Here is a 115,343-nt window from a genome sequence, read left to right as displayed (position 1 = left end):
CGCTGGGAAATCCGCATGGCCCGGACGGGGCTTACGGCGTAGCTCGGAGTAGTCCTTGGAGCGCGTGTTGGTGTTCTCGATGATCGCTGCGACTGGTGCGCCGGTGGTGTGCCCATCGACCACGCCGGCGATGATGTGCGCGGCATCGGCCTCACGGCGCTTGGTCGCGGTCTCATCGCGGCCGGGGGCACGACGGTCCAAAAAGGCCTGCAGCTGCTCCTGGTCCACGGCGATACCTGCCGGAATGCCATCGAGCGAGCAGCCGATGGCGGGGGAGTGCGACTGACCGAAAATGCTCAGATGCAAGACGTTGCCAAAGGTCGAGGACATGCTATTCCTCCTCGAGTGTGACCTTGCCGCCCAGCAGGCGGTAGTGGTCGAAGAAATCGGGATAGGACTTGTTGACCGCCTCGGCGCCGTGGATCACGACCTCGCCGGTGGCGCGGCTCGCGGCGATGGCGGCCATCATGGCGATGCGGTGGTCGTTGTGCGAATCGACCTCGCCGCCGGTAAAGGCATCGACACCCTTGATGATGAGGTCGTCGCCGGCAATGCGCACCTGTGCGCCCAGCGCGGTGAGCTCGCGGGTGGTGGTGACCAGGCGGTCGGATTCCTTGATGCGCAGGCGCGCGCAGTCGCGGATGAACGTGCGGCCTTGCGCCAGCGAAGCCACGGCGGAGATGACGGGCACCAGGTCGGGAATGTCGTGGGCGCTCATCTCGAAGCCGGCGAGTTTGTCGGACTGCACGGTGGCGGCGTTGGTGGAACGCACGATGCGGGCACCAAAGCGCGAGAGCGCGGCGAGCACGTTGCGGTCGCCCTGCGCGGAGCTGAGCGACACACCCTCTACGGTGATGGGGTCGGTGCCGATGGCGCCGGCGCACAGCCAAAAGGCGGCGTTGGACCAGTCGCCCTCGACGGCCACGCTGCCGGGTGTGCGGTACGAGCCGCTGTTCACGCGGAAGTTCGTGACCTCGGGCTGGCCGTCCCTGGCGGGAATGCGCTCGACGTTGACCTCGACGCCAAAGGCCTTCATGGCCTGGATCGTCAGGTTGATGTAGGGGCGGCTCTCAATGAGGCCGGTCACCTGTACGCAGGAGGGCTGGGCCAGCAGCGGGGCCGCCAGCAGCAGGCCCGAGATGTACTGCGAGCTCACGTTGCCCGGCAGCACAAAAGTGCCCGGGCGCATGCGACCGTTCGTCTTGAGCGGAAAACCGCCCAGACCCTGCAGGTCGCAACCGGCGGCGATTATCTCGTCCGAGAGCGGGGAGAGCGGGCGGGCGCCCAGACGACCCTGGCCCACAAAAGTGGCCTCCGCACCCAGCGCACAGGCGACGGGCAGCATAAAACGCAGCGTGGAGCCGCTCTCGCCGCAGTCGAGCGTACCGCCGGCGAGAGCCTTGAGCAGGCCAAATTCAACGCTCTTCATGGTGGGGTGGACCTGGAAGCCGTCCTCGACGGTCTCGATGCGGGCGCCGAGCGCCGTGAGGCAACGTACCGTGGCCTCGATGTCGGCGCAGGTGGTGTTGCAGGTAACGTGCGTCTCGCCGTTGGCAAGCGCGGCGCAGATGATCAGGCGATGCGCCATCGACTTGGACGCGATGGCGGGAACGGTGCCCTTGAGCGGGGACGGGGTGATGCGGGCTAGCATGCGGAAGCGTCTCCCTTCTGGCCGAGGCCCTCGGCAATTAAATCGTGGAAAGTGGAAAGCGGCGTGCGGTCGATGCTGCAGCGGCCAATGCCGTGCGGAATCACCAGGTCGATGGTGTCGCCCGCGCGCTTCTTGTCGTGGAGCGCCTCGGCAAAGATGGCATCGGCATCTAGGTCGCAGCGGGTCTTGAGGCCATGGCGGGCGCAGAGTTCCTCAATACGACCGGGCAGTGCAGCATCGCAAACGCCGTGCAGGGCCGCGGCGCGCGTGATGATTCCCATGCCGATCGACACGCAGTTGCCGTGTCCGAGCTCAAAGTGCTCGCAGGCCTCAACGGCATGTCCGGCGCTGTGTCCAAAGTTGAGGAGCTTGCGCTGGTTGGTTTCGCGCTCGTCGGCGACGACCACGGCGCGCTTGATGTCGATATTGCGGGCGATGATGAGCGCTACGCGGGCCACATCGCGGTTGAGCAGCTCCAGCGTGAGCGGGGTCTTCTCCAGCTCGGCGAAAAGCTCCGGGTCGGCGATCACGGCGTGCTTGACGACCTCGCCGCAGCCGTCGGCGAACTGCTCGGGCGTGAGGGTGGCCAGGCACCCCACGTCTGCGATAACCACGCTCGGCTGCCAAAAGGCGCCGGCCAAGTTCTTGCCGGCAGCCAGGTCGATGGCGGTCTTGCCGCCCACAGACGAATCCACCATGGCGAGCAGACTCGTCGGGATCTGCACAAGCTTGCAGCCGCGCATGTAGGTGGCGGCCACAAAGCCCGCCACGTCGCCCACGACGCCGCCGCCGAGTGCCACGATCACGTCGGAGCGCGAAAGCTCGTGCTCGGCCACAAACTCCAAAATGGCAACATAGGTTTCGGCGCGTTTATGGGCCTCGCCGGCCTCGAAGGTGCAGATGCTCACCTCGTAGTCTGATGCCTCCAGACTCTGCTTAACTGGCATCTGGTAGAGCGGGCCCACGTTGGTGTCCGTCACGATGACGGCCTTGGTGCCGCCGGCAGTGGCGCGCACGAGCGGTCCCGCCTGCTCCAGCAAAAACGTGCCAACATGCACCTGGTAGGGGCGTGCAGTGTCGATATCGATGGTAATCGCCATAAGCTTCGGTCCTTTCGACCTGGCGTGATAGGTGGTCTAGTGGGAGGCCTCGTCGTCGAGCGCGCGCTTAATGCGGTCGCCCTCGGCAAGGAGATTCTCCAGATAGCGCTGGTCGCGGTCCTTAAGGGCGCGGCTGTAGGCGCCGAGCGATTCGATCAGATGGTCGATCTCGAAGGCGAGCGCATCGGCGTCGTCGATCATGAGCTCGGACCACATCTGCGGATTGAGGTGCGCCACGCGGGTGAGGTCGCGGTAGCTGCCAGCCGAAAAGCCGTGGTGGACCTGGGCAGTGGGGCTTTTGACGTAGGCGTTGGATACCACGTGCGCAAGCTGGCTCGTGAAGGCGATGACACGGTCGTGCTCGGCGGCGCTGGTCACGCTGAACTTGCCAAAGCCCAAGGGGCGCACCATCTCGCGCACCTGGCCCAAAAGCTCCAGTTTGAGCGCATCGTCCACCGCGGGCGGCACGAGCACGAGTGGCGCGCCCTGGAACAGATCGGCGCGGGAGTGCGCATAGCCCGAGTACTGCGTGCCCGCCATGGGGTGCGCGCCCACAAAATAAAAGCCGTGCTCGCGGGCAAGCTCAAAGGCGCGCTCGCACACGATGCCCTTGACGCCCACCGTGTCGATCACCACGGGGCCCATGATGGCCTCGGTGTCGGTGGCGTCGGCGAGCGCCTGGGCGTGCGCCTCGAGCCACTCGATGCATGCCTCGGGATAGCAGGCAAGGACGATGATGTCGCATTCGCCGAGTGTCTTGTCGTTGAGCTCTCCGGCGACAGTGCCCATGCTGGCGGCCGTCATGACATCGTCATCGGGGTCCCAGGCCAGCACGCGGACGCCCGCCTGCGCATAGCCGCGGGCAAAGCTGCCGCCGATGAGGCCAAGGCCGACGATGCCGGCGCACTTGGGGCCGCCCTGGTTAACGCGCGCGTTTCTCACCGTACCCATGGGCTACTCCATGGTCTCTTGGCAGACAACCTCGCGGATGGCTCGGATGCGGCGCATGGTGTCGTCGAACTGATCGGGGGTGAGGGCCTGGGCGCCGTCGGACCAGGCGCGGCTCGGCTCGTCGTGGACCTCGATCTCCAGGCCGTTGGCACCGCAGGCGGTCGCGGCGAGCGCCATCGGCTCAACGTAGCGGGTGTAGCCGGTGGCGTGGCTGGGGTCGGCGACGACGGGCAGGTGCGACAGGTGGTGCAGCACCGGCACGGCGTTGAGGTCGAATGTGTTACGGGTGCGGGTCTCGAAGGTGCGGATGCCGCGCTCGCACAGGATGACGTTGTCGTTGCCCTCGCTCATGATGTACTCGGCGGCCATGAGCAGCTCATCGATCGTGCCGGACATGCCTCGCTTGAGCAGAATCGGAGTCTGGGTCTTGCCGACCTCCTTGAGCAGGGGGAAGTTCTGGGCGTTGCGGGCGCCGATCTGCATGACGTCGATCTTCTTGTCCAGGAAGACCTGCACGTCGCGTGGGTCCATGATCTCGGTGACGATCGGCATGTCGAGTTCGGCAGACGCCTCGCACAGCAGGTCGAGGCCGGCGGGACCCATGCCCTGGTAGGCGTAGGGGGAGGTGCGGGGCTTGTAGGCACCGCCGCGCAGCATCGTGGCACCGGCGGCCTTCACGCGGCGGGCGATGCGGATGAGGTTCTCGCCCTCGACGGAGCACGGGCCGGCGATGACCTGGAACTGATCGCCGCCAATCTTGACGCCGTGGCCGCAGTCGATGACGGAGTCCTCGGGGTGGAACTTGCGGTTGGCGCGCTTGAACGGCTCGGAGACGCGCTGCACGCGCTCGACGACATCCATAGACTCGAGCAGGAACGGGTCGATCTTGGTCGTATCGCCCACCAGGCCGATGATCGTCTCATTCTCGCCGCGCGAGACGTCGGTCTTCAGGCCCTTTTTCTCAATCCAGCTGACGATATGGCTGACGGCCTCGTCGCTGGCGCTCTGCTTTAAAATAGCAATCATGGTGTGCCTCTCACCTCGATGGATAACCCTTGCAAAAACGGCCCGCATCGCGAGCCGTGTATATATGGTGCATGAGAGTTTATACTATCTGACTCGCTTTTGCCTTCTAAAGTGGGCCGTTGCGCCGCGTCTCCCACGTAATTGCAAAGCTTTTTCTTTTATTTTGATAGCCCGTGGTGCACTTGGGTATAATGCCAAACGTTGGCCCTATTAGCTCAGGGGATTAGAGCGTCTGCCTCCGGAGCAGAAGGCCGTTGGTTCGAATCCAACATGGGGCACCATCGAACGTAAGACCGTCCGAACCTCGCATGGTCCGGGCGGTTTTTCTTATACCGACGCGACGTGATGGGACGTGGTATGGCAGCAACGGATATCGAGCGCGGACTCTCAACCGCCGAGGTCGAGGAGCGCATCGCCGCCGGTAAGATCAACCGCAACATGGAGCTCAAGACCAAGTCGGTCAAAGAGCTCATCATCGAGAACCTCTGCACGCTGTTCAATTTGATCAACGTGATCTTGGCGTTCCTGGTCATTTTGACCGGTTCGTTTAAGAATCTGACGTTCCTGTTCGTGGTGTTCTTGAACACCGCTATCGGCGTCATTCAGTCCATGCGTTCCAAGAAGATGGTCGATAAGCTCACGCTTCTGACCTCTAAGAAGGCCATCGCGGTGCGCGACGGTGCCGAGGTGGAGCTCGACTTGGACCAGATCGTGCTCGACGACATCATTCGCCTCGGGCGCGGCGACCAGATTCCCGCTGACGCCGTGGTGGTTTCGGGCGAGGCGCTCGTGAACGAGAGCTTGCTGACGGGCGAGAGCGACCTTATTAAGAAGCAGCCTGGTTCTGAGCTCATGAGCGGCAGCTTTATCGACTCGGGCCTGCTGCGCGCCCGCGTGATCCATGTCGGCGCCGACAACTACGTGGCTAAAATTAATAACGAGGCGAAGTACGTCAAAAAGGTCAATTCCGAGATCATGAACGCGCTTAACGCCATCGTGCGCTTTGCGAGCATCATCATGATCCCGCTCGGTTTGGCGTTGTTTGCCTCGAGTGTGAGCGAGCTGTGGGATGCCGCGGGAACCCCGGGCGATAGCGCGCTTTCGTGGTGCTTCTCCGAGCTGTTGGCTGGTCATGTGCCTTCGTCGGCGCTGCTGTCCACGGTGGGCGCCCTGCTGGGCATGATTCCGCAGGGCCTGGTGCTGCTGACTTCGTCGGTGCTCGCGATTGCCACGGTGCGCCTGGCCCGCCACAAGGTGCTGGCGCAGCAGCTCTACTGCATCGAGACGCTCGCGCGCGTCGACGTGCTGTGCCTGGACAAGACGGGCACCATTACCTCGGGTCGTATGGAGGTCGAGGGCACCTACCCGCTGCCTGTTGAGGGTGTTGGCTTTGGCGTGGACTCGGACGAGGCGGCTGTTCCCGTCGATACCACAGTGCTCGATTTTGCGCTGGCTAACGTGGCACGTGCGACTTCGGCCGATGCCAACGAGACCTGCCAGGCGCTGCTCAACTATTACGCCGATCGCCCGGTCGAGGTGTCTGAGCCGCTGTCGGTCATTCCGTTCTCGTCCTCCAAAAAGTGGAGCGGCGCGTCGTTTGCGCAGGGCTCCTATGTGATGGGCGCCGCGCAGTTTGTGCTTTCGGAGCGTGTGTTTTCGCAGGTCGAGAACCGTGTCGCCGAGCTTGCCGATACCTGCCGCGTGCTCGTGGTGGCTCGCGTGGACGGCTTTACGCCCGATGGCGATATGGTGGGCGAGGCCGAGCCCGTGGGCTTTGTGACCATCCGCGACGAGATTCGTACCTCGGCGGCCGAGACCATCGGCTACTTTAACGAGCAGGGCGTGACCCTCAACGTGATCAGTGGCGACGACCCGCGTACGGTGTCGTCGATCGCGCGCGTGGTGGGCGTGCCGGGGGCGGACGCTTATGTGGACGCCACGACGCTCGATACACCGGCCAAGCTTGATGCCGCAGTGGACCGCTACCATGTCTTTGGTCGTGTGACCCCGCAGCAGAAGCGCGAGCTCGTGCAGGCGCTCAAGCGCCGCGAGCACACCGTGGCCATGACGGGCGACGGCGTCAACGACGTGCTGGCGCTCAAGGAGGCCGACTGCTCCGTGGCCATGGCGGCCGGCTCCGATGCCGCGCGCAACGTGGCCGAGATCGTACTCGTCGACAACGATTTTGCCTCGATGCCCGCCGTGGTGGCCGAGGGCCGTCGCTCCATCAACAACCTGCAGCGTTCGGCGTCGCTGTTCCTGACCAAGACGCTGTTCTCGATGGGCCTGGCGGCGCTGTGCATCGCGCTGCCGCCGTACCCCTTCGAGCCCATCCAGATGACGCTCATTAACTTCTTCTGCATCGGCGCGCCGGGCTTTGTGTTGGGCCTGGAGCCCAACAATGCTCGCGTGAAGGGGTCGTTCCTGACGAACGTGCTCAAGCGGGCACTGCCGGCGTCGATTGCGGTCATTTTGGCTGCGGCGCTCGATATCTTTGTGGCGCGCGTGTTTGGCTTTAACCAGCTCACGCTGTCTACGATGTGCCTGCTTACGTCGTGCGCGGCGAGCGTCAGCCTGATCTGGCGTATCTCGCAGCCCCTCACGCCCTTACGTGTGGTGCTTTTTGTGTTTGTGGTCGCCGGCATCCTGGTGGGCGTTATCGGATTCCCGGAGCTGCTGTCTATTGCCAACCTGACGATGGGCCAGATGGTTATCTTGGCTGTCATCGTGGTCTTTACCTGTTCGGTGTTCTTTAAGCTCGCCACGATGATGGATTCGCTCAAGCCGCGTCGTCGTCATGCCGCAACTGGTTTTGGCCGCGGTGTGCGCGTCCGCCTGGGTCGCGGTGGCGGCAAGGTGAGCTCGACGGGTTCGACGGCCGAGCGTTTTGCCAAGCGCTTCGCCGCCGACATGGCGCAGCGCCGCGAAGACCGCATCGTTCGCGTGGCCGAGGCCCGCGCACTCGAGGGCGTGGCCCAGGCCCAGCCCAAGAAAAAGAAGGGTACCGGAGCCAAGCGCTCTCTCGTGACCAAGTCCGCCCAAGGCATCAAAGTCTCTATGCCAAGCAAAAAGAAGAAGTAACTACGCGCCATGGCGATGTTGAATTGGTGCCTTGCTCCTGTGGGGCCGTGTCGATGTTATGCTCTAACCTCGATTGTTTGAATTGCTTCGAAAAGAGGATGCCGTGATCTGCCCGCATTGCCTTAAGACTATCGAGGACGGCGCCTCGTTCTGCCCCTACTGCAACGCCTATGTGGGTCCGGGCGATGGTCCCGAGCACACCGAGTTCGTGTTCTGCGAGGGCTGCGGTGCCCGTCTTTCTCCGCATGATCGTACGTGCCCCAAATGCGGACGCCCCGCTCCGGGTATCCTCTCCGAGGACGCGGCCGCATCCGACCTGGCTGCGGGCCGCACGGCGGGCTTTCCGCGCCTAACGCAAGAACAAATCGATACCGAGGTGCCGCATGCGCCGGCCTCTGCCGCTGCAGTGCTTTCGGACGCCGCCGACCCCAATGAGACCTGCGTGCTGCCGGCTTTCGATAAGGATTTCGGTATCCCCAAGGTCGATATTCCCACACCCGTTTCCCTGCATGACGATGCTCAAAAACCCAAGCGCAAGGTGCACCCCGACGAGGACGCCTATCACAAGCACAAGCGTCATATTCCTAAGCCGCTCATCGTCATCGCGGTCCTTGCCCTTGTGTGCGGTGGTGCCTATTGGTTCGTGACGACTGATCCCATGGGTGTCATGCCTGGCTTTTACGACCAGTTTGGCCAAGCTGCACAAACCACCTTCCCCACGCGCCAAAAGGGTGAGGCGACTGAGGACGATACCAAGCAGGACGATTCTGCCGAGGTGGTCCAGGAAGAAACCGTGCTGACCGATGATCAGCTCTATACCAGGCTCGACGGTCTGTATCAGACCATCGTGTCCTACGGTGACGAGGACCAGATCGGCGAGGTCATCGATTCCTTTAACAACGGCTATCTTCGAACGCCGCTGTCCACCCGTCAGGAGCTGTCGCAGAGTGCTTACGCCCTGCGCGACCAGATCAAAAAGACGCAAGATGAGCTCAACAACCTTAAGTACCAGGACGATACGGTCTATGCGGACGACATCGCCCACTTAAAGCAGCTTGCCGAGTGGATGTATGAGCGCGTCGACGTGATCTGCCAGAGCTGGGATATCTCGCTGGCCATTCCCGATGGCGAGTCGATGAGTTCCCACCAAAGCGAGATCCTGGCGCCCATCGCGCAGAGCGGCAACAGCGCGCTGAATCAGTACGACGCCAACGTGGGCTCCTGGAAGCCGCAGCAGCGTTCCTAAAATTAGTTCGCCATAGTCGGCATAACCTACGTGCGCAATTGATGTAAGCGCATGCTTATTGCTACAATTCGTACAAATATGCTTTAAACGCACGAGGAAGGAACCACATGTTTGGTTTTAAGAAAGAGCTCTACACGCCCGAGTATCAGCTTGCCGGCGACGAGTGCGCCGTAATCGAGACGTCGAAGGGTGCCATCAAGGTCAAGTTTGACGGCGAGGGCGCTCCCATTCATGTCGCGAACTTCTGCGAGCTTTCCACGATGGGTTTCTATGATGGCCTTAAGTTCCATCGCTATGTTCCCGGCTTCGTCATTCAGGGCGGCGACCCCAATACCCGCGATATGTCTGGCGCCGACGTTGCTGCCGGTCTTGAGGGCCCCGACGGCATGCCCGGTACCGGTGGCCCCGGCTACTGCATCAAGGGCGAGTTTGCCACCAATCCGCGCAACAGCCATGTCGATGGCGCCCTTGCCATGGCACGCTCCATGGACCCCGATTCCGCGGGTTCGCAGTTCTACTTCTGCCTGGGCGCCCAGCATAACCTCGATTCCGGTTACACCGTCTTTGGTACCACGGTCGAGGGTCTCGATGTGATTTCGCAGCTGCGTGCCGGCGACGAGATCGTCCATGTCGAGATCGTTCACGAGTAAAGGGGACTTCCTTGAATAGCCAGCTGATCCAACAGGGCCGCGCCGCTTACCGCGCGGGTGATTTTTCCGCTGCAGCCCAGATGCTTGGGGCGGCAAAGACTCCCGATGAGATTATGGGCGAGGCCGATCACCTTCGTGGTAACGCCTTGATGCACCTGGGCATGTATGCCGAGGCCGCCGAGGCCTATGCCGCTGCCCTCAACGACGGCACCTACGGCAAGCGCGGTGCGCTGCTCACCAACCGCGGCAAGGCGCTCGCCGCCGTGGGCGACTACACGACGGCCGCCCAGGCGTTCTCTGCTGCTACGCAGGATGCTTCCTACGCCACGCCGTTCAAGGCCTATCTGGGCCTGGGTAACGCGCTGTTCCAGTCGGGCGACTACGCCAACGCGGGTACTGCCTTCCGTCAGGCTGCCATTGACGGCGCCAATCCGGCTCCTTCCGCCGCACTCGGCGAGCTCGGTCGTTGCTTCATCAAGCTCGGCCGTCCGGCGGATGCCGTGGAGACCTACCGCACGGCTATCGACTTTGCCGGCCCTCGCGACGACACGCGCGCGCTCAACGCCGGCATGGGTCAGGCGCTTTCTGCCGCCGGCCGTCCCTCCGACGCACTCGACGCCTTTAACGCCGCTACTGCCGATGGCATCTACCAGCTCACCTCCGAGCAGGCCGATGAGCTTGCCCGCGTGCACGATTCGCTTGCCGCGCTGTCTGCCCAGACGGCTATGGCCACGGCTCCGGCGCCCGCGATGGACGCTCCTGCCGTCGATCCGCTCGATCCTACGGGTGCGACCGGTCAGTTTATGCCCGATCCCTCGGACACCGGCTTCTTTACGCTGTCCGAGTCCGAGATGGTTCAGCAGGACCGTCAGGATCGTAAGCAGGCCAAGGTCCGTCGTCGCCATCGCCACACGGGTCTCAAAGTCTTCATCGTGCTGCTTCTGCTCATTTTGATCGCCGCGGGCGGTCTGGGCTTTGCCTACACGCGCGGCTTTGGCTTCCCGTCTCAGGAGTCTGTCGTTACCGATCTGTTCCAGGCTGCCGGCGACGGTGACACCGCAAAGGCCGAGTCTTGCCTGGCCTCGAGCCTGCCCGAGGACGCCAAGTCGATGATCATCTCCTCGATTCCGCAGGGCGCCACCGTGTCCGTCGAGGGCATGGATCAGTCCATGACCGAGACGACCGCCAAGGTTAAGGCTTCGCTGTCCAAGGGCGGTGAGCAGGAGTACACCGTCAAATTCGTGCGCTCCGACAACCATATCGGCTGGGCCGTTTCCTCGCTCGATATGGATTTCTCGGCTGCTGACAACCAGTAGTGACCTTATGGGATTTAGCTTTGCCCGGTGCTTCACCGCAAGTGAGGTGCCGGGCTTGCGCTAGTATGATGAGCTAGTAGTTTTCCAGCAATCATCCAACACATCAGGAGTTGCGTTGTTTTCTTTGATGGATATGTTCTTCGGTAGCTATGCGGGCGATCTTGCGATCGACCTCGGCACCGCAAATACGCTTGTCTCCGTGCGCGGCAAGGGTATCGTCATTCGCGAGCCCTCTGTTGTCGCCATCGACAAGAACGACGAGCGCATCCTGGCGGTCGGTATCGAGGCAAAGCGCATGCTCGGCCGTACGCCCGGCAACATCGTGGCCGTTCGTCCCCTGAAGGACGGCGTCATCGCCGACTTCGATGTTACCGAGGCCATGCTTCGCTACTTTATCGACAAGGCGTCCGAGAAGCGCTATCCGTGGACTCCGCGTCCGCGTGTTGTCGTCTGCGTTCCTTCCGGCGTCACGTCGGTCGAGAAGCGTGCCGTCTTTGAGGCCACGATCCAAGCCGGCGCTCGCCAGGCCTACCTGATCGAGGAGCCCATGGCCGCCGCTATCGGCGCCGACCTGCCCGTCGAGGAACCCACCGGCTCCATGGTCATCGACATCGGCGGCGGTACCACCGAGGTCGCTGTTATCGCCATGGGCGGTATCGTCGTCTCGCAGTCCATCCGTATTGCCGGTGACGAGTTCGACCAGGCCATCCTCACGCACGTTCGAGATGCCTACAACTTGGCCATCGGCGAGCGTACGGCAGAGGACATCAAGATCAAGGTCGGCTCCGCCGTGCCGCTCAAGGATGAGCTCGACGTCGAGGTCAACGGTCGCGACGTGATCACGGGTCTGCCCAAGACCGTGCGCATCGAGAGCGAGGAGATTCGTCGTGCGCTCAACAAGCCGCTCGACGAGATGGCCAAGGCCGTTAAAGACGCCCTCGATGCCACGCCGCCCGATCTTGCCTCTGACCTTATGTACTACGGCATTTTGCTGACCGGTGGTGGCGCTCTGCTACGCGGTCTCGACGTACGCCTGCGCGATGAGACCGGTGTTTCGGTCAACGTCAGCCCCACGGCGCTCGATAACGTCGTTAACGGCTGTGCCCGCGTGCTCGAGGCCAATGCGTTTGATGGCGGCTTCGTCCAGACCAATGCTTAATTTCCAAAAGGTGGATTCCATTTGGCACGATCTTCGGGTTTCTCCACAAATCTGAATACCAAGCGACAATCAACGGGTATGCGCCCGTTGATTGTTTTCAGCCTGATTTCGGTGTTGCTGCTCACGTTTTACATCCGCGAGGGCGAGGCAGGGCCGATTCATGCCGTGTGTTCGGGCGTAACGACGATTACCTCGCCGGTGCGTTTTGTGGGCTCGGCTGTGGCGGCTCCTTTCAATGCCATCGGCAACGTGTTCTCTAACCTTACGGCGTCGCAGGACACGCTCGACGAACTCAAGAAGCAAAACGAGGAACTGACCTCTAAGGTTGCTGAGCTCTCCGAGGCTCAAAAGACCGCTGAGCGTCTGGAGGGGCTGGTCGGCCTGCAGTCGACCTACAACCTTAAATCGACCGCTGCTCGTATCGTTGGTGCCTCGGGCGATGCCTGGACCTCGACCGTTACCATCGACAAGGGCTCTGCCGACGGCCTTACCATCAACATGCCCGTGACGAGTTCTGCCGGTGTTATCGGCCAGATTATCGAGGTATCGGCCAAAACGTCGACCGTGCGCCTGATTGGCGACGAGAACTCGGGCGTGTCCGCTATGGTGCAGGACACGCGCGCTCAGGGCATGCTGCAGGGTCAGGCTGACGGCACGCTGCGTCTTGAGTACGTGAGCGTCGACTCCGACGTTAAGGTTGGCGACATCATCGTGACCTCGGGCATTGGCGGCGTGTTCCCCAAGGGCCTTCCGCTTGGCACCGTCTCGTCGGTCGAGAAATCGGCAAACGACGTGTACTACACCATTGTGGTGCGCGCTCAGACCACGGCCGAGAATAACGAGGAAGTGCTGGTCATTACCTCGCTGACCGACGAACAGTCGGCCTCGGATGAGGACGTGAGCACGGCCAACAGCACGCCGCAGGGAACGTCGCGTGACGCTGCGACCAAGACGAAGGACGAGAGTTCGGATGACAGTTCCGACACGTCCGAAACGACCGATTCCGGCTCGAGCGAATAGGGGGGGCATGTCCATGGATCTACACGAGCAGGGGATGAGCTCCCGCACGTTTGTGATCGCCGCCATCGTGTGCGTGCTGCTGCAGGCAGGCCTGGCACCGCAGATCTCCATTGCGGGCGGTCGCGTCAACTTCATGATTATCCTTGTGTGCCTAAGCGTGTTTTCGGGCGACCCGACCCGTGCCATCGTGTGCGGTTTTTGCAGCGGCTTGTTCTATGACCTGTCCGCTGCCGTGCCGGTGGGCGTTATGTCGCTCCTGCTGACCGTGGGTTCTTTTGCCCTGGTGCACAGCGCCGTCGGCCAGACGGGCGGTACCCCGAGTGCGCGCGGCATCACTGTGGGCGCCTTCGCGCTCGTCATTAATGTGATCTACAGCACCATCTTGCTGTTTATGGGTTTGGAGACGAGCTTTGTCGTGGCGATCTTCGGCCATGCGTTGCCGTCCTCGATCCTGACGGGTCTGGTTGCCATTCCGTTTTTGATGTCCGGCGTCGTGCCGCAGTCCGGCTATGGATTCTCCGCACGTGGCGGACGCCAGACGGGCATGCGCTTTAAGCCCAAGACCCGCAAGCTCAAATAGGGGAGGCCCGTAGATGTCTTCCCAGTTGACGGTTATTATCGCCGGTATCGTGCTGGTTGTGGCCATCGTGGTCGCGCTGGTCATCATGCGTCGCGGCGATTCCCGTTTTACCTACGATACGCAGCATGGAACGGCCCCGCGCGCCACCGAGGGCGAGGGCAATACCGCGGCGACCGCCTTTAAGGGCCGCTTTTCCATCCTCACCACGGGTGTGGGCGCGATGTTTGCGGCGCTTGCCGTCAAGCTGTGGGGCATGCAGATGGTCTCGTCGGATTATTACGAGAAGCAGGCCAATAGTAATCAGACTCGCACCGTTACCACACCCGCTGTGCGCGGCCGCATCCTCGACCGCAATGGCGTGGCGCTTGTTCAGAACCGTCCCTCACTTGCTGTCGTGGCCTACCGCGACCTTGCCGAGGATGAGGTTCTGGTTCGCCATCTTGCCAACGTGCTTGGAATGCCTTACGTGGCGGTCCTTCGCAGTATTCAGGACAATACAGAGGGCGCTCAGAGCCTGCATACCATCGCGACGGACGTCCGTCGCTCCACGGTTGCCTATATTCAGGAGCACGCCGGCGAGTTCCCGGGCGTCAAGATTGCCGAGCGTACCGAGCGCCAGTATCCATACGGCGAGACGGCATGCCATATCTTGGGCTATACCGGCACCATTACCTCCGAGCAGCTCGAGGCCCAGAATAAGAAAACCTCTGGCGATGATGATGCTTCTGCTGGCAAGATTACGTACCAGTCGGGCGATATCGTAGGCCAGGCGGGCGTTGAGAGCTACTACGAAAACCTGCTACAAGGTATTCGTGGCGAGCAGATCGTCAAGGTCGATGCCTCGGGCAATGTGACCGGTCAGGCCGGCGCCGTGCCCGCGAAGGCCGGCTCCGACATTAAGCTCACGCTCGACCTTAAGATTCAACAGGCCTGCGAGACGGCACTGGCGAGCGCTATCGAGCTTGCCAAGACCACTGGCTACAGCAATGCCGGCAACGGCGCCGTGGTGTGTCTCGATCCCAACAATGGCGAGATCCTGGGCATGGCGAGCGAGCCCAAGTTCGATCCGTCCGTCTTTATCGGCGGCGTCTCAAATGACGTTTGGACCGAGCTCAATGATGACAAAGGTTTGCACCCGCTGCTCAACCGCGCCATTAGCGGACAGTACATGTCGGCTTCGACCATCAAGCCGCTCTCGGCACTGGCCGGTCTTGAGTTTGGAACCTACACTTCAACGCAGACAACCAACTGCACGGGCTATTGGACGGGCCTGGGCAAGGCTTGGGGCAAGCGCTGCTGGCTGACGTCTGGCCACGGCACCATGACGCTGCAGTCGGGTATCGCCAACTCGTGCGACCCCGTCTTCTACGACATGGGCAAGGCGTTCTTTTATGACGAGCAACATCCCGAGGGCCTGCAGGAGGTCTTTCGTCGCTGGGGTCTAGGCAAGACCTGCGGTATCGATCTGCCGAGTGAGGGCGCGGGCCGTATTCCCGATGCCGAGTGGAAAGAGTCGTACTTCACCGACGCATCTGCCGAGGACCGCAAGTGGAATGCCGGCGATATGACCAACATTGCTATCGGTCAGGGTGACATCCTGGTGACGCCCCTGCAGATGGCGTGCGCCTATATGGGTCTTGCCAACGGCGGCAAGCAGTACGTGCCTCACGTGTTTTTGTCGGCCGTGTCGCGCGATGGCGACGGCGATGCCTATAAGTACAACGGCAAGGGCAAGAAGAAGCGTCTGGAGGCCAAGATCAACAGCGATTCGGATTTGACTCTTGTTCGCAACGGCATGCACGACGTGATTTATACGGCATCGACGTCCCTGGCGGCTCACTTTGGTACCCTGACGCCGCAGGTATACGGCAAGTCGGGCACGGGTGAGAAAAGCGGCGAGGACGAATACGCGTGGTTCTGCGCCTATGCACCGGCCGATGATCCCAAGTACGTCATCGCTACTGTCCTGGAGCAGGGCGGCGGCGGCTCAGATACCGCGATGCATGTCGTGCGCGACGTGCTCGGCGTGATTTATGGCGAGCCCGATACCTCTTCAGCCTCGGGCGATTCTTCGGTTCGATAGGAGGTTGCGATGGATTTTTCTCCGGCGGATCTGTTCCGTTCAACCAAGACCGGCTCTCGCAGCAGCCTGGACCGCGTCAACAAGCAACTTTCGGCCTCGCGCGGCACGTTTCGCCAAAAGGTGCATATCGGTGTGCTCGTGGCTACTGTGGCGCTCGTCGCCTACGGTGCCATCATTATCTGGTCAGCTTCGCAGTTTAAGGCCGATGCTTCGTTCTCACGCCATCTGCTGGGAATTGGCATCGGCACGGTGCTGGCGGTGCTGGTCTGGCGCTCCGACCTGCGCGGTATTTCCAATTTCTCGACGGCGTTGCTCGTCATCGACCTGATCGTGATCCTCTCGCCCAAGATTCCGGGTCTGTCCTATACGGGCGGTCTGGGCATGACGGGCTGGATCAAGATTCCCGGTATCGGCTTGACATTCCAACCGGTTGAGCTTGCCAAGCTCATCACCATCTTCTTTATTGCTACGCTTGGATCGCAGTATAACGGCCGCATCGATACCGTTCGCGACTACGTCAAGCTCTGCGGCATGCTGTCCATTCCGTTTTTGGCCGTCGTTGCCATGGGCGACCTGGGCTCGGGCCTGGTCGTGCTGGTTTCGGGCGCCATCGTCATCTGTATGAGCGGTGCACGCCGCGAATGGGTGCTGTCGACCCTGGCCCTGCTCGTGGGCCTGGTTGCCCTCGTCCTGGCGCTCGATTCGGTTTTTGATTCGTTGCTCGGCCACGATGTGCTCATCAAGCAGTATCAGATGAACCGTCTGACGGTCTTTATCGACCCCGATAATGCCGATTCGGACGATGCCTACAACCTGCAGCAGTCGCTTATCGCCGTTGGCTCGGGCGGCTTCTTTGGTAAGGGTTTGGGCCATGCGACGCAGTCGGCCGGCGGCTTTCTGCCTGAGTTCCACACCGACTTCGTCTTCGCCTTCCTGTCCGAGACCTTTGGCTTTTGCGGTTCCTTTTTGCTGCTGTGCTTGTACGTGCTGCTCATCTTCTCGACGATCCGCGTTGCCTTTAAGTGCGAGTCTCTGTTTTTACGTCTTTCGTGTGTGGGCATCGTTGGCATGTGGGCGTTCCAGACCTTCGAAAACATCGGCATGTGCATCGGCATGATGCCGATTACCGGTATTCCGCTACCGTTTATTAGCTTCGGTTCGTCTTCGATGATGATTCAGCTGCTGACGGTGGGTATCGTACAATCCATATGGCGGCATCGTTCGGGCGCCGCGTAACCGCTGGAGGGGTTTGCTATGAAAATTCCCGTAGATAAGCTGACCCGCGCTTTTAAGATGGGCGCGTCCGTTAAGAAGGATTCCGATACGCCGGTGCGCGTCTCGGTCTATCTGGATTCGTCCGCCTCGCGCTTTCTGGCCGAGACGGTGCGTGACGCCTTTGTGCCGCAGACGACCTCGGGTATTGTGCGCGTCGAGCGTCTGGGGGAGGAGCGAATTGCTCCAAAGACCGATACCGATGTGGTGCTGGTGCTCTCGTGTGGTTCCGACCGCTTGGAGAGTGCCGTGCAGGAGCTCGTGATCGCCGGCGCGCCCGTGTGCGTGCTTGCCGAGTCTGCTGTGGAGGCGCCGTTTATCGAGGAGTCCACGCCCATGCTCGGCGTGGTGGCGGCAACCGATAAGACGTATCTGCTCGAGACGCTTGCCCGCTGGATTCTCGATCGCACCGACAAGGAAACGGCTTTTGCGGCGAACTTTGCCTTCATGCGCATCGCGGCGGCCAATCGTATCATCACCTCGTGCGCGCTTACCAATATGGCGACCGGTGCACTGGTGTTTTTGCCGGGCGCCGATTATCCCGTTATGGCGCTGGCGCAGGTGGGCATGCTCTTTGAGCTCGCTGCCGTCTTTGGACGCGGCATTAAGCCTGAGCGCGGCTACGAGGTCGCGGGCGTGCTTGCCGGCGGTCTTGTGATCCGCGCGGTCACCCGCGCGCTCGTCAAACAGACGCCGCATATTGGGTTTGCCGTCAAGGCGTTCACTGCTGCCGCGGGCACCTATGGCATGGGCCGTGCGCTCGTTTCGCTTTACGAGCGCGATGTCGATTACAGCCGTGCCAACGAGGTGGTCACTGCCACGTTCTCCCGCGTTCGCGATCTGGTGACCACGGTCGCGGGCGCTACCCGTCCTATGGCGTCCTACCAAGACGCATCAGATCTCGCTGCTTAGGGGTTTTCCGTTGCGCGTTGCATACCAAGACTGTTTTCATTTAATTGAGCCGCTGCTCGCCAAGGTCGAGAAGCCGAGCCGCTATATCGATCACGAGTGGGGCACGCTTTCCAAGGCCGATGCCGACTACCGTTGCTGCCTGATCTACCCGGATGTGTACGAGGTCGGTCTGCCCAACCAGGGCATCGCCATCCTCTACAACATCCTTAACCAGGCCGAGGGCATCTCCTGCGAGCGTGGCTATGTGCCGTGGCCCGATATGGGTGACGCCATGCGCGAGGCGGGTATTCCGCTGCTCTCGCTCGAGGGTGCAGCGCCGGTCGCTTCGTTTGATATCGTCGGTCTGCATGTGCCGCACGAGATGGCGGTGACGAACTTCCTCGAGGCTCTCGACCTCGCTGGCATTCCGCTGTTAGCGGCCGACCGAGGTGAAGACGACCCCATTATCATCGCCGGCGGTCCCTCGGTGTACAACCCCGAGCCGTACGCGGCCTTTTTCGATGCCATCCTCATCGGTGAGGGCGAGGAATCGCTGCTCGAGACCTGCCAGCTGCATCGCCGCCTGCGTGACGAAGGGGTCCCGCGCGCGCAGATTGTCGAGCAGCTTGCATCCATTGCCGGCAACTACGTGCCGTCGCTCTATGAGGTTCGTCACGACGAGCCCTGCTCGCCGCATGGCTACACCGTGCCGCGTGAGGGCAAGGATGTGCCGACCGTGGTCTACAAGCGCGTCGTCGAGGATTTCGGCGCCACAAATCCGCTGTCGCAGTCGTGCGTACCCTATGCGCAGCTGGTCCACGACCGCCTGTCTATCGAGATTCTGCGCGGCTGCGCCCGCGGCTGTCGTTTTTGCCAGGCCGGCATGACGTATCGCCCGGTGCGCGAGCGCTCGGCCGACCAGATCGTCTCGTCGGTGATCCAGGGTCTGGAAAAGACCGGCTATGACGAGGTGTCGCTGACCTCGCTCTCCACGACCGACCACTCCTGCATTCGCGACGTGCTCGGCAGGCTCAACCGTCGCCTGGAGGATACGGGTATTCGCGTGTCTATTCCGTCGCAGCGCCTGGATTCGTTTGGCGTGGATATGGCCGAGTCGGTCGCCGGCGAAAAGAAGGGCGGCCTGACGTTCGCGCCCGAGGCCGGCAGCCAGCGCATGCGCGACATCATTAACAAGAACGTGACCGAGGAGGACCTGGACCGTGCGGCCAAGGCGGCCTTCGAGGCCGGCTGGAACCGCATGAAGCTCTACTTTATGATGGGCCTTCCCGGCGAGCGCGACGAGGACATCGTGGCCATCGCAAATCTGGCCGATCACGTGCTGGAGCTCGGTCGTTCCGTGGTGCCCAAGGCTCGTCGCGGCTCGATCTCGGTGTCCATCTCGGTTTCGGTCTTTATCCCCAAGGCCGCCACGCCGTTCCAGTGGTGCCCGCAGCTCGACTACGACGACGTCAAGCGTCGCCAGAAGTTGCTTATCACGAGCGTTCGCAACCGTGCCGTCCGCGTGCATTACCACGATGCCGAGACCTCGCTCATCGAGGCCGCGCTGTCCCGCGCCGGTCGTGACATGACGCCCGTCATCATCGATGCTTGGCGCGCGGGCTCTCGCTTTGACGCCTGGGTAGAGCATTTCTCGCTCGATAACTGGAAGGAGGCTGCTGCCAAAAACGGCATCGACCTCAATGAGCTTGTGCACCTGCCCTACGAGTTGGACTGGCGCCTGCCGTGGGAGCATGTGAGTCCCGGCTGCACGCGCGGCTTCCTCGAGCGCGAGTACCGTCGCTCGCTCGAGGGCGTCACGACTCCCGACTGCACCCGCACGTCGTGCACCGGCTGCGGGATCTGCCTCACGCTCCACGCCAAGAATGTATTGATGGGTGATCGCGCATGAGTGAGCGCCTGACCGACAACCCCTCGCTCTTTAGACTTCGTGTTCGCTATGGCAAGCGCGATCGCCTTAAGTACCTGGGCCATCTCGAAGTAATCCATACCATTGAGCGCATCGTGCGCCGTGCGGGACTTCCCTATGCCGTCACGCAGGGCTTCTCCCCGCACATGCGCGTGGGCTTCTCTTCGGCGCTACCGGTGGGTACGTCGTCGACCTGCGAGTGGTATGACCTGTTTATGACCGAGTTCGTGGCGCTCGACGAGGCGTTTGGGCGCCTGGCTGCGGCGTCTCCGGCCGATCTGGCGCCCATCGAGGCGGCGTACATCGACGTGCGCACGCCGGCGTTGACGGCGCAGCTCACGCGCTTGTCGTATCGCATCGACCTGCACTTGGATCCCGAGGCGCCTGTAAGCGCCGACGAGGTGCGTCGTGCGATCGACACGCTGCGCGCGGGCCACGGCATCGACTACGCGCGCGGCAAAAAGAGCAAGCGCTTGGATTTGGATCACACGCTCGTGGGCTATGAGCTCACGGCGGGGGAGCGCCCGGACCATTTGGTGCTCATGCTCGACACCCATGCCGACAACGAGGGCTCCATGCGTCCGGAAATTTTGCTTTCTGCTGCTGATGTTTTGTTGCAGGGCTTGACCCCGGGCGTGGATGCACCTATTGTTTCCACCGGTATGCAAGACCTCGTGACCATCTGCTCCTACGATGTCGAGCGTCAGAATCAAGCATGCGAGGACGACGAGGGCCGACTCGTCAGCCCCATACCTGTGCGAACTTGTGGATTTGCTCCACATACTCGTTGACGGGGGTATTTTCGCCTGCTACTATATTCGGCTGTTGCACTAACTGATGCATGAAGGGCAAGTAAACATGTACGCAATCGTTAACACGGGCGGCAAGCAGTACAAGGTCGCCACCGACGATGTCATCACCGTCGAGAAGATCGAGGGCAATGAGGGCGACAAGGTCACCCTGCCGGTTATCTTCCTCAACGATGGTAAGAAGATCGTCACCGATCCCGACAAGCTGGCCAAGGCCAAGGTTACCGCTCAGATCGTTGAGCAGTTCAAGGGCGAGAAGCAGCTGGTCTTCAAGTTCCACAAGCGCAAGCGCTATCGTCGTCTGAAGGGTCACCGTCAGCAGCTCACCAAGCTGAAGATCGTGAAGGTCCAGGCTACGTCCCGCGCCAAGAAGGCTGTCAAGGCAGAGGCCGAGGCTGTTGCCGAGGCTCCCGTCGCCGAGTAGATTACACTCGTAACGAAAGAGTAGGTATACACAATGGCACACAAAAAAGGACTCGGTTCCTCCCGTAATGGCCGTGACTCCCGCGGTCAGCGCCTTGGCACGAAGCGCTATGCCGGCCAGACGGTAACCACGGGCACGATTCTCGTCCGTCAGCACGGCACGCACATCCACCCGGGTGAGAACGTTGGCCGTGGTAAGGACGACACGCTGTTCGCGCTGGTCGACGGTACCGTTGAGTTCCACAAGGGTATCAAGCACAGGGTCAGCGTACGCCCGCTCGCGAACGCGTAATTCACCCTTCATAGAGCACATATGTGGGAGGCACTTGAGTTTTAGGATTCAAGGGTCTCCCTCTTTTTTGTAGGAGGCGATTCTGTTGTCACAGTTCACCGATATCAGCCGCATTAACGTTTGCGGCGGCGACGGCGGAGCCGGATGCATGTCGTTTAGGCGCGAGGCATTTGTTCCCAAGGGCGGCCCCGATGGCGGCGACGGCGGTCGTGGCGGCAATGTCGTCATCCAGGCCGACGCTCAGCTTTCCTCGCTGATCGATTACCGCTTTAAGCATCACTTCCGCGCCGAGCGCGGCACGCACGGGCAGGGTGCCCGTCGTAACGGTAAGAGCGGCGAGGACCTGATTCTCAAGGTCCCCATGGGCACCGTGGTACGCGAGCTCGATCCCGAGACGCAGACCCCGATGTTCGAGATTGCCGACCTGGTGCACGACGGCGAGCGCGTCGTCGTGGCGCCCGGCGGTGCCGGCGGTCTGGGCAACACGCACTTTGTGACGTCGGTGCGCCGCGCGCCCGCGTTCGCTCAGCTGGGCGAACCGGCCGAGGAGCACTGGATTGAGCTCGAGATGAAGCTTATGGCCGATGCCGCGCTCGTGGGCTTCCCCTCGGTGGGCAAGTCCTCGCTCATCGCGCGCATGAGCGCCGCCCGTCCCAAGATTGCCGACTACCCGTTTACCACGCTTGTGCCCAACTTGGGCATGGTGCGTGCCGGCGAGTATTCTTACGTTGTCGCCGATGTCCCCGGCCTTATCGAGGGCGCGAGCGAGGGCAAGGGCTTGGGTCACCAGTTCCTGCGCCACATTGAGCGTACGGCCCTGATCATGCATGTCGTCGACATGACGGGCGGTTTTGAGGATCGCGATCCGGTTGAGGATTACCACATCATCAACCGTGAGCTCGAGCAGTATGGTGCCGAGCTTTCGGAGCGTCCGCAGATTGTCGTTGCCAACAAGTGCGACGCGCCGGGCACGGCCGACAAGATTGCTGACCTCAAGCGCGCAGCGCTCGACGATGGACATATGTTCTTTGCCGTGTCTGCTGTGACGGGCGCCGGCCTCAACACGCTGATGCTTGCCGTGGGCGAGCAGGTGGCCAAGCTTCGCGCCGAGTTGGCTGTCTCCGATGAGCCGGTCGTTCTGCGCGACGATGAGTGGGAGCGCCGTCGCCTGCAGCGTGAGAAGCGTTTCCGCATTGTTCAGGAAGAGCCCCATGCCTTCCGCGTGGTCGGTCGTGCCATCGAGCGCATGGTCATCCAGACCGACTGGGAAAACGAGGAAGCCGTCATTTACCTGCAGCATAAGTTTGCGCGTATGGGTGTTGACGACGCCCTCGAGAAGGCCGGTTGCCGTGCGGGCGACGAGGTCCGCATTTGCCAGCGCGCCTTTGACTTTGAGGGCGCTGAGGACTTCTCGGAGTACGAGGAGCTCGAGGATGCTGGCGAGGACGTTGCCGTTGAGGTCTTTGACGTAGCCGATGCTGCGGACGAAGGCGTCGAGGTTGTCGATGCGGCAGAAGTCGTGGACGATGTCGAGACCCCGGAGGGCGAGTAAGCCATGTCGCTGCGCGGTGGAATCGGTTTGCCCGAGCTTCCCCTAGAGGACGGGCAGGAGTTTAGGCTCGGCATTATGGGTGGCACCTTTGATCCCATCCATTACGGGCACCTGGTGACCGCCGAGCAGGCGCGCGAGTCTCTCGACTTGGATGCCGTGCTTTTTATGCCGGCGGGCACGCCTGCCTTTAAGCTTGACAAGCCGGTGACGCCTGCCGAGGACCGTTATGCCATGACGGTCCTCGCCACCGCCGCGAACCCGGCCTTTTTGGCGAGCCGGTTCGAGATCGACCGCCCGGGCGTAACCTATACGGCCGATACGCTTCATGCCCTTCGCGACTTTTACCCGCCGCAGGTAAAGCTCTACTTTATTACGGGCGCCGACGCGATTATCGATATTGTGACCTGGCATGACGCCGAACGAATCGCTGAGCTTGCTACCTTTATTGCGGCGACACGACCGGGCTTTGATATCGATACGGCGCGTGCCCGAATCAAAGAGTCGGGGCTGCCGTTCGACGTGCGCTATATTCAGATTCCGGCGCTGGCGATCAGCTCGACGAACATTCGCAAGCGAGTTGCCCGCGGCATGAGCGTGCGCTATCTTACGAGCGAGTCCGTGCTCGGCTACATTCGCAAACGCAGACTATATGCCGATTTGGGCCAAGAAGATTTTGAGTGATGGGGGTCTACGTTGTCGGTAGAGGATCAGTTTGAGGGCGATGAGCGCGTGCTGCTCAAGCGCATTCAAGAGCTGCTCGATGTTCGCATGAAGGATAAGCGCAAGCGCTATGTGCATTCGCTGGGTGTTGCCGAGACCGCACTTCATCTGGCCGAGGTTTACGGCGTTGACCGCTTTGATGCCGCTGCCGCCGGCTTGATCCACGACTGGGACAAGGTGCTTTCCGATGACGAGCTGGTCACGCGCGCTCTGCATTACGGCATTAAGATTGCCGGCTCTCCTTCCGCCGCGACGCCGCTTTTGCATGGCCCTGTTGCCGCCTATGAGCTTCCGCAGCTTTTCCCCGAGTTGTCGCCGGCCGTTTTCCAGGCTGTCGACCGTCACACCGTGGGTGCCTGCGACATGACGCCGCTCGATATGGTGGTCTTTGTGGCCGATGCCATCGAGCCCAACCGCCACGGCGACTATGCGCATGCGCTGCGCAAGATGGTGGGGGAGTCGACGCTCGATGAGTTGTTCTTCTCCTGTTTTGCGCAGGGTCTGGTCTATGTGATCCAGTCCGGGCGCTATCTTTATCCCACGGCTATTTCGATTTACAACCATTACGCCCAGCTACGCTAGCTCGGGCTGTCTAGAAAGAGGTATTCCATGGCCGACGAGACCATGACCGACGAGCAGATTCTTGAAGGTGTGGAGCACAAGAGCTTCGTCGCCACGTCCGACCGCACTGCCGCCTCGCTGTCCGCGAGCGGTGTCGCCGCCGAGGATGTCGCCCGCGCCGCCGCGCAGGCCGCCTACGACAAGAAGGGCGAGGACGTTCAGGTGCTCGACCTGACCGAGCTTTCCGACGTGTGCGACTACTTTGTGCTTGCCACCGGTACCAACAACCGCCAGGTCGATTCGATCGTCGACGAGATCGAGGAGAAGGTCGCCGAGGCTTGCGGCGAGCATCCGTTCTCCATCGAGGGCCGCGAGCAGAAGACCTGGATGCTCATGGACTACGGTTCGGTTGTCGTCCACGTCTTCACTCCCGAAGCCCGCGACTTCTACCGCCTCGAGAAACTCTGGGGAGACGCTCCCCAGCTTCTCCTCGACCTCCTCTAGGAGCTCATTTGGGACGGGGCTATTTAGCTACCTTCTATCGTTCGCCGGGCAGTTGCACCATTCGCAGCTGCCCGGCTTTTTTGCCTTAGGGACTAATCGTCGAAGCGGGATTGGCGGCCGAAGGATAGGGCGGTGTCGCCGAACTTGTCTCGGACGGCGTCGATAGCGACCGAGAGGTCGCGACGGTCGCTCGATTGGGCTCCGCGGTCGTCGACTTCGCAGAACAGGTCAGTCTGGATGCCGCCCTGATGGTCAAAGTCGCTCATGCCGATGCCTGCTAAGCGCACGTGCATTCCTTCCTGCCAGATGTTGTCGAGCAGTTCGAGTGCAACCGCCACGAAGATGTTCTCATCGTCGGTCGGATGAGGCAGCCGGCGCTGTGCCGAGCGACCGTTTCCATACGAATACTTGAGCTTGAGCGTCACCGTGGCGCCCGTTAGTCCCTGACGGCGCAGACGGCGTCCCACTGACTCGCCTAACAGCGCAATCGCCGCTTCGATGTCCCCGCGCTTAGTCAAATCTTTCGCAAAGGTGCGTTCATTGCTGACCGACTTGACCTCGCGCTCTTCATCGAGGCTCGTGACTTCAGAGATTTCGAGTCCCAGCGCACGCTGGCGCATGCGTTCGCCGTTGACGCCAAAAATAGAGGCCAAGGTGGATTCCGGTGCACGTGATAGCTCTCCGAGGGTGTAGATGCGCATGCGGCGCAGTCGCTCCTCGGCCGAGCGCCCGATGCCGCTCATGGCAGATACCGGCAGTGCGGCCAAAAAGCGCTGCTCGGTTCCGGGGCGCACGATGGTCAGCCCAAACGGCTTATCCCGCTCGCTTGCGATCTTTGCGACCGTCTTGTTGCAGCCCACGCCAATGGAACAGGTCACTCCCAGCCCTGCCACGCGGTCGCTTATACGCCGCGCAACCAGCAGTGGGTCTTCGGGCGCAAAGCGACCCGGTGTGATATCGATAAAGGCTTCGTCGATGGATACGCGCTCAACACGCGGGGTCTCGTTGGCGAGAATCGCCATGACCTGCGCGCTCACCTCGCGGTAGCGATCAAAGTGCCCGTGCGTCCAAATGGCTTGCGGGCACAAGCGCCGCGCCTCGGCCGAGGCCATGGCAGAGTGCACGCCAAAGCGACGTGCCTCATACGAACACGTGGACACGACGCCACGCGAATCGGCGTCTCCGCCCACGATGAGCGGCTTTCCGCGCCATTCGGGATGATCGAGCATCTCCACGCTCGCAAAAAACGCATCGAGGTCCATGAGGCCCACCGCCGGACCCGTCCAGGGAGGCGGCGTGACGCCCATGGCATCCTCATAACCGTATGTATGTTCGCGTCTTTCCATGTCATGAGTATACCGCGCAGCTCATGTGGGGTGCGTGTATGTGCTTGCAAATCCCGAATTCTTGTCTAAGATATGGATTTGCCCTCGACTACACCGAAGAAGTTGGTCTCACGGACTTCACCTGCCCGCGTCGATGGCGTATTATGTTCAACTGTTTGTTTGTAGTTGCAGCCTAAAGCTGCTTGGTTGGAGGAGTTTCCTTTGGCAGTCAAGATTCGCCTTGCTCGTCACGGCGCTAAGAAGCGTCCGTACTACCGTGTCGTCGTCGCCGATTCCCGCGCCCCGCGTGACGGTCGTATCATCGAGGAGGTTGGCCGCTACAACCCGATGACCGCCCCCAAGACCATCAACCTCGACCTCGAGAAGATCGCCGACTGGCAGTCCAAGGGCGCTCAGCTCACCGACGCCGTCGCCGCTCTGGTCAAGGCCGCCAACGAGGGCGAGAAGACCGAGACCGTCGTCAAGAAGTCCAAGAAGCAGCTCGCCAAAGAGGCCGAGGCCGCTAAGGCTGCCGCTGAGGCCGCTGAGGGCGCCGAGGAGTAAATCGTGCCTGAGGTTGACGCTGCACAGCTCGAGGGTGAGGCAATGCTCTCAGATCGCATCGCCGATCTCGTCGAATATCTCGTTGTTCAGATCGTCGACGACCCGGATTCCGTGAGCCTTGAGGTCATCGATGGTGACGACGCCTCCACGATTGAGGTTTCGGTTGCCGAGGATGACGTCGCTAAGGTCATCGGCCGTCGTGGCCGTACCATCAAGGCCATTCGCACGCTCGCCCGTGCACTGGCCGCTCGCCTCGACACCGCAGTCGAGGTAGAGGTTCTGGGCTAGGACCTTGAGGTCCCAGTACAAAAACATCGCCCGTGTGGTTAAGCCGCACGGAAGGAAGGGGGAGGTCCTCGCGCAGCCGCTGCGGGGGCTTCCTTCTGTATTGACGCCGGGTATGCGCGTCGCCTTGACGCCGCCGGCGCTCAAACGCGACCGTTTTTGCACGGTCGTATCCGTCACTGATACGGGCGATGGCGTTCTGGTCTCGTTCGAGGGCATTGACGACTTGACGACTGCCGAGGGCATCACCGGATGCTACGTGCTGGCAAATCGTGACGACTTTGAGCTCGATTCGCTCGACGCTGCCTATACCGACCTGATGGGTCGCGAGGTGGTCGACGAGCGCTTTGGCTCGCTCGGCACGATTGTCGAGATCATGTCGACGCCCGCCAACGATGTTTGGGTTGTCGAGGGCGATCGGTACGGCGAGGTGCTGATTCCCGTGATCGAGCAGGTTGTGCTCGATCTTCCCGATCAGGGGACAATTTCCGTCCATGTTATGGACGGTTTGATCGATATGGACAAGTAGGGAGGAAAACATGCTGATCGAGACCCTTTCAGTCTTTCCCGAGATGTTTGAGCCCGTCATGTCCACGTCGATTTTGGGCCGCGCCCGTAAGGCCGGCCTTTTTAATTTTAAGGCCTATAACCTGCGTGACTGGACGCACGACCGTCATCGTACCGTCGATGACGAGCCGTACGGCGGCGGGCAGGGTATGCTCATGAAGGTCGAGCCCATCGCCGAGGCCATCGAGGCCATTAGCTCCGAGGGCCCCAAGCCCACCGTGGTGTTCTTTACGCCCTGCGGCGAACCCTTTACGCAGCATGTGGCCGAGCGCCTGCTCAAAAGCGAGCGCCTGCTGTTTGTATGCAGCCGCTACGAGGGCGTCGACGAGCGCGCGTATGCGTATGCCGACGAGCGCCTGTCGATCGGCGACTACGTGCTTACGGGCGGCGAGCTTCCCGCTATGGTCGTTGCCGACGCCGTCGTGCGTCTGATTCCCGGCGCCCTTGGTGACGAGATGAGCAACGTCGATGAGTCGTTCTCGACTGCCGAGGACGGTGGTCTGCTCGAGTACGCGCAGTACACCCGTCCCGCCGAGTTCAACGGCGAGGGCGTGCCGCCGGTGCTCGTGAGCGGTGACCATGCCAAGGTAGACGCCTGGCGTCGTAAGAACGCCATCGAGCGCACCTGTCGCTGGCGTCCCGACCTGATTGAGACGGCACGGCTGACGCCCGAGGAGCGCGCATACGCGCAAGAGATCCTTGACGCTTCGTATTCGCAGATCGAGGAGTGAGAATGGTTCCATCGCAGCATTCCGCGTTGAGGGGCGCATTTGAGTGGATCGCTGTCATCGCGATCGCGCTTGTGGCCACCTTCCTGATTCGCACCTTTGTGGTCGAGCCCTTTGTGGTGCCCACCGGCTCTATGGAGGACACAATCGAGATTGGCGACCAGATCCTGGCGCAAAAGGTGAGCCTCGAGTTCGGTCAGCCCGTCAAGCAGGGCGATATCGTGGTGTTTCATAACCCCGACGGCACCTCCGAGCATGATGTTCTTGTCAAGCGCGTTATTGCCACGGCCGGCCAGACGGTCGACCTGCAGGACGGCAAGGTGGTCGTTGACGGCCAAGCGCTCGACGAGGACTATACGACGGGCATGAGCTGGCCGCTTTCGGTCCAGGCGCCCGCTGCCCAGGTGAGCTATCCCTACACCGTCCCCGATGACTGTGTGTGGGTGATGGGCGACAACCGCGAAAACTCTGCCGACTCACGCTACTTTGGTCCCGTCGATCGCTCTGATTTGATCGCTGTGGCACTCGTTCGCTACTGGCCGCTCAACCGCATCGGCGCTATCGACTAAAAACCGCTATAGTACAGTACCTAACCGTGTAATCGTTTCGACGAGGGGATATTAGAGGCATGAACGCTTCATCGCTTTCCTTCCAAGACATCATCCTGCGCCTCCAGCAGTACTGGGGCGAGCAGGGCTGCGTCATTATGCAGCCCTATGACTCCGAGGTCGGTGCCGGTACCTTCCACACCGCGACCACGCTGCGCTCGCTCGGTCCCGCCGAGTGGCGCACCTGCTATGCGCAGCCCTGCCGCCGTCCCGCCGACGGCCGCTACGGCGAGAACCCCAACCGCATGCAGCACTACTATCAGTTCCAGGTGCTCATCAAGCCCTCGCCGGTCAACGCCCAGGAGCTCTACCTGGGTTCGCTGGCCGCCATCGGCCTGGACCCTAACGACCATGACGTCCGCTTTGTCGAGGACGACTGGGAGAGCCCGACGCTCGGCGCCTGGGGCCTTGGCTGGGAGGTCTGGCTCAATGGCATGGAGGTCACGCAGTTTACGTACTTCCAGCAGGTGGGCGGCATCGAGGTCGACCCCGTGCCCGTCGAGATCACCTACGGCCTGGAGCGCATCGCCATGTATGCGCAGGGCGTCAACTCCGTCTACGACCTGGTGTGGAGCTACCTGCCCGACGGCACGCCCATGACCTATGGCGACGTGTTCCTCGAGAACGAGCGCGAGTTCAGTGCCTATAACTTTGAGGTCGCTAACGTCGAGATGATGCGTCAGAAGTTTGACGACTACGAGGCCGAGTGCCACTCCTGCCTGGAGCGCAAGCTTCCGCTGCCGGCGTACGACTGTGTCATGAAGTGCAGCCACGCTTTTAACCTGCTCGATGCCCGTGGCGCCCTGTCCGCGGTCGAGCGCGCTAACTACATCTTGCGCGTCCGCGCCGTCGCTAAGGCGTGCTGCGAGGCCTATATGGCCGAGGTCGCCGGAGTCAACGAGAATGCCGATCAGGAAGGCGAGGTGGCGTAAGCCATGGCAGACGCTAAGGATTTCCTGTTTGAGATCGGTACGGAGGAGATGCCCTCCGCGCCGCTGAACAATGCCGTCAAGCAGCTTGGCACCATGATCGCCAAGGGTCTCGACGAGGCCGGTCTGGCCCACGGCGAGGTCCGCGTGATCTCGAGCCCGCGTCGCCTGGCTGCGCTCGTGGCTAACGTCGCCACCGCGACCGATGAGGTTCATGAGGTCAAGCGTGGCCCCGCGGCCAACATTGCCTTCGATGCCGACGGTAACGCCACCAAGGCCGCCCAGGGCTTTGCCCGCAAGTGCGGTGTGGCTGCCGAGGACCTGGTCCGTCGCGAGGACACCGACGGTCGCGAGTATGTGTTCGCCGAGAAGAACATTCCCTCCGCACCGGCAACCCCGATTCTGACCGCTCTGTGCGAGAAGACCATCGCCGGCCTGCATTGGCCCAACTACCGCTCCCAGCGCTGGGGCCACGAGCACGCGACGTTCGTTCGTCCGGTCCGCTGGATCTGCTGCCTTCTGGGCGAGGATGTTGTGCCCGTGTCGTTTGCCGACGTGACGAGCGGCAACACCACGCGTGGCCATCGCGTGCTTGGCCCCGGTGACCACGTTGTCGCCAGCCCCGCCGCCTACGAGCAGGTGCTCGAGGACGCCGGCGTGCTTTCTGCCGAGCGTCGTCGTGAGGCCATCCTCGCCGGTATCGCCGAGGTCGAGGCTGCCCGTCCCGGCTGCCATGTCGATACGCCCAAGAAGGTCTTCGAGGAGGTTATTAACCTCTGCGAGTGGCCGACGGTGCTCGTCGGTACCTTCGATGAGGAGTTCCTCAAGGTCCCGCACGAGATCATCTGCGAGTCCATGCTCACCAACCAGCGCTACTTCCCGATCTATGACGGCGAGGGCAAGCTCACGCGTGAGTTCGTGGTCGTCTCCAACAGCAAGCCCGAGAACGCCGAGCGCGTGATCGACGGCAACGAGCGCGTCGTGCGCGCCCGTCTGGACGACGCAAAGTTCTTCTACGAGGAGGACCTGAAGATCTCCCTTGACGAATTCCGTGAGCGTCTGGCCAAGGTTGCCTTCCAGGAGAAGCTCGGTAGCGTGCTCGCCAAGTCCGAGCGCATCGAGCAGCTCGCGCTCGCTATCGCCCGCGAGGCTCATCTGGGCGCCCATCTTGCCGCCGACGCTGCTCGCGCCGCGCACCTGTGCAAGGCAGACCTGGTGTCCAACGCCGTCGTCGAGTTCACGAGCCAGCAGGGCGTGATGGGCGGTTACTACGCCACCGCGATGGGGGAGAACGACGAGGTCGCCCATGCTATTCGCGATCACTATCGTCCTCGCTTTGCCGGTGACGAGCTGCCCGAGGGCACCGCTGGCTGCATCGTGGCCTGCGCCGACAAGCTCGATACCATCGCCGGTATCTTTTCCATCGGCGAGCCCCCGACCGGCTCTTCGGACCCCTACGCGCTGCGTCGTGCCGCTATCGGCATCATCAACATCCTGCGCGTCCGCCTGCCGATTGACCCCACGTCGCTCATCGACTTCGCCCTTGAGCTCTATAGCGAGCAGGGCATTGAGTTCGATGCCGCCGAGGTCGCCCAACAGGTTCGCGACTTCTTCCATGGCCGCCTTGTGAGCATGGCCCGCGACGAAAAGATCCCGGCCGATACCGTTGCCGCCGTCTCCGCGGTGCACATCATCGCCCCGTCCGTCTTCTTCGCCCGCTGCGCCGCGCTCGACGAGGCCCGTAAGAACGATGCCGAGACCTTCGACAACCTGGCTACCGCCTATGCCCGCGCCGCGCACATCTCCAAGCCCGAGCTGGGTGCGGAGTACGACCGCAGCCTGATGGGCGAGGCCGAGCTCGCGCTCGCCGACGCCTCCGAGGCCGCTCAGACCGCTGTTGATGCCGCCCTTGCCGCCGAGGATTACCCGGCCGCATTTGCCGCCCTTGCAGCTCTGCGTGCCCCCATCGACCGCTTCTTCGACGAGGTTATGGTCATGGACAAGGACGAGCAGCTCCGCGATAATCGCCTTAAGCTGCTCAACCGCTTCGAGGCCGTTTTCTCCGGCATCGCCAACATCGGTGAGCTTGCCCGCAAAAAGTAAGCCAGCCTGCGCGTAAGCGCAAAAGGAGCCCCGCATGGATTGCCCGGTCACCGCTTGTCCCTCCGTTATCGTTATCTCCGACTCTCTCGGCGATACCGCTTGTGAGGTGGTGCTTGCGGCGTCCGGGCAATTTGATGAAGGGGCTTTTCGCGTTTTGCGCCTGCCCAAGGTGGCCTCCGTGGAGCAGGTCAAGTCATTTGTGGGGCCGCGCGTCGATGCCGACCATCGCGATATCGCCGTGTTCCACACCATTGTCGATCCGGCCCTTCGTGCTCGTGTGCTCGACTACTTGGGCATGCTGCACATTCGCTCGGTCGACCTGATCGGTCCGACGCTTGCGGTGCTGTCGTCGCTCATCGGCGTTGCGCCCAAGGGCGTAGCCGGCGTGATCCACAAGACCGATGACCGGTATTTCTACCGCATCGAGGCCATGGAATACTTTGTCGAGCACGATGACGGGCGCGGTTGCGACGATCTGTCGGGTGCCGATATCGTGCTGCTGGGCGTATCGCGCACGTCCAAGACGCCGCTGTCGATGTATTTGGCCTATCAGGGTTACAAGGTTGCCAATGTTCCTTTGGCGCACGGCATGGAGCCGCCGAAGTCAATTTACGAGGTCGACCCGATGCGCCTGTTCGGCCTGATTTCGACCGTCGATGTGATTTCCGAAATTCGCGATAGCCGCTTGGGCGATGACTACGCTCGTGCCGTTGCCGGCTCCTATGCCGAGCCCGAGAGCGTGCGCAGCGAGCTTGAGGAAGCCCGTGCCCTCATGAAGCGCCTAGGCTGCTTTGTGGTGCGTACCGACGGCAAGGCCATCGAGGAAAGCGCTGCCGAGATCATTAGACACTTGGAGGAAATCCAAGAAGCTCGCGCCCGCCGAGCCACCCGCCGCGGCTAATAGTAGTAGCATTTTGATAAAGCGATTTAGCAAAAACATCGCATCTGACCTGCTTTTCTATTGTAGTGGTATCTTCATAAGGTAACCAACTTTACCTACCGTTTACCGCCAGATTTACCACGTTTACCAACCCCCGCGCCCTCTGCGCAAGCCCGCTCAATGCCCGCCGTATAGTACCCTCACGGCTCGCATTCGGCGGGTCGATTCGTTACCACGGTCGTGCGCGTAAGTGCATGGAAGGGGAAGTATCGTGAGCGATTGCAAGAGGGTTTACCGTTTTGGAACCGACGCCCAGGGCGCCTGTGTCACTGAGGGCGACAAGTCCATGAACTTCGTGCTTGGCGGCAAGGGCGCAAACCTTGCCGAGATGAGCCGCATCGGCCTGCCGGTTCCCGGGGGCTTTACCATTACCTGCCAGACCTGTGTCGAGTACTCCGGCGCCGGCAACGTCTGGCCCGAAGGCGCACTCGACGAGATCGTTGCCGCCGAGGCGGACCTCGAGGCTCGCTGCGGCAAGAAGCTCGGCGACGCTTCCGATCCGCTGCTCGTGTCGGTTCGCTCGGGCGCTCCGTTCTCCATGCCCGGTATGATGGACACGGTCCTCAACTTGGGCCTCAACGACGACTCCGTTCAGGGTCTCATCGCGCAGACGCAAAACCCGCGTTTTGCCTGGGATAGCTACCGCCGCTTTATCCAGATGTTCTCCAACGTCGTTATGGGTGTTGATGCCGACCTGTTCGAGAACGCCCTGACCCAGGCCCGCCTGGTCGCCGGCGTCCGCGTCGATTCCGAGCTTTCGGCCGAGGGCCTTCAGGAGCTTGTCGAGACCTTCAAGGGCATCTTCTCTGATAACGTCGAGGCCGCCCTGTATCCCGAGCTTGAGGTTGCCGACGGCAAGCCCGTCTTCCCGCACGATCCGGAGCTTCAGTTGCGCCTTGCCATCCAGGCCGTCTTTGGCAGCTGGATGAACGAGCGCGCCTGCATCTACCGCAAACAGCACGGCATCTCTGACGAGCTCGGTACTGCCGTCAACGTCCAGGCCATGGCCTTTGGCAATAAGGGCGAGACCTCTGCGACCGGCGTCGCCTTTACGCGCAACCCGGCAGACGGCACCAAGGAGTTCTACGGTGACTTTTTGGTTAACGCCCAGGGCGAGGACGTCGTCGCCGGCATCCGCAACACCGAGCCCATCGCCGACCTCAAGGCCACCCCGGGCCTTGAGTCCGCGGGCGAGGAGCTCGAGCGCGTCTTCCTGACGCTCGAGGATCACTATCGCGATATGTGCGATATTGAGTTCACCATCGAGCAGGGCAAGCTCTGGATGCTCCAGACCCGCGTGGGCAAGCGTACCGCCACTGCCGCCCTGCGCATCGCTATCGAAATGGTCGAGGAGGGACTGATCACCCGCGAGGAGGCCGTAAGCCGCATCGATCCTGCGCAGCTTGACCAGCTCCTGCACCCGCAATTTGACGCCTCCAAGAAGTACGAGTCGCTGGCCTGCGGTCTTAACGCCAGCCCCGGTGCCGCCGTGGGCGAGGTCGTGTTCTCGAGCGACGATGCCGTCGCGCGTTCCGCCGAGGGCCGCAAAGTCATTCTGGTTCGCTGGGAGACCAACCCCGACGACCTGAAAGGCATGGTCGCCGCCGAGGGCATTCTGACAAGCCACGGTGGCAAGACGAGCCATGCCGCCGTTATCGCCCGCGGCATGGGTACGCCCTGCGTCTGCGGCGTTGAGCGCTTCCACATCGACGCCGCCGAGAAGGTCGTGCGTATCGAGGGCAGCGATCGCGTGCTGCACGAGGGCGACATCATCTCCATCGACGGCACCCAAGGCATCGTCGTCGACGGCGCGGTCGACTTGGTCTCTGCAGAGCTCACCGGTGACCTGGACACCATCCTGTCCTGGGCCGACGAGATTCGCCTGGACGAGACCTGTGGTCATGCCAACCATGTGCGCGTCAACGCCGACAATCCCGAGGATGCCGAGCTTGCCCTCGAGTTTGGCGCCGAGGCTATTGGCCTGTGCCGCACCGAGCACATGTTCCTGGGCGATCGCAAGAACATCATCCAGAGCTTTATCCTGTCTGACGATGAGGCCGTGAAGCAGCAGGCCCTGTCCGACCTGCTTAAGGTTCAGACCGAGGACTTCCTGGCGATGTTCAAGACCATGTCTGGTCGCGATGTGGTCATCCGCCTGCTCGATCCGCCACTTCATGAGTTCTTGGATAATCCTCGCGAGCTCGAGGTCGCCATCACCAAGAAGGAAGCCGCTGGTGCCAGCGAGGAGGAGCTTGCCGCCCTGCGTGCCCGACTGCGCCGTATCGACGGCATGGTCGAGTCGAACCCCATGCTCGGCCTACGCGGCGTGCGCCTGTCCGTTGTCTTTGGCGATCTGCCACTCATGCAAGTTCGCGCCGTCGCCACGGCTGCCGCTCGCCTTATCAAGGAGGGTGTTGACCCGCGCCCCGAGATCATGGTTCCGCTTGTTTCCATCACGGCCGAGCATGTCCAGACCCGCGAGGTTATCGAGCGCGTGATCGCCGAGGTTTCCGCCGAGGAAGGCGTCGAGCTCAATATTCCCGTGGGCACGATGCTCGAGCTGCCGCGTGCCTGCATGGTCGCCGACGAGATCGCCCATCATGCCGACTTCTTCTGCTTTGGCACCAACGACCTCACCCAGACCACCTTCGGCTTCTCCCGCGACGATGCCGAGGCCAAGTTCATCCCGCTGTACATGCACAAGAAGATCTTGAAGGACAACCCCTTCGAGACCATCGATACGGCAGTACTCGAGCTGGTGCGCATGGCCGTGGCGAAGGGTCGCGCCACCAACCCCGGTATGCACTTCGGTGTGTGCGGAGAGCACGGCGGCGACCCCAAGTCCATCAAGGGCCTGTTCAACGTGGCCGATGTGGACTATGTGTCCTGCTCGCCCTACCGCGTGCCCCTCGCGCGTCTTGCGGCCGCACAGGCCAAGCTCGAGGCCAAGCGTTCCGCCTGACGTTTTGGGTTTGGGCGCCTTCGTAGCCCCCTTCATGCCGCCCGTCTCATTCGTGAGGCGGGCGGTTATCATGTGCGGGTTTTGTCTTTTTGTCTGCGTAAAAAATTGTTCTTGCAGCAGAAACCCGCGCGTGTATACTCGAATACGTTTGTTCAACTACGTGCCGGCCAAGGTGGTACGGCACCTCTAGAAGAGTAAGGAATTGCACATGGATTACATCCGCGCAATCGAGCGTCAGCAGATCCGCGAGGACATTCCTCAGGTTCGCGTCGCCGACAACGTCAAGGTTCACTACCGCATTAAGGAAGGCGACCGCGAGCGCATCCAGGTCTTCCAGGGCGACGTCATCCGCATGGCCGGCGCCGGTGCCCGCGAGACCTTCACCGTCCGCAAGATGTCCTTCGGTGTCGGTGTTGAGCGTACCTTCCCGCTTCACAGCCCCAAGATCGCCAAGCTCGAGGTCGTTCGTCATGGTCGCGTCCGTCGCGCCAAGCTGTACTACCTCCGCGACAAGGTGGGCAAGGCTGCTCGCATCCCCGAGAAGCGCTAAGAAGATCGCAGCGTCTGTCCACTCGTTTGGACGTAAGGGTCACCTTCGGGTGGCCCTTCTTTTTATCTGATTTGCATGCAAGGAGGGCCTGGTATGGCCAATATGACGAGCTCGGTTTCGGCATCGCAAGTTGCCGGCGAGCTGGCGAGCGCTACGTTTGAGGAGATTCCCGCCCTCGTGGAGCATTATCGCGAGGACCCGCGCCAGCAGGTGATCAAGGCTTGTGAACGCGCCCTCAAACGCCATGCCAAAGAGCTTGCCGAGCGCGAGCGCGTCAATGACATGTACGAGCTTATGTATGAGCTTGGCGGCGATGGCGTGGTCGTGGGCGTCGACGAGGTGGGTCGTGGCTCGGTAGCGGGTCCCTTGACCGTGTGTGCCGTGTGTCTTCCGATGGAGCCGCGCATCTGGGGCATCAACGATTCCAAAAAGCTCACGCCGGCGCGCCGTGAGCTGCTCTCGGTGAAGATTGCCGAGGTGGCGACTGCCATCGGCTTTTGCCATATCGCTCCCGCGGATATCGATGAGATGGGCATGGCCCGCGCCATCCGCGCTGCCGTCGCGGGTGCCGTGGCCGATACGGGACTTGAACCCGACTGCGTCCTCATGGATGGCAACCCCCTGGGCGCCGTTCCCAACGAGCGCGACGTGGTGAAAGGCGATGCCAAAATTGCCTGCATCGCCGCGGCGTCCATCATGGCCAAGGTCACGCGTGACGAGATGATGGTCGAGTACGACGCCGAGTATCCCGAGTACCATCTGGCCGAGTCGAAGGGCTATGCAAGCCCCGAGCATATCGAGGCCATTCGCAAACATGGACTTTGTCCGCTGCACCGTGTGAGCTTTTGCGGAAACTTTCTGCAGACTGAGCGCCTTTTCTAGGCCAATTGTGAAGACGGGGACCTCCGGGGTTTTATAAACCTGGTGGTAGCGGGCCGTATGCAACAGCATTGCTGCGTACGGCCCGTTTTTTGTCTGCATTTGGTCAGCTTCTGGTTAGCTTCCGGTACTTACCCGCATGAAAGGTGCCCTCATCATCGGGGCAATGCAGTGTGCGGGAAAGGAGACCCCATGAGTGCCGCAAGCAAAAAGAGCAAGACACAGCAGCTCAAGGAGCGTTGGGAAAACGGTGAGCTCGACTGCGGGGCGATGACGCCCGAGTTTATCAAGGGGCTCAGCCCCCGCGAGCTGGGTATGCTGGGCGAACTGATCACCATCGACTACTTTAACGAGCGCGGCTACACCTTGCTGGAACAGGGTTATCGTTGCACCGAGGGCGAGGCTGATCTGGTGCTGCTTGATGAGCTCGACGATGTCGTGGTGATGGCCGAGGTCAAGACCAGACGCGTCGCGCTGGATTGCGACACGCGGGTGTTTCCTGAGGAAGCGGTGAATGCCCAAAAGCAGCGGCGCTATCGTCGCATCGCGAGTTGCTACCTCATGGAGCATTATCCGCTCAAGGCGATTCGCTTCGATGCCGTGGGTGTCACCATTCGCGGCGGGCATATCGCCGAGATCGAGCATCAGTACAACGCGTTCGATTGGCAGGTGTCGTGATGGCGTTCGAGACGTTTGCCGTTCACGCGGCCTGCATCCGCGGCGTCGAGGCGATTCACGTCACGGTCGAGGTTTCGCTTGCTGGCGGCGTTCCGGGCATTCAGATGCTCGGCATCCCGAGTATGGAGGTGATGGAGTCACGTGGTCGTATTCGCTGTGCGATGCGCTCCGCCGGGTTCGAGATCCCACGCTCGGGCATTACGGTCAATCTGGCGCCCGGCGATATTCGCAAGACCGGTAGCGGCTTTGATCTGCCCATCGCCATCGCGGTTCTGGCGGCCGATGGTCAGATTCCCCGCGACAACCTCGACCGCTGCCTCATTGCCGGCGAGCTCGGTCTGGACGGCACGGTGCTTCCCGTCAAGGGCGAGGTGGCGTTTCAGCTGCTGGCTCGCGACATGGGGCTGTCTTTTATCGCCGGTAGATCAGACCAGCATGTGCCGCTCGCGGGCGTGGATTGCGGTTTTATCGACCATCTGTCGCAGCTTGCTCACGGTATGGGCGAGGCAGCTCGGCATTATCTGGATTCTGAAGTGCTCGAGGCCACCTTTGAGCCCGAGCTCGACTATGCCGACGTACTGGGGCAGGAAGTTGCCAAACGCGGCATGGCACTGGCGGCAGCGGGTGAGCTCGGTTTACTTATGATCGGGTCCCCGGGATCGGGCAAGACGATGCTTGCGCGCCGTATGACCGGCATCCTGCCTGAGCTTTCCGTTGAGGATCAACAGGAGGCGCTGTGCATCCATTCGGTTTTGGGTGAGAACATTGATGGCTTGTTGGCGGGTCACCGGCCCTTCCGCAGTCCCCACCACAGTATTTCGACCGCAGGCCTTATCGGCGGCGGGCGCCCGGTGCACCCGGGAGAGATCAGCCTTGCCCATGGCGGCGTGCTCTTTTTGGACGAGCTTGCCGAGTTTCCCACGGGTGTGCTGCAGACGCTGCGTCAGCCCATCGAACGCGGCTATGTCAGGATTGTGCGCGTCGACGGGGCCTTTACCTTCCCGTCGCGCTTTCAGCTGCTCGCTGCGAGCAATCCCTGCCCCTGCGGCTTTTTGGGCGACCGCGAGGTGCCGTGCCGCTGCTCGGCATCGATGGTCGAGCGCTATCGGGCAAAGCTGCGCGGTCCTTTGGCCGACCGTATCGACATGATGATCGATGTGACCCGTCCCGATCCCCAGGTGATTATCGAGGGCGCGGAGGGTATGTCGTCGGCCGAGTTACGTGACTACGTTGTGCGCGGTCGCGCTTTTCGCGCCTGGCGCGAGTCTCGTATGGACGATGCGGATGCCGAGGCCGAGGATGACGAGACGCGGTCCATTGACGGCGTCGTTTCGACCTTTGAGCTCGATGATGCTGCCGAGAAATGCGTACTCGGCCTGTCCAAACGCACACATCTTACAGGGCGTGGCATCGTGCGCCTGGTTCGCATTGCGCGCACGATCGCAGATGTCGCCGAGAGCGAGCAAGTGACACAGGACCACGTGCTCGAGGCGGCGATGTACCAGGGAAGGAGGGACCAATGATGGCCGAGGGGACCTTCGAGCTGCATCCAGGCGACGCGTTCTATCCCGAGACCGTTTTGGAGCTTTCTGATGTACCCCAGACGCTTTATGTGCGCGGCAACCCCGAGGTGCTTTCGACGCCCGCGCTCTCTATCATCGGCGCGCGCAAGGCCTCGCCGTATGGTCTTGCCGTGGCAGAGCTTGCGGCAAAGGTGGCGGTCGAGGCGGGGGTGACGGTAGTTTCGGGCGGCGCCGTCGGTTGTGACCAGGCCTCGGGTTGGGCTGCGGTCAACGCCGGCGGCAAACACGTCGTGGTGCTGGGGACGGGCGCCGACGTGGTCTACCCGCGTTCGAGCGCGGGGCTTATTACACGCACGCTCGATACGGGTGGCGCGGTCGTGTCGATCTCTCCGTGGGGCATGGGTCCGCGCAAGTTCGCTTTTCCGCGCCGCAATCGCGTGATCGCGGCCCTGTCGCAAGCCCTCTTTGTATCCGAGGCGGGTATGCCTTCCGGGACGTTTTCTACAGCCGAGGCTGCTATGGATTTGGGGCGCGAACTTCTTGCCGTGCCGGGGTCGATCCTATCGCCCGAGTCGCGTGGCACGAATTACCTCATTGCGAACGGTGCCTGCTGCGTCGTCGACGAGGAATCTATCGAGATGGCTATCTCACGCATCTACGGAACCCTGCGCTATTCGCGCCCCGATGCTCCCGGCATTGCCGACCTGGATCCAACGCAGCAGACCGTGATGCATGCGCTCATCGCCTCTCCACTCAAGGTCGACGACATCGCGGCGCTCGTCTCGCTCGATGCCGTCGGCGTACTCAAACTCTTGGGTTCGCTTGAACTCGAGGGTCTTATCGAGCGCATGATGGATGGAAGGTATGCGCCCTCCAAGTTTGCCCTTCACGCCCAGACACCCTTCGGTCACAATGGAAAACGTGTCAATTAGAAAGGTGTTTGCAGATGCAGTTCGATCAGGTGACAGTTATCGGTGGCGGTCTGGCGGGTTCGGAGTGCGCGATCCAGCTGGCAGATCGCGGTTTTGCCGTAAAGCTGTGCGAGATGCGCCCCCAGGTGAGCTCCCCGGCTCACCATACCGATCACCTGGCAGAGCTCGTCTGCTCCAATTCGTTTAAGTCGACCCGTCCGGATTCCGCGGCTGGTTTGCTGAAGGCCGAGCTTGAGCGCATGGGTTCAGTCCTGCTCGATTGCGCCCATCGCGCCGCTGTTCCCGCCGGTGGTGCCTTGGCGGTCGACCGCGTTAAGTTTTCCGAGCTTGTCGAGGCCGAGGTTGCCGCCCGTCCCAATATCGAGATCATTCACGGCGAGGTCACGCAGATTCCCGAGGGTCACGTGGTCATTGCCGCCGGCCCCTTGTGCTCGCCGGCGCTGAGCGAAGAGGTCATGAAGCTCGTCGGTGGCGACGCCCTTGCGTTCTTCGATGCCGCGGCTCCGATCGTCGATGCCTCCACGCTCGATATGGACGTGCTGTTCTCGCAGTCGCGCTACGAGGAGCAGGGGAGCGGCGACTATCTCAACGCCCCGCTCAACAAGGAGGAGTACGAGGCCTTTATCGAGGCGCTCACCACGGCCGACCGCGTGGTGCTCAAGGATTTTGAGGGCGGCGATCTGTTCCAGGCCTGCCAGCCTGCCGAGGAGGTTGCACGCACCGGCAAGGACGCCATTCGCTTTGGCGCCATGAAGCCCGTCGGCCTCACCGACCCGCGTACCGGACGTCGCCCCTGGGCGGCGATTCAGCTGCGTGCCGAGAACAAGGAGAAGACCGCCTATAACCTGGTGGGCTTCCAGACCAATCTGACCTTCGGCGAGCAGAAGCGCGTCTTCCATATGGTGCCGGGCCTGGAGAACGCTGAGTTCTTCCGCTACGGTGTCATGCACCGTAATACCTTTGTCGACGCCCCGCACGTGCTCGATGGCACCTTTGCCGTGCCCGGTACCGGCGTGCGCCTGGCCGGTCAGATCACCGGCACCGAGGGGTACATGGAAGCCGTGGCGACCGGTCTGCTCGCCGCGCTCAACACCTATGCCGAGGCTATCGGTGCCGCGGGCGTCGAGTTGCCCCGCGTGGGCGCCCTGGGCGCGCTCGTGGGCTATGCGACCGATCCTGCCACCGTGGGCTACCAGCCTATGCATGTCAACTTTGGCCTGGTGCCGCCGCTCGAGGACGGTAAGCGTCGCAGCAAGCGCGACCGCTACCAGGCCTATGCGGACCGTGCGCTTGAGGCCCTTGATGCCTATCTGGCCACTCGCCCCGATCTGTTTGGAGGCGACCGGTCATAGCCTTTGACCTGTACGATGCCGTCGACTCGTTTATCGCCTATATCGCACGTGTCGAGGGACTTTCTCCCAACACGGTGACGGCCTATGGCTCGAGGCTGGAGCGCTTTGCTTCCTGGTGCGAGCGCGAGGATATCGATGCTTTCGCTGCCGACGTGCGCACCATTCGTCGCTATCTTGCCGAGCTTTCGCGTGAGCAGGTGGCTCCCCGAACGCTTGCGGCGCACCTGTCGGCTATCCGATCTCTCTATCGCTGGATGGCTGCCGAGGGGATAGTCGAGGGCGATGTGGCCTCGGCGATCGCATCGCCCAAGCTGCCGCGTGACCTGCCGGGCGTCCTTACGACCCATCAGGTCGAGGCGCTGCTCAAGACGCCTGATACCTCGACGCCCGCGGGACTGCGCGATGCGGCGATGCTCGAGCTGTTCTATGCCTCGGGTGCCCGTATCTCTGAGCTCGCTGCACTCAATGTGGAGTCCATCGCTTGGTCCGAACGCACGCTGCGCCTTTGGGGCAAGGGGAGCAAGGAACGTATCGTCCCTCTGTATCGTCGTGCGCTCGAGGCGACGCGTCTCTATATTGAGGAGGGGAGGCCGGAGTTGCTCGCTCAGGCAAAGCGCCGTGACCCCGCTACCGGGCCTCATCCGCTGCTTATATCGGCGCGCGGCAATCGCATGAGCGCCGCCATGCTCAGGCGGCGGTTCCATACGCTGGCGGCGCTCGCCGGCATTCCGGCCGACATCGCCCCGCATGCGATGCGCCATACCTTTGCGACCGACTTGCTCGAGGGCGGTGCGGACCTGCGCTCGGTTCAAGAGCTGCTGGGCCATGCGAGCCTGTCCACGACGCAGATCTACACGCATCTCACACCCGATCGGCTTAAGCGGGCTGTGGCTCAAGCCCATCCCCGCGGCGAATAGTGGCTGGGACGTCCCGCGCCGCACTCAGGTGTGTGGTTTTGATTGCGGGTTGGCAGGAAGGTGCATTCCTGCTATCATTCATCGGGTTGCTTCACGGCAACAGGTTTTTATCACGCACGCGCGGCTACTTCATACCGTGGTGCCCGGGCTTTGGTAGCACATGTCCGGGTTGGTTTTGGAGGATGACCCCGCGCGGAGGCAAACCACAGGAGGTTTAACATGGCTACCAAGATTAATATCCGCACCCTGCTCGAGGCCGGCTGCCACTTCGGTCACCAGACCCGTCGCTGGAACCCCAAGATGAAGCCGTTCATCTTCGGTGAGCGCAACGGCATCTACATCCTCGACCTCAAGCAGACCATCCTCGACGCCGACCAGGCCTACACCTTCGTCAAGAACGTCGCCAAGGGTGGCAACGTGCTGTTCGTCGGCACCAAGAAGCAGGCTCAGGAGGCCGTCAAGAACGCTGCTGAGCGCGCCAACATGCCTTACATCAACCAGCGTTGGCTCGGCGGTATGCTGACCAACTTCGTCACCATCCGCTCCCGCATCAACCGCATGGAGGAGCTCGAGGCCATGGTCGAGGACGGCCGCATGGCAGTGCTCCCCAAGAAGGAGCAGGCTGTGCTCGGTAAGGAGCTCACCAAGCTCCAGACCAACCTCGGTGGCGCCCGCGACATGAAGGGTCTGCCCCAGGCTCTCTTCGTCATCGACACCAAGCGCGAGGAGAACGCCATCAAGGAGGCTCAGCGCCTGAATATCCCCGTCGTCGCTCTGATCGACACCAACTCCGATCCCGACGAGGTCGAGTACGGCATCCCCTGCAACGATGACGCTATCTCCGCTGTCACCCTTATGTGCGAACTCATGGCTGACGCCTGCCTCGCTGGCTCCGGCAAGGAGCAGGTCTCCGAGGCCGAGATGGCCGCTGAGCCCAAGGCCGAGTAAATCAGTCTTAGTTAATTCTTTTTCATCTCTTTGAAAGGAACCACAATGGCCCAGATTACCGCCGCTATGGTCAAGCAGCTCCGCGAGATGACCGACTCCCCGATGATGGAGTGCAAGAAGGCTCTCGTCGAGGCTGACGGCGACATGGACGCCGCTGTCGACGTTCTGCGTAAGAACGGCCTTGCCAAGGCTGCCAAGAAGGCTGGCCGTGAGACCAACGAGGGCGCTGTCGCCGCGTTCGTCTCCGAGGATGGCAAGACCGGCGCCCTGCTCGAGCTCTCCTGCGAGACCGACTTCGTTGGCTCCAACGCCAAGTTCACCGGCTTTGCTTCCAAGGTCGCTGAGGTTGTCGCCACCACCGAGCCTGCTGACGTTGATGCTCTGCTCGAGAAGCCGATGGGCGAGGAGACCGTTTCCTCCGAGCTCACCGAGATGATTCACATCATGGGCGAGAACATGAAGATCTCCCGCTTCGCTGCCCGCAAGGCTGAGAACGGCGCGCTCGCTTCTTACATCCACATGGGTGGTAAGATCGGCGTCCTCGTCGAGTTCGCCTTCGAGAAGGCCGAGACCGCTCAGGCTGAGTCCTTCAAGACCTTCGCTCACGACGTTGCCCTTCAGGTTGCCGCCGTCGCCCCGATCTGCGCTACCCGCGATCAGGTTCCGGCCGAGACCGTCGAGCACGAGAAGCAGATCTACATGGCTCAGGCTGCCGAGTCCGGTAAGCCCGAGGCTATCCAGGAGAAGATGGCTGTCGGCCGTCTGGAGAAGTTCTACAAGCAGTCCGTGCTCACCGAGCAGGAGTTCATCAAGGACAGCTCCCTCACCATCAAGAAGTACGCTGAGCAGGTCTCCAAGGAGCTCGGCGACACCATTACCGTCGTTGCCTTTGACCGTCTGGTCCGTGGCGAGTAAATAAGCTCTTGTAGCTGGTAATGAGCAGGCTGTGGGTTTTACTCACAGCCTGCTTTTTCATGGCTCTTCTTAGAGCCTTTGATAGAATGTTGAGAGTTCAATCTAAAGGAGGATCGCTTTGTCCGACATCCGATATAAACGCGTGCTTCTTAAGCTTTCTGGCGAAGCACTGATGGGCGACGGCCAGTATGGCATCGACCCCAAGGTTACCGACCATCTTGCCAAACAGGTCAAGGAGCTGCTCGCCGATGGCCATGAGGTCGGCGTCGTTGTCGGCGGCGGTAATATTTTCCGCGGCATGGCCGGCGCTGCCGGTGGCATGGAGCGTGCTCAGGCCGACTACATGGGCATGCTGGCAACCGTTATGAACGCGCTCGCCCTGCAGGATGCCTTCGAGCACAACGATGTTCCCTGTCGCGTTATGAGCGCTATCCAGATGAACGAGATCTGCGAGCCCTATATTCGCCGTCGCGCCATCAACCACCTTTCCAAGGGCAACGTCGTTATTTTTGCCGCCGGTTCGGGCAATCCGTACTTTACGACCGACACCGCCGCTGCTCTTCGTGCGTGCGAGATCGGCGCCGAGATTCTGATTAAAGCCACCAAGGTTGACGGCATCTACGACAAGGATCCCGTCAAGTGCGCCGATGCCGTCCGTTTTGACAAGATTACCTATCACGAGGTGCTCGTCCGCGGCCTGCAGGTTATGGATTCCACGGCTACGGCTCTGTGCCAGGATAACCGTATGCCGATTTTGGTCCTCAACATCGATGGCGAGGACACCGTCAAGCGCGCGCTTTCGGGTGAGCCCGTCGGCACGCTCGTCTATCAGGAGGATTAAGCATGGCAGAGAACATCACCGCCCATATGGACAAGTCGCTCGAGTCCCTCAAGCATAACTTCTCCAAGGTTCGTACCGGCCGCGCCAATGCCAACATTCTGTCCGACATCACCGTCGATTATTACGGTGTTCCCACGCCGGTCACGCAGGTTGCCGCCGTCAAGACCCCCGAGGCCCACATGCTGCTCATCGAGCCGTGGGACAAGGCACTCATCAATGCTATCGTCAAGGCCATCGGCGCTTCCGATCTGGGTATTACCCCCAACTCCGATGGCACCGTCGTTCGTCTGCCGTTTCCGGCTCCCACCGAGGAGCGCCGTCGCGAGCTCGTCAAGGAGTGCCGCGAGTACGCCGAGCAGGCCAAGGTGTCTATCCGTAACATCCGTCGCGACTTCAACAACAAGCTCGAGCGCGATGAGGAGCTCACCGTGGACGATGTCCGTCGCGAGCAGGCCAAGGTCCAGAAGCACACCGATGAGTATGTCGCCAAGGTCGAGGAGCTTCTGAAGGAAAAAGAAGCCGAGGTCATGGAGATCTAAGGTGCAATACGACGAGCATAAACTGGTCGAGTACTTTGCCGACGCCCCTGCGGGCGTCGGTTTTTCCGACCTTGACCTCAATAACATTCCGCACCATATCTCGTGCATCATGGACGGTAACGGTCGTTGGGCCACGTCGCGCGGTCTTGCACGCACCGAGGGCCACAAGGCGGGTATCGTCTCCCTTCGCGAGATTATTACCGCCTGCGTGCGTCTGGGCGTCGACGTGCTTTCGGCCTATGCGTTTTCTACCGAAAACTGGAACCGCCCGCAACACGAGGTCAACGTCTTGATGCACCTGTTTGCCAAGACGTTTATCGACGAGCTGCCGCTTCTGAAGCGCGAAAACGTGCGCGTTGTCTTTTTGGGTGACATTTCCGCGCTGCCCAAGAAGACCCGCGACGTTTTTGAACGCGGTCTTGCAGAGTGCGCCAATCACACCGGCATGACGCTGGCGCTTGCCGTCAACTACGGCGCGCGTGCCGAGATTACCCGCGCTGTCCGTCAGATCGCACTCGACGCTGCCGCCGGTAAGATCGATCCTGGCGCAATTGATGACGACATGGTGGCTTCCCACCTCTATACCGCCGGCCTTCCCGATCCTGAGCTTGTGATTCGCACTTCTGGTGAGCTGCGTCTTTCGAACTATCTGCTGTGGCAGGTGGCTTATTCCGAATTCTACGTCACCGATACCTATTGGCCCGACTTTGATCGTTGGGGCCTTGTCGACGCCATTTTGGCCTATCAGGGCCGTGACCGTAGGTTTGGTGGTCTGAGCAAGACCGAGGAGGCTTAATCGTGTCCGATCGTCCCAAGGCAACTGCTCCCAAGACATCTGAGCGCAAGGCTGTCGCTGCGGGAGCGCCCGCAGCGAAGAATGGCACCGGTTCGTGGCTTGCGGGCTTTATTACCCGTGCCGCCGCCGGTATCGTCTACGCCGTTGTCTTTATCCTGTGCCTGGTTTTGGGTATCGTGCCCACGGCCATCTTTGTTTCTGTCATGAGCGGTCTGTGCTGCTATGAGTTTTTCCGTATGACGAGGCTCGATGGCAAGATGGCTAACGAGCGCATGGGTATCGCTGCCGCCGTACTCTTTCCGCTGTCGGCGTTGGGCGATTCGATGTTGTTGAATGCCCTGCTTTTTGCCCTGATGCTCGCTGTGGGCATTTGGTATGTCTGGTCGCCGCGTACCCGCATCTCTGATGTGGCCGTAACGCTCATGGGTCCCATCTACACTGGCTTTATGCTGTCGGCTATCGTGCTGCTGCGCGATGCCGTGCCCGGTTTTGCCGGCGCCCTGCTTTCAGTGGGCGTTTGCGCGTCCCTTTGGGTCTCCGATTCGTTTGCTTACATCGTGGGCAGTCGTATCGGCAAACACAAGATGGTTCCCAAGATCTCTCCCAAAAAGAGCTGGGAGGGGTTTGTCGGCGGCATTCTGGGCTCGGTTTTGATTTGGCTCATCCTGTGGGCGACGCACTTCTACAAGCTCAGCCTGCCCTATGCGCTGCTGTGCGGCGTGGTGGTGTCCATTCTGGGCGTTATCGGCGACCTTATCGAGTCGCGCATCAAGCGCGGTGTGGGCGTCAAGGATTCCGGTAACCTTATCCCGGGCCACGGCGGCATGCTCGATCGTAGCGATTCGCTTATCTTCGGCTGCATCACCGCGCAGCTGATGCTGATGATCGGAGGCGTGCTGTAATGTCATTCCAGACGACGTATGGCGCCGATGGACGCCTTCGTGTTGCCATCCTGGGTTGTACGGGCTCCATTGGCACCCAGGCGCTCGATGTGTGCCGCCAGCATGCCGATCGCCTGCAGGTGACGGCGCTGTCCGTTAACTCCAGTACCTCCGAGCTCGTTGCCGCTGCCCGCGAGTTTTCGGTTTCGGCGGTTGCCGTGGCCGATGTCGCTCATGGCGATGACGCCGTGCTGCAGGAGTTGCCCGAGGGCACGAAGCTCGGCGTTGGCGCGCAGGCGGTTTGCGAGCTCGCGCGTCGCGACGATGTCGACTGCGTGCTCGTCGCTATTGTGGGTGCCGCCGGTCTCGAGGCGAGCCATGCGGCCTTGACCTCAAATAAGCGCCTTGCCCTTGCCAACAAGGAGTCCCTCGTCGTCGGTGGCGACTTGCTTATGCCGTTGGCGCAACCGGGCCAGCTTATTCCAGTCGACTCTGAGCACTCCGCCATCTACCAGTGCTATCTGGGGGAGAACCCACGCGAAGCTCATTGTATTTGGCTCACCTGCTCGGGCGGTCCGTTCTTTGGCCGCACGCGCGACGAGCTCGATCGCGTGACGCGTGCCGATGCCCTCGCACATCCCACGTGGGCCATGGGTGCCAAGATCACCATCGACTCCGCCACCCTCATGAACAAGGGCCTGGAGCGCATTGAAGCCATGCATCTGTTTAACTGCGACCTCGATTTCATTAACGTGGTCGTGCAGCGCCAGTCCAAGATTCACTCTATGGTCGAGTTCGCCGACGGCTCTGTGATGGCGCATCTCGGTGCTTCCGACATGCGTATTCCCATCCAGTTCGCGTTCTCGTATCCCGAGCGTTGGGATACCCCGGCGCCTCGTATCGATTTCCGCGAGCTGGGGCAGCTCACGTTTGATGCTGCCGACCTGGATACCTTCCGCTGTCTTGCACTGGCCGAGCGTGCCGGCAAGACGGGTGGCACCATGCCGTGCGTGCTCAATGCCGCCAACGAGGTCGCCGTCGATGCCTTCCTGCACGATGGCTGCAGCTTTACCGATATCGATCGCATTGTGGAATCCTGCATGGATGCCCACGATATGCAGGCGGTCGATTCGTTTGAGCAGCTTCGTGACATCGATGCGTGGGCGCGTGAAAAGGCCTCGCAGGTGCTCGCCGCAGCCCGTTCTTAACCCATAAGGATTGCTTTTTCGTTTTATGGATACTGTTCTGAGCGTTCTCTCATCGGTCTTTTGGGGCCTGCTGATGCTTTCCGTCCTCGTGTTTTTGCACGAGGGCGGCCACTTTTTGGCGGCGCGTGCCTGCGGCGTCCGTGTGACCGAGTTCTTTTTGGGCCTGCCGTGCCGCTTTGACATCCATTACACGTCGCGTCGCATTGGAACCAAGTTTGGCGTGACCCCGCTGCTGCTGGGTGGCTACGCTGCCATCTGCGGTATGGATCCGACCGATGTCTCGTGCGCCGATCGCGTGCTCGCGGCTATCTACCGTCATGGTCGCGTGACCGTGGCCGACCTTGCTGTCGAGCTCGAGCTTTCCGAGGGGGATGTGCTCGAGGCTTGTGCTCTGTTGCTGGGCTGGGGCTCCATTGCACCTTGGTATGAGGAAGGGGAGAAGCCCTCACCGAGCTACTATCCCACCAAGTATCAGACACTGCCTCGAGACGCTGCGGGTTACACCACCTTTGACGGCCGCCGGTTCGATCGCGAGCATGCGACTGCCGAGGGCGATGTGTGGGAGCTGCCGTGCGGCGAGGCTGATTTCTTGGCGCAAGAGCGCTCGCATACCTATCTGGGCCAAGGCTTTCTCAAGCGCGCCTTTATGCTGCTCGCGGGCATTCTCGTCAATATCCTGACGGGTTTTTTGCTCCTTATGAGCATCTATTCCATTGCGGGTGTCACCGTGCCGATGGACACCAACGTGATCGGTCAGGTTGACGAGGGGTCTATTGCCGCCAAGGCGGGTATCGAGGCCGGTGATGCGATCCTTTCGGTCGACGGTGTCTCATGTTCCACTTGGATGGACGTCTACGGTGCTATCGGCAAGGCCGCCGGTAAGGACGATATCGCCATTGAGTATGAGCGCGACGGCAAGCAGCATTCGACCTCGGTTGCGCTCAAAGAGGACGAGCGGTTAGGTGTGTATGCTTCTACGGAGGTAGTCCGTTTGGACCCCATCACGTCGGCTCGCCTCTCCTTTTCCTATGTCGTGCAGACAGCGGATGGCGTGATGCGCCTGCTCCAGCCGCAGCATACGATGGAGATTCTCGATCAGTCTTCTTCGATCGTGGGTATTAGCGTTATGTCCTCACAGGCTGCTGCTGCCGGCCCTGCCACGTTCCTTTCGTTTGCTGCCCTCATCTCGTTCTCGCTTGGCTTTATGAACCTGCTGCCCATCCCGCCACTCGATGGCGGTAAGCTGGTCATCGAGATCATTCAAAAGATTGCGGGACGCGAGCTTCCGCTCAAGGTCCAGACGATTGTGAGCTATGTGGGCATCGCGCTCTTTGCGCTGCTGTTTGTCTATATGCTTCGTTCCGACATCCTTCGATTTATTCTGTAGGGGAGTGTTTGGATTGTCTTTATCCCATCCTTTGCCGCGCGAACTGACGCACCCCGTGCGTGTGGGCGGCGTACAGATCGGTGGCGGCGCGCCGGTCGTGGTTCAGTCCATGACTTGCACCGATACCGCCGACGCCCAGGCAACGCTTGCGCAAGTGTGCGCGTTGGCGCAGGCTGGCTGCGATATCGTGCGCGTGAGCGTGCCCACCGAGGCCGCGCTTGGGGGTTTCCGCACCATCTGTGCCGAGTCTCCGGTGCCGATCGTCGCCGATATTCACTTTAACCATAAGCTCGCCATTGGTGCCGTCGAGGCTGGTGCCGCCAAACTGCGCATTAATCCCGGCAATATCGGCGATTGGGCTAAGGTTGACGCGGTGATCGATGCTGCGGGTGCAGCGGGCTGTGCGATTCGTATCGGCGTCAATGCCGGTTCACTTGAGCAGGATATCGCCGAGCGCGACGACCTCACGCAGCCCGAAAAGCTCGTGATGTCGAGCGAGCGTTTCGTCAAGCATTTTGAAGACCGCGGCTTTACGAACATTGTGCTTTCGGCCAAGGCCCATAGCGTGCAAACGACGCTCGATGCCTATCGAGCCTTGTCGCGTGAGATTCCTCACGTTCCGCTTCACCTGGGCGTAACCGAGGCGGGTACCAAGCTTCAGGGCACCATTAAGAGCTCGGTGGGCCTTGGTATTCTGCTGTCTGAGGGTATTGGTGACACCATGCGCGTCTCTCTCACGGCCGATCCGGTTGAGGAGCCTCCGGTTGCCTGGGGTATTCTGCAGTCGCTGGGCCTGCGTCGCCGTGGCCCCGAGATTGTCTCGTGCCCCACGTGCGCCCGCTGCCAGGTTAACCTCATTCCCATCGCCGAGGAGGTCACCGAGCGGCTTAAGAACTACTCCGCGCCGCTTTCTATCGCTGTGATGGGATGTGCCGTTAATGGCCCCGGTGAGGCTTCTGATGCCGACCTGGGCGTTGCTTGCGGACGTGGTCAGGCCTTGCTCTTTTCGCATGGCCAGATCATTGGTAAAGTAGCTGAGGACCAAATTGTCGACGCGCTTATGGCAGAGGTCGACAAACTTATTGAGGAGAAATAAATGACCCGAGCAATGTATATGTCTAAGCTCTATGCGCCGACGCTTAAAGAGGATCCGGCGGACGCTGAGCTCGCCAGCCACCGCCTGCTGCTCCGTGCCGGCATGATCCGCAAGGAGGCCGCCGGTCTGTATTCCTACCTGCCGCTCGCATGGCGCTCGATTCGCAAGATCGAGAACATCGTGCGCGACGAGATGGATGCCGCCGGCGCCCAGGAGCTCATGATGCCCATTATGGTCGACGCTGAGCTATGGCGCGAGTCCGGCCGCATCGACGCCTATGGCAAGGAGCTCGTGCGCTTTGATGACCGCCACGGCCGCGAGTTCGTGCTGGGCCCCACCCACGAGGAGACTGTCACCGCCCTGGTGCGCAATGAACTGCGCTCCTATAAGCAGCTTCCCGTCAACCTCTACCACATCCAGGACAAGTTCCGTGACGAGTTCCGTCCCCGCTTTGGCCTGATGCGCGGTCGCGAGTTCATCATGAAGGACGCCTACAGCTTCTCTGCCACGCAGGAGAGCCTGCAGGAGGAGTATGACAAGATGAAGCAGGCCTACGCCAACATCTGCGAGCGCTGCTACATCAAGGCCCTGCCCGTCGTTGCCGACTCCGGCGAGATCGGCGGCGACACCTCCGTTGAGTACATGGCTTTGGCCGACGCTGGCGAGGCTTCGCTCGTCTACTGCGATGAGTGCGGCTTCGCTGCCGACGATGAGGCCGCAAGCACCAAGGTCGTTGTGACCGAGGGTCCTGGCGACGGTACGCTCACCAAGGTCGAGACTCCGGGCATGGGTACCATTGAGGCTGTTGCCAAGTTCTTTGGGTTCCCCGAGAACGGCACGCGCAAGTCCCTGGCGTTGATTGACTCCGAGGGCAAGCCGGTCGTGGCCCTTGTTCCGGGCGATCATGAGCTCAATGACTGCAAGGCCGAGCATGTCTTTGGCAAGGGTTATCGCATGATGACCGATGAGGAGCTCCAGACCTACGGTCTGCATAAGGGCTTTATCGGACCGGTTAACCTTCCCGAGGGCATTCGCCTGGTGTGCGACGAGAGCCTGCGCGAGTCCAAGCAGTGGGCCTGCGGTGCCAACGAGGTCGACTATCACTTTACCGGCGCCTGCCCCGAGCGCGACTTTACCGTCGACGAGTGGGCCGATCTGGTCACCGTTGTTGCCGGCGACCCTTGCCCGCACTGCGGCAAGCCGCTCTCCGCTGCTCGCGGCATCGAGGTCTCGCAGGTCTTCCAGCTGGGTACCAAGTATTCCGAGGCCATGGGTGCCACCTTTATGGACGAGGACGGCAAGGAGAAGCCGCTCATCATGGGTTGTTACGGCGTGGGCGTGTCCCGCTCGCTCGCTGCCGTCGTGGAGCAGCACAACGACGAGCACGGTATCGTCTGGCCGGTCTCCGTTGCCCCGTACGAGGTCGCGGTGATTCCGCTCGACCCCAAGAAGGAGGAGTGCGCTACCGTCTGCGAGCAGATTGTTGATGGCCTGTGTGCCGAGGGTATCGAGGTCGTCGTCGACGATCGCGATGAGCGTCCTGGCTTTAAGTTTGCCGATAACGACCTCATGGGCTTCCCGTATCAGGTGGTGCTCGGCAAGCGTGGCCTTAAGAACGGCACCGTCGAGCTCAAGGACCGTTCCACAGGCGAGCGCGAGGATGTGGCGATCGACGAGGTCGTCGCCAAGGTTGCCGAGCTTGTTAAGGCGGCCCGTCGTTAATCGACGATTTCGCTTGTAGTTCGATATACGGGACGGCCCCGCATTTCTCCAGATCGGGGAGATGCGGGGCCGTCCTTTTATCTTGTAGCATCCTCGATATCTAAAAGGAAAACCCCACAGCCTATGCGAGCTGCGGGGTTTTCCTTTGTGCCTCCGATGCGAAATGAATCGCTCAGATATTACTGATAATCGACGACGTCGATCCAGTTCTTCAGGAACTCGTCGTTCACGTTGCGCTTACGAGCGAGCTCGGAAGCGGCGACGATGCTCGTCCACTGACGCACGACCTGCATGGGCATGTCGGCGCGGTCGCAGTAGAGCTCCAGGTAGGCCTCGGCCTGATCCTTGCTGTTGAGGGCAAAGAGCAGGTAGGTGGTGGCAACGTCGGCAGCAGGGGAGCCCTGGGTGGCGTGTGCCCAGTCGCACACATAGAGCTGGCCGTCGTCGCCGACGATGACGTTGGAGGGGTTGAAATCGCCGTGGCAGACCTTGAACTCCTTGGTCATGCCGTCCAGACGCTCCTGAAGGTTGTAGCGCGTGGTGGCATTGAGCTGATCAAGGCTGTCGATCATGCGGGCGAACTTGTCGCGCTGACGGTTGAGCAGCGGGGAGGTGTAGCCGTGGATCTCGATCTGGAGGTCGACGAACATCTCGAGGTACTCACCAAAGCGCTGGGGCTCGGCAGTCATCTTCTCGGCAAGGGTGGTGCCCGGAACCTTCTCGGTCACGAGCGCCCAGCCGTTGGCGTTCTCGAGCTGGGAAACCTCGAGAGCCTTGGGGCTGCGGATGCCGCACTCATTGATGCGGGCAAGATTCAAAGCCTCGTTGAACACGTCGGAGACAGGCTTGGTCTCGTTAAAGACCTTGACGATCTTGTCGCCCAGGTCGTAAACGACCTTGTTGCCACGGCGGACGAGCTCGGTCTTGGAATCGGGTAGCAGCATGGTTGCATCCTTTCAACGATGCGATAGAAGCGACGGCGGGGGTGTGTGAAACACCCGTGCACCCCCGCCGTTAAAAACCGTGCTAAAACTAGCAGACGGCGTAGTCCTGAGGCTCGCGGCCGTAGTAGGCGTCCAGGTAGAGCTCCTTGATCTCGCTCATGAGCGGGTAGCGCGGGTTGGCGCCGGTGCACTGGTCGTTGAATGCCTGCTCGGTCATCTCGTCGAGGGTGTCGAGGAAGTACTGCTCGTCAACACCGTAGTCGGCGATGGTCTTCTTGACGCCGATGAAGTCCTTGAGCTCCTCGAGCTTCGTGATGAAGTTCTCGAAGACCTCCTTGTCGTCCTTGCCCTCGATGCCGCAGTACTTGGCCATCTCGGCGTAGTTGTGCAGTGCGTTGGGGTAAGGATACTGGGAGAAGGTACCCATCTTGACGGGAGCCTCGGCGGCGTTGTAGCGCATGACGCGGGTCAGGATGACGGCGTTTGCGAGGCCGTGAGGCAGGTGATGGAAAGCGCCGAGCTTGTGGGCCATGGAGTGGTTGAGGCCCAGGAAGGCGTTGGCGAAGGCCATACCGGCCATGCAGGAGGCGTTGTGCATCTCCTCGCGGGCATGCGGGTCCTTGGCGCCGTTCGTGAAGCTGGAGGGCAGGTTCTCGAAGACGAGCTTAGCAGCGCGCTCGGAGAGGCCCTTGGTGTAGTCGGAAGCCATGATGGAGACGTAGGACTCGATGGCGTGGGTCATGACGTCGATGCCGGAGGCAGCGGTCAGGCCGCGCGGGGCGGTCATGCAGTTGTCGGCGTCGACGATAGCCATGTTGGGGAGCAGCGCGTAGTCGGCGAGCGGCCACTTGATGCCGGTCTCCTTGTCGGTGATGATGGCGAACGGCGTGCACTCGGAGCCGGTACCCGAAGAGGTCGGGACGGCGACGAAGTAGGCCTTCTTGCCCATCTCGGGGAAGGTGAAGATACGCTTGCGGATGTCCATGAAGTCCATGGCCATGTCCTCAAACTTGCACTCGGGGTGCTCGTACATCATCCACATGATCTTGCCGGCGTCCATAGCGGAGCCACCGCCGACGGCGATGATGACGTCCGGCTCAAAGAGAGCCATCTGCTTGGCGCCGCGACGTGCGCACTGCAGCGACGGATCGGGCTCGACGTCGTAGAAGCAGTCGTGGGCGATGCCCATCTCGTCGAGCTTGGCCTCGATGGCGCGGGTGTTGCCATTCTTGAAGAGGAACTGGTCGGTGACGATGAAGGCGCGCTTCTTGCCCATGACGTTGCCAAGCTCGTCGAGGGCGACGGGCGTGGAACCCTTCTTGAAGTAGACCTTCTCGGGAGCGCGGAACCACAGCATGTTCTCACGGCGCTCGGCCACAGTCTTAACGTTGATCAAGTGCTTCACCCCAACGTTCTCGGAGACGGAGTTGCCGCCCCAGGAGCCGCAGCCCAGGGTCAGAGACGGCTTCATGCCAAAGTTGTACAGGTCACCGATGCCGCCGTGCGAGGACGGGGTGTTGATGACGATACGGCAGGCCTTCATGACGTGCTCGAACAGGCTGATCTTCTCGGCCTGGGCGGGGTGCACGTACAGAGAGGCGGTGTGGCCCGGGCCACCGGCGAGCACCAGGTGCTCGGCCTTGTCGACGGCCTCCTGGAAGTCCTTGGCGTGGTACATGGCCAGGACCGGGGAGAGCTTCTCGTGGGAGAACTCCTCCTTGGCGGGGTCAGTGGAGGTGACCTCGGCGATCAGGATCTTAGTCTTGGCGGGAACCTCGATGCCGGCGAGCTCGGCGATCTTGGCGGCAGCCATGCCGGGGATGCGGTGATCGAGGGCGCCGTTCTTGAACATGGCGGCACGCAGGGCCTCCATCTCGGCACCCTGCTTGACGAAGTAGCAGCCGCGCTTCTGGAACTCGGCCTTAACCTGGTCATAGATGCTGTCGATGACGGTCACGGACTGCTCGGAAGCGCAGATCATGCCGTTGTCGAAGGTCTTGGAGTGGATGATGGAGTTGACGGCGAGCAGCACGTCGGCGGTGTCGTCGATGACGACCGGGGTGTTACCGGCGCCAACGCCCAGGGCGGGCTTGCCCGAGGAGTAAGCGGCCTTGACCATGCCCGGGCCACCGGTGGCGAGGATGATGTCGACGTCGCGCATGACCATGTTGGTCAGCTCGATGGAGGGGACATCGACCCAGCCGATGATGCCCTCGGGGGCGCCGGCCTTGACGGCGGCGTCAAGCACGAGCTTGGCGGCGGCGATGGTGCACTTGGCGGCAGCCGGGTGCGGGGAGATGATGATGGCGTTGCGGGTCTTCAGGCTGATCAGCGTCTTGAAGATCGCGGTGGAGGTGGGGTTGGTCGTCGGGATGACGGCGCCCACGATGCCGATGGGCTCGGCGATCTTGGTGATGCCGTAGGCCTCGTCGCGCTCAAGGACACCACAGGTCTTGGTGTTCTTGTAAGCGTTGTAGATGTACTCTGCGGCGTAGTGGTTCTTGATGACCTTGTCCTCAAGAACGCCGCGGCCGGTCTCCTCGATGGCCATCTTCGCCAACGGGATACGAGCCTTGTTGGCGGCCATGGCGGCCTCATAGAAGATCTTGTCGACCTGCTCCTGCGTGTACGTAGCAAAAAGCGCCTGGGCCTCTCGCATTTGAGCGAGCTTAGCCTCAAGCGCCTCTACGTTGTCCACAATTGCGGGAGTAGTGTTTTCCGGTGACTTTTTCACCATTTGTGTCTCCTTGCGATCGGAGATTTACCCTACGCCTTGCATGATAGCAAGAAATAATTCGGTAAACGGTCAGATTCCCGTAAAAGGCATACTAAAACGCTTCAATTAAATGAACCGTTTCAACTAAATTATGCTACTTAGCGTAGGAAAGATCGGATGCTTTGCGCCTTGTAGGTGCCCTGAAGCCGTATTGGCCAGCATTTGGTTCCAGAGGGTTTTTGGCTTAAAGGCGTCGGGTTATCGAGAACGACTTTTGCATATTCATATGTTAATAGTTGTCGTTTTACGATCAGTTGGTAGTCAATAAACCAAAAAGGCGCCCTCCGTAGGGGAGGGCGCCTTTGGTAAGTTCTATGTGAACGCGAGGTCTTTGACCCGGAGAGTCCGAGGTACTTGTTGGTAAGACCTTATTTAGGAGCGCGCAACCTTGCCGGACTTGAGGCAGGTGGAGCAAACGTTCATCTTGCGACGGTGACCGTCGACGACGACGTAAACGCGCTGGATGTTGGGGCGGAACTTACGGTTGGTGACGCGGTGAGAGTGGCTGATGGAGCGACCGGCAACGGGGTGCTTACCGCAAACTTCGCAAACTTTGGACATAACTGACCCTCCTTGGGCGACAAACGAACATGTCGCGTTAACAAACAAGCCTGAACTATAGCACAGAAGCAGCTCCCTGTGCGTAATCTACACAGAGATATTTCTCTTTTGGCGATAGTGCCCACGCCACGGCCCTGGACGTAGATCCGATTTGCGTGCAGCAGAGGGGATTATGCCAGCTCGCAACAAGGTTTTCAAGCTCGTCCCACAAATATATATAGGTTTATTGAGCGTTGGGCTCCGTTTACGGATTGCTCCGTATTTATGCTCGCAATTAAGCTCGAGGTTGGCTAGACTATCCCTTGACCATTAAAGGGGTACGAGATACCCACATGGAATTACATAGCTGCCATAGAGCAGCCTTTCCTTGTGGGTGTCTGGTCCGCTTTGAGCGGTCGGGCATCTATTTTTTTGACTGTGTCAGCAGTCAAGACATGTGAGGAAGGAGATCGATGGGCACGACTTCCCCCAAGGCGGTCATCATGGACGAGACCGCCGTCAACCGAGCGATGACCCGCATCGCGCACGAGATTCTCGAGCGCAACGAGGGCTGTGAAGACCTCGCTCTGGTCGGCATCGTCACGCGCGGCGACCTTCTGGCAAAGAAGCTCGCCGAGGAGATCAAGGAGATCGAGGGCGTCGAAGTTCCGCTCGGCAGCCTCGACATCAGCTTCTACCGCGATGACTATGCGACCAATTTCGCTCCCGCGATCCACGCTACCAACATTCCCTTTAGCGTCGACGGCAAGCGCGTCGTGCTGGTGGACGACATCCTGTACACGGGTCGTACCATCCGCGCCGCTCTGGACGCCGTCATGGACCTGGGCCGCCCGAGCCGCATTGAGCTGGCAGTTCTCGTTGACCGCGGTCACCGCGAGCTTCCCATCTCGCCGGACTTTGTCGGCAAGAACGTTCCCTCGTCTCACGAGGAGAACGTGCACCTATATATGAAGGAAGTCGACGGCCGTACCGCTGTCGAGATCAACGACGTCGCGCCGGGTTCCCACGTGGGCTCCGCGCCGCTGGGAGGTGAGTAGTACCGTGGCGTTCAACCATAAGCACCTGATCGACATTACCGAGTACTCCGAAGAGGATATTAAGCTCATCCTCGAGACCGCCAAGGCGTTCTCCGAGGTCAACGAGCGTGCGATCAAGAAGGTCCCCACGCTCAAGGGCAAGACCATCGTCAACATGTTCAACGAGCCCTCGACGCGCACCCGCAGCTCCTTCGAACTCGCCGAGAAGCGTCTTTCGGCCGACAGCCTCAACTTTGGCGGCTCCTCGACCTCCACGGTCAAGGGCGAGAGCCTCGTCGATACCGTCGAGACCCTTAACGCTTATAAGATCGACTGCATCGTCGTGCGTGACAAGCACGCCGGCGCGCCCTACATCGTCACGCAGAACTCGCCCGCGAGCGTTATCTGCGCCGGCGATGGCAAGCATAATCACCCCACGCAGGCCCTGCTCGACCTGTACACCATTTGGCAGCACAAGGGTGACTTCCATGGTCTGAAGGTCGCCGTCGTCGGCGACATCTCCCACTCCCGTGTCTGCGGCTCGCTGATCCCCGCCCTTAAGATCATGGGCTGCGAGACCTACGCCGTCGCCCCCGGCACGCTGCTGCCGCCGGCACCCGAGGTCCTTGGCTGCGACCACGTGACGAGCGATCTCGATTCCGTCCTGCCCGAGCTGGACGTCGTCTACATGCTGCGCGTGCAGCAGGAGCGCCTCGAGGGCGCACCGTTCCCTACGATTCGCGAGTACCACAAGCTCTTCGGTCTGACCAAGGACCGCGAGAAGCTCATGAAGCCCGATGCGATCATCTGTCACCCGGGCCCCATCAACCGCGGTGTCGAGTTCGACTCCTACATGGCCGACCACCCGCAACGCTCCGTCATCCTGGAGCAGGTCTACGCCGGCATCTGCGTGCGTATGGCTATCCTGTATCTGCTGCTTGGAGGTGCCGATAATGGCCTTGCTTCTTAAGAATGCCCACGTCGTCGATCCGTCTGTCGAGCTTGACGGTGTCGTCGACGTCCTGATCGACGGCGACAAGATCGCCGAGGTCGGCGAGAACCTCGCCGCCGAGGGAGTCGAGGTCCGCGACCTTTCCGGCAAGTATCTCGTCCCCGGCCTGGTGGATATGCACGTGCATCTGCGCGAGCCTGGCTACGAGGTCAAAGAGGACATCGAGAGTGGCACCCGCGCTGCTGCCAAGGGCGGCTTCACCGGCGTTTGCGCCATGCCCAACACCGATCCCGTCACCGATAACGGCACCGTCGTTGAGTTCGTTAAGTCCCGCGCTGCCGAGGTCGGCCACTGCCGCGTCTATCCGTCGGGCGCCATGACCCGCGGTCTTAAGGGCGAGGCCATGTCCGAGATGGGCGATATGGTCGCCCACGGCGCCGTCGCCTTCACTGACGACGGTCGTGGCGTGCAGGGCGCGGGCATGCTCCGTCGCTGCATGGACTACGGCAAGATGTTCGGCAAGGTCTTTATGAGCCACTGCCAGGACGAGGATCTGGTCGGTCACGGTCAGATCAACGAGGGCAAGGTCTCGACCCGTCTGGCCCTCGAGGGCTGGCCGGCGGCAGGCGAGGAGCTGCAGATCGCTCGCGATATCGAGATCGCCAAGCTGACCGGTGCCAAGCTGCACATCCAGCACATCTCCACCGCTCATGGCCTGGAACTCGTGCGAGCCGGTAAGGCCGCCGGTGTCCAGGTGACCTGCGAGGCTACCCCGCACCACATGTTCCTGACCGAGAACGACCTGGACGAGACCTACAACACCTCGCTCAAGGTCAATCCGCCGCTTCGCACCGACGAGGACGCCGAGGCCATCCGTCAGGGTGTCATCGACGGTACCGTCGACGTGATCGTCACCGATCACGCTCCCCACACCCCGTGGGAGAAGGCCCGCGAGTTCGAGCTTGCGCCCTTTGGCATGATCGGCCTCGAGACCTCGCTGTCGCTTGTGCTTACCGAGCTGGTCAATACGGGCAAGATGAGCATGGCTCGCATGGTCGAGCTCATGGCCATCAAGCCGCGTGAGATCCTGGGCCTCGACCAGGTTCAGGTCAAGGCGGGCTCTGTCGCCGACCTGACCGTGTTCGACCCCTCCGCAACCTGGACGGTTGGCGAGGACGGTTACGAGTCGCGCGCCGAGAACTCCGGTTTTGCCGGCCGCACGCTCACCGGTCGTGCCACCGATGTGTTTGTCGGCGGTAAGCAGACGCTTGCTGACGGCTGCATCTGCTAGCATAGCCTTATCGCTTTTGTGCGCGGCGCCCTTGCAGTGCCGCGCTTTCTATTCGTTTGGACCATGCAACCGCATGGGGGATTGGAGCGTCTATGCCCACACCTTCCACTGCACGCATGCACGACTTCGAGGTCGTCTCGAACCGGGAGATTGCCGACGGCATCTTCTCGCTCGTCATCTCGGCCCCCAAGCTTGCAAGTGCGCTCAAGCCCGGTCAGTTTGTGAACATCGCCGTACCCGGAGATGCGTCCTCGCTGCTTCGCGTGCCCCTGAGCTACTACCGCGCCGACGCCGAGGCCGGCACCGTCGAGCTGTGGTACGCCGTCGTGGGCGACGATACCCGTCGTTTGTCCCAGATGGGCCCTGGCTCCACCTCTAACCTGCTGGGCCCCGGTGGCCGTGGCTGGATGGTACCCGAGGGCACCAGGAAGGCCCTGCTCGTCGCCGGTGGCATCGGCGTTCCGCCTGTGCTGTGCCTTGCCGGTATGCTTGCCGAGCAGGGTGTTGATGTGGACGTGTGCTTGGGCTTTGGCACCGCGTCCAAGGCCGTGGGTGTCGATGAGTTCCGCGCGCTGGGCGCCACGGTTAACGTGTGCACCGACGACGGTACGCTGGGTACGCACGGTTTTTGCACCGATCCGGCAGCCGAGCTGCTCGGCGAGGGCGGCTACGACTACGTGGCCAGCTGCGGCCCCGCCGTCATGATGAAGAAAGTCGCCGCCGCTGCCGCCGAGGCCGGTGCGTACTGCGAGGTGTCTCTCGAGCGCATGATGAGCTGCGGCTTTGGCGCCTGCAACACCTGCAATGTCGAGACGGTCGACGGTATGAAGGGCGCCTGCATGTGCGGCCCCGTGTTCGATGCTTCCAAGGTGGTGGTCTTCTAGTGGGTACCGTGAACATGGCCGTCGATTTCGGCGGCGTCATGATGCAGAACCCCATCAACACCGCAGCCGGTACCTTCGGCTACGGTTGGCAGTTCCAGAACTTCTTCGATGTGTCCCAGCTGGGCGCCATCACCACTAAGGGCTGCGCCGCCGAGCCCTGGCCGGGCAACCCTGCGCCCCGTATGGCCGAGATCCCGGGCGGTATGATCAACTCCGTGGGCCTGCAAAACCCCGGTGTCGCCGCCTTTGCCCGTGAGTCCGGCCCGTGGCTCGAGCAGCTGTCCAAGGACGGTTGCCAGGTCATTTGCCAGGTTGCCGGCCACTCCGTTGATGAGTTTGTGCGCGCGCTCGAGATGTATGTCGAGCTATGCCCCTGGGCTGCCGGCTACGAGATCAACGTGAGCTGCCCCAACATCGCCGCCGGCGGTGCCGCCATGGGGTCTACGCCCGAGGGTGCCTCTTCCGTCATGGCCGCCTGCCGCAAGGTGACCGATAAGCCGCTGTTCGTCAAGATGGCTCCGGTCAACGTCGCCGAGATTGCCAAGGCTCTCGAGGCCGCCGGCGCCGATGGACTTTCGGTCATAAACTCCATCCAGGGCATGGCCATCGACGTTCATACCCGTAAGTCCCGCGTGGCCAAGCCCAAGGGCGGCCTTTCGGGCCCGCTGTGCCACCACATCGCCGTGCGCATGGTCTGGGAGGTTGCCCAGGCCGTTGATATCCCCATCAACGGTGTCGGCGGCGTCATGACCGGCGAGGATGCGGCCGAGTTTATCCTGGCTGGCGCCACCTGCGTGTCGGTCGGCATGGCCAACTTCGTCGATCCGTGCGCTTCGCTCAAGATTGCGCACGAGCTCGAGGCCTGGGCGGAGTCCCAGGGCGTGAAGGATATCAACGAGCTGGTAGGTGCTTTCGAATGCTAGAGACTGATGCCCGCGACCGCGTTATCGTCGCCCTCGACTGCGACCGTGAGCGTGCGCTCGAGCTCGCCCATGAGCTTTCGGGCCATGCCGCTTGGCTCAAGGTCGGCATGACGCTCTATTACGCCGAGGGTCCCCAGATCGTCAAGACCTTTAAGGACCTTGGCTTTAAGGTCTTCCTCGACCTTAAGTTCCATGACATTCCGCATCAGGTGCGCGGCGCTGCCCGCTCGGCCTCGCTTGCCGGTGCCGACCTGCTTTCGGTTCACGGCCTGGGCTCGGGCGCTATGCTCGCTGCCTGCCGCGAGGGTGCCGAGGAGGCGCGCGTGGACCGTGCCAAGCTTGTCGCCATTACCGTACTCACGAGCATGAGCCAGGATTCGCTGGCCGAGATTGGCGTCGAGTCGCCTGTGGCCGAGGAGGCCGCTCGCCTGGCGAAGCTTGCTCAGGCCAACGGCATCGACGGTATCGTGTGCTCTCCGATGGAGGCTCACGATATGCGCGAGCTGCTGGGCCCCGATGCCCTCATCGTGACCCCGGGCGTGCGTCCCGTGGGCGCGGCCCTGGGCGATCAGTCCCGCGTTGCCACGCCTTCTCAGGCTATCGAGCGCGGCGCGAGCCATATCGTGGTGGGCCGTCCCATCACCGGTGCCGACGACCCGGTTGCCGCTTTTGACGCCATTGTCGCCGAGCTGGTCGAAAACGTCGCGTAAAAGATTTCCTTAAGTCACCACTTTTGGGTGCCATTAGCACAAATTAGCCCCCGTGCCTGCGAAAACTTTCCCATCTATTGTGTGGAATCGCGGTTCGGGGGCTTAACTTTGCCCCCGATATATTGCACTTTTTGCAGGTATCGTCTAACCTATGGAGCCGCAATTGAGCATTTTGTACGTTTGACGTGCTAAAATGCCAACATCGAATGAATGTTAAACCAATTATTTGGAGGTTCGAATGGCACTCCCTCAGCTTACCGACGAGCAGCGCAAGCAGGCTCTTGAGAAGGCCGCTGCCGCCCGTCATGCCCGCGCTGAGCTTCGCGAGCAGATCAAGAAGGGTGAGAAGTCCCTCGAGTCCGTGCTCAACTCCGATGATCCCATCGCTTCCCGCATGAAGGTCTCCACCCTCATCGAGTCTCTCCCCGGTTATGGCAAGGCCAAGGCTGCCAAGATTATGGAGGAGCTCGGCATCTCCGCTACCCGTCGTGTCCAGGGCCTCGGCGTCCGTCAGCGCGAGCAGCTCCTCGAGCAGCTGACCAAATAAGTGAGCGCTCAGGATTCAAAGCTCTTTGTGATTTCTGGACCGTCAGGTGCAGGCAAGGGCACGCTCGTCACTCGTGTGCGCGAGCGTCGCTCGAACCTGGGCCTGACGGTTTCGGCTACCACGCGAGCACCACGTAAAGGTGAGGTCGACGGCGTCAACTACTTTTTCCTGACGCGCGAGGAGTTCGACCGCCGCGTGGCAAACGGTGAGTTTGTTGAGTGGGCTGAGGTCCACGGCAACTGCTACGGGACGTTGGTGAGCGAGGTCACATCCAAGCTCGCCTCTGGCTCGTCTCTGATCTTGGAGATCGATGTCCAGGGTGCCCTGCAGGTCAAGGAGCGTTTCCCCGAGGCCGTGTTGATCTTTATCAAGCCGCCCTCGCTCGAGGTGCTTCGCGAGCGTCTTGTCGGTCGTGGTACCGAGTCGCCCGAGACGATCGAGCTGCGTATGGCAAACGCCGCCCATGAGCTTGCCCTTGCCGACCGCTACGACGACGTCGTGGTGAATGACGATCTCGACCGCGCGACCGATGAGCTCGTTCGCGTTCTCGATATGCATGAAAGGATCTGAGGTCCGTGTCCGTTGTAAAGCCTTGCATTGACGATCTTCTGGAGAAGACCGATCACAACCGCTTCCTGCTCGCTTCGCTTGCCTCCAAGCGCGCCTGCGATATCAATAGCATGCTGCGTGGCCAGCACAATCGTGTGCTTGCCGTCCAGGATGTCGATGACATCACCATCGCGCTCTCTGGTGCCGATACCATTTCGATGGCTATGGACGAGATCGTCGACGGCGATATCTCCTACGACGAGGCCCGTTACGAGAAGGCACTCGGCCACAAGGTTGCTGAAGCCTAAATGGCAGCTCGCGTCTGCCTGGTCCACTATCACGAGGTTGGACTGAAGGGCAAGAACCGCGCACATTTTGAGCATATCCTCATGGATAACATTAAGGCGGCTTTGGCCGCCTTTTCCGTGAATGCCGTGTCTCGAATTTCCGGTTATATCCTCGTGACCTTTAACGAGCATCAGGCCGATGAGGCGGCGCGTGTCATTCGCACCGTTCCCGGCGTTGCTCGTGTGTCTTTGGCGTATCACACTAACCGCGACCCGCAGGAGTACTGTGCCGCCGCCGTGAAGGCGCTGCGCGAGTTTGGTCCCTTCGATTCGTTTAAGGTGCACGCCAAGCGCTCCAATACTGACTATGAGCTCACTTCGATTGACATCAATCGTCAGGTGGGCGAGGTGCTGTGCGAGGCGTTTCCCGATAAAAAGGTCCAGATGCACGATCCTGACGCTATGGTGCACGTATTGGTGGTCCAGGGTAGCGTCTACGTGTATGCGCGCTCCGAGCGCGGCGTGGGCGGTCTGCCGGTGGGTTCTGCCGGCAAGGTCGTGACGCTGCTGTCGTCGGGTATCGATTCTCCGGTGGCGACCTGGATGCTCGCGCGTCGCGGTGCGGTGTGCGTGCCGGTACATTTCTCCGGTCGTCCGCAGACGCCCGATACGAGCGAGTATTTGGTGCAGGACATCATCCGTGCGCTTGAGCCGGGTGTCCAGATCGGCCGCCTGTATGTGGTGCCGTTTGGCGACTGCCAGCGTGAGATTTCGGTCACCTGTCCCAGCAATCTGCGCGTGATCATGTATCGCCGCATTATGTATTCGGTTGCCGAGCGCATTGCGCACATCGAGGGCGCCAAGGCCATCGTGACGGGCGAATCGCTTGGGCAGGTTGCCTCCCAAACGCTTGAGAATATCATGGCCGTCAACGAGGCCGTGAAGATCCCCGTGTTCCGTCCTCTCATCGGTTCGGACAAGCAGGAGATCATCGCGCGCGCCGAGGAGATCGGTACGTTTGATATCTCGACTGAGGCCGCTCCCGACTGTTGCACGCTGTTTATGCCGCGCCGTCCCGAGACGCACGCTAAACTCGATGCCGTGCATGAGGCCTGGGAGTTGTTCGATCACGAGGAGATGATTGAGCGCCTGCTCAAGCAGACCGAGTACATCGACTTCGAGAGCAACACGTATAAGGCCCCTAAGACCTTAAAATGCAAACATTCGGAGCTTGCTCCGCGTGAGATTTACCAAGATCACGAGTAATTGTCTGCATAGACCGACGGTACGCTTGTATCGTCGGTCTTTTGCTATTTGGGCGTTTGACGGCGATGTGTTCATTCGTTGACGCGTGAATGAATAAATGGACACGTTCGCGCAAGGTTTTGGTCAGCTTTTGGTTTGACCGTCAAAACTGGTTTATCCATACGGTTCGTTCGGTTGCGATTTCCTGACACGATGGTGTTGGGAGGTTTTGCTATGGCGCAGCGCGAACAACACGAACGGGTCAAAAAGATGGACCGCTGGGCGGGCAAGCTGCTCGGTCATAAGGCAGTGGTGATGGCGATACTGGTCGTCATTGCGATGGCGAGTGGACTGGCGATGGCGAACCTTGGCGGCGGTGCCGGCAGTGTGTCGTTTGAGCACACTGATGGTTCGGGTTCGTTAGTGGAGCCGGGATCCGGCGATGCCTCGAGCGGAAAGACATCCGAAGGCTCTTCGCCTAAGGCGTCTGCCGCGGCAGAGGTTTATGTCGATGTTGATGGCGCCGTTGTGTCGCCCGGTGTATATCGTCTCAAGGACGGCGCGCGGGTGGCTCAGGCGATTGATGCCGCCGGCGGGCTGGCGCCCGAGGCAGACGTTACGGGGCTCAATCGGGCATCTAAGGTCGTCGATGGACAGAAGATTCACGTTCCAACGGTAGGGGAGCAGCAGGCGTCCATTGCGGAAGCCGGTGTTGATGGTGGGGCTTCCGCATCATCGGGCGTGAGTGGCGCAACAGGCCTAGTAAATATCAATACGGCAAGCGCGGCAGAGCTACAGACGCTCTCGGGGATCGGTCCCTCCATGGCCCAGTCGATTATCGATGAGCGGACAAAGAACGGTGCTTTTGCCTCGGTTGACGATCTGATGCGTGTGTCGGGAATCGGCGAGAAAAAGCTTGCCAAAATCAAAGATAGCATCTGCGTATGAGTGCGACCGAGCGCGAGCATGTGATGCCTCCGCGGCCCCTGATTCCGTGGACGATGGCCCTGTGTGCCGGCATGTGCATGAGCTGCGCCTTGGTGCTCAACGTGGCCGCTGATGCGCTGCTGAGGGAGCAGGCGCCGGCGGTCGGGCCGCTATGGGCCATCCCCGTCGCGGCGGCGGTATTCGTTGTGCTGGCTCAATCTTGTGCGCGGCTTGCCCCTTTGAAGCGGTGGCTGTATGCCGCGTCCGTCGGCCTCGTGGCGGGAGCGGTCGTCTCTGTGTGGTGGGCTGTGGGCGCGCTGAGCGCTTCGAAGGCGCTCGATGGTCGAGCGGCAAGCAGCCTCGAGTTTGTCGTGCAGGGTGATCCATCCATAAACGACGACGTGTATTCCTATACCTGCGAGGCACGCGCGGACGGCAAGAACTTGGCAACGGTTCGCCTATCGTGTGACCGCGAGCTCAGGGTCGGGGCGCACGTGCGTGTTATCGGTCGCGTTTCACGTTTTGAGAACGATGCGTATGGACGATCGCGCGTGCTCCGAGGCGAGGTGCGCAAGGTTAAAGCCGTTCGGATTGTGTCGGTCGATGAGGGTTCTCCGGGGCCGCTGCTTCGACTGCGAAATGGGCTGCTTGGGTCCATCGCGCCTGCGACCGACCCGGCGCGTGCGCTCATCGCCGGTGTCGTCTGCGGTCGTTCGGCCGAGCTGCGCGCCCAGCAGGCGGGCGATTGGTTTTCAGTGACGGGAACGGCGCATCTTATCGCCGTCTCGGGCAGCCATTTGGCTATCGTGGGGTTTGTAATCGAGGGTGTATTGCAAAAGACCCGGTGCTCACGTGGTCTTCAGCGGGCGATATTGGCGATAACGCTTGTGGGCTACGCTGCCTTTACGGGCGCCTCGCCCTCGGCCGTGCGCGCGTGCTGTATGGTCTTTGCGACGCTTGTCGTAAACGGCGCGGGGCGTCGCCGGCACGGCCTTTCGGCACTCTTCGTAACCGTGTCCATCTTTGTGCTACTGCGGCCGACGGTACTGTTCGAGATGGGCTTTCAGCTTTCATGTGTCAGCGTCTTTGCCATCCTGTGCTTTTGCCCGTACGCCACCTACGCATTGGGAGAGCTGGGTGTGCCGACGGGCATTGCCGGCATGCTTTCCGTCACACTGTGCTCGCAGTTGGCGACGCTCCCCATCACCATTCCCGCCTTCGGTACGTTCTCGCTCATTGCTCCGCTGGCAAATGCGTTCATCGGTCCGGTGGTGAGTGTACTGCTCGCTGTGTCGATTGTGCTGGTTCCCTTTTCGCTCGTGGCGCCGTTGCAGGCTTGGGCGCTTGTCGTACCCATGATTTCCGCCCGGTGCGCACTGTTCTTTGAGCAGCTGTTTGCCGCCGTGCCGGGTGCATCCGTGAGTGTGCCGCCCGATACGTTCTGGATTTACGTGGTGCCATTGGCGCTGCTGGTTCTCTTGGTCTGGTGGCCGCGCCCGCAGGCACAGCCTATGGCTGCTGGGCTAGTCTGCCTGGCGCTTCTTGCGGGGATTCCGTACGTCTACTGGGATCGATTTGCTCCGCCTTCGGTGACGGTCCTCGATGTTGGCCAGGCCGATGCGATTTTGGTTCGTCAGGGCAGTACCGTGGCGCTTGTCGACTGCGGGCTCGACGAGCGCGTTGTGGCGGCGTTGGTTCGCAACAACGTCCACCATATCGATGCCGTCTTTGTAACGCATTGGGACGAGGACCATTGGGGCGGCCTGCCTGCAGTTCTGGAACAGTTTTCGGTTGGGACCATAGCCGTGGCGGCCGACGCGCTCGAGGATGCGCCTGCGCAGGTTCTAAACCGCCCCGGCGTTTCATATCGCCAGGTGAGGCGGGGAGATGCCCTCGACATCGGTGCGTTTCGCGCCCGCGTGATGTGGCCGTTCGATTCTGTGGATGGAGAGGGGAACGAGGACTCGCTTGTCTTGCTGCTCATCTTTGCGCAGGAAGGAAAGCGCTTGCGTATGCTGCTGACCGGCGATGCCGAGCTTGACCAGGAACGTGAGATTGTGCAGGAGGTGGGGGATATCGATGTGCTCAAGTTAGGGCATCACGGCTCGAAGGTTTCGGTCGACGGCGAGTTGCTGGGCGTCTTGAGACCCGAGCTTTCCGTTGCAAGCGCCGGCGAGGGGAATCGATACGGTCATCCCAGCGACGAGTGCGTTGATGCGGTTCGAGCGGCCGGTGGGGCCTTCGCATGCACCATCGAACACGGCGACATTACCGTCACGCCGACTGCGAATGGCTTTGCGATGCGATGCCAGCGACCGTGACGACGTCGTTGGCGTGTGGTGGGCCCCTGGGCTAGAATGGCACGGAGCGAATACGAAGGCCTGCGGGAGGGGAGCGCAATGTCCGAAACCGGTCTGCTGCCGGCATATCTGATCGTCGGTACCGACGGAGTCAAGCGCGATCACGCCGTCTCGCGTATGAAAGCGCGTCTGGAAAAGTCGGGCATGGTCGAGTTCAACCTCGACGAGCGCGATATGACCAAAGACCCCGATATCGAGTCGATTATCGGATCGCTCAACACCTTTCCCATGGGCAGCGAGTTTCGCCTGGTAATCCTTGATGGCTGCTCAAAGCTCGCCAAGTCGGTCTCGGAGCCGCTCGTCGAGTATCTGGCGAGTCCCAGTCCCACAACGGTCTGCCTCATCATCGCCGACTCGCTTGCCAAGAACACGCGCCTGTATAAGGCGATCGCCAAGATCGACAAGAAGGCCGTGATCGATTGCTCCGGCACCAAGCGCTGGGAGCTTCCGCGCCGCGTGCAGCAGATGGCGACGCAGCACGGCAAGTCGATCTCGACGGCGGCCGCCGAGGAGCTCGTTTCGCGCTCGGGCGAGAACACCCGCATGCTCGATAACGACTTGGCCAAGCTCGCTCAGATGGTCGAGGCACCGCAAATTGAGCTTGCCGACGTTGAGCGCTGGATTGTACGTACGGCCGAGGTTCAACCCTGGGACTTTCTCAATGCGGTCTCGGCCCGTGACATGCGACGCTCGCTCGAGCTCTTCAATCTACTGCCCGCCAAGAGCTACGTGTGGACTTACACATTGCTGTGCGGCCGCATCCGCGAGCTTATCGTTGCCAAGGCGCTCGATGCGCGCGGACAGGGTCGTGAGCTGGCCGCAACACTTAAGCTCCAGTCCTGGCAGGTCAAGAATCACCTGACCTGGGCACGTCGCTTTTCGATGGCAGAGCTCGTTGCCGCGCTCGAGGGCGCGGTCGATGTGGAGCTCGCACTGAAGGGTTCGGCAGATTCTCAGACCGCGCTTTTGCTCTGGATTAGGAACATCTTGAGAAAATCGTGATGATACCTGCCTATTTGACAAATTCGTTCTATCCCTTTGAGATAGAGCGTGCTATAGTAGGCGCTTGCATGACCTCACCGTGTCTCAGAGGTGTCATACATTTTTTGCAAGGAACTCGAAAGGAACTCCAGAAGTGGCAAACATCAAGTCTCAGAAGAAGCGTATCCGCACCAATGAGGCAGCTCGCATGCGTAACAAGGCTGTCAAGTCCGAGCTCAAGACGCTGACCAAGCACGTCCAGTCCGCCGTCGCCGAGGGCGACGCCGAGAAGGCCCAGGCTGCCCTCAAGACCGTCACCAAGCGTCTCGACATGGCTGCCGCCAAGCATGTTATCCACAAGAACCAGGCTTCCAACCGCAAGTCCGGTCTTGCCAAGCTCGTGAACAGCATCAACGCCTAAGTTGTAAATTTCACACCACACAGATTACGCGCATAAATGGAGCCTGTTTTATGGAACAGGCTCCATTTTTTGTATCGCTCGGGTAAGATAGTCCGCATGAATACTTCAATTGACATTTCCCACATCCGCAACTTCTCAATTGTTGCGCACATCGACCATGGCAAGTCCACGATCAGTGACCGTATCCTCGAGCTCACCCATACCGTCGACGAGCGCGACATGGAGTCGCAGCTGCTCGACACCATGGATATCGAGCGCGAGCGCGGCATCACGATCAAGTCCAACGCCGTCCGCGTGTCCTATGACGCCGACGACGGCGAGACGTATCAGTTCAACCTCATCGATACGCCGGGCCACGTGGACTTTACCTATGAGGTCTCGCGTTCGCTGGCAGCCTGCGAGGGCGCGGTGTTGGTCGTCGACGCCACCCAGGGCGTCGAGGCGCAGACCGTCTCCAACGCGACGCTCGCTATGAACGCCAATCTGGACATTGTGCCGGCCATCAACAAGATTGACCTGCCCTCGGCCCATCCCGACGAGGTCAAGACCGAGATCGAGGATGACCTGGCGATTCCCGCCGATGATGCCGTGTGCGTGTCGGGCAAGACCGGCGAGGGTATTCACGATCTGCTAGAGTCCATCGTCTTTTTGATCTCTCCGCCTAAGGGCGATGCAAATGCTCCGCTCAAAGCGCTCATTCTGGATTCGTACTTTGACGAGTATCGCGGCGTGGTGGCCACGGTGCGCGTCTTTGACGGCTCCATCAAAAAGGGCGATACCCTGCGCATGATGCAGGCAGAGGGCGACTTTTTGGTCGACGGCGTGGGTGTCAAGCGTCCTGCCGAGACCCCGGTTGACGCGCTGACGGTTGGCGAGGTCGGCTACGTGGTCACGGGCCTGAAGGACCCCGAGGCCGTTCGCGTGGGCGACACCCTTACCTGGGCGTCGAACCCCTGCCCCGAGCCGCTTCCTGGTTACCGCGAGGCCAAGCCCATGGTCTATACGGGCCTGTTCCCGATCGATAACAAGGACTACGAGAACCTGCGTGACGCACTCGATAAGCTGCACGTCAACGACCCGTCGTTGGTGTGGGAGCCCGAGACCTCGGTGGCGCTCGGCTTTGGCTTCCGCGTGGGCTTCCTGGGCCTGCTGCACATGGAGGTCGTCAAGGAACGCCTGGAGCGCGAGTTCAACTTGGACCTCATTGCCACGAGCCCATCGGTGGACTATCACGTCTACAAGACTGACGGCGAGATGATTGATGTCCGTAGCCCGCAGGATCTTCCCGAGGCCACGCGCATCGAGCGTATCGAGGAACCCTACCTCAAGGCTAAGATCATCTGCCCGCCCGAGTATACGGGTGCCGTCATGCAGCTCGCTATCGAGCACCGTGGCATTACAACCGACATGATCCATCTCACGAGCAAATCGGTCGAGATGCGCTTTGACATGCCGCTCGCCGAACTCATCTTGGACTTCTTTGACCAGCTCAAGAGCCGCACCAAGGGTTACGCCTCGCTGGACTACGAGTTCAACGAGTATCGTCCCTCCGAGCTCGTTAAGCTCGATATTTTGCTTTCGGGCGACGAGGTGGACGCGCTGTCGTTTATCGTCCACAAGGACAAGGCCTATGGTCTGGCCCGTGGCCTATGCGACAAGCTCAAGGAGATTATTCCGCGTCAGCTGTTCGAGGTGCCCATCCAGGGTGCTATCGGCAACAAGATCATTGCCCGCTCCACCGTCAAGGCGCGCCGCAAGGACGTGCTTGCCAAGTGCTACGGCGGCGATATTTCTCGTAAGCGCAAACTGCTCGAGAAGCAGAAAGAGGGCAAGAAGCGCATGAAGGCCATCGGCTCGGTAGAGGTCCCGCAGGAGGCCTTTATGGCGATCCTCAAGGTGGACGAGTAGGTCTATGGCGCTTTCCGAATATAGTCTGCGGCTGCTGGGCGCCTATGCCGAGCAGCCGTTCCTTATGGCTCCTATGGCGGGCGTGACCGACCCTGCCTACCGCATCATGTGCCGCCGCCGCGGTGCCAACCTTGCCTACAGCGAGATGGTGAGCGTGGCGGGCCTTGCCTATGCCAGCAACAAGACCTGGCGCCTGGTGCTACCGGCTGACGAAGAGCAGCAGATTTGCGTGCAGCTCTTCGGCTCCAAGCCTGATCAGTTTGCGAGCGCCGTCGCCGCCGTCGAGGAGCGCGTTGGCGATCGCCTGTCGCTCATCGATATCAATATGGCATGCCCCGCCCGCAAGGTCGTTACCAAGGGCGAGGGCTCGGCGCTCATGCGCACGCCCGACCTGGCGGAGAAGATCGTCGAGGCCACGGTGGGCGCGGCACACGTGCCCGTGACCGTCAAGATTCGCAAAGGCTTTTATGCCGAGGACCGCAATGCCGCGACATTTGCCCAGATGCTTGAGGGCGCAGGGGCTGCCGCAGTCGCCGTGCATGGTCGTTGCGCTACGCAGCTTTACACGGGCCAGGCGGATTGGTCGGTCGTCGATGAGGTCGCAGATGCCGTCGAGATTCCCGTGATCGGTTCGGGCGATGTGTTCTGCGCCGAGGATGCCGCGGAGCATCTGCGCAGCTCGGGTGCCAGCGCGGTGTTTATCGCGCGCGGTATCTATGGCAACCCCTGGGTGTTCGGCGATGCTCGCGCCCTTGCACTTGATGGCACGCCGGTTCCTTCTCGCTCCTCGGTCGAGCGCCTGGACGCCCTGCGTGAGCACCTAACGCTGACGCATGAGCTCCTGCCGCTCATGTCGCGTGCCCGCACGTACGCAAGCTGGTACTTAAAAGGCATGCCCCATGCCGCCGCTTGGCGTGCCCATGTGGTGCGCTGCTCCACGTACGAGGAGTTTATGGCGCTGGTCGATGAGATCGAGCATGATGTGGTGGCCTGTGAGGCTGCCCTTGCCGCCGGCGAATCGGTGCCCCCTCATCCGCTGGAGGCTTAAGGGTGGCCGTTACAGCGCTGTACGTGCACGTGCCGTTCTGTGCCCAAAAGTGCCGCTACTGCGACTTCGACTCGCGCAGCTTTGCTTCGTGTGATTTGGATGCCGCGCTCGATTCCTATTTTGAGCAGTTGTACGCGCGCCTCGATGCTTTTGGTAAGGCTGGGGCCCTCGACCAGATCCGCACCGTCTATGTTGGCGGCGGTACGCCGTCGCTGGCGGGGGAGCGCCTGGTGGAGCTGGCGCGGCGTATTCGTGCGTGGTGCGCCCCCGTTGAGTTTACCTGCGAGGCCAATCCCGAGTCGCTGACCGCCGAGCTCGCTACTGCACTTGTCAAGGTTGGTGTCACACGCGTCTCTCTGGGCGTGCAAACGCTCGATAATACCGAACTTACTGCCATCGGCCGTATTCACGATGCCGATCGGGCGCTCGCCGCCATCGCGACGGTGAAGGACGCTGGCCTCGATGTGTCGTGCGACCTCATGTGCGGACTTCCCGGGCAAACCGCAACGAGTTGGAATCGCACGCTCGTTGGCGTGCTGGCGGCGGCTCCGCATCATGTGTCGGTCTACCCGCTCACGCTCGAGGAGGGGACGCCCCTTTATCGCATGGCGTGCCGTGACGAGTCGCTCGAGCCTGATGAGGATTTTCAGGCCGCATGCATGGACGTGGCACGCGAGCTCCTGGGTGCCGCCGGCTATCACCCGTATGAGGTGGCGAGTTACGCGCTCGACGGCCATGAGTGCGCCCATAACATTGCCTACTGGACCGGACGGGGCTACCTGGGCCTGGGTCGTTCTGCCGCGGGCATGCTCGACGCCGAGGATTTCGACCGTCTTGCAGGTTTGTTCCCCGGTGTATCTTCTCGAGGCGATGCGTACCGCGTGCGTCTGGTGCAACGTGACGATGACGCGACGGCGTTCGAGGCCGAATATCTCTCGCAGCGCGAGGCTGCGGCCGAAGACCTGATGCTTGCTTGTCGCATGACGCGCGGTGTCGCGTCCGACCTGTTGGTTCGCGCGGCTCGTGTCATCCCGGCCGATGGGCTGACAGCCGCTTGCGATCGCGCGCTCGAATTAGGTCTTGCCACTTGGGTGCCCGAGACGCTCGGGGTCCATGAGGGACCCTTCACTTCGGCAGATGTCGTCGCGGGCCATGTTCGAGCTCGTTTAGCACCGACACACCTGGGCTGGCTCGATGGAAATGTTCTGTTCGAGCTGTTTTGGGATCTAGCTTAGGCCGCTCGGGTAGAATTACCGGAATATATACGCTGCTGTGAGCAGGAGGTTGCCGCGCATGGCGACGATGAACGAAAAAGATTATTACGAGATTCTGGGTGTCTCCAAGGACGCTACCTCGCGTGATATACAGAAGGCCTTCCAGCAAAAGGCCCGCAAGCTCCATCCGGACGTCAACAAAGAGCCGGATGCCGAGGAAAAGTTTAAAGAGGTTTCCGAGGCCTACGCCGTGCTTTCGGATGAGCAAAAACGTGCGCGCTACGACGCCATGCGTTCTGGCAATCCCTTTGCCGGTGCTCCTACAGCTTCGCCCTATGGTGGCGGCTACGCCGGCAACACGGGCTATGGCAATCCCTTTGAGGGCGGCTTTCCCTTTGGTGGCGCCTGGGGCCAGCCCCGTCGCGGCCAGGCGGCCTACAACCCCGAGAGTGGCGCCAACGTGGTCGTCGATATCAAGCTCGACGCCAAGGAGGCCAAGGGCGGTGCCCGCAAGACCGTCCGCTATACGCGCTTCGATACCTGTGGTCACTGCGGAGGCTCGGGATCTGTTTCGTCCGAGCATGCACATACCTGTCCGAGCTGCGGCGGTCGCGGCCACATCGACGTCGACCTGTCCTTCCTGTTCGGTGCCGGCACGTTTCAGTCTGTCTGCCCCGAGTGCGGCGGTTCCGGTAAGGTCGTCGCCGACCCCTGCCCCGATTGCGGCGGCAGCGGGCGGACCCGTGTGACCTCCGAGCAGACGATTGAGTTTCCCGCCGGCACGCACGATGGTGACGAGGTTCGCATTAGTGGCATGGGTCACGCCGGCACCAACGGTGCCTCGGGTGGCGATCTGGTCGGCCGCGCCCATGTCGAGGCCGAGCGCCTGGAAGGCAAGGCCCGTACAGGTTTTTACCTGATGGGCATCGTGGCGCCGTTTTTGGTGCTGTCGGCCATCTCGGGCGTGTTCTCGGTCTTTGCCATAATGTGCTTTATTCCGTTTGCCATGGGCCTGTTTATGGTGGTCTCGGACGGCGTGCTTCACCGCAGCCTGCTGTGGTGGAAGCGCGGCGCGATGCAGTTTGCCAACGGTTTCGCCAACGGATTTATGTTTGCGCTCGTGTCGGTTTGGTTTGCGAGCTGCTCGCAGCGTGCCATGCTTTCGCCTTACGGAATGCAATAACATCAACCCCTCTGTTTGCGGCCGGCCCAGCTTGGGTATAGGACGCACTGTGACAAAAATGAAAGTCGGAAGGATTCGGTCGTGTCGGAAAATAGGGATTACTACGAGGTACTTGGCGTCGACAAGGATGCCGACGCGCGGACGATTAAGCGCGCGTTTCTAAAGAAGGCCCGTACCGTACACCCGGACGTTTCGGACGACCCCGAGGCCGAGGCCAAGTTCAAGGAGCTCAACGAGGCTTATTCCGTTCTTTCCGATGAACAGAAGCGTGCTAACTACGACCGTTACGGCACTGCCGACGGCCCTGGTGGTTCGGGCTACGTCGATATCAACGATATCTTTGGTGGCATGGGCATGGACGACTTGTTCTCGTCGTTCTTTGGCGGCGGTGCCGGCGGTGGCGCCCGCAGCCGTCGTGAGCGTCGTCGTGGACGTGACATGGCCATCTCGCTTTCGGTGACGCTCGAGGAGGCGGCGCTCGGCTGCAAAAAGACGATCAGCTATGACCGCCTTGCTCCTTGCGAGGACTGCAATGGCACCGGTAGGGCCGAGGGTGCGCAGGAAAAGCAGTGCAGCCGTTGCCACGGCACGGGCTATGTCACGACGGTCCAGCGTTCGTTCCTAGGCCAGGTCCAGTCCTCTTCGCCTTGCCCCGACTGCCATGGCGAGGGCACGGTCATTGATCATCCCTGCGAGACCTGCGACGGTCAGGGCCGCACGCCTTCGCACGAAAAGATCGACATCGATATCCCCGCCGGCGTTTCGACCGGTCGCCAGCTGCGCGTGAGCGGCTTTGGCGAGGCCGGCCTTCGCGGCGAGCCCTCGGGTGACCTGATTGTCAACGTGCGCGTTGCCGACCATGAGCGCTTTAAGCGCAACGGTGACGACCTGTACCTGGTGAGCGATATCTCGATTGCGCAGGCTGCGCTCGGCTGCGAGATCGAGGTCGAGGGCATTATGCCCGACGAGGTCGTTAAGGTGACGGTTCCCGCCGGTGCCCAGTACGGCGACACCGTGAGCGTCAATAATTACGGTATGCCGCGCATTGGCGGTGGCGGTTCGCGTGGCCGCCTGATCGTGCAACTGCGCGTGGTCGTTCCCACCAATCTTTCCAATAACCAGCGCGAGCTGCTCCGTGCTTTTGCCGATGAGATGGGCGATGACGTCGCTTCTGGTAAGAAGTCGGTGACCGACCGTATCAAGAGTGCCCTCGACGATATCCTCGATTAAGGAGCCCGCGTGCTCGCACCCCATATTTCCGTCGTCAACCTCGGCTGCCGTGTCAACCGGGTTGAGTCCGACCGTATCACTGCCGATTTAATGCGCCTGGGTTTTGCAATGGTGGAGCCTCAGGATGCAGAGCTGATCGTCATTAACACCTGTGCCGTTACGGGCGAGGCCGAGGCCAAGACCCGTAAGGCCGTTCGTCATGCGCTGGCCTATCCAAACGAGCCCTTTGTGCTCGTGACCGGTTGCGTGGTCAATTTGCATCCCGAGGAGCTGTTGGAGCTTTCGGATCGCGTGATCGCCGAGCCGTCCAAGATCGATGTCGCCGAACGTGTCTGCGAGGTGCTGGGCGTTGAGTCCGATAGCGTTCCCGCCTGCAGCGATGGCGAGGTGGTCGATGCGCTCGGTCGCTCTCGCCTGGGCGTGAAGATTCAGGACGGCTGCAACCATCGCTGCACCTATTGCATTGTGTGGAAGGCGCGCGGCCCCGAGCGTTCCGTGCCCGTCGAGTCCGTGCTTGAGCAAGTTCGCGAGGCTCAGGAGGCCGGCGTGCCCGAGGTGGTGCTGACCGGTGTGAACTTGGGTGCCTACGATGGCAAGAGCGCGACCGACGAGCATGTCGAAATCGATGAGTTGCTCGAGGCCATCATGGAGCGCACGTCTATTCCGCATGTGCGCATTTCCTCGGTCGAGCCCATGGATATCTCCGAGTCCCTGCTTAAGGTCATGGCGCGCTATCCGCAGCGTATCGCCCCGTTTTTGCACCTGCCCGTGCAGTCCGGCTGCACGGCGACCCTGCATCGCATGGGCCGTCCCTATAGCGCCGAGGCCTTTGAGGACACGGTGCGCATGATTCGCGCCAACTTGCCCCAGGTGTCTCTTTCGTGCGATGTCATCGTCGGCTTCCCCGGCGAGACGGACGAGGAATTCGAGGAGTCGCTGGCGCTGTGCCGCCGTGTGGGTTTCTCGCGTATGCACGTATTCCGCTATAGCAAGCGTCCCGGTACCCTTGCTGCCGACATGCCCGACCAAGTGCCGCCCGAGGTTATGGCCGAGCGCAGCCGCCGTATGCGGGCCGCGGCACAGGAGCTCGCTATTGCCGACGCTCGTCGTCGCGTGGGCACGGTCGAGCGTGCCGTGCTCGAGTATGGAGACAACCTGACGCTCGGCTCGTTCCATCATGCCCGTCTTGACGATACCTGTGGACTCACAGCCCCGTGCCTGCTCGATGTTGCTATCATCGGAGTCGATGATTCCGGCTTGGTCCATGCGCGCAGGGAGGTTCATGGAAGCCTCGAAGATTAGACTTACCGTTCCCGAGGGTATCGACCCCTCGCGCGTTTTGGGCGCCGGCGACGGCGTCCTTCGTGCGCTCGAGAGCTTGGTTCGCGCCCATGTGGTCGCCCGTGGCGATAGCATCGCCGTGAGCGGTGACCCGGATGAGGTCGAACTCGTGGCGCGTTTTTTCGAACATGCCTTTCGTGAGGCTGCTGCCGGGCGCACGCTTTCTGCCGACGATGTCTCGCGCTGTCTGGCCGTTCTGCGCGACGGTGAGCACGAGGCTACGTCGCTTCGCGATGACGTGCTGCTTTCGTATCGCGGTCGTGCCATTCGCCCCAAAACGCTCGGGCAAAAGCGCTATGTGGATGCCATTCGCTCGCATACCATCACCTTTGGCTTGGGTCCTGCCGGTACCGGTAAGACCTATCTGGCCATGGCGCTCGCCGTTGCCGCGCTCAAGCGTCACGAGGTGGGCCGTCTGATCTTGACGCGTCCGGTTGTCGAGGCGGGGGAGAATCTGGGCTTTTTGCCCGGTACCCTTGAGGAAAAGATCGATCCCTACATGCGTCCGCTCTACGACGCCCTTTTTGACATGATGGATCGCGAGCGCACCGATGAGCTTATGGAGCGCGGCGTGATCGAGATCGCCCCGCTTGCCTACATGCGCGGCCGCACGCTGAGCGATGCTTTCGTGGTGCTCGACGAGGCGCAAAATACCACGCCCGAGCAGATGAAGATGTTCCTGACACGCCTGGGCTTCAACTCCAAGTTCGTGATCACCGGCGACCTGAGCCAGCGCGACCTGGTGGGTCGTCGTGGCGGTCTTGCCGACGTTGAGCAGATTTTGGGCCGTGTCGACGATGTCGCATTTTCGCACCTCGAGCGCGCCGACGTGGTGCGCCATGCCTTGGTGGGACGTATCGTCGAGGCATACGACACTTATGATGATGTGCGCGAGAAACGCGTACGTGACCGAAAGGAGTCCCGTTGAGTGTATTGATCAGCAACGATGCCGAACTCGATACGCTGCTCGATGCGCAGGAGGTGGAGCACATCTGCGAGGTTGTGCTTGCCGCCGAGGGCGTTGAACGTGAAGTCGAGATTTCCCTTTCGTATGTCGACGAGGACGAGATGCACGAGCTCAACCACGAGTGGCGCGGTATCGATCGCACCACCGATGTACTCTCGTTTGAGTGCGATTCGGCCTTTGACGATGACATTCCCGCCGATGAGACGCTCGAGCTCGGCGATATTATCTTGGCCCCGCAGGTTATTGCCCGTCAGGCCCCCGGTTTTGGCAATAGCCCCGCTGACGAGTGCCGTCTGATGCTCGTTCACGGCATGCTGCACCTGCTGGGCTATGACCACATCGAGGACGACGAGGCCGAGGTCATGGAGGCCCGCGAGGACGCCATCCTGCGCGATCTGGCGCTCGAGCGCGGCGAGGACCCTAAGCTAGTCCACGTCGGCCCCATCACCAACCACGCCCACGACTAGGAGCCGTCTATGATTCCCGGATCGAACAAGGACCATCCGTCCTTCTTAAAGTCGTTTTCCTACGCCATGGAGGGCTTCGTCACCGCCGTCAAGACCGAGCGCAACATTAAGGTCATGCTCGTGGCGGGCGTGTGCACTGTCATTGCCGGCTGTATCGTGGGGCTCGACATTGCCGAGTGGGCCACGATTATCATCTGTTGTGGCCTGGTGATTCACGGCGAGCTGTGCAACACCGCTATGGAGGCCATCGTCGACCTAGCGACCCAGGAGCTCCATCCGCTGGCCAAGCGTGCGAAGGACATCGCCGCCGCCTCTGTATACGTTCTTTCCATCACCGCCGCGATTGTGGGCGTACTGGTATTTGCCCACGCGCTCGACTTTATTTAGAAAGGGATTCCCATGTCCGACAATATGCAGCCTACCGATGAGATTTTGGACGACGAGTCCCTGGGCGCGGTGGATACCGAGGAGCTCCAGGATGTCGAGGAGTTCGACCCGTTTGAGGGTATGAGCGACGAGGAACTCGACGCCCTGTGCGACGAGGACGACAACCTCGCGGGCTTTGGTGACGTTGAGCCCGGTTTCCGCAGCGGCTTTGTGGCCCTGGTCGGTCGTCCCAACGCTGGCAAGTCTACGCTGCTTAATGCCTGCTATGGCAAAAAGGTCGCCATCACCTCGCCGGTGGCCCAGACGACCCGCCGCCGCATGCGCGCCGTCGTCAACCGCCCCGGCTACCAGCTGGTCTTTGTCGATACCCCCGGTATTCATAAGCCCAAGGACGGCTTGGGATCCGAGCTCAACAAGAGCGCGTTGTTCGAGCTGAACGATGTTGATGTTGTCGCGTTTTTGATTGATGCCACCAAACCGATCGGCAGGGGAGACGCCTGGGTTGCCGAGCGCGTCAAGAGCGCTCGTTCCAAGAAGGTCTTGGTGCTCACCAAGGCCGATGAGGCCGACCCCGCACAGGTCATGGAGCAGCTTAAGGCAGCCCACGAACTCATGGAATATGACGACGAGATCGTGACGTCGTCGGTCAAGAACTTCAACGTCGATGCATTTATCGAGACCGTTGCGCACTTTTTGCCTGAGGGTCCGCGTTGGTTCCCCGAGGACATGGGTACCGACGCTTCCGATGAGACGCTCGTTGCCGAGTTTGTGCGCGAGAAGGTCTTGCGCCGCACCCGTGATGAGATTCCGCACTCCGTTGGCGTGATCTGCGATGCGCTCGAGCAGACCAAGAAGGTGCTGCGCGTGCACGCCACCATTTACGTCGAGCGCGAGGGCCAAAAGGGCATCATCATCGGTAAGGGCGGCGAGATGATCAAGCATATCGGTATCGACGCCCGTCGCGATCTTGAGCGCATCTTTGGCACGCAGGTCTTTTTGGAGCTGGACGTGAAGGTCAAGGCCGGCTGGCGTGACGACGAGGCCCAGATTCGCCGCTTTGGCTACAACGCCGAGGACTAAGGACGCGCGGCGCGCATGGCAGGCTCCCGGACATATCGCACCAAGGTGCTCGTCCTCGACAAGACGAAGCTCAAAGAGACCGACCTGATCTTGACGATGCTTGACGAGCGGGGACGGCAGGTTCGTGCAGTGGCAAAGGGCGCCCGCAAACCCGGCGGACGCCTGGCTGCGCGCTGCGAGCTGTTCTGTACGGTCGATATGCTGCTCGCACATGGACGCTCGCTCGACGTGGTTTCTCAGGCCGAGCTTATGGAGGCGCCGCTCGGCGCTGCGCCCGATTACGAGACGACCTGCGCCGCAAGCGCGATCGCCGAGGTCGCGCGCGTGTGCTCGTTCGAGGACGCCGAGGACCCGTTTACCTTTGCCATAACGCAGCGAGCGCTTGCCCTGGTGGGCAGCGGGCTTGGCACGGCACATATGGACCTACTTGTGGCGGCATATGTCTTTAAGCTGCTGTCGCACGTTGGCTATCGTCCCGATTTTTCGGCCTGTGTGCTGTGCGGAGACCCCATGCTGTCGTATTTTTCAGCCCAGGCGGGCGGTCTCATGTGCGGGTCGTGCGCGTCGAGCGTTCCGGGTGCCGAACTGGTGTCGACCGGTGAGACCGCATGGCTGCGCGCCCTCATGTCCATGACCTTCGATGCGCTCATGGCCGAGAAAATCGACCCGCATACGGCGGCGTTCTTGCTCGGGCTTTCGCATGTGTGGGCGGCGACGCATACCGACCAGCGCCTCCGTGCGATGGAATTCATGTTGGGTCGGTGATGATGCGCAGGCGCGGGCTGCTTGTGGTAACATATCGGCCTGTTGGTACCTCGACCTTGGTTGCTCGCTCCACCGGCGGCTTCCCAGTCCGAGGCGAATCGAGTCGCCCGTGGGCGACGTAAAACGAAAGGTGAAACAATGACTGTTTCCAAAGAGCGCAAGGCTGAGCTGACTGCCCAGTTCGGTAACACCCCGGTCGACACCGGCAACCCCAAGGTTCAGGTCGCCATCCTGTCCGAGCGCATCAAGGAGCTGACCGAGCACATGAAGTCCCACCAGAAGGACTTCCACACCCGTCGTGGCCTGCTCATGCTCGTCGGCCGTCGTCGTCGTCTTCTCTCCTACATCAAGAAGAACGACATCGTCGAGTACCGTGAGCTCATCAAGGCTCTGGGCATCCGCGACAACATCCAGTAGGATTTGTACATGCTAAGAGCGTCCTGCGCAGCGGGGCGCTCTTTTTGTGTAAGGGCGTGAACAATCACGCTCTGAAGCGTGGCGGGGGCAGGGGGCCCGCGTCACATGAGAAGCCCGCAGGCAAGGGGCCTGTGGGGTAAAGGAGAACAATGACACTCGTATCCAAGACCTTTGAGCTGTACGGCAAGACCTACACCTTTGAGTCGGGCGAGCTTGCCAAGCAGGCCACCGGCGCCTGCCTGGTCAAGCAGGGCGACACCACGATGCTCGACACCGTGGTCGTCTCCAAGGAGCGCAAGAACTACGACTTCTTCCCGCTGACCGTCGACTTCAACGAGAAGATGTACGCAGCCGGCCGCATCCCGGGTGGCTACCTCAAGCGTGAGGGCCGTCCCAGCGAGAAGGCCACGCTCACCGCGCGCATGATCGACCGTCCGATTCGCCCGAGCTTCCCGGACGGCTTCCGCAATGAGGTGCACATCGTCGCCACCTCGCTTGTCGCCGACCAGGTCAACCCCTTTGACGTCATCAACGTCATGGGTGCTTCCCTGGCCATGACGCTCGGCGGCGTGCCCTTCGAGGGCCCGCTTGCTTGCGTGCGCATCGGCCGCAACGTGGAGACCGGCGAGTTTATCGTCAACCCCACCTACGAGGAGCGCGAGAACTCGGATCTGGACCTGGAGCTGGGCGGATCCGCCGACTTCATCTCGATGGTCGAGGCCGGCGCCGAGGAGATCTCCGAGGACGACATGCTCGCCGCCATGAAGTTTGGCCAGGAGGCCCTTGCCGCTTTCTGCCAGGCTCAGGACGAGTTCGTCGCCGAGTGGGAGCAGGTTAACGGCCCCATCGTCAAGAAGGAGTACCCGCTCGACCAGCCCGTCGAGGAGGTCCAGGAGCGCATCTTCGCCCACTACGACGAGATGGCAGCCGCCCTTCGCGACGCCGACAAGCTCTCCCGTATCGGTAAGGTCGAGGCTCTGAAGGAGTCCATCCGCGCCGAGTTCACCGAGGAGGAGCAGGCCGCTTGGGAGCGCGAGATCCCCGTGGCGCTCAAGAAGCTCGAGAAGAAGGCCATGCGCACCATGGTCGTTGAGACCGGCGAGCGCGTCGACGGCCGTGCCGCCGACGAGATCCGTCCCATCATGGTGAAGGACAACTACCTGCCGCTCGTTCACGGCTCCGGTTTGTTCCAGCGTGGCCAGACCCAGGTGCTCTCGGTTCTTTCGCTCGGTATGCTCAACGAGGGCCAGCGTCTGGATACCATCGAGCCCACCGAGGGCAAGCGCTACATGCACCACTACAACTTCCCGCCGTTCTGCACCGGCGAGACCGGCCGTATGGGCAGCCCCAAGCGCCGCGAGATCGGTCACGGCAACCTGGCCGAGCGCGCCCTGCTCCCGGTGCTCCCCGACGAGAACGAGTTCCCCTACGCCATCCGCGTGGTCTCCGAGGTCATGGAGTCCAACGGCTCTTCTTCGATGGCTTCGACCTGCGGTTCCACGCTCGCCCTCATGGACGGCGGCGTGCCCATTAAGCGCCCGGTCTCCGGTATCGCCATGGGCCTGATCCAGGAGGAGGGCAAGACCGTGGTCCTGTCCGACATCCAGGGTCTCGAGGACTTCCTGGGCGACATGGACTTTAAGGTCACCGGTACCACCGAGGGCATCACCGCCCTGCAGATGGACAACAAGGCCACCGGCCTCACCTTCGACATCCTGGCCCGCGCCCTGCAGCAGGCCAAGGAGGGTCGTGCCTACATCCTGCAGAAGATGCTCGATGTGATCCCCGAGCCGCGCCACACCACGCGCAGCACCGCTCCGCGCATCGTCTCCATCCAGGTTCCGACCGACAAGATCCGCGACGTCATCGGTTCCGGCGGCAAGGTCATCCGCGGTATTCAGGACGAGACCGGTGCCTCGGTCGACATCCAGGAGGACGGGACCGTCTTTGTCGGCGGCACCGGCGAGTCCGTCGACCAGGCCGTCGAGCGCATCAAGCTCATCATCAAGGTTCCCGAGCCGGGCGAGGAGTACACCGGTCGTGTTGTCTCCATCCAGCCGTTCGGTGCCTTCGTGAACCTGCTGCCCGGTAAGGACGGCCTGCTGCACATCTCCCGCGTTGCCAAGGGCCGCGTGGAGAAGGTCGAGGACGTCCTCAACGTGGGCGACGAGGTCAAGGTCGTCGTCATCGAGGTCGACGATCGCGGTAAGATCTCGCTCGATCGCCTTGACAAGCCCGAGGCCCCGGCTCGCGCCGAGGGTGCCTCCGAGGGCGACGGCGAGCACTTCCAGCGCCGTGAGCGTCCGCGTCGCGAGCGCTCCGAGCGCAGCGACCGTCCGCGCCGTCCCGGCGACAACGGAGGCCGCAAGCCCCGCCGTCACCACGACGCCGAGTAACAGCTAAACATAAGCAGCTCAACAAGGGCGACTCCGGACAGGGGTCGCCCTTTTGCTTGCGCCCGGGAGGGCCGCATATGAAGTTTCCTGCTCTACAGTCCTGCGCAAGACGGAAAGCACATTAAGTGCTTTCCTTTGCGTGCGGAACTCGCGATAAACTTCATATGCGCCCCTCCCGGGCGCAAGCAAAAGGGCTGGTTAGTGCCGCTCGCTATTTAGTTAGACAGTCTATTCAGTAGTCAGATTTCAGATCTGTAGATAGCCGCAGCAGCATCTTCCCAGATAAAACCGACCAAAATAAACCTGTCTCTTTTTGGCAGGTTTCCCGTGGGGCGGGCACTGATGAAGTTTATCGCGAGTTCCGCACGAACAGGAGGCCACTTAATGTGGCCTCCGTCGTGAGCAGGACTGTAGAGCAGGAAACTTAGCCCGTGCCGGGGCCGCTGAGCCCTGACCGGCGGGATGGACCAGTTCAGATGGGGCTTTGATGCATGGGTGGTCTGTTGTTGTGCAAATGGGTATCATACTGTGGTTATTGCATCGACTCTGCGATGCATGTTTGTACGTTCCCGGCGGTCGGTTTGCCAGAAGCGCCCCGTCGGTTGTTCCAGACCCGTTTCGAAGAAAGGAAACCACACTAACCTATGGCAGCTAAAAAATCATCTCCCTTGAAGATCATTCCGCTCGGCGGCCTTGACGGCATCGGCAAGAACATGACGGTCTTCGAATGCGGCGACGACATGGTGCTCGTTGACGCTGGCCTCATGTTCCCCGACGATTCCCAGCCCGGTATTGACCTGGTGCTTCCCGACTACACCTATGTTCTGGAGAACGAGGAGAAGCTCCGCGGTATCGTCGTCACCCACGGCCACGAGGACCACACCGGTTCGCTTCCGTATCTGCTGCAGGACCTCAACAATAAGGTGCCCATCTTCTCGAGCAAGCTGACGCTTGGCTTTATCGAGGGCAAGCTTTCTGAGTTCCGCATCCGCGCACCCAAGTTCCGCGAGGTCAAGGGCGGCAGCCATGTCAACCTCGGCGGCATCTCGCTCGATTTCTTTTCGATGACGCACTCCATCCCCGGCGCTCTGGGCGTGTTCATCCGCACCAATCAGGGCACCGTTATGCACACCGGCGACTTTAAGCTCGACCAGACGCCCATCGACGGCGTCACGCCCGACTACGCCGCTATCAGCCGCTTTGCCAAGCAGGGCATCGACCTGCTGCTTTCCGACTCCACCAACGCCACGGTTCCGGGCTTTACCAAGTCCGAGGCCGAAGTCGGCCCCAACCTGCTGCACGCCATCAAGAACGCGCCGGGTCGCGTGTTCGTCGCGTCGTTCTCGAGCCACATCCATCGTCTGCAGCAGATCTGCGATGCCGCCCGCAAGTGCGGCCGTAAGGTCGTTGTGACCGGTCGCTCCATGCTCACTAACACCCGCGTGGCGCGCGAGCTTGGCTACCTCAACATCGACGACGCCGATATCATCGATGCCTTTGACATCGATAACCTGCCCGACGACAAGATCGTCGTCATGTGCACCGGTTCGCAGGGCGAGCCGCTGTCGGCCCTGTCCCGCATGGCCAACGGAGAGCACAAGACGCTCTCCATCCACGAGGGCGATACCGTTATCCTCTCGGCAACGCCGGTCCCCGGTAACGAGAAAGCCGTCCAGCAGGTCGTCAACAGCCTAGCCAAGCTCGGCTGCGACGTGTGGGATAAGAACCGCGCTCTCGTTCACGTCTCCGGTCACGGTAGCCAGGAGGAACTCAAGCTACTGATGGCCATGGCCAAGCCCACCTACTTTATGCCGGTTCACGGCGAGGCCGTGCATCTGCGTGCCCATGCCCAGCTGGCCCGCAAGATGGGCATCAAGGATGATCACATCTTTATCCTCGATAACGGCGACACGCTCGAGATGCGCGGCGGTATCGTCAAACGCGGTACGCCCGTCGAGTCCGGCGTCGTCTACGTCGACGGCCTGCGTATCGGCGATACCGACCCCATCGTCCTGCGCGATCGTCAGAAGCTCGCCAACGACGGTATGGTTACCGCTGTTGCCATCGTCTCGCTCAAGCACAAGAAGATCGAGGCCATCGAGTTCTCGGGCCGCGGCGTCTCGTTTGCCATCGACGACCAGTTCTCCGAGGATGCCTCCGCGTCCATTATGAAGACGATCGAGAAGGGCAAGTTTAGCTTTACGAGCAGCGGTTCCGATGCCATTCGCAAGGCCGTGCGCGATTCGCTCTCTAACTTTATCTGGAGCCGTACGCGCACCCGTCCGATGATCATCCCGGTCGTCATGGAGGTTTAGTTTGGCGCGCGGATCTGCACAAAACGCCAAAGGCAATAAGGCCAATAACCAACCGGCATCTGCTAAGGGTGCCGGTTCCCATCTGCGTGCCAATAAGGGCCACGAGGCGGACTTCGACGATTTTGAGCCCTTGGTGGAGCCCTCGGCCAATCGCGATATCGCCGGCGTGGTCATTGCCGTTTTGGCGATTGCGTCCTTTATTGCCGTGATTTCTCCGGCAACAGCGCCCGTGACGGCTGCTGTTGCCGGTTTTTACCACCTGGGCTTTGGCCTGGGCGCCTACGTGCTGCCGATCGTCATTTTGCTGTTTGCCGCCACGCTCTTTTTAGGCGAGGACTCGCCGCTCAACGTGCGCTCGGTCGCGGGCGGAGCCGTGGTCTTTATCACCGTTGTCTCCATTCTTTCGCTGATGGTGCCGGGTACGAGCGACTCGTGTGACCTTATGTTCACGCCGCAAAATCTGTCCGCCTCGGGTGGCTACATCGGTGCGTTTATTGCGAGTGCGCTGCAGAATGCCCTGGGTAAGCCTATCGCGATGGTGGTCCTGTTGGGTCTGGCCGTCGTTGGTTTTGTCATCATCGGCTTTTCGGTGGGTGGCGTGCTGCGCTCTGCTCGCGACCGCGCGGCCGATTTTGCCGAGCGCCGTCGTGCCGATGTTAACGCGAGCCCGTGGGGTGACGACGAAGCCCTGTCGGTGCCCGGCGTTGCCCGTCCGCACCTGAGCATTCTTCGTCAAAAGGGCTCCGATGCTGCCGTGACCACGGTCATGGGCAACGATGTGGACCCGGTTTTGGACGATGACGACGAGGACGAGGATCCGTTTGTCGACGTATCCGATGCCGTGGAGGCCGAGCGCGCTAAGACGACGCTGCTGCCGCGCCGTCATGTCAAGAAGGGCAAGGCCACGCCCAAGTTGAATACAAGCGAGCCCGACCCGTCTTGGTCCGATAGCGAGATTGAGCTTACCGAGGGCGATGACGAGGACGACGAGGCTCCGATTGAGACCGCAAAGACAACTTTGCTGCCGCGTCGCCATGCTAAGCGCGAACAGGTAACCGGCCAGCTTTCGATGGAAGACGACCCCGATAAGATCGACGAGTCCGAGCCGCCGTTTGCCGTGAATCCTGTCTCGGCAGCACCTCAGATCCCCGACTTCTTGAAGCATCCCAAGGTTTCCGATGCGCCTGCCTTGAGTGCTGTCGAATCGGCTGCGGCTAGCGATGGGGGAGCGGACGGCGGCGTCGCAGATAACGAGGGCGAAGAAGAGGACGGCCTCAAACTTCCGCCACTTGAGATTCTGCATGCCAACCCGCAGTCGGCTTCCTCCGCGTCTTCTGACAAGGAGCTGGAACAGACTGCCGAGTCGCTTCAGTCCACCTTGCTGGAGTTTGGTCGTAGTGCCCGCGTGGTCGGCTGGATCGCCGGCCCCACGGTGACGACCTTTAAGCTGCAACCTGGCGAGGGCGAGCGCGTGAGCAAGATTTCGAGCCTCGAGGACGATATCGCGCTATCGCTTGCTGCCCAGTCGGTGCGTATCTTTGCCCCGATCCCCGGCACCTCGCTTGTGGGTATCGAGATCCCCAATCGCAAGCGTCAGAACGTCAACCTGGGCGACGTGCTTCCCTATGTGAAGGGCGGTCCGCTCGAGCTCGCCATCGGTCGAGATGCCGAGGGTACGCCGGTCGTCGCCGACCTTGCCAAGATGCCCCACCTGCTGATCGCCGGTACCACGGGTTCCGGTAAGTCGGTCATGATCAACTCCATCATCACGACCTTGCTCATGCGCGCCCTTCCCGAGGACGTTCGCCTGATCATGGTCGACCCCAAGCGCGTCGAGCTTGCGGGCTATAACGGTCTGCCGCATCTTTACGTGCCTGTAGTGACCGAGCCCAAGCAGGCCGCGAGCGCTCTGCAATGGGCCGTGTCCGAGATGGAGCGTCGCCTGAAGGTCTTCGAGCGTCTCAACGTGCGTAAGATCTCGACCTACAACGAAAAGCAGGCCGCCGGCGAGTTTGAGCATTACGATAACCCGCCGCAAAAGATGCCCTACCTGGTCATCATCATCGACGAGCTCTCGGACCTGATGATGGTCGCCGGTAAGGATGTCGAGGCCTCGATCGTGCGTATTGCTCAGCTGGGCCGTGCCGCCGGTATTCATCTTATTGTGGCCACCCAGCGCCCCAGCTCCAACGTGGTGACGGGCCTCATCAAGGCCAACATCACCAACCGCATCGCCTTTAATGTCGCCACGGGCATCGACTCGCGCGTCATCATCGATCAGATGGGTGCCGAAAAGCTCACCGGTTTGGGCGATATGCTGTTCTCCAAGGTCGACTGGGGCAAGCCTCGCCGTATCCAGGGCTGCTTTGTCTCGGATGACGAAATCAATGAGATTGTCGAGTTCGTCAAGTCGCAGAGCGAGCCCGACTACCACGAGGAGATCCTGTCTGCCGTGGCGCCCGCTTCCATGTCCATGGCGGGTGGCAGCGGCATTGTCCGCACCGGAGTCGCCGAGCCGCAAGACGATGATCCGCTCATTTGGGAAGCCGCCCATATTGTGGTGGAATCGCAGCTTGGCTCCACATCTGGCCTGCAACGCCGTCTGAAGGTTGGCTATGCACGTGCCGGGCGTATTATGGACATGCTGGAAGAAAAGGGTGTCGTCGGACCGCCCGACGGTTCCAAGCCGCGCGAGGTCCTGTTGGACGAGGAGGGGCTTGCCGCGCTGGAATCTGTCGACGCCGAGATGGCACGTGAAGATCGTGAGTTTGGAGGATTCTGATGGCTGCACGCTTTGGTGACATGCTGCTCGAGCAGCGTCGCCGAATGGGCCTTTCCATTCAGCAGGTCGCCAACACCATCAAAATCAGGCCGCAGATCATCGAGTTTTTCGAGACCGGTAACTTTGCTTCGATGCCGCCGCGCGGCTATGCGCAGGGCATGATTTCGAGCTATGCTCGCTTTTTGGGCCTCAATCCGCGCGAGGTCGTCAATGCCTACTTTGACGATCTGATGGCATATGAGCGCGAGACGTCGCAGCAGGGCGGTCGTTTTCAGGACGCCGCTGGCTACGTCAATTCGCGTTCCTCGGTCGATAACGGGCGCTTCCTGATGGTTCAGGGCGGTCGTTCGACGCGTTATGGACAGCGTCCTCAGCAGGCCGGTTATATTACCGAGACGGGTTCGGGCGAGGAGATTCGCTCACAGCGTGACCGGTTCCGCAGTACGCCGATGCCCGAGGACCGTGCACTTCCCGCTGCCCGAGGCGTGGCGCGTGACCCTCGTGCCGGCTACGGCGACGGCGGCTATTCCGATCGCGGTTACCGTGGTGCCTCTACGGGACGCTCTCGCGGTGGCTATGCGGATGCCGATACCACGCAGGTGACGCCGCGTCTTCGCTCTCAATCACAGCCGTATGGCCAGCGCTCTTCGGCTCCGCGTTCGGGCCAGCGTGGCTATCAAGGCCGCGGTGAACTTGCGCCCCGCTCGGGTCAGCGCAGCCTTCAGGGCCAGGGTGGCTATCGCGGCCGTTCCGATTGCAATCGTGGTCGTATGCCTCAGGGAGGCGGCCGCAGCAGTTCCAATCGTGGACGCGGCGGATCACGTACTCCTCAAAACAACGGGCTCGATCCGCGTATCGTCTACGCCGGCATCGGTGCCGTTGCGCTGCTGTTGATTGTGCTCATCGTGGTGCTTCTGCGCGGCTGCGCATCTTCGGCGCCCGAGACCACGCCCGAGACGCCCACTGCTACCAAGACGACGACCAAGAAGTCTTCTAAGAAGACCGAAACGGTCGACGAGGACGAAGACACCGATGAGGCGACGGATGAGTCGACTGACTCGGACGCTACCAAGACAACGGCCAAGAAGGAAGAGAACGAGGTCACGAAGGTCAAAGTCTCCGTTGCCAAGGGAAAGACCGCGTGGATTGAGGTCAAGGTCGACGGCAAGTCGGTCTATGGCGCCCAAGCGACTGGCCCCTTTGAGCAGGAGTACACGCCCGAGTCCTCGATCGAGATCACCACGTCCAAGCCTTCCGATGTCACCGTTACCAAGAACGGTGAAAAGGTCCGTTACGATACCAAGACCTCGGGCGTGGCGCGTGTGACGATCACCGTTCCCAAGAAGGAGACGACTGATTCCGAGAATGGTGAAAGTTCTGATGGTACCGACACCACCGATGGTGCCGATACCACCGACGTTACCGATGCCCAGTCCACGGATGGCGCCGATACCGCAACTGACGGTCAGACACCCACCGATTCTACCGACTATTCGTACGATAGCTACTAAGCCGCTCGTACGCGAAAGGAAACATCATGGCTAAAGATTCCAGCTTCGACGTCGTGTCCGAGGTCAACATGCAAGAGGTCGACAACGCCTTCCAGCAGACCACGCGCGAGATTTCCCAGCGCTATGACCTTAAGGATTCCGGCGCCACGATCGAGCTTTCGAAGGGCGACAAGCTCTTTACGATCAGCGCCCCGGCTGACTTTGTCTCTAAGCAGATTATCGACGTGCTGAGCTCCAAGCTCATCAAGCGCGGCATCGACCTCAAGGCTGTCTCGTGGGATGCTCCGCAGGCGGCGTCGGGCGGCACCGTGCGCGTGCTCGGCCATATCGTCGAGGGTATCGACCAGGCGACCGCCAAGAAGATCAACAAGGACATCAAGGACCAAAAACTCAAGGTCAAGGTGACCATCGAGGCCGACAAGCTGCGTGTTTCCTCTGCTTCGAAGGACGCGTTGCAGGCCGTGATCCAGTTCCTGCGCGACCAGGATTACGGCCAGCCGCTACAGTTCACCAACTACCGCTAATATCTTTCGAAAGGACCGCTCTCCAACATGGATACACCGTTGGGCTCCGTGCTCTATATCACCCTCGGGTGCGCTAAGAACGAGGTTGACACCGACCGCATGCGTTCTCTTTTGACCGCCGCAGGCTACGAGGAGGCATTCGACCCGCAGGATGCCGATATCGCCATCGTCAATACATGCTCGTTCCTCGCCTCCGCAACGTCCGAGAGCATCGAGACCACGCTCGAGCTCGCCAACGAGGTTCAGGACGGCGTTCGTTCTTGCCCCATCGTTATGTGCGGCTGTGTGCCGTCGCGCTATGGCGACGACTTGCCTGACGAGCTGCCCGAGGTCGCTGCCTTTGTGAAGGCCGACGAGGAGGACGGCATCGTGGCGGTCATCGATGGCGCGCTGGGTGTCGAGCGTGAGATCGCAGCCTATATCCCGCAGGTCAAGCGTACCGTCGAGGGCGCCGTTGCTTACGTCAAGATCTCCGATGGCTGCAACCGCTTCTGCAGCTTCTGCATGATCCCCTACATTCGCGGTCGCTATCATTCGCGCAATGCCGAGAGCATTATCTCCGAGGTGCGCGACCTGGTTGCCGGCGGTGTGCGCGAAATCGTGCTGATCGGCCAGGACACGGGCATTTGGGGCACTGACTTTGCCGATGAGGACGCCGCCGAGGGCTCGCCGCGCAATCTGGCGCAGCTGCTGCGTGCCGTCGCCGAAGCCGTGCGCCCGCACAACGTTTGGGTCCGCGTGCTCTATCTGCAACCCGAGGGCATGACCGACGAGCTTATCGATACGATTCGCGATACGCCCGAGGTGCTGCCCTATATCGATATCCCTGTGCAGCACTGCGACGCGCGCATCCTCAAGGCTATGCGCCGTTCCGGTTCGCGCCAGGAGCTCGAGGACCTGTTCCGCGATCTGCGTGAGCGTATCCCCGGCATCGTGATCCGTTCCACGGCCATGGTCGGCTTCCCGACCGAGACCGACGACGAGTTCCGCGACCTCATCGACTTTATGGACACCGTCGGCTTCGACTACACGAGTGTCTTTGCCTACTCGCGTGAGGAGGGCAGCCTGGCCGCCAAGATGGAGGGTCAGGTCGATGAGGAGGTCAAGCTCGAGCGCGCCCAGGAGGCCATGGACCTGGCCGAATCGCTCGGTTTTGCCGCCACCGCCGCGCATGTGGGCGAGCGCGCCCAGGTGATCGTCGACGGTATCGAAGAAACCGAGGACGGCGCCGAGCTGATCGGCCATGCCTGGTTCCAGGCGCCCGATTCCGATGGCGCGGTGCACTTGGACGCCAGCGAGGCGTCCGTGGGCGATATTCTGACGGTCGAGTTTACCGATAGCTTCTGCTATGAGCTTATCGGTCATGTTGTGGAGTAGGAGAGCATCGTGGCAAACGAGAGCAATAAGGAACTGACGAGTGTTTGGACGCCCGCCAACATCGTGACGTGCGTTCGCATCGTCTTTATCCCGGTGTTCATGATCGTGTCGGCGCTTTCTCACACGAGTGTTGCCGGTACGGATTGGAGCATCTTCGACGGCCCGCTCGCCGCCGCTGCCTTCATTCTGTATGTGATCCTGTCGTGCACCGATAAGGTCGACGGTTATCTGGCGCGTTCGCGCAACGAGATCACCGACTTCGGTAAATTCTTGGACCCCATCGCCGATAAGCTGCTCGTGTTCTCGGCCCTGCTGCTGTTCTTGGATTTTGGTGCGGTGACCGTGTGGTCCGTGTTCATTATCCTGTTCCGTGAGCTTCTGGTGAGCGCCCTTCGCATGGTCGCGAGTGCGGCCGGTGTGGTCGTTGCGGCCGATAAGCTCGGCAAGTACAAGACGGCAACCACGATGGTCTCCATCTGCGGTTACCTGTGCGTTTTTGCTATGGCCGGCTTGCACCTTGGCCCGGTGGCGCTGACGCTCGGCATCTACTCGGTGTCGCGCTTCCTGTATGCCGTTGCCGTTGTCTTGACCGTTATCTCGGGCGCCCAGTACTTCTGGAACTGCCGCAAGATCGTCTTTTCGGTCTAGGTCCTGGTGGGTATGACGGACTCTTTTGAGCAGATTTTCGCACATAACGAGGAGCTGGCGCGCGATATCGTCGAGCGCGCGAGCGCTCGGGGCGTGACGGTTTCGACGGCTGAGTCTCTGACGGCGGGTATGATCGCCTCGACGATTGCCGATATCCCAGGCGCCTCGGCGGTGCTGCGTGGCGGTGCGGTGACCTACTGCGATGAGATTAAGCATCGCGTGCTGGGTGTTGAGCAGGAGACGCTCGACCGCTATACCGCTGTGTCGCATCAGACCGCGCGCGAGATGGCGTCGGGTTCGCTGGAGCTGTACCAGAGCGTTATTGCAGTGAGCGCAACGGGTTATGCCGGCCCCGGCGGTGGCACTGAGGACGATCCGGCGGGCACTTTCTATATTGGCTGGGCGCATCGTTCCGCCGATGGGGGCGTGCCGGTCGTGGACTCCATTCGTTGTCGCTATGAGGGCGATCGTTCGTGTGTTCGTGCCCATGCGGTCGCGGAGGCACTGGGTCGCATTGTCTGCGTGCTCGATTCTATGGAATAGACGTGTTTTAAGGGGCCTCCGGGCCCCTTAATTGTGGAGATAGGGACCTCAGAAGAATTTAGCGTTTGTGCTGTTCATAGGTGTATTTTTGCCTGCCTTGTTCTTATTTGGCCCTTTATGGTCAAGCATTTGGTCAGTGTATGGTCGGCGTTTGGTTGGTTTTTGGAAAGGTCGACTGCTTATGATTTATCTGAACGGTTGACCACGAACAGCCGTTCGTTTATTATCGATGCAGGTTGTTAAGAGGAGGGCTATTCATGGCCAAGAATTCAGGTCCCGTACGTACCGTTCATGCTCGCACGACGGGTAAAGAGCGCGATGAGATGATCGCCACCACCAAGGCCGAGATCGAGAAGAAATTCGGCCAGGGTTCCATCATGAGGTACGGCGACGGTGGCCCCGAGCTCGAGGTCGAGGCCATCCCTACGGGCGCTCTGGCACTCGATGCCGCTCTGGGTATCGGCGGTGTGCCGCGCGGCCGAATCGTCGAGATCTACGGTCCCGAGTCCTCCGGTAAGACGACGCTTTCGCTCGAGATCTTGGCCGAGGCCCAGGCAATGGGTGGCGTTGTGGCATTTATCGATGCCGAGCACGCGCTCGATCCCACGTATGCCGCGCGCATCGGCGTGGATATCGACGAGGTGCTCATTTCCCAGCCCGATACGGGTGAGCAGGCGCTCGAGATCGTTGACATGCTCGTGCGTTCAGGCGCCATCGACGCCATCGTCGTCGACTCCGTCGCCGCGCTGACTCCGCGTGCCGAGATCGAGGGAGAGATCGGCGATACCACGGTCGGCTTGCAAGCTCGCCTGATGAGCCAAGCGCTCCGCAAGCTCGCCGGCTCGCTGTCCAAGTCCAACACGACGTGCATCTTTATTAACCAGCTGCGTGAGAAGATCGGCGTCATGTTCGGCAACCCCGAGACTACGACGGGCGGTCGCGCCCTTAAGTTCTTCTCTTCGGTGCGTATCGACATTCGCCGCATCGACAGCATTAAGCTTAAGGACGAGGTTATCGGTAACCGCGTGCGCGCCAAGGTCGTTAAGAACAAGGTGGCAGCTCCGTTCCGTTCTGCTGAGTTCGACATCATGTACGGTACGGGCATCTCTAAGGAGGGCTCGATTCTGGACATGGCTGTCGAGTGCGGCATCTGCAAGAAGATGGGCTCCTGGTTTGCCTATGGCGAGGACAAGCTCGGCAACGGTCGCGAGGCCGCCAAGGCTTTCCTGCGCGAACACCCCGATTGCGCCGACGAGATTGAGCATAAGGTTCGCCTTGCCTGCGGACTTGAGTTTGATGACGATGCTCCGTCCGAGGTCGAGCTGACCGATCAGCCTGCGCCTGAGGAGTTTGATGAGCTTTACGCCATCGATGGTTCCGCTATGCTCGATGATGACGACGAGTAGCGGTTACGCTCATGTCGTATACGGTGACCGAGGCCACGGTCGTCTTTCCCGATAAGAAGGCGGCCTCCTCGTTTTCGAGCGGGTATGCGTCCAAAAAGCCTTGCGCACATATCGATTGTGAGCTTGAGGACGGTTTTGAGCGGTCCATTTGGATTCCCATGCGGGTCGCGCGCCTGTATGTCAAAAACCGCCCCGATCTTCCCTGTGATTGGGACAACTTTCGTGAGGCGGTGCAGCTCATCGAGCGTAAATGTGCACTTACCATGGTGACTGAGATGTTATCGCGCCGCGACCATGCGACGGGTGAGGTCCGTGACAAGCTGGCTCGCTACGGCTTTCACCAGCCCGCGATCGATTTCGCCGTCGAGCGCGCCACCGAGTATCACTTTTTAGACGAGAACCGCTTTTGCTCGTACTTTATCGAGGAACGCAAACGGCGCGGTTGGGGACAGCGCAAAATCGAGACCGAGCTCAAGCGCCGTCATGTCGTGCTCGATGACATTCCCGGTTATCCCGAGGAATATTTTGCCGTCGAAGACGATTTGACGCGTGCGTCAGCCCTGCTCGCCAAGCGGCGTGTTCCAGAGACGCGCGGATTCGAAAAACTGGTTCGGTTTTTGATGGGCAAAGGCTTCTCGTATCAAATCGCCGCCGATGCCGTTAAGGCACGTCTCGATGCCGAACGCGAGGAATGTGCGGTTTAGGCGTATGCGTTTTGTGGCCCTGCCGTTCACCGCGTTTTAGCCGCCGTGCCGGGGCCATTTATTTGACAGTTGTTGTGGTTCAACGTACGATAAACACTGTCATTTGCTTTGTGATATGTGCTCATCTGTGATGAGTTTGTTTATATGTTTATCTGTATCCGACCCGCATAAGCTGCGCCCATATTACTCAAATGTCGCGAGCCGTTCGTAAGGACGGTTCGCTTTGTTGTGTAACGAATCCATAAAAAGGAGTGAGCATGCCTATCATCGCAGCGCTCGTTGGTATCGTTTTGGGTGCCATCGCCGCCATTGCCTACATGCGCACCGCCAAGCAGGGTAGTCTTCACGAGGCCGACGAAAAGATCCAGTCGGCACATGCACAGGCTGAGTCCCTGATCGGCGATGCAAAGCGTCAGGCCGAGACCCTCAAAAAAGAGGCTCTGCTCGAGGCTAAAGAGGAGATCATCAAGAACAAGCAGGCCGCCGAGGCCGAGGACAAGCAGCGTAAGAGCGAGATTCGTACGCTCGAGAACCGCGTGATGCAGCGCGAGGAATCCCTTGATCGCCGCAACGACGCTCTCGACAAGCGCGAGCATCAGCTGTCCAGCCAGGCCGGTCAGGTCGAGAAGCGCTCCCGCGAGCTCGAGGAGCTCTGCGCAAAGCAGACCTCCGAGCTCGAGCGCATCGCCGACCTTACCCGCGAGGACGCCCACAAGGAGCTCCTCGATAAGGTTCGCGGCGAGGTCACCCACGAGGCCGCCACGATCATTCGCGAGTCCGAGCAGCAGGTTCGCGCCGAGTGCCACAAGACCGCCCAGGAGATTCTGTCCCTGGCGATTCAGCGCTGCGCTGCCGACCACACAGCCGAGGTCACCGTTACCTCCGTGCACATTCCCTCTGATGACCTCAAGGGCCGTATCATCGGTCGCGAGGGTCGCAACATCCGGACCTTCGAGCAGGTTTCCGGTGTCAACCTCGTGATCGACGATACGCCCGAGACCGTCGTTCTTTCGAGCTTCGACCCGGTCCGTCGTGAGACCGCTCGTGTTGCTCTGGAGAACCTCATCGCCGACGGCCGCATTCACCCCGCCCGCATCGAGGAGATGTATCACAAGGCTGCCGACCTGGTTCAGCAGCGCGTGCGCGAGGCTGGCGAGCAGGCTGCCTTCGATACCGGCATTCACGACCTGCATCCCGAGATCGTCAAGACCCTTGGTGCCCTGCGCTACCGTACTTCGTTTGGTCAGAACGTGCTTCAGCACTCCCTCGAAGTCTCTGACCTGTGCGGCGTGATGGCTTCCGAGCTTGGCCTGGACGTTGTGACCGCCAAGCGCGCCGGCCTGCTGCACGACCTTGGCAAGGCAATCGACCACGACGTCGAGGGCCCGCATGCCGTCATCGGCGCCGAGCTTGCCCGCCGTTATGGTGAGAAGCCCGTTATCGTCCACGCTATCGAGGCTCACCATGCCGATGTCGACCCCAACACGGTGCTCGATGTCCTGGTACAGGCCGCCGATGCTGTCTCTGCCTCTCGCCCCGGTGCCCGTCGCGAGTCTGCCGAGAACTACATCAAGCGTCTTGAGAAGCTCGAGGAGATCGCCAACTCCCATGACGGCGTCGAGCGTACCTATGCCATGCAGGCTGGTCGCGAGGTCCACGTGATGGTTCAGCCGGACAAGATCTCCGATGCCCAGTCCACGGTCCTGGCTCACGATATCGCCCATCAGATCGAGGAAGAGATGGAGTATCCCGGTCAGGTGCGCGTCGTCGTGATTCGCGAGAGCCGCGCTGTCGATATCGCTAAATAACATGAGCGACGCGAACGAGCTCATCTCATTTATCGCGTCGATGTCGGGGGAGGGCAACCTTCGCGTCGAGGAGAACCTTGGCGAGGGGTATGTCCGCCTCCGCGTTTCGGAGGCCGAGCGGCGCCAGGCAAAGCACGACATTCAGCATGTCGAGGATATCGTCATCGAAATGCTCCGTAATGCTCGCGATGCCGGCGCCGACAAGGTCTATCTCGCCACGACCAAGGAAGATGGCGTCCGCACGCTTGTCTTTCTGGATAACGGTTCGGGCGTTCCGCAGGATATGCAAGAGCGAATCTTCGATGCCCGCGTTACCTCCAAGCTCGAGAGCATGAAGATGGACCGTTGGGGCGTTCACGGTCGTGGCATGGCATTGTTTTCGATCAAGCAGAACACCGACGGGGCCCGTGTGGTCACGTCTGGTGTCGACCTTGGCTCGGCCTTTAAGGTGAGCGTTGCGGCCGACCGCCTCAGTGAGCGTGCCGATCAGTCCAGCTGGCCCCAGGCCGTCAAGGATGAGGACGGACGTTATGTCTGTGCTCGCGGCCCGCATAATATTATTCGCGCTGCTTGTGAGTTTGCGCTCGAGGAGTTGCGTGGTTGCGATGTCTATCTTGGTTCTCCGTCTGAGATTGCCGCGACCCTTTATGCTCAGGCGTCAAGTCGGCTCGATACGTCGCGTCTCCTGTTCATTGATGACGAGAGTGAGCTTCCGGTTGTCGATCGTTTAGGCCTTGCCTCTGATGCCGAGGACTTTATCCGTATCTGTTCGGGTTTGGGTCTTGAGATGTCCGAGCGCACGGCTCATCGCATTTTGGCAGGGCAGATTAAGCCCGTTCGCGGTGTGACCGCGCGTCTGCTGCGCGAGCGTGATTCGTCCTCGCATGCGCCGGCTCCTGTCGATCTTGCGAAGGATCGTCGCGGGCTACGTATTGCCAAGGATGACATGGCACAGTTTTCGCGTGCTGTGGAGCGTGACTTTAATGACCTTGCCGCCCGGTACTATCTCAACCTTTGCGGCGACCCAAAGATTCGTGTTTCGCGTGATCGAATCACTGTGACCTTCGATCTTGCCAAAGAGGAATAGTGCCTTTACCGAGTCCACTCGGTACGATACAGTTATTGCAGTTAAAACGTACTTTTAAACGCAGGAGTTTCTTCATGGATTGCCTGAAGGTATCAAGCAAATCATCGCCCGCGTCCGTTGCCGGCGCCATCGCCGGCATGGTCAAGGATGGTGTACCCGTCAACATCCAGTGTGTCGGCGCTGGTGCTGTCAACCAGGCCATTAAGGCCGTGGCTATCGCGCGCGGTTTTTTGATTCCAACCGGTTTTGATATTTCCTGCGCGCCCGTGTTCTCCGACATCCTCATTAACGGGGAGTCGCGCACGGCCATCCGCCTTTCTATCTACGTTCACCAGATCAATCGAGCTGCTATGGATAACGTCGTCATGGATGATGTTAAGCCTGTGGCATAGCTTCTGCTTGCCTCGATTCGCCTTCCTTCCATCGTTAGGACTTATGCACATGGACCAGCGTTCCGTACGCGATATTCTTGCCGGTAAAACCTACTTTATCCGCACCTTTGGCTGCCAGATGAATCAGCACGATTCCGAGCGCGTGAGCGGTCTGCTTGATTCGTATGGCTGTCTCATGGCGCTCGATCCCGAGCATGCCGATATCGTTGTCTTCATGACATGCTGTGTGCGTGAGGCCGCCGATACTCGCCTGTACGGTCAGTGCAATTCCTGCAAAAGCCTGCCGCCTTCGCCTTCGGGCAAGCGCGTGGTTGCCGTTGGTGGTTGCATCGCGCAACGCGATGGCGAGGGTCTGCTCACCAACGTCGATAACGTCAATGTCATCTTTGGCACGCATTCCATCGCACATGTGGCCGAGCTCATTGCCGAGGCGTTCCTGGACGGCAAGCGTCATATCCGCACCAATGAGCATGAGGATACGGATGCCATGAGTATGCCGTGGCACCGTGAGACGCAGTATCACGCCTGGGTGCCCATCATGACGGGCTGCAATAACTTCTGCACCTACTGCATCGTGCCGTACGTGCGCGGTCGCGAAAAGAGTCGCCCCTTCGAGGAGATTGTCGACGAGGTGACCGGCTTGGTGCGCCAGGGCGTGCGTGAGATTACGCTGCTGGGCCAAAACGTTAACTCATATGGCCGCGATTTGTTTGGTAAGCCGCGCTTTGCCGACTTGCTGCGCGCCGTGGGCGATACGGGCGTGGAGCGCATCTTCTTTACGTCTTCGCATCCCAAGGACCTGCTGCCCGAGACCATCGACGCCATGGCCGAGACGCCTGCCGTTATGCCGCAGCTGCACCTGGCCGTCCAGTCAGGTTCGACGCGGATCCTCAAAGAGATGAATCGCCGTTATACACGCGAGGACTATCTGGGCCTGGTCGATCGCATTCGCAACCGCATGCCCGACATCGCGCTCTCGACCGACATTATCGTTGGCTTCCCGGGCGAGACTGAAGAAGACTTTGAGCAGACGCTCTCACTTGCCGAGACGGTCCGCTATGCTCAGGCCTATACCTTCATCTATTCCAAGCGCGCCGGTACCCCGGCCGCCGAGATTGATGATCCTACGCCGCATGAGGTTATTCTCGAGCGTTTCAACCGCCTGGTTAAGGTTATCGAGACCACTGCACACGAGTATAACCAGGGTGAGCTTCATACTGTGGTGCCGGCGCTCATTGAGGGAACGAGTAAAAAGAACGACACGGTCCTGCTTGGCAAGAGTCCCAAGAATCAGACCGTGCATGCGCCTATCCCCGAGGGTTACAGCATCGATCAGCTTGTTGGCAAGATCGTTGATGTTGACGTTGATGTTGCCAAGACCTGGTATTTGTCCGGTTCCGTTGTGGGCGAGCCGCGCTAATGGTTTCTTCCGAGGCAGGTCTTTCCGCCGTTGCGATCGTCGGTCCGACGGCGGTTGGTAAGAGTGATGTTGCCGACCGTTTGGCCGCTCGTCTTTCGTCCGAAGTGCTGTCGTGCGATGCGATGCAAATCTATCGCGGCATGGACATCGGTACCGCAAAGATGGCGCCCGATGAGTGTACGGCGCCGCTGCGTCTCGTCGACATTGTGGAGCCGGGTGTGGCATATTCTGCTGCGCTTTATCAGGCTGACGCTCGCGCGCATGTTGAACGTCTCCTTGGTTCGGGTTGCCTGCCGGTTTTTTGCGGAGGTACGGGGCTGTATCTCAAGGCCGCCCTCGATGAGATGGACTTTCCCTCGGGCGAACTTGAGGACGATCGCCGTGCGGGCTATCAGGAGCTTGCCGAGCGTATTGGTGAGGAAGAACTGCATGCCCTGCTTGCCGAGCGTGACCCCGAGTCCGCTGCGGTCATCCACCCCCATAATGTTCGCCGCGTGATTCGTGCGCTCGAAATGCACGATGATGGTATCTCCTATGCACAGCAAAAAAGTCAGTTTAGTGTTCCGCGCGAGCATTATCATGCTCTATGGTTTGGTCTGACGCGTAATCGCGAGGTTCTCTACGAGCGCATTAACCTACGTGTCGATCTGATGTTTGAACAGGGTCTTGTCGATGAGGTTCGCGGTCTGATGGACCAGGGGCTGGGAGATGCCCTGACGTCGATGCAGGCAATTGGCTATAAAGAGATTATCGATGCTTTTAATGGCGTGATGAGCATGGATGAGGCTCGCGAGCTCATTAAGATGCGTTCGCGTCGTTATGCCAAGCGTCAGCTTTCGTGGTTTAAGCGCGATGACCGTATCGTGTGGTTTGATATGGACGAGTTTACGATCGATGAGGTCGTTGAGGACATCCTGCATCGTATTGAGGCTGCCTAATGGCCCGTTTCCCCCTTGTTCCCACGGCACCCGAGCCCGAGCGTGCCATATTAGTTGGTGTTGAGTGGCACGACAATGCATGGCCGCTCGATCGTTCGCTTGACGAGCTTGAGCGCCTGGCCCATACGGCTGGCGCCCAGTGCGTGGCGCGTTTGTCACAGCGTCTGGTTAAGCCGTATCCAAAATCGTTTATCGGCTCCGGTAAGGTTGAGGAGCTTTGCGGGCTCGTGCATCGTATGGATGTCGATGTTGTTATCTTCGACGACGATTTATCGCCCTCGCAGCAATCCTATTTGGAGAAAGCCGTGGGTGAGCCGGTAAAGATTATCGATCGTACAGCACTGATCTTGGATATCTTTGGCCTGCATGCTCAGACGCGTGAGGGACGCCTACAGGTACAGCTGGCGCAGCTTCAATATCTGTTGCCTCGTCTGCGTGGCATGTGGAGCCATCTTGCCAAGGAGCAGACGCGCGGCGGCATCGGTTCGCGCTTTGGCCAGGGTGAAAGCCAGCTCGAGGTTGACCGTCGCCTCATTCGTAATAAGATCGCTGCGCTTCGTCGTGAGCTCAAGCAGGTTGAACAGCGTCGCGATGTCCAGTCTAAGAGCCGCATTGAGTCACCGGCGTTTCGCGTCGCGTTAGCCGGTTATACCAATGCGGGTAAATCGACGTTGCTCAATCGTCTGACCGGATCTACGGTACTTTCGCAGGACAAGCTGTTTGCTACGCTCGACCCGACGACGCGTTCGTATCGCCTGCCCGGCGGTCGTGGCATGACGATTACCGATACCGTTGGCTTTATTCAAAAGCTACCGCATGGTCTCGTTGATGCCTTTAAGTCCACACTGTCTGAGGTTCTTGGTGCCGATCTGATCCTTAAAGTTGTGGATGCCTCTGATGAGGACTACGAGCGCCAGCTCGAGGCAGTCGATCGCGTTCTTGACGAGATCGGTGCCGGCGAGCGTTTGACGCTTACGGTGTTCAATAAAATCGATCTTCTCGATAGCGTTGATCGATTGAGTTTCCGTCGTCGCTATCCCGAGGCCGTGCTGTTCTCGGCCCAGACGGGCGAGGGACTCGACGATCTCGTCGACCGTATTGCTCGTGAGGCAGCTGCCACCGATGTGTTGCTCTCTGCTGATATCCCGTATCGCGAGGGCGCCCTCATCACGCTGGTGCATGAACAGGGAACCCTTTTGCACGAGGAATATCTTGAGGACGGCGTTCGTATTGTGGCGAAGCTGCCGGTTCGTATCGCGCCGCGGCTTAAGCGTTATCGCACCGAGTAGACGAGCTCCAAAAAGCCCAGAATAATGGGCTGATGCAGCAGATAAAAGGGGAGTGCATGACGTCCAAGGCTGGCGAGCGCCGGGACGGGATTGGCGTAGGCCCAGCTTGGGGCGGTCTTATCGATTCCCTTCGCTATGTGTGCGGCGTAGTATCCTGCAAGATACATAAAGAAAAACGGGATGATGGGGTAGTAATCACCTGAGACAAACCCCGGCTCGGAAATCCCAGCCACGCCAGGTGGGGGACAGGGTAGATCGTTTTGGGGATGCTCCAGGTGAGGGCAAACAACAAAAGGCATAGGGACATGCCCCATCTCGCCGATATCTTCTTAAGGACGGGATCGGTCAACGCCACGATGCCGGTACATGCGGCCATGCAGTAGATGATGCCAAAATTAACAGAATCGTCAATTGAGACAAGTGTTGTTGCCAACCAGACGACGAGTGCTGCTAAGGCGTATTTGGCGGCACGTTTGATATTGTTGCGCGAAAGGGTGCACATCCAACCCGCGATAAACAGGAATACCCAGCTGATGCTGGCACGCCAGATGTCTTGAAAGACGGTCTGTGTAAACCAGGGCATATCCCAACCGTACAGGTAGGCAAGATCGTAGCAAGCGTGAAAACCTGCCATTGAAATCATCGTAAACCCGCGGACGGTATCAAAGATGGTGATGCGTTTCTGCATTACGAGAACCGGCGCATCAAGCCGACGACTTTGCCCAAGATAACGGGATTCGTTGCATAGATAGGCTCCATGGTGTCATTCTCGGGCTGCAGGCGTACGCGTCCCTGCTCCTTGTAGAACGTCTTGACGGTCGCTGAACCATCAATCATGGCCACGACAATTTCGCCGTTCATGGCACTCTTTTGTTCACGGACGATGATGTAATCGCCATTGAAGATGCCGACATTGATCATTGAGCTCCCATGCACCTCAAGGATAAAGGAACCCTGATCGGTGGCGATTTCGGTCGGGATAGTAAAAGTGTCTTCGATATTCTGTTCGGCCAGAATGGGAATCCCAGCCGCGACGCGACCAACGAGCGGTAGCGAGACCGTTCCGCGAGGTGCGGTGGGCTCGTCAGATTTAGAAATTGAGACAGAGGAACCGTCCTCGTTAAAGAGTTCCAGAGCACGTGGTTTGGTGGCATCGCGCTTGAGTAGCCCGCGCGCCTCCAGGGCAGAGAGATGGGCGTGCACGGTGCTGGGAGAGGATAGGCCCACGGCAGATGCCATCTCGCGCACGCTGGGCGGATAACCCTTCTCCTGCTGATATTCCTTGATGAAGTCGTAAATTTGCTGCTGACGCTTGGTAATTTTGCGAGCCATCAGGGCATCCTCTCTACCCATGTCAAACAAATGTTCGAATTTTGCTTGACAGGAACAACTGTTCGAAGATAATAATAACCGAACATTCGTTCTCGCGCTAGACATTTTTGTCCGCGCGGCTTGATAAAACTGTTTTCAGCAAAACACGCGAGAGGAGAACATGATGAACGCAACGAATATGGTCCAGGGAAACCTCGCCCTTAAGCTCGAGACGCCTGCAGCACCCACTTTTACGGTTGTTCAGGGTGGCCGCTCCGGCTTTCAGCCTTTGACCGTAAAGCCTGCTTGCAATCAGCAGGCTGCAGTCGCGCCGGCCCGCCTTTCCCTTAAGGTTCCGACGATTGTTGCCGTCGCCGTTGCGCTCACGCTCTTTTTTGTCCTCGCTACGTCGGTCTTTAGCGCTCGTCACGCCGCGTATGCCGAGTCCGTTTCCAACGTTACCTACGAGACCATTCGCGTTCAGCCTGGCGATTCTCTTTGGTCGCTTGCCGAGGAATATCCAATCGAAGGCCTTTCCACGCAAGAGACTTCCGACATGATCCGTAACGTCAATCATCTGGAGCATGGTTCGCTCGCCGCCGGTGCGTATCTTAAGGTTCCTGCTCGTTCGTAATCATTATCGCGCTGCGCATGGTACCCTTGTTATCGTTTAAGAGGAGGTACCATGCGCTGTCCCAAATGCGGCAAGGCACATACCCGCGTCGTTGATTCCCGTATGCAGGAGTCAAACAACACCATTAAGCGCCGTCGCGAATGCTGCTCGTGTAACTATCGCTTTACAACGTTCGAGCGATGTGAAGACCCAATCGAGGTCATTAAGTCGGACGGAACCAAGCAGCGGTTCGATCGCAATAAGCTGCTCGTCGGCTTGATGCGCGCCACCATCAAGCGCGATATCGACACTAAGAAGCTCAATGAGATTATCGATGACATCGAGGTCGAGCTGCGCTCTCGCACGCTGACGGCCGTTACGTCCCATGAGTTGGGTGACATGGTGCTCAAGCGCTTGGCCAAGATCGACAAGGTGGCGTACATCCGCTTTGCCTCGGTCTACCGCGATTTCAAAGACGTTGATGAGTTTCTGCAAGAGCTCGACAAGCTAAGGTGATTCCATGTCCAACATTACCGTCAACATAAAGCGTCTCGACCCCACCGTCGAGCTTCCCAAATACGCCCATCCCACCGATGCCGGCTTGGATCTGCGCTCCAACGAGGACTGCGTCCTGAAGCCCTTCGAACGCCGTCTGGTCTCTACCGGGCTGGCCATCGCCCTGCCCGATGGCTACGCCGGCTTCGTCCAGCCCCGCAGCGGCTTGGCCATCAAGCAGGGCCTGTCTATAGTCAACACGCCGGGCCTCATCGACGCCCACTACCGAGGAGAACTCAAGGTTATCCTCATCAACCTGGATCCCTCCAACAACATCCAAATCAACAAAGGTGACCGCATAGCCCAACTCGTCATCCAAGAAGTCCCCACGGTCAACCTCATAGAAGTAGAAGAACTAGACGAAACCGATCGAGGCAACGGAGGCTTCGGCTCCAGCGGCGTCGCCTAGTCTTTTGCTTCGTTGAACGGAGTGTCGTAATGTCCGCTCGCCCCTGGGAGGCCCCTATATATCATCCCGTGCTCAAACATTCTCGCTGCGCTGCGAAACTGCGCGCGGGACGATATATAGGGGCCTCCCAGGGGCGAGCTACGTTTACATGCTCGCAATCGGTTATGGCTTCCCATCTGAAGCCTAATGCTGTATCTAGAAGCTGTGTCTAACAAGTAATCCGATCTGACAAAGAGACGGCTCCTTTGTCAGATCGGATTACTTTGATTTTTTGTTTTCGAGTTTCCCTTCGCTGCTTTTAGTAGGGTAACCGATATGGCTGCTAGTGCGTACGTATAGCCGTGGCGCAGGCCGCCCACACATATCGTTTCACGCGCAGTTTCGCAGCGAGCGAAGCGAAGCGAGAATGTTTGAGCATGGAATGATATGTGTGGGCGGCCTGCGCCACGGCGGACAGTCCGGTGCTAGCGGATATGCGCGGGCTTTCCTCCCCAGTAGAAGCGGCAGAAGGCTCGTTTGCGCTTTTGGGGTTTGCCTACTAGCTCCATGGTGGCGATGGCTATGTCTTCGGCTGCGTGGGGGCGGCGTAGTACTTCGCCGTTGGTGAGTAGCGCTTTGAGCGACTCCGGATGATCGTGGAGATGGCGCAACGTCACGATGAGTTCTCGTGCGGTGGTGACATGCATGCTGGCGCCCATGCCGGTGAGCATTGTGGTGTTGGCCTTTTCCTGACCGTATGATTTACCCAGCAGGATCATCGGCAGATGAGCGCACAGGCACTCGGTGACGGTGAGTCCGCCCGATTTGAGGATTGCCAGGTCGCAGCCGTGCATGAGGGCCGCCATGTCGTCTACGTAGTCCAGAACCGTGACGTTGTCGAGCTTCATGGCGTCGAAGAGCGTTTTGAGTCGGGTGGCGTATTCCTTATCCTTGCCCGGTAAAAAGACAAAGTGCATGTCCTCAAAGCTGCGTAAGAAGGGGAGCGTGTGGTCCATCGCGGCGCGGAAACGCACGTATGGTTGGGGCAAACTGGCGCCGGCCATCACCAATACGACGGTTTTGTCTATGGGGAGATTGAACTTGCTGAGCTCATCTTCGCGTTTGTAATCGGTATCGAAACCGGCTCGGATGGGGATGCCAGTTATGCGGATCTTTGACTCGGGAACTTTGCGCGGGCGCAGCGTTTCGGCCATAAACTCGTTGGCCACGCAGAACAGGTCGGTGTCCTTGTGGGGCCAAAAGCCTTCGACTTCATAGTCTGTTGGTACGCAGATGACCGGATAATCGATACCCGTGATAACGCGGGCGCCCACGGCAACATTGGCTGCTGTGATGTGCGTTGCGACCACGGCTATAGGCCTGCGGCGACGAATATATTCGTTGAAGGCGGGGAACATAATTCGCGACCATGCCGTGCCGCCACCCCAGAGAAGATGCCCCGTAAGCGTATATCGCCAGGTCAGGTCGTAAATGGGGCGTGTGGCTCCCGTAAAAGAAGCCGCGGTCTTATTGCCGTCGAATTTAATACGTCCAAAATCAAGGATATCGAGCACTTCAATTTCAATATCCTCAGGGATTCCCTTGGTGCCGCGGATAAGGTCAAATGCTTGTGCAATCGCGTTGGCGGCGGCTTTGTGGCCCGATCCAACTGATGCGTGCACAATGGTTACCAGGGGTTTTTGTGCAGGTAAAACGGTCATTTGCTCCGGTTGGGGAGTGGCTTGCATGGGCAGGGGAGCGCTATTGCTCGTCTGCGTTTGATCCATCGATAACTCCCCTTCAGCTTTGTTACGCGATTTATTATTGTAGTACATGAGTGTCACGTTCACGTAAATTTGGGTATGAGTGCAAAGAACGACAACGTTTCGACGAGAGGACTCTTCATGACTACCGATCAGTCAATCGATGTTGCGATTATCGGCGGCGGCCCCGCGGGCTATGCTGGCGCCATTTATGCGGCGCGCGCCAACCTAACGACGACTGTCTTTGAGCAGGGCATGTCGGGCGGACAGATCGCCTCAACCAATGAGGTCGAGAACTATCCTGGCATTCCGCTCTTGAGTGGCGCCGAACTCGGCGAGCGTTTTCAGCAGCATGCAGAAGGCCTGGGAGCACAGGTTACATGGAGCATGGTTACGGGTATCGATTACGATGCCGATACAGCGCTGTTTACGGTGCATTACGATTTGGGCGATACGTTGGCCTCGAGCGTTATCGCTTGCATGGGTGCCACGCCGCGATCTGCTGGTTTTGTTGGCGAGGATACGTATCGCGGTCGCGGCGTTTCGTATTGCGCAACGTGCGACGGCATGTTCTTTCGCGGCAAGCAGGTCTTTGTCATCGGCGGCGGCAATGCTGCCTGCGAGGAAGCTCTGTTCTTGTCAGAAATCGCCAGCAGCGTGACCATCGTTTTGCGCCGCGATCAGTTCCGTGCCCCCGATGGTGTGGTTCAAAAAGTTCTTGCAAAAGATAATATTTCAGTTAGGTACCAAACTAGTATTGTGGAGCTCTCGGGCGAAGCCATGCCAACGACGATCGCCTTTAAGGACAATTCATCCGGGGAAATTCATACCGAGTCATTTGAGCCCGGCTCTTTCGGCATCTTTGTCTTTACCGGGACGCAACCCCATACCGAGCTTGTTGAGCATCTTGTCGATCTGGCGCCTGATGGCGGCATTTTGACTGATGAATCCATGGCGACCCGCACGCCAGGTCTATTTGCTGCTGGCGATATCCGTTCCAAGCGCTTACGTCAGGTTGTGACCGCCGTTTCTGACGGAGCCATAGCAGCAACGAGCGCATACGCGTTTCTCCGCTGATAAGTACGATAATATATCTTATGTAAGGTTGTTATTAATTAACAAAATGGCGGGACGATGCATCAGTGCGCCGTCCCGCCAATTTTCTTGTCGGCTATGTGGTATGCAAAACTAGATAATCTAGAATACAATATAGATAATGAACGGAGGACCTTTATGAACCACGTTAAACACGTTATTCCGATGTCCGATTCGTCGGTCAGCATTAAGCCTGAGGATATTCAGCCCACTGTGCTGCCCGATGCATTTATTGAGTCCGATATCGTTCGCAAACTCAATACGTTGAGTCTGCCGCGCTATAACCAGTTGCCCAATGTGACGCTCTATCGCGACCAGGTTATTGAGTATGTTGCACTGTGGATGGAGCCGCTGTCCATTTGCGTTGAGCAGCCTGTCATTACGCCATCGATGATCAATAACTACGTGAAGGTCGGCCTGGTGCCTGCTCCGGTCAGAAAGCAATATGGCCGCGAGCAGATTGCCCGCCTGATCGCTATCTGCATCTTTAAGCAGGTGCTGCCTATTGCTGCGGTGCAGGCACTCTTTAACATTCAGCGTTTGAGCTACGATGCCCCGACGGCCTTTGATTATGTGGTCGATCAGCTCGAGGCATCGATTCGTTCGGCGTTTTCTGTCGAGCAGACGCCGGTTCCCGATACGGCGCATCAGGTAACGCGTGAGTCGCTGCTTGTGCGCAGCGCGGTTTCATCCTTTGTTTCGAAGGCTTACTTGATGAGCTATCTCAAGTTCAACGGGTTTAATAGCTAGCCGACGTATAAAACGGGCGGGACAAAGAGCCATCTGTCGCTTTGTCCCGCCCGTTTTATTGCTTGGTTGGACTTTATTTGCCCGAAGCTACGCCCATACCGTAGCCGATGATGAGGCCGTGCATCTCGGCGTAATAGGAATCTAGGCCGTTGCAGGGCATGATGATGGTCTTGGAGCCGGGCCAATGCTCGACTATGCGGTCAGTAAGCGCCTGGGCTCCAGCTTCGTTCTCAACATGGTCGATGACGACCTCGCCGCCCGTAAAACCCTCGGCTTCCATGGTATCGATGATCTTGTTGAGCATCTTCTTTTCGCCACGCGTGTGCCCGACGAGTTCGATTTTACCGGCCTCGCTCGCCGTGCCCAAAATGCGGATATTGAGCTTGTTGGCAATGACGCCGGCTGCCTTAGGGATACGTCCGGCTTTGGCCAGGTTTTCGTAATTGCACAAGCTGAAGAGGATTTTGCTGTTCTGCTCAAGGCTATCGAAGTATGCGCAAGCGTCCTCGAATGAGACATCCGGATTGCTTGCAAGATAGCGGTCGAACAGCAAGAAAATGAGGTCCATTTTGCCGCCAGCTGCGCGCGAATTGACTAGGTGAATCTGCCGGTCGGGCTCCTCGGCAAGAACCATATCGCGAGCCGTGGCTGCTGCGTTGTAGCTGCCCGACACGCCCTCAGAGATCGGCATGCAGATGGTCTTGTCTGCCAATTTGAAGAGCTCGGCCCACTCCCCTACGCTGGGACAAGCGCTCGAAGAAGCGTTCGTCTCCGCCTGAACAGCGCAGTTTAGTTCATGAACATCGAGTGAAAGGTCATCGACGAATTCACGCTCCCCCACTCGAATTTTGAGGGGCGCAAATGCAAAGGTGGTATGGGGCGCGGTCGGTTGCCAATCGCGGAGGTTACAGCTTGAATCGGAGATAAGTGCCCAGCTCATAGAGGGTCCTTTCTAATTGTTCCTCAACAATTATAGCCATCTTGCAAACTGAATGTACGGCTATCTAGTTTTGAATACTAGATAGCCGTACAAGATTAGAGAAAAAAGAATGGACCTCGCGACTTAAAGCCACGAGGTCCACATTCACACGCTGTGTAAGATGACTTAGTAACGCACGAAGATATAGTTGTTGTTCATGCCGGCGGCAACGGAGCTGATGATAACACCCGTGTTGTAGTCAGAAGCATGAATCATCTGACCTCCACCGATGTAAATGCCGGTGTGGTACGAGTTGACCACAACGTCACCGGGCTGCGGATCGGAGACGCGCGTCCAGCCCATAAAGGTACCCGTGGTGCCCAGGCGGCAATAGCGACCAGTGAGGCAATAGCTAACAAAACCAGAGCAGTCGAAGCTGTTCGGGCCAATTCCGCCCCAGGAATAAGCGCAACCAAGCTTGCTGTATGCACGCGAGACAACAGAACCGCCATCGACGGACTGGCTCGGAGCAGAAGGCGTCGGAGCCGGAGCAGGCGTAGAGGGCTGCGGCGTCGGAGCAGGTGCCGGCGTAGGAGCCGGAGTGTTGCCGCCCTGGTTGTTGTTATTGCTGGTCTGACCACCGTTGTTGGTGTTCTCGGTCGTACCGGCAGTCTCGTTGCTCACCGTGGCCTTCTCGGCGGTGCTGGCGTTGATGCCGGCCTGCAGCGCGGCGTTGGCCTCGGCCTCTGCGGCAAGCTCGGCCTGCAGCTGCGAATCCAAGGAGTTTACGACGTTCTGGGCTTCAGCCTGCTGGGCGTTAAGCTCGTCGACCTTCTTTTGCGTGGTGGCGACGTTCTTCTCTTGCTCGGCCTGCTTATCAGTGAGCTGCTGCTTAAGCTCCTTGACCTCTTGAATGGTCTGAGCCTGCTTATCGGAAACTATGCCGTAGTAGAACAGACGGTTGAGCATATCGCTCAGGTCATCGACGCCCGTCAGAACCTGAAGCAGGCTCAGACCGCCGGTTTTGTATTCGCCGGCGACATAGGTCGAGAGCTTGGCCTGACCATCGGCGATCTCCTGCTGCTTTTGCGTGATCTCGCCGGCAGTCTGATCGAGCGCCTGCGTCTGCGTGGCGAGCTCATCGTAAATCTGCTGGGTTTGGGTGCCGATCTGCTCGAGTTTCGTACGAGCAGCGGCAAGGTCGGATGCGGTATCGGCGTAGGCAGGAGCCGCGAGGCCCAAGCCCAAAACACAAGCGAGGGTTGCCGTAGCAGCGCAGCGTGCCATGTTTTTGTGCGTGTTTGCTGTGCGCATGTAGCTTCCTTTCCAGTAACTAAGGGTAACGGCTAGTCTACCGTCACCAGGCTAAAGAGCTCCACATCGTCATCAGACGGCGTGAGCTTCTCGCGCGGGTTGAGAAACGCAAGCTCAAGTATACAACCGTAACCGATAAGCTTTGCGCCCATATCTCGCACCAGTTTACCTGTTGCCTCGACGGTTCCGCCCGTCGCGATCAAGTCGTCTAGAATCAACACGGTATCTTTAGAGCTGATAGCGTCGGCATGGATCTCAATGGAATCCGTTCCGTACTCGAGCTCGTAGCTCTGGCTTACGGTCTCGCGCGGCAGCTTGCCCGGTTTACGTGCGGGAACAAAGCCGGCGCCAAGTGCTACAGCCACCGGTACGCCAACCATAAAGCCGCGAGCCTCGGGACCCACGACCTTGGTGATTCCCATGCCGGCAAAGTGCTCGGCGAGGGCATTGGTCATGGCTTTGAGCGCTTCGGGATTGCCAAAGAGCGGCGTGATGTCTTTAAAGATGACTCCGGGCTCGGGATAGTCGGGGATGTCGACGATTTGAGATTCGAAGTCGTACATTGCATGACCTTTCAATGGGTTGCCGGATAAGCGGCAGCTGTTATTTGCCCGCGGTGGCGGTTCCGGATTGCGAAGGGGCGACGACCTTGAGCGGCTTTACGAGCGAATCCTCGTGTGAAGCCGGCGCAGCTATCTCTTCGTTTTTGGCCTTGGTGGACTCGGAACGAGTGATTTCCTCATCGAGTGCATCGATGTCGGCGTCCTCGACCACGGCGTTGAGCGACTCAAAAACGCGGTTCTTGAGCAGTGCGGTGTGCACACCTTCCGTTAGGTCGTGAAGCTTCTTAAACGCACGCTCGAGCTTGGCGTCGCGCTCGTCATCGGAGGTATCCATTCCGAGCATGCTCACGAGCACCTGCTCAAACATCGAGGACTCGCGGTTGGCGGAAGACACGTACTGACGCAGGTTGCGCGGCTCGATATGGAAGCGTGACAGCTCGGAGCAGTAGCGGATGATCGGGAAATCTCGGCCATCGACGAGCTCACGATTTTGCGGACTCTTGATGATGCGAATGAGGTCGTTCTCGGCGAGCGAGCGGATAAACGAAATCTCGACGCCCAGCATATCGGGAATGGTCTCGATGGGATGCAGCTTTTGCTTAGTCTCCTTGGGCTCCGTCTTGAGTGGAACATCGGAAAGCAAGCCCACCTCGTAGGCGAGCGTTGACAGGTCCGTGGCGTTTTCCAAGCGCTGCTTAATCACGTTGAGCGGCATGTAGCGAGTCTTCTGTAAGTGCAGAATGACTTCCAGGCGATCAACGTCCTCCTTGGAGTACTGACGGTATCCCTTAGGCGTACGATGAGGGGTAATGAGCCCCTCATCCTCTAGAAATCTTATTTTTGAGTTCGAAAGATCGGGGTATGCGCCTCGAAGTAGGTTGACGACTTGGCCGATACTCAGATAGTTGCGTTCGGCCATGCCCTACTCACCGGTTTCGATGCGCTCCGGCGTGCTCTCGTGGTAGATGAGCGTAAACGTACCGATCTGAACGGAAGAACCGTCGTGCAGCGGGGCTGCATTGACGATGGCACCGTCGACCCAGGTGCCATTGAGCGATCCCAAGTCCTCGATGCGAGCGCCGAGGCCCTCGCGAATAATGCGCGCGTGGCTGCGCGAAACAGTCATGTCGTTGAGGAAGATGCCGTTCGCGGGATCGCGGCCAATGGTGGTCACGTCGTCCTCGAGCTCAAAAGCGGCACCCGTCTGCGGACCCTTGACGATGGACAGAACGGGGGCGGTGATGCGCACGTTGGCCATGAGGTCAGGAACGGTGACGTCGCTTGAAGGCACGCGGAATACGCAGGTAGCGTCAGCAGTCTTATCATTCTGAGGCATATTGTTAACCATGTTGTCCATGACAACCCCTAACTTATCGCGGACGTGCCGCAAATAATGAACCGTACGTAATCATACCCCAACGAATCAGTCTTCGATTTCAGGGTTCAGAAAGTCGATGTCCTCGTCCTCGGGATGCGCGAGAGCCTGTTTTATGGCCACTCCGCCCTTAATGGAGTAGATGACAGCCGTGAGCATGGAGAAGATCACGCCGCCGTACACAAAGAAGATGCCGAGGGGCACCGAGCTTCCGTTGAGGCCCGGGAAGGCCGTAAGGGTTGAAGGTAAAAGGTGCAGGCCGTCAACAACGGGGAACCCGAGCAGCATGAGCGAGAAGCCGGTCATGAGCAGCGCAGTGGCAATCTTTCCGGGAAAGACGACATCGATGGGGCGACGGTGATAATGACGCACGATAAGCGTGCCGATGCCCAGATAGATGTCGCGGCCAATAATGAGCACGCAGACCCAGATGGGCAGCTCTCCGCGGACCACCAGTCCCAAGACGCCGGTGAACAGCAGCGCACGGTCGCAAATGGGGTCCATGACCTTGCCGAGCCACGAGACCGTCTTAGTCATGCGGGCGATTTGACCGTCCATCCAGTCGGTAGAGGCGGCAACGGCGTAGATAACGATGGCGATGACGCGGTTGTTATCCGTCACAAACAGGTACAGAAATACCAGGGTGAGGATCAGGCGCGTAAAGGTGATGAAATTGGAGATCGTAAAGATCTTATTCGACGGGTAATCGGAAGTGCCGATAAGCTCCTTTTTGATCTTCTTTTTGATGCCCACAGGACTCCCCCGCTGGTTAACGACAAAACTTTCGATACTATACCCGTTCCGGCGATGTCTATCCAGCGCAGCCATAGAGAGTCCAGACATGTGGAGGGCGCCTCTGGGCTGCGCTGGATTCTGCATTTGTGTACATCAGCCTCCAAAAGCGACATTTTTCGGCATCTTTGGTGGCTGGTGTACACGTTTTGATTCGGTGATTACATCGATCGGGAAAGTTGTTGCTTTAAGCAAATGCGTGCGGGTCGAGATTGGCTGGCGCCAAAAGAGCCCAACGGCCGTTACGGCTTCGTTAGAAACGCGTCCCACCATGGATGGTGAACCCGAAAGGCAAGGCGCGCGGGCACGGCGACTCGGCCCGCGCGCCCGGAAGAGAAAGGACGAACCCATGGGTTACATGCTCGAGACGCGCGGGCTCACCAAGCGCTTCGGCC

The 115,343-nt window shown here is 60.3% G+C and carries 108 protein-coding genes, 1 tRNA gene and 1 pseudogene (1 of these 110 running past the window's edge); 92 read left to right on the top strand and 18 right to left on the bottom strand.

Annotated features, from left to right (window positions below):
• The 5 genes in view from aroC to aroF are tightly spaced (at most 36 nt apart) and all read right to left on the bottom strand, a layout consistent with a single transcriptional unit that may run on beyond the window.
• A protein-coding gene (gene aroC, locus FGQ67_RS04725) for a chorismate synthase (protein WP_138340380.1) crosses the window boundary here: on the bottom strand, positions 1–330 show its start. Its footprint begins 768 nt before the window's first position; 330 of the gene's 1,098 nt are visible here — the first part of the coding sequence; the start codon lies at positions 328–330; its stop codon lies off the left edge, out of view.
• Between the two features lies 1 nt (position 331).
• Positions 332–1,651 carry a 3-phosphoshikimate 1-carboxyvinyltransferase gene (aroA, locus tag FGQ67_RS04720; protein WP_138340379.1) on the bottom strand — a complete coding sequence of 440 codons (1,320 nt, stop codon included), beginning with the start codon at positions 1,649–1,651 and terminating at the stop codon, positions 332–334.
• Positions 1,645–2,751 (bottom strand): 3-dehydroquinate synthase, encoded by a 1,107-nt coding sequence (gene aroB / locus FGQ67_RS04715; RefSeq protein ID WP_138340378.1) that lies wholly within the window; start codon positions 2,749–2,751, stop codon positions 1,645–1,647. The genes aroA and aroB overlap by 7 nt, the downstream gene beginning before the upstream one ends.
• 36 nt (positions 2,752–2,787) lie before the next feature.
• Positions 2,788–3,702: a prephenate dehydrogenase gene (locus FGQ67_RS04710; protein ID WP_117564237.1), complete on the bottom strand. Its 915-nt coding sequence runs from the start codon at positions 3,700–3,702 to the stop codon at positions 2,788–2,790.
• Between the two features lie 3 nt (positions 3,703–3,705).
• Complete coding sequence (gene aroF / locus FGQ67_RS04705; protein ID WP_022094767.1) at positions 3,706–4,728, bottom strand: 3-deoxy-7-phosphoheptulonate synthase; 1,023 nt, start codon at positions 4,726–4,728, stop codon at positions 3,706–3,708.
• A gap of 204 nt (positions 4,729–4,932) precedes the next feature.
• Between aroF and FGQ67_RS04700 the strand changes: the two genes are divergently transcribed.
• The 19 genes from FGQ67_RS04700 (at position 4,933) to rsfS (ending at position 24,814) form a co-directional block, all read left to right on the top strand.
• A tRNA-Arg gene (locus tag FGQ67_RS04700) sits at positions 4,933–5,009 on the top strand.
• A 76-nt stretch (positions 5,010–5,085) separates the two neighbouring features.
• Positions 5,086–7,809, top strand: a complete 2,724-nt coding sequence (locus tag FGQ67_RS04695) for an HAD-IC family P-type ATPase (protein ID WP_138340377.1) — start codon at positions 5,086–5,088, stop codon at positions 7,807–7,809.
• Between the two features lie 103 nt (positions 7,810–7,912).
• A complete protein-coding gene (locus FGQ67_RS04690; RefSeq protein ID WP_171025197.1) occupies positions 7,913–9,055 on the top strand; it encodes a zinc ribbon domain-containing protein in 1,143 nt (380 codons plus the stop codon).
• A gap of 107 nt (positions 9,056–9,162) precedes the next feature.
• The gene (locus FGQ67_RS04685; RefSeq protein ID WP_118385167.1) at positions 9,163–9,705 is read left to right on the top strand and encodes a peptidylprolyl isomerase; all 543 of its coding nucleotides are present in this window, start codon (positions 9,163–9,165) and stop codon (positions 9,703–9,705) included.
• An 11-nt stretch (positions 9,706–9,716) separates the two neighbouring features.
• Positions 9,717–11,021: a tetratricopeptide repeat protein gene (locus tag FGQ67_RS04680; protein ID WP_249934389.1), complete on the top strand. Its 1,305-nt coding sequence runs from the start codon at positions 9,717–9,719 to the stop codon at positions 11,019–11,021.
• Between the two features lie 127 nt (positions 11,022–11,148).
• Positions 11,149–12,180, top strand: a complete 1,032-nt coding sequence (gene mreB / locus FGQ67_RS04675; protein ID WP_006236061.1) for a rod shape-determining protein — start codon at positions 11,149–11,151, stop codon at positions 12,178–12,180.
• Between the two features lie 78 nt (positions 12,181–12,258).
• Positions 12,259–13,200, top strand: a complete 942-nt coding sequence (mreC, locus tag FGQ67_RS04670) for a rod shape-determining protein MreC (protein ID WP_138340375.1) — start codon at positions 12,259–12,261, stop codon at positions 13,198–13,200.
• A 13-nt stretch (positions 13,201–13,213) separates the two neighbouring features.
• Positions 13,214–13,780, top strand: a complete 567-nt coding sequence (locus tag FGQ67_RS04665) for a rod shape-determining protein MreD (protein ID WP_138340374.1) — start codon at positions 13,214–13,216, stop codon at positions 13,778–13,780.
• 13 nt (positions 13,781–13,793) lie between these two features.
• Positions 13,794–15,863 carry a penicillin-binding protein 2 gene (gene mrdA, locus FGQ67_RS04660; RefSeq protein WP_138340373.1) on the top strand — a complete coding sequence of 690 codons (2,070 nt, stop codon included), beginning with the start codon at positions 13,794–13,796 and terminating at the stop codon, positions 15,861–15,863.
• Between the two features lie 9 nt (positions 15,864–15,872).
• Positions 15,873–17,099 carry an FtsW/RodA/SpoVE family cell cycle protein gene (locus tag FGQ67_RS04655; RefSeq protein ID WP_006236069.1) on the top strand — a complete coding sequence of 409 codons (1,227 nt, stop codon included), beginning with the start codon at positions 15,873–15,875 and terminating at the stop codon, positions 17,097–17,099.
• An 18-nt stretch (positions 17,100–17,117) separates the two neighbouring features.
• Entirely contained in the window at positions 17,118–18,047 is a 930-nt protein-coding gene (locus tag FGQ67_RS04650) for a YcjF family protein (protein WP_138340372.1), read from the top strand.
• A 10-nt stretch (positions 18,048–18,057) separates the two neighbouring features.
• Positions 18,058–19,935: a TIGR03960 family B12-binding radical SAM protein gene (locus tag FGQ67_RS04645; RefSeq protein WP_138340371.1), complete on the top strand. Its 1,878-nt coding sequence runs from the start codon at positions 18,058–18,060 to the stop codon at positions 19,933–19,935.
• On the top strand, positions 19,932–20,744 hold the full coding sequence (locus FGQ67_RS04640) for a TIGR03936 family radical SAM-associated protein (protein ID WP_055285117.1): 813 nt from the start codon (positions 19,932–19,934) through the stop codon (positions 20,742–20,744). The genes FGQ67_RS04645 and FGQ67_RS04640 overlap by 4 nt, the downstream gene beginning before the upstream one ends.
• 67 nt (positions 20,745–20,811) lie before the next feature.
• The gene (rplU, locus tag FGQ67_RS04635; RefSeq protein WP_035138585.1) at positions 20,812–21,186 is read left to right on the top strand and encodes a 50S ribosomal protein L21; all 375 of its coding nucleotides are present in this window, start codon (positions 20,812–20,814) and stop codon (positions 21,184–21,186) included.
• 33 nt (positions 21,187–21,219) lie between these two features.
• Positions 21,220–21,477, top strand: coding sequence for a 50S ribosomal protein L27 (gene rpmA / locus FGQ67_RS04630; protein ID WP_006236075.1), 258 nt, complete (start codon positions 21,220–21,222; stop codon positions 21,475–21,477).
• Positions 21,478–21,562: 85 nt separating this feature from the next.
• Positions 21,563–23,029, top strand: a complete 1,467-nt coding sequence (obgE, locus tag FGQ67_RS04625; protein WP_171025196.1) for a GTPase ObgE — start codon at positions 21,563–21,565, stop codon at positions 23,027–23,029.
• Positions 23,030–23,032: 3 nt separating this feature from the next.
• A complete protein-coding gene (nadD, locus tag FGQ67_RS04620) occupies positions 23,033–23,710 on the top strand; it encodes a nicotinate-nucleotide adenylyltransferase (protein ID WP_089573445.1) in 678 nt (225 codons plus the stop codon).
• An 87-nt stretch (positions 23,711–23,797) separates the two neighbouring features.
• Positions 23,798–24,331 (top strand): bis(5'-nucleosyl)-tetraphosphatase (symmetrical) YqeK, encoded by a 534-nt coding sequence (yqeK, locus tag FGQ67_RS04615; RefSeq protein ID WP_171025201.1) that lies wholly within the window; start codon positions 23,798–23,800, stop codon positions 24,329–24,331.
• Between the two features lie 27 nt (positions 24,332–24,358).
• On the top strand, positions 24,359–24,814 hold the full coding sequence (gene rsfS / locus FGQ67_RS04610) for a ribosome silencing factor (protein ID WP_138340368.1): 456 nt from the start codon (positions 24,359–24,361) through the stop codon (positions 24,812–24,814).
• A gap of 92 nt (positions 24,815–24,906) precedes the next feature.
• Here the strand turns inward: rsfS and dinB are convergent, their stop codons facing one another.
• On the bottom strand, positions 24,907–26,160 hold the full coding sequence (gene dinB / locus FGQ67_RS04605) for a DNA polymerase IV (protein ID WP_171025195.1): 1,254 nt from the start codon (positions 26,158–26,160) through the stop codon (positions 24,907–24,909).
• Between the two features lie 201 nt (positions 26,161–26,361).
• On the opposite strand from dinB, the gene rpsP reads away from it, so the two are divergent.
• From rpsP to FGQ67_RS04475, 26 genes are all read left to right on the top strand, one after another.
• Positions 26,362–26,703 (top strand): 30S ribosomal protein S16, encoded by a 342-nt coding sequence (rpsP, locus tag FGQ67_RS04600; RefSeq protein ID WP_022094749.1) that lies wholly within the window; start codon positions 26,362–26,364, stop codon positions 26,701–26,703.
• Between the two features lie 42 nt (positions 26,704–26,745).
• Positions 26,746–26,991: a KH domain-containing protein gene (locus tag FGQ67_RS04595; protein WP_171021534.1), complete on the top strand. Its 246-nt coding sequence runs from the start codon at positions 26,746–26,748 to the stop codon at positions 26,989–26,991.
• 34 nt (positions 26,992–27,025) lie between these two features.
• Positions 27,026–27,517, top strand: a complete 492-nt coding sequence (gene rimM, locus FGQ67_RS04590) for a ribosome maturation factor RimM (RefSeq protein WP_249934388.1) — start codon at positions 27,026–27,028, stop codon at positions 27,515–27,517.
• 10 nt (positions 27,518–27,527) lie between these two features.
• A complete protein-coding gene (trmD, locus tag FGQ67_RS04585; RefSeq protein ID WP_138340366.1) occupies positions 27,528–28,286 on the top strand; it encodes a tRNA (guanosine(37)-N1)-methyltransferase TrmD in 759 nt (252 codons plus the stop codon).
• Positions 28,287–28,288: 2 nt separating this feature from the next.
• Positions 28,289–28,852, top strand: a complete 564-nt coding sequence (gene lepB / locus FGQ67_RS04580) for a signal peptidase I (RefSeq protein ID WP_138340365.1) — start codon at positions 28,289–28,291, stop codon at positions 28,850–28,852.
• A gap of 59 nt (positions 28,853–28,911) precedes the next feature.
• On the top strand, positions 28,912–29,823 hold the full coding sequence (locus tag FGQ67_RS04575; protein ID WP_006236091.1) for a glycine--tRNA ligase subunit alpha: 912 nt from the start codon (positions 28,912–28,914) through the stop codon (positions 29,821–29,823).
• A 3-nt stretch (positions 29,824–29,826) separates the two neighbouring features.
• Positions 29,827–31,923 (top strand): glycine--tRNA ligase subunit beta, encoded by a 2,097-nt coding sequence (gene glyS / locus FGQ67_RS04570; RefSeq protein WP_138340364.1) that lies wholly within the window; start codon positions 29,827–29,829, stop codon positions 31,921–31,923.
• Between the two features lie 34 nt (positions 31,924–31,957).
• Positions 31,958–32,824, top strand: coding sequence for a pyruvate, water dikinase regulatory protein (locus tag FGQ67_RS04565; protein ID WP_138340363.1), 867 nt, complete (start codon positions 31,958–31,960; stop codon positions 32,822–32,824).
• A gap of 250 nt (positions 32,825–33,074) precedes the next feature.
• Positions 33,075–35,825, top strand: a complete 2,751-nt coding sequence (ppdK, locus tag FGQ67_RS04560; protein WP_138340362.1) for a pyruvate, phosphate dikinase — start codon at positions 33,075–33,077, stop codon at positions 35,823–35,825.
• A 208-nt stretch (positions 35,826–36,033) separates the two neighbouring features.
• Positions 36,034–36,375 (top strand): 50S ribosomal protein L19, encoded by a 342-nt coding sequence (rplS, locus tag FGQ67_RS04555; RefSeq protein ID WP_006236098.1) that lies wholly within the window; start codon positions 36,034–36,036, stop codon positions 36,373–36,375.
• Positions 36,376–36,468: 93 nt separating this feature from the next.
• On the top strand, positions 36,469–37,257 hold the full coding sequence (locus FGQ67_RS04550) for a ribonuclease HII (RefSeq protein ID WP_138340361.1): 789 nt from the start codon (positions 36,469–36,471) through the stop codon (positions 37,255–37,257).
• Between the two features lie 189 nt (positions 37,258–37,446).
• Positions 37,447–37,932 (top strand): YraN family protein, encoded by a 486-nt coding sequence (locus tag FGQ67_RS04545; RefSeq protein WP_138340360.1) that lies wholly within the window; start codon positions 37,447–37,449, stop codon positions 37,930–37,932.
• Positions 37,932–39,455 (top strand): YifB family Mg chelatase-like AAA ATPase, encoded by a 1,524-nt coding sequence (locus FGQ67_RS04540; RefSeq protein ID WP_138340359.1) that lies wholly within the window; start codon positions 37,932–37,934, stop codon positions 39,453–39,455. Before FGQ67_RS04545 ends, FGQ67_RS04540 begins: the two co-directional genes overlap by 1 nt.
• Positions 39,452–40,387 (top strand): DNA-processing protein DprA, encoded by a 936-nt coding sequence (locus FGQ67_RS04535; protein WP_338134461.1) that lies wholly within the window; start codon positions 39,452–39,454, stop codon positions 40,385–40,387. Before FGQ67_RS04540 ends, FGQ67_RS04535 begins: the two co-directional genes overlap by 4 nt.
• Before the next feature lie 14 nt (positions 40,388–40,401).
• Positions 40,402–41,739, top strand: coding sequence for a methylenetetrahydrofolate--tRNA-(uracil(54)-C(5))-methyltransferase (FADH(2)-oxidizing) TrmFO (gene trmFO, locus FGQ67_RS04530; protein ID WP_022094738.1), 1,338 nt, complete (start codon positions 40,402–40,404; stop codon positions 41,737–41,739).
• A complete protein-coding gene (locus FGQ67_RS04525) occupies positions 41,736–42,656 on the top strand; it encodes a tyrosine recombinase XerC (RefSeq protein ID WP_138340357.1) in 921 nt (306 codons plus the stop codon). The genes trmFO and FGQ67_RS04525 overlap by 4 nt, the downstream gene beginning before the upstream one ends.
• A 219-nt stretch (positions 42,657–42,875) precedes the next feature.
• Positions 42,876–43,604: a 30S ribosomal protein S2 gene (gene rpsB / locus FGQ67_RS04520; RefSeq protein ID WP_006236109.1), complete on the top strand. Its 729-nt coding sequence runs from the start codon at positions 42,876–42,878 to the stop codon at positions 43,602–43,604.
• 45 nt (positions 43,605–43,649) lie between these two features.
• Positions 43,650–44,519, top strand: a complete 870-nt coding sequence (gene tsf / locus FGQ67_RS04515; RefSeq protein WP_022094736.1) for a translation elongation factor Ts — start codon at positions 43,650–43,652, stop codon at positions 44,517–44,519.
• Positions 44,520–44,637: 118 nt separating this feature from the next.
• Positions 44,638–45,360 carry a UMP kinase gene (gene pyrH, locus FGQ67_RS04510; RefSeq protein ID WP_138340356.1) on the top strand — a complete coding sequence of 241 codons (723 nt, stop codon included), beginning with the start codon at positions 44,638–44,640 and terminating at the stop codon, positions 45,358–45,360.
• Positions 45,361–45,362: 2 nt separating this feature from the next.
• Complete coding sequence (frr, locus tag FGQ67_RS04505) at positions 45,363–45,899, top strand: ribosome recycling factor (RefSeq protein ID WP_138340355.1); 537 nt, start codon at positions 45,363–45,365, stop codon at positions 45,897–45,899.
• 1 nt (position 45,900) lies between these two features.
• Positions 45,901–46,695 (top strand): isoprenyl transferase, encoded by a 795-nt coding sequence (locus FGQ67_RS04500; RefSeq protein WP_055309876.1) that lies wholly within the window; start codon positions 45,901–45,903, stop codon positions 46,693–46,695.
• 2 nt (positions 46,696–46,697) lie between these two features.
• Positions 46,698–47,597 (top strand): phosphatidate cytidylyltransferase, encoded by a 900-nt coding sequence (locus tag FGQ67_RS04495; RefSeq protein WP_249934386.1) that lies wholly within the window; start codon positions 46,698–46,700, stop codon positions 47,595–47,597.
• Positions 47,597–48,784, top strand: coding sequence for a 1-deoxy-D-xylulose-5-phosphate reductoisomerase (gene dxr / locus FGQ67_RS04490; RefSeq protein WP_138340354.1), 1,188 nt, complete (start codon positions 47,597–47,599; stop codon positions 48,782–48,784). The genes FGQ67_RS04495 and dxr overlap by 1 nt, the downstream gene beginning before the upstream one ends.
• Before the next feature lie 25 nt (positions 48,785–48,809).
• Positions 48,810–50,171 (top strand): M50 family metallopeptidase, encoded by a 1,362-nt coding sequence (locus FGQ67_RS04485; RefSeq protein WP_138340353.1) that lies wholly within the window; start codon positions 48,810–48,812, stop codon positions 50,169–50,171.
• Positions 50,172–50,184: 13 nt separating this feature from the next.
• Positions 50,185–51,267 carry a flavodoxin-dependent (E)-4-hydroxy-3-methylbut-2-enyl-diphosphate synthase gene (gene ispG / locus FGQ67_RS04480; RefSeq protein ID WP_138340352.1) on the top strand — a complete coding sequence of 361 codons (1,083 nt, stop codon included), beginning with the start codon at positions 50,185–50,187 and terminating at the stop codon, positions 51,265–51,267.
• Positions 51,268–52,989 carry a proline--tRNA ligase gene (locus FGQ67_RS04475; RefSeq protein ID WP_249934385.1) on the top strand — a complete coding sequence of 574 codons (1,722 nt, stop codon included), beginning with the start codon at positions 51,268–51,270 and terminating at the stop codon, positions 52,987–52,989.
• A 179-nt stretch (positions 52,990–53,168) separates the two neighbouring features.
• Here FGQ67_RS04475 and FGQ67_RS04470 read toward each other — a convergent pair whose 3' ends face one another.
• The 3 genes from FGQ67_RS04470 to rpmB form a co-directional block, all read right to left on the bottom strand.
• Positions 53,169–53,933, bottom strand: coding sequence for an aminoglycoside phosphotransferase family protein (locus FGQ67_RS04470; RefSeq protein WP_006236119.1), 765 nt, complete (start codon positions 53,931–53,933; stop codon positions 53,169–53,171).
• Between the two features lie 88 nt (positions 53,934–54,021).
• Positions 54,022–56,670 carry a bifunctional acetaldehyde-CoA/alcohol dehydrogenase gene (gene adhE, locus FGQ67_RS04465; RefSeq protein ID WP_138340351.1) on the bottom strand — a complete coding sequence of 883 codons (2,649 nt, stop codon included), beginning with the start codon at positions 56,668–56,670 and terminating at the stop codon, positions 54,022–54,024.
• A 411-nt stretch (positions 56,671–57,081) separates the two neighbouring features.
• A complete protein-coding gene (gene rpmB, locus FGQ67_RS04460) occupies positions 57,082–57,270 on the bottom strand; it encodes a 50S ribosomal protein L28 (protein WP_022094725.1) in 189 nt (62 codons plus the stop codon).
• 452 nt (positions 57,271–57,722) lie between these two features.
• On the opposite strand from rpmB, the gene pyrR reads away from it, so the two are divergent.
• The 42 genes from pyrR to hflX all read left to right on the top strand — a co-directional run bounded on the left by pyrR (position 57,723) and on the right by hflX (position 103,510).
• Complete coding sequence (pyrR, locus tag FGQ67_RS04455) at positions 57,723–58,307, top strand: bifunctional pyr operon transcriptional regulator/uracil phosphoribosyltransferase PyrR (RefSeq protein WP_138112663.1); 585 nt, start codon at positions 57,723–57,725, stop codon at positions 58,305–58,307.
• A gap of 4 nt (positions 58,308–58,311) precedes the next feature.
• A complete protein-coding gene (locus FGQ67_RS04450; RefSeq protein ID WP_138340350.1) occupies positions 58,312–59,256 on the top strand; it encodes an aspartate carbamoyltransferase catalytic subunit in 945 nt (314 codons plus the stop codon).
• On the top strand, positions 59,240–60,529 hold the full coding sequence (locus FGQ67_RS04445) for a dihydroorotase (protein WP_138340349.1): 1,290 nt from the start codon (positions 59,240–59,242) through the stop codon (positions 60,527–60,529). Before FGQ67_RS04450 ends, FGQ67_RS04445 begins: the two co-directional genes overlap by 17 nt.
• 116 nt (positions 60,530–60,645) lie before the next feature.
• A complete protein-coding gene (locus FGQ67_RS04440; protein ID WP_138340348.1) occupies positions 60,646–61,413 on the top strand; it encodes a dihydroorotate dehydrogenase electron transfer subunit in 768 nt (255 codons plus the stop codon).
• 14 nt (positions 61,414–61,427) lie between these two features.
• Positions 61,428–62,336: a dihydroorotate dehydrogenase gene (locus FGQ67_RS04435; RefSeq protein WP_171025199.1), complete on the top strand. Its 909-nt coding sequence runs from the start codon at positions 61,428–61,430 to the stop codon at positions 62,334–62,336.
• Positions 62,330–63,046, top strand: coding sequence for an orotidine-5'-phosphate decarboxylase (gene pyrF / locus FGQ67_RS04430; RefSeq protein ID WP_138340346.1), 717 nt, complete (start codon positions 62,330–62,332; stop codon positions 63,044–63,046). The genes FGQ67_RS04435 and pyrF overlap by 7 nt, the downstream gene beginning before the upstream one ends.
• 238 nt (positions 63,047–63,284) lie before the next feature.
• Positions 63,285–63,593 carry an integration host factor, actinobacterial type gene (gene mihF / locus FGQ67_RS04425; RefSeq protein WP_006236130.1) on the top strand — a complete coding sequence of 103 codons (309 nt, stop codon included), beginning with the start codon at positions 63,285–63,287 and terminating at the stop codon, positions 63,591–63,593.
• Positions 63,594–64,163 carry a guanylate kinase gene (gmk, locus tag FGQ67_RS04420; protein ID WP_138340345.1) on the top strand — a complete coding sequence of 190 codons (570 nt, stop codon included), beginning with the start codon at positions 63,594–63,596 and terminating at the stop codon, positions 64,161–64,163.
• 5 nt (positions 64,164–64,168) lie between these two features.
• On the top strand, positions 64,169–64,450 hold the full coding sequence (locus tag FGQ67_RS04415; RefSeq protein ID WP_055250050.1) for a DNA-directed RNA polymerase subunit omega: 282 nt from the start codon (positions 64,169–64,171) through the stop codon (positions 64,448–64,450).
• Positions 64,451–65,695: a tRNA uracil 4-sulfurtransferase ThiI gene (gene thiI, locus FGQ67_RS04410; RefSeq protein WP_138340344.1), complete on the top strand. Its 1,245-nt coding sequence runs from the start codon at positions 64,451–64,453 to the stop codon at positions 65,693–65,695.
• Between the two features lie 213 nt (positions 65,696–65,908).
• Positions 65,909–66,622, top strand: coding sequence for a helix-hairpin-helix domain-containing protein (locus FGQ67_RS04405; RefSeq protein WP_138340343.1), 714 nt, complete (start codon positions 65,909–65,911; stop codon positions 66,620–66,622).
• Positions 66,619–68,922, top strand: coding sequence for a DNA internalization-related competence protein ComEC/Rec2 (locus FGQ67_RS04400; protein ID WP_138340342.1), 2,304 nt, complete (start codon positions 66,619–66,621; stop codon positions 68,920–68,922). Before FGQ67_RS04405 ends, FGQ67_RS04400 begins: the two co-directional genes overlap by 4 nt.
• Before the next feature lie 78 nt (positions 68,923–69,000).
• Entirely contained in the window at positions 69,001–69,963 is a 963-nt protein-coding gene (gene holA / locus FGQ67_RS04395) for a DNA polymerase III subunit delta (protein ID WP_138340341.1), read from the top strand.
• Between the two features lie 133 nt (positions 69,964–70,096).
• The gene (gene rpsT, locus FGQ67_RS04390) at positions 70,097–70,363 is read left to right on the top strand and encodes a 30S ribosomal protein S20 (protein WP_022094714.1); all 267 of its coding nucleotides are present in this window, start codon (positions 70,097–70,099) and stop codon (positions 70,361–70,363) included.
• A 96-nt stretch (positions 70,364–70,459) separates the two neighbouring features.
• The gene (gene lepA, locus FGQ67_RS04385; RefSeq protein WP_118238118.1) at positions 70,460–72,271 is read left to right on the top strand and encodes a translation elongation factor 4; all 1,812 of its coding nucleotides are present in this window, start codon (positions 70,460–70,462) and stop codon (positions 72,269–72,271) included.
• Positions 72,272–72,275: 4 nt separating this feature from the next.
• A complete protein-coding gene (gene dusB / locus FGQ67_RS04380) occupies positions 72,276–73,319 on the top strand; it encodes a tRNA dihydrouridine synthase DusB (RefSeq protein ID WP_138340340.1) in 1,044 nt (347 codons plus the stop codon).
• 2 nt (positions 73,320–73,321) lie between these two features.
• Positions 73,322–74,554: a radical SAM family heme chaperone HemW gene (hemW, locus tag FGQ67_RS04375; protein WP_138340339.1), complete on the top strand. Its 1,233-nt coding sequence runs from the start codon at positions 73,322–73,324 to the stop codon at positions 74,552–74,554.
• Between the two features lie 58 nt (positions 74,555–74,612).
• The gene (locus FGQ67_RS04370; RefSeq protein ID WP_171025194.1) at positions 74,613–75,716 is read left to right on the top strand and encodes a DnaJ domain-containing protein; all 1,104 of its coding nucleotides are present in this window, start codon (positions 74,613–74,615) and stop codon (positions 75,714–75,716) included.
• 81 nt (positions 75,717–75,797) lie between these two features.
• Positions 75,798–76,946 carry a molecular chaperone DnaJ gene (gene dnaJ / locus FGQ67_RS04365; RefSeq protein ID WP_138340338.1) on the top strand — a complete coding sequence of 383 codons (1,149 nt, stop codon included), beginning with the start codon at positions 75,798–75,800 and terminating at the stop codon, positions 76,944–76,946.
• A gap of 9 nt (positions 76,947–76,955) precedes the next feature.
• The gene (locus FGQ67_RS04360; protein ID WP_138340337.1) at positions 76,956–78,248 is read left to right on the top strand and encodes a MiaB/RimO family radical SAM methylthiotransferase; all 1,293 of its coding nucleotides are present in this window, start codon (positions 76,956–76,958) and stop codon (positions 78,246–78,248) included.
• The gene (locus FGQ67_RS04355; RefSeq protein WP_138340336.1) at positions 78,229–79,215 is read left to right on the top strand and encodes a PhoH family protein; all 987 of its coding nucleotides are present in this window, start codon (positions 78,229–78,231) and stop codon (positions 79,213–79,215) included. The genes FGQ67_RS04360 and FGQ67_RS04355 overlap by 20 nt, the downstream gene beginning before the upstream one ends.
• Entirely contained in the window at positions 79,212–79,721 is a 510-nt protein-coding gene (gene ybeY, locus FGQ67_RS04350) for an rRNA maturation RNase YbeY (protein WP_117654802.1), read from the top strand. The genes FGQ67_RS04355 and ybeY overlap by 4 nt, the downstream gene beginning before the upstream one ends.
• Positions 79,722–79,730: 9 nt before the next feature.
• The gene (locus tag FGQ67_RS04345; protein ID WP_117797781.1) at positions 79,731–80,108 is read left to right on the top strand and encodes a diacylglycerol kinase family protein; all 378 of its coding nucleotides are present in this window, start codon (positions 79,731–79,733) and stop codon (positions 80,106–80,108) included.
• Positions 80,109–80,120: 12 nt separating this feature from the next.
• A complete protein-coding gene (gene era, locus FGQ67_RS04340; RefSeq protein WP_249934384.1) occupies positions 80,121–81,188 on the top strand; it encodes a GTPase Era in 1,068 nt (355 codons plus the stop codon).
• Positions 81,189–81,203: 15 nt separating this feature from the next.
• Positions 81,204–81,953: a DNA repair protein RecO gene (gene recO, locus FGQ67_RS04335; RefSeq protein ID WP_138340335.1), complete on the top strand. Its 750-nt coding sequence runs from the start codon at positions 81,204–81,206 to the stop codon at positions 81,951–81,953.
• 138 nt (positions 81,954–82,091) lie between these two features.
• Entirely contained in the window at positions 82,092–82,370 is a 279-nt protein-coding gene (gene rpsO, locus FGQ67_RS04330; protein ID WP_035138510.1) for a 30S ribosomal protein S15, read from the top strand.
• 149 nt (positions 82,371–82,519) lie between these two features.
• On the top strand, positions 82,520–84,766 hold the full coding sequence (locus tag FGQ67_RS04325; RefSeq protein ID WP_117742748.1) for a polyribonucleotide nucleotidyltransferase: 2,247 nt from the start codon (positions 82,520–82,522) through the stop codon (positions 84,764–84,766).
• A 644-nt stretch (positions 84,767–85,410) separates the two neighbouring features.
• Positions 85,411–87,081, top strand: a complete 1,671-nt coding sequence (locus FGQ67_RS04320) for a ribonuclease J (protein ID WP_006235967.1) — start codon at positions 85,411–85,413, stop codon at positions 87,079–87,081.
• Position 87,082: 1 nt separating this feature from the next.
• The gene (locus FGQ67_RS04315) at positions 87,083–89,863 is read left to right on the top strand and encodes an FtsK/SpoIIIE family DNA translocase (RefSeq protein ID WP_249934383.1); all 2,781 of its coding nucleotides are present in this window, start codon (positions 87,083–87,085) and stop codon (positions 89,861–89,863) included.
• Positions 89,863–91,374, top strand: coding sequence for a RodZ domain-containing protein (locus FGQ67_RS04310; RefSeq protein ID WP_138340334.1), 1,512 nt, complete (start codon positions 89,863–89,865; stop codon positions 91,372–91,374). Before FGQ67_RS04315 ends, FGQ67_RS04310 begins: the two co-directional genes overlap by 1 nt.
• Positions 91,375–91,400: 26 nt before the next feature.
• Entirely contained in the window at positions 91,401–91,898 is a 498-nt protein-coding gene (locus FGQ67_RS04305; protein WP_138340332.1) for a YajQ family cyclic di-GMP-binding protein, read from the top strand.
• A 27-nt stretch (positions 91,899–91,925) separates the two neighbouring features.
• Positions 91,926–93,275, top strand: a complete 1,350-nt coding sequence (gene rimO, locus FGQ67_RS04300; protein WP_138340330.1) for a 30S ribosomal protein S12 methylthiotransferase RimO — start codon at positions 91,926–91,928, stop codon at positions 93,273–93,275.
• Between the two features lie 99 nt (positions 93,276–93,374).
• Positions 93,375–93,923, top strand: a complete 549-nt coding sequence (pgsA, locus tag FGQ67_RS04295; protein ID WP_229025873.1) for a CDP-diacylglycerol--glycerol-3-phosphate 3-phosphatidyltransferase — start codon at positions 93,375–93,377, stop codon at positions 93,921–93,923.
• A gap of 12 nt (positions 93,924–93,935) precedes the next feature.
• On the top strand, positions 93,936–94,466 hold the full coding sequence (locus tag FGQ67_RS04290) for a CinA family protein (protein ID WP_138340328.1): 531 nt from the start codon (positions 93,936–93,938) through the stop codon (positions 94,464–94,466).
• Between the two features lie 257 nt (positions 94,467–94,723).
• Positions 94,724–95,872, top strand: a complete 1,149-nt coding sequence (gene recA / locus FGQ67_RS04285) for a recombinase RecA (RefSeq protein WP_022094695.1) — start codon at positions 94,724–94,726, stop codon at positions 95,870–95,872.
• Between the two features lie 11 nt (positions 95,873–95,883).
• Positions 95,884–96,576, top strand: a complete 693-nt coding sequence (locus FGQ67_RS04280; RefSeq protein ID WP_249934382.1) for a regulatory protein RecX — start codon at positions 95,884–95,886, stop codon at positions 96,574–96,576.
• 257 nt (positions 96,577–96,833) lie between these two features.
• Positions 96,834–98,384, top strand: a complete 1,551-nt coding sequence (gene rny / locus FGQ67_RS04275) for a ribonuclease Y (protein ID WP_115596193.1) — start codon at positions 96,834–96,836, stop codon at positions 98,382–98,384.
• Position 98,385: 1 nt separating this feature from the next.
• Complete coding sequence (locus tag FGQ67_RS04270; RefSeq protein WP_138340326.1) at positions 98,386–99,471, top strand: ATP-binding protein; 1,086 nt, start codon at positions 98,386–98,388, stop codon at positions 99,469–99,471.
• Between the two features lie 74 nt (positions 99,472–99,545).
• Positions 99,546–99,863: a stage V sporulation protein S gene (locus FGQ67_RS04265; RefSeq protein ID WP_006235982.1), complete on the top strand. Its 318-nt coding sequence runs from the start codon at positions 99,546–99,548 to the stop codon at positions 99,861–99,863.
• A 49-nt stretch (positions 99,864–99,912) separates the two neighbouring features.
• Complete coding sequence (gene miaB, locus FGQ67_RS04260; protein WP_138340324.1) at positions 99,913–101,283, top strand: tRNA (N6-isopentenyl adenosine(37)-C2)-methylthiotransferase MiaB; 1,371 nt, start codon at positions 99,913–99,915, stop codon at positions 101,281–101,283.
• On the top strand, positions 101,283–102,221 hold the full coding sequence (gene miaA, locus FGQ67_RS04255) for a tRNA (adenosine(37)-N6)-dimethylallyltransferase MiaA (RefSeq protein ID WP_138340322.1): 939 nt from the start codon (positions 101,283–101,285) through the stop codon (positions 102,219–102,221). The genes miaB and miaA overlap by 1 nt, the downstream gene beginning before the upstream one ends.
• Entirely contained in the window at positions 102,221–103,510 is a 1,290-nt protein-coding gene (gene hflX / locus FGQ67_RS04250) for a GTPase HflX (protein WP_138340320.1), read from the top strand. The genes miaA and hflX overlap by 1 nt, the downstream gene beginning before the upstream one ends.
• Here the strand turns inward: hflX and FGQ67_RS04245 are convergent.
• Together FGQ67_RS04245 and lexA are read right to left on the bottom strand one after the other, a co-directional pair.
• Positions 103,495–104,144: pseudogene (locus tag FGQ67_RS04245) on the bottom strand (heparan-alpha-glucosaminide N-acetyltransferase). The gene hflX and the pseudogene FGQ67_RS04245 sit on opposite strands and share 16 nt — an antisense overlap.
• Positions 104,145–104,197: 53 nt before the next feature.
• Complete coding sequence (lexA, locus tag FGQ67_RS04240; protein ID WP_040359862.1) at positions 104,198–104,842, bottom strand: transcriptional repressor LexA; 645 nt, start codon at positions 104,840–104,842, stop codon at positions 104,198–104,200.
• Between the two features lie 160 nt (positions 104,843–105,002).
• Between lexA and FGQ67_RS04235 the strand changes: the two genes are divergently transcribed.
• The 3 genes from FGQ67_RS04235 to dut are packed head-to-tail and all read left to right on the top strand — an operon-like array spanning position 105,003 to position 106,398.
• Positions 105,003–105,455, top strand: coding sequence for a LysM peptidoglycan-binding domain-containing protein (locus FGQ67_RS04235; protein ID WP_138340318.1), 453 nt, complete (start codon positions 105,003–105,005; stop codon positions 105,453–105,455).
• A 51-nt stretch (positions 105,456–105,506) separates the two neighbouring features.
• Positions 105,507–105,950: a transcriptional regulator NrdR gene (nrdR, locus tag FGQ67_RS04230; RefSeq protein ID WP_022093781.1), complete on the top strand. Its 444-nt coding sequence runs from the start codon at positions 105,507–105,509 to the stop codon at positions 105,948–105,950.
• Positions 105,951–105,954: 4 nt separating this feature from the next.
• Positions 105,955–106,398, top strand: a complete 444-nt coding sequence (gene dut / locus FGQ67_RS04225; protein WP_138340316.1) for a dUTP diphosphatase — start codon at positions 105,955–105,957, stop codon at positions 106,396–106,398.
• A 464-nt stretch (positions 106,399–106,862) separates the two neighbouring features.
• Here the strand turns inward: dut and FGQ67_RS04220 are convergent, their stop codons facing one another.
• Positions 106,863–108,164 (bottom strand): MGDG synthase family glycosyltransferase, encoded by a 1,302-nt coding sequence (locus FGQ67_RS04220; protein ID WP_249934380.1) that lies wholly within the window; start codon positions 108,162–108,164, stop codon positions 106,863–106,865.
• Between the two features lie 117 nt (positions 108,165–108,281).
• Here FGQ67_RS04220 and FGQ67_RS04215 point away from each other — a divergent pair, with 117 nt between their 5' ends.
• Together FGQ67_RS04215 and FGQ67_RS04210 are read left to right on the top strand one after the other, a co-directional pair.
• Complete coding sequence (locus FGQ67_RS04215; protein ID WP_138340314.1) at positions 108,282–109,217, top strand: NAD(P)/FAD-dependent oxidoreductase; 936 nt, start codon at positions 108,282–108,284, stop codon at positions 109,215–109,217.
• Between the two features lie 156 nt (positions 109,218–109,373).
• The gene (locus tag FGQ67_RS04210) at positions 109,374–109,985 is read left to right on the top strand and encodes a DUF1836 domain-containing protein (protein ID WP_171025193.1); all 612 of its coding nucleotides are present in this window, start codon (positions 109,374–109,376) and stop codon (positions 109,983–109,985) included.
• Positions 109,986–110,058: 73 nt separating this feature from the next.
• Here the strand turns inward: FGQ67_RS04210 and FGQ67_RS04205 are convergent, their stop codons facing one another.
• From FGQ67_RS04205 to FGQ67_RS04180, 6 genes are all read right to left on the bottom strand, one after another.
• Complete coding sequence (locus tag FGQ67_RS04205) at positions 110,059–110,925, bottom strand: DegV family protein (protein ID WP_138340312.1); 867 nt, start codon at positions 110,923–110,925, stop codon at positions 110,059–110,061.
• Positions 110,926–111,090: 165 nt separating this feature from the next.
• A complete protein-coding gene (locus FGQ67_RS04200; protein WP_212746005.1) occupies positions 111,091–112,218 on the bottom strand; it encodes a coiled-coil domain-containing protein in 1,128 nt (375 codons plus the stop codon).
• Between the two features lie 32 nt (positions 112,219–112,250).
• Positions 112,251–112,781, bottom strand: a complete 531-nt coding sequence (locus FGQ67_RS04195) for an adenine phosphoribosyltransferase (protein WP_138340311.1) — start codon at positions 112,779–112,781, stop codon at positions 112,251–112,253.
• 40 nt (positions 112,782–112,821) lie between these two features.
• A complete protein-coding gene (gene ftsR, locus FGQ67_RS04190; RefSeq protein ID WP_138340309.1) occupies positions 112,822–113,700 on the bottom strand; it encodes a transcriptional regulator FtsR in 879 nt (292 codons plus the stop codon).
• A 3-nt stretch (positions 113,701–113,703) separates the two neighbouring features.
• Complete coding sequence (locus FGQ67_RS04185) at positions 113,704–114,138, bottom strand: FHA domain-containing protein (RefSeq protein ID WP_006236002.1); 435 nt, start codon at positions 114,136–114,138, stop codon at positions 113,704–113,706.
• Positions 114,139–114,204: 66 nt separating this feature from the next.
• Complete coding sequence (locus tag FGQ67_RS04180) at positions 114,205–114,909, bottom strand: CDP-alcohol phosphatidyltransferase family protein (RefSeq protein WP_138340307.1); 705 nt, start codon at positions 114,907–114,909, stop codon at positions 114,205–114,207.
• Between the last annotated feature and the right edge of the window lie 434 nt (positions 114,910–115,343).

The sequence above is a fragment of the Collinsella aerofaciens genome, assembly GCF_005845035.1.
GTDB lineage: Bacteria > Actinomycetota > Coriobacteriia > Coriobacteriales > Coriobacteriaceae > Collinsella > Collinsella aerofaciens_I.
The sequence above is the reverse complement of the archived record's forward strand: the minus strand, read 5'-3'. Positions and strand labels throughout refer to the sequence as shown.

Coding starts and splice junctions, on each gene's coding strand:
- aroA (WP_138340379.1), bottom strand. CDS start 1,651: ATGCTAGCCCGCATCACCCCGTCCCCGCTCAAGGGCACCGTTCCCGCC.
- aroB (WP_138340378.1), bottom strand. CDS start 2,751: ATGGCGATTACCATCGATATCGACACTGCACGCCCCTACCAGGTGCAT.
- FGQ67_RS04710 (WP_117564237.1), bottom strand. CDS start 3,702: ATGGGTACGGTGAGAAACGCGCGCGTTAACCAGGGCGGCCCCAAGTGC.
- aroF (WP_022094767.1), bottom strand. CDS start 4,728: ATGATTGCTATTTTAAAGCAGAGCGCCAGCGACGAGGCCGTCAGCCAT.
- FGQ67_RS04695 (WP_138340377.1), top strand. CDS start 5,086: ATGGCAGCAACGGATATCGAGCGCGGACTCTCAACCGCCGAGGTCGAG.
- FGQ67_RS04685 (WP_118385167.1), top strand. CDS start 9,163: ATGTTTGGTTTTAAGAAAGAGCTCTACACGCCCGAGTATCAGCTTGCC.
- mreB (WP_006236061.1), top strand. CDS start 11,149: ATGGATATGTTCTTCGGTAGCTATGCGGGCGATCTTGCGATCGACCTC.
- mreC (WP_138340375.1), top strand. CDS start 12,259: ATGCGCCCGTTGATTGTTTTCAGCCTGATTTCGGTGTTGCTGCTCACG.
- FGQ67_RS04665 (WP_138340374.1), top strand. CDS start 13,214: ATGGATCTACACGAGCAGGGGATGAGCTCCCGCACGTTTGTGATCGCC.
- mrdA (WP_138340373.1), top strand. CDS start 13,794: ATGTCTTCCCAGTTGACGGTTATTATCGCCGGTATCGTGCTGGTTGTG.
- FGQ67_RS04655 (WP_006236069.1), top strand. CDS start 15,873: ATGGATTTTTCTCCGGCGGATCTGTTCCGTTCAACCAAGACCGGCTCT.
- FGQ67_RS04650 (WP_138340372.1), top strand. CDS start 17,118: ATGAAAATTCCCGTAGATAAGCTGACCCGCGCTTTTAAGATGGGCGCG.
- FGQ67_RS04640 (WP_055285117.1), top strand. CDS start 19,932: ATGAGTGAGCGCCTGACCGACAACCCCTCGCTCTTTAGACTTCGTGTT.
- rplU (WP_035138585.1), top strand. CDS start 20,812: ATGTACGCAATCGTTAACACGGGCGGCAAGCAGTACAAGGTCGCCACC.
- rpmA (WP_006236075.1), top strand. CDS start 21,220: ATGGCACACAAAAAAGGACTCGGTTCCTCCCGTAATGGCCGTGACTCC.
- nadD (WP_089573445.1), top strand. CDS start 23,033: ATGTCGCTGCGCGGTGGAATCGGTTTGCCCGAGCTTCCCCTAGAGGAC.
- yqeK (WP_171025201.1), top strand. CDS start 23,798: ATGAAGGATAAGCGCAAGCGCTATGTGCATTCGCTGGGTGTTGCCGAG.
- rsfS (WP_138340368.1), top strand. CDS start 24,359: ATGGCCGACGAGACCATGACCGACGAGCAGATTCTTGAAGGTGTGGAG.
- dinB (WP_171025195.1), bottom strand. CDS start 26,160: ATGGAAAGACGCGAACATACATACGGTTATGAGGATGCCATGGGCGTC.
- FGQ67_RS04595 (WP_171021534.1), top strand. CDS start 26,746: ATGCTCTCAGATCGCATCGCCGATCTCGTCGAATATCTCGTTGTTCAG.
- trmD (WP_138340366.1), top strand. CDS start 27,528: ATGCTGATCGAGACCCTTTCAGTCTTTCCCGAGATGTTTGAGCCCGTC.
- lepB (WP_138340365.1), top strand. CDS start 28,289: ATGGTTCCATCGCAGCATTCCGCGTTGAGGGGCGCATTTGAGTGGATC.
- FGQ67_RS04575 (WP_006236091.1), top strand. CDS start 28,912: ATGAACGCTTCATCGCTTTCCTTCCAAGACATCATCCTGCGCCTCCAG.
- glyS (WP_138340364.1), top strand. CDS start 29,827: ATGGCAGACGCTAAGGATTTCCTGTTTGAGATCGGTACGGAGGAGATG.
- FGQ67_RS04565 (WP_138340363.1), top strand. CDS start 31,958: ATGGATTGCCCGGTCACCGCTTGTCCCTCCGTTATCGTTATCTCCGAC.
- rplS (WP_006236098.1), top strand. CDS start 36,034: ATGGATTACATCCGCGCAATCGAGCGTCAGCAGATCCGCGAGGACATT.
- FGQ67_RS04550 (WP_138340361.1), top strand. CDS start 36,469: ATGGCCAATATGACGAGCTCGGTTTCGGCATCGCAAGTTGCCGGCGAG.
- FGQ67_RS04545 (WP_138340360.1), top strand. CDS start 37,447: ATGAGTGCCGCAAGCAAAAAGAGCAAGACACAGCAGCTCAAGGAGCGT.
- FGQ67_RS04540 (WP_138340359.1), top strand. CDS start 37,932: ATGGCGTTCGAGACGTTTGCCGTTCACGCGGCCTGCATCCGCGGCGTC.
- FGQ67_RS04535 (WP_338134461.1), top strand. CDS start 39,452: ATGATGGCCGAGGGGACCTTCGAGCTGCATCCAGGCGACGCGTTCTAT.
- trmFO (WP_022094738.1), top strand. CDS start 40,402: ATGCAGTTCGATCAGGTGACAGTTATCGGTGGCGGTCTGGCGGGTTCG.
- rpsB (WP_006236109.1), top strand. CDS start 42,876: ATGGCTACCAAGATTAATATCCGCACCCTGCTCGAGGCCGGCTGCCAC.
- tsf (WP_022094736.1), top strand. CDS start 43,650: ATGGCCCAGATTACCGCCGCTATGGTCAAGCAGCTCCGCGAGATGACC.
- frr (WP_138340355.1), top strand. CDS start 45,363: ATGGCAGAGAACATCACCGCCCATATGGACAAGTCGCTCGAGTCCCTC.
- dxr (WP_138340354.1), top strand. CDS start 47,597: ATGTCATTCCAGACGACGTATGGCGCCGATGGACGCCTTCGTGTTGCC.
- FGQ67_RS04485 (WP_138340353.1), top strand. CDS start 48,810: ATGGATACTGTTCTGAGCGTTCTCTCATCGGTCTTTTGGGGCCTGCTG.
- FGQ67_RS04475 (WP_249934385.1), top strand. CDS start 51,268: ATGACCCGAGCAATGTATATGTCTAAGCTCTATGCGCCGACGCTTAAA.
- FGQ67_RS04470 (WP_006236119.1), bottom strand. CDS start 53,933: ATGCTGCTACCCGATTCCAAGACCGAGCTCGTCCGCCGTGGCAACAAG.
- adhE (WP_138340351.1), bottom strand. CDS start 56,670: ATGGTGAAAAAGTCACCGGAAAACACTACTCCCGCAATTGTGGACAAC.
- rpmB (WP_022094725.1), bottom strand. CDS start 57,270: ATGTCCAAAGTTTGCGAAGTTTGCGGTAAGCACCCCGTTGCCGGTCGC.
- pyrR (WP_138112663.1), top strand. CDS start 57,723: ATGGGCACGACTTCCCCCAAGGCGGTCATCATGGACGAGACCGCCGTC.
- FGQ67_RS04445 (WP_138340349.1), top strand. CDS start 59,240: ATGGCCTTGCTTCTTAAGAATGCCCACGTCGTCGATCCGTCTGTCGAG.
- FGQ67_RS04440 (WP_138340348.1), top strand. CDS start 60,646: ATGCACGACTTCGAGGTCGTCTCGAACCGGGAGATTGCCGACGGCATC.
- FGQ67_RS04435 (WP_171025199.1), top strand. CDS start 61,428: ATGGCCGTCGATTTCGGCGGCGTCATGATGCAGAACCCCATCAACACC.
- pyrF (WP_138340346.1), top strand. CDS start 62,330: ATGCTAGAGACTGATGCCCGCGACCGCGTTATCGTCGCCCTCGACTGC.
- mihF (WP_006236130.1), top strand. CDS start 63,285: ATGGCACTCCCTCAGCTTACCGACGAGCAGCGCAAGCAGGCTCTTGAG.
- thiI (WP_138340344.1), top strand. CDS start 64,451: ATGGCAGCTCGCGTCTGCCTGGTCCACTATCACGAGGTTGGACTGAAG.
- FGQ67_RS04405 (WP_138340343.1), top strand. CDS start 65,909: ATGGCGCAGCGCGAACAACACGAACGGGTCAAAAAGATGGACCGCTGG.
- FGQ67_RS04400 (WP_138340342.1), top strand. CDS start 66,619: ATGAGTGCGACCGAGCGCGAGCATGTGATGCCTCCGCGGCCCCTGATT.
- holA (WP_138340341.1), top strand. CDS start 69,001: ATGTCCGAAACCGGTCTGCTGCCGGCATATCTGATCGTCGGTACCGAC.
- lepA (WP_118238118.1), top strand. CDS start 70,460: ATGAATACTTCAATTGACATTTCCCACATCCGCAACTTCTCAATTGTT.
- dusB (WP_138340340.1), top strand. CDS start 72,276: ATGGCGCTTTCCGAATATAGTCTGCGGCTGCTGGGCGCCTATGCCGAG.
- FGQ67_RS04370 (WP_171025194.1), top strand. CDS start 74,613: ATGGCGACGATGAACGAAAAAGATTATTACGAGATTCTGGGTGTCTCC.
- FGQ67_RS04355 (WP_138340336.1), top strand. CDS start 78,229: ATGGAAGCCTCGAAGATTAGACTTACCGTTCCCGAGGGTATCGACCCC.
- FGQ67_RS04345 (WP_117797781.1), top strand. CDS start 79,731: ATGATTCCCGGATCGAACAAGGACCATCCGTCCTTCTTAAAGTCGTTT.
- era (WP_249934384.1), top strand. CDS start 80,121: ATGTCCGACAATATGCAGCCTACCGATGAGATTTTGGACGACGAGTCC.
- recO (WP_138340335.1), top strand. CDS start 81,204: ATGGCAGGCTCCCGGACATATCGCACCAAGGTGCTCGTCCTCGACAAG.
- rpsO (WP_035138510.1), top strand. CDS start 82,092: ATGACTGTTTCCAAAGAGCGCAAGGCTGAGCTGACTGCCCAGTTCGGT.
- FGQ67_RS04325 (WP_117742748.1), top strand. CDS start 82,520: ATGACACTCGTATCCAAGACCTTTGAGCTGTACGGCAAGACCTACACC.
- FGQ67_RS04320 (WP_006235967.1), top strand. CDS start 85,411: ATGGCAGCTAAAAAATCATCTCCCTTGAAGATCATTCCGCTCGGCGGC.
- FGQ67_RS04310 (WP_138340334.1), top strand. CDS start 89,863: ATGGCTGCACGCTTTGGTGACATGCTGCTCGAGCAGCGTCGCCGAATG.
- FGQ67_RS04305 (WP_138340332.1), top strand. CDS start 91,401: ATGGCTAAAGATTCCAGCTTCGACGTCGTGTCCGAGGTCAACATGCAA.
- rimO (WP_138340330.1), top strand. CDS start 91,926: ATGGATACACCGTTGGGCTCCGTGCTCTATATCACCCTCGGGTGCGCT.
- pgsA (WP_229025873.1), top strand. CDS start 93,375: ATGATCGTGTCGGCGCTTTCTCACACGAGTGTTGCCGGTACGGATTGG.
- FGQ67_RS04290 (WP_138340328.1), top strand. CDS start 93,936: ATGACGGACTCTTTTGAGCAGATTTTCGCACATAACGAGGAGCTGGCG.
- recA (WP_022094695.1), top strand. CDS start 94,724: ATGGCCAAGAATTCAGGTCCCGTACGTACCGTTCATGCTCGCACGACG.
- FGQ67_RS04280 (WP_249934382.1), top strand. CDS start 95,884: ATGTCGTATACGGTGACCGAGGCCACGGTCGTCTTTCCCGATAAGAAG.
- rny (WP_115596193.1), top strand. CDS start 96,834: ATGCCTATCATCGCAGCGCTCGTTGGTATCGTTTTGGGTGCCATCGCC.
- FGQ67_RS04270 (WP_138340326.1), top strand. CDS start 98,386: ATGAGCGACGCGAACGAGCTCATCTCATTTATCGCGTCGATGTCGGGG.
- FGQ67_RS04265 (WP_006235982.1), top strand. CDS start 99,546: ATGGATTGCCTGAAGGTATCAAGCAAATCATCGCCCGCGTCCGTTGCC.
- miaB (WP_138340324.1), top strand. CDS start 99,913: ATGGACCAGCGTTCCGTACGCGATATTCTTGCCGGTAAAACCTACTTT.
- miaA (WP_138340322.1), top strand. CDS start 101,283: ATGGTTTCTTCCGAGGCAGGTCTTTCCGCCGTTGCGATCGTCGGTCCG.
- hflX (WP_138340320.1), top strand. CDS start 102,221: ATGGCCCGTTTCCCCCTTGTTCCCACGGCACCCGAGCCCGAGCGTGCC.
- lexA (WP_040359862.1), bottom strand. CDS start 104,842: ATGGCTCGCAAAATTACCAAGCGTCAGCAGCAAATTTACGACTTCATC.
- FGQ67_RS04235 (WP_138340318.1), top strand. CDS start 105,003: ATGATGAACGCAACGAATATGGTCCAGGGAAACCTCGCCCTTAAGCTC.
- nrdR (WP_022093781.1), top strand. CDS start 105,507: ATGCGCTGTCCCAAATGCGGCAAGGCACATACCCGCGTCGTTGATTCC.
- dut (WP_138340316.1), top strand. CDS start 105,955: ATGTCCAACATTACCGTCAACATAAAGCGTCTCGACCCCACCGTCGAG.
- FGQ67_RS04220 (WP_249934380.1), bottom strand. CDS start 108,164: ATGGATCAAACGCAGACGAGCAATAGCGCTCCCCTGCCCATGCAAGCC.
- FGQ67_RS04215 (WP_138340314.1), top strand. CDS start 108,282: ATGACTACCGATCAGTCAATCGATGTTGCGATTATCGGCGGCGGCCCC.
- FGQ67_RS04210 (WP_171025193.1), top strand. CDS start 109,374: ATGAACCACGTTAAACACGTTATTCCGATGTCCGATTCGTCGGTCAGC.
- FGQ67_RS04205 (WP_138340312.1), bottom strand. CDS start 110,925: ATGAGCTGGGCACTTATCTCCGATTCAAGCTGTAACCTCCGCGATTGG.
- FGQ67_RS04200 (WP_212746005.1), bottom strand. CDS start 112,218: ATGCGCACAGCAAACACGCACAAAAACATGGCACGCTGCGCTGCTACG.
- FGQ67_RS04195 (WP_138340311.1), bottom strand. CDS start 112,781: ATGTACGACTTCGAATCTCAAATCGTCGACATCCCCGACTATCCCGAG.
- ftsR (WP_138340309.1), bottom strand. CDS start 113,700: ATGGCCGAACGCAACTATCTGAGTATCGGCCAAGTCGTCAACCTACTT.
- FGQ67_RS04185 (WP_006236002.1), bottom strand. CDS start 114,138: ATGGACAACATGGTTAACAATATGCCTCAGAATGATAAGACTGCTGAC.